Below are 84,970 nucleotides of genomic sequence, written 5' to 3' on the forward strand. Positions count from 1 at the left end.
CATGATGGCGTCCTTTTTTCTGAGCTGCCTGTGCGGCAGTGAAGTAGAAGGGAAAAAGAGATACGCTTAAGAAAACAAAGGCTTAAGGGGTTTTAGTGCGTTTACCCCTTTTTTTGAGGGTGGTTTTTAAGGCTTTGATTTTCAAAGAACTTTTTGGGGTGTTTTAAAAAGGGTCAAAAAAGGGTTTGTTTAGGTACTGTAGCTAGGCTTGTGCAGAATAGCCAGTTTTAAGGCGTGTTAGCCCCTGCTTTTGGGGCAGGGTAAGTAGTTATTTTTTAGAGGCTGAAATACCGGCCGGGGCTGTTTCGTCTAATATGACGGTGGCTACCAGAGCGGTTATTAAAAACCCGGCCCCCACAATTTCTGCCGTAAGGTGGTAATGTGGGTCTACAAAGCGCAGCACACCTGCAAGGGCAATGCCAATAAGGCAGGCAAGGCGGAGTGTCATTTGCATGGGGTGTGCTCCTTATCACACAGCAGCTTTGTGCTGGGTGGTTTTTCTATCAGGCCGTAACAGGGCTGGGTAGGGGGGTGCCAGCCACAAGGGCTGCAACATTGTCGAGAGCCAGCATGCACATGGCGGTACGTGTTTCAACCGTGGCGCTGCCTACGTGGGGGGTCATAAATACGTTGGGCAGAGCTAAAATGCGTGGGTCTGGGTTGGGTTCGTTACGGTATACGTCTAGCCCGGCACCGGCTAACTGGCCAGAACGAAGGGCGTCTATCAGGGCGGTTTCATCTATCAGGGCGCCGCGTGCGGCGTTAACCAATACGCTGCCACGGGGCAGCAGGCCCAAGGTGCGGGCGGTCATAATAGGTTGGCCGTTGGGGGCTGCGGGTAGGTGCAGGCTTAAAATATTACATTTGGGCAGCATCTCTTCTAGGCTGGCGTAGTAGGTTGCGCCTTCTTCTTGCGCGGGGTCTAGCTGGCGGCGGTTGTGGTAGAGCACGTTCATTTCAAAACCATGTGCGCGGCGGGCTACGGCTTGGCCAATACGGCCCATGCCAATAATGCCAAGCGTTTTGCCGGTTACGCGGTGGCCTAGCATTTCGTCCATGCCTAGGGTGTGGCCCCAGCCTTTTTTCATGAGGGTATAATACTCAGCCGCGCGGCGGCAGGCGGCAATTATAAGCATCATGGTTAGGTCTGCGTTGCAGTCTGTTAGCACGTCTGGGGTGTTGGAGACGGCAATGCCGCGTGCCAGCAGGGCGGGTACGTCTAGGTGGTCTAGGCCAACGCTCACGGTTGCTACCAGTTTAACGCAGTCTGGCAGGGCCGCTATGTCTTGCCCTTTAAGGGGGGCGTGGTGTGTGACCAAAACAGCAGTGGGCTGGAACTCGTGCGCTAGCTTGAGAATGGCTGCTGTATTAAGCGGGGTTGCCGGGCTGGGCGGGGCAAGAAACTCTGCCTCGATACGTTTTTCAGCTGCGGCAAGAAGCCGGACAGAGCGGATAAGGCGCGGTTTATCAGCAGACATGGGCAGTCCTGAAACAAAGGAGGAAGAATTGAATTTTGGCGTTGCTACGCTAGCATAGCGTGCACCAAAACATCATGTAATGGCTCTAACGGAAAAGAAAGAGCCGGGTTGAAACTCTGGCATAAACAATTCAGTGACTGGTTGGCCCGTGTAAGCAGGCAAACAGAAAGAAAGAGCAGACATGGCCGAACAAGCCCTGACACCTGAACTTATGCTGGGCGCATATGCCGTTGGGCTTTTTCCTATGGCGGCCAACGCAGAAGACACAGAGCTGCAATGGTACGACCCAGACCCGCGCGGGATTATACCGCTTGAGGGGTTTCACCTTCCGCGCCGCTTGCAGCGTACTGTGCTGTCAGACAAGTTTAGTGTGACCGTAAACCAAGACTTTGCCGGAGTTATGCAAGGTTGCGCCACCCCCGCCCCAGGGCGGGAGGAAACTTGGATAAACCAAGAAATTTTTACCCTATTCTGTGCGTTGCATAAAATGGGGTATGCCCACAGCGTAGAATGCCGCCTCAATGGTGAGCTGGTAGGGGGCTTGTATGGTGTAGCGCTGGGTGGTGCTTTTTTTGGTGAGAGTATGTTTAGCCGGGTTACAGATGCGTCCAAAGTTGCGTTGGTGCATTTGGTTGCACGTTTACGCCTTTGTGGCTTTAGCGTGCTGGACACTCAGTTTGGCACAGACCACCTAGCCCGTTTTGGTGGGGTTGAAATACCGGCACAAGACTATAAGGCCAGTTTAGAGCGGGCTGTCCAGATGCTGCCATGTTGGCGCGATACTGTGCCAGATGATGTGATAAAAGCCGAAATAAAGGCCATGCGTGGGGCTTAACCCCGCACAGCCATAAGAGACCGAGCGTTTGAGGAAAGAGAGAGTAATGACCATAAGCCAGCGTGGCCGCAAACCAAGCCTGCTGACCCTATGCGGCCTTTTGGCCAGTGCGCCATTTTTGGTGCCAAGCGTGGGGTTAAGCGCGCCTGCACCTGCTGCGGCCTCTGGCCAGCCAGAGCAAACAGCCCCCGCTACTGTGGCAGACCACCCGCGCCTTAGCCCCGGCCGCGATGCCACAATTGACTATGTTTTTCAGCCCCAGCCCCCGCCAGAGTTGGTGCAGGCAGGCAAAGTGCCCAGTGGGCCTTTGCCAGAGCGGCATGTGCAGGTGCTGTTTTCAGGCGATGGCGGGCTTATGCGTATTCGCTATTTAAAAGACATGACCGACACCAACCCGCGTGGCTCTGTTATTTTGAACCGCGCGGCACAAGAAGTGCTGGTGATACTGGACGACCGCAAAATTTATACGCGCCTTGTGCAGCAAGAGGTGGCGCGTAGCCCGTTTTTGCTCGATATGTCCATGCAGTTTGTGCGCAAGAACCAAGCGCAGGTTAGCGGCCAGCCCTGCACAGTGTGGGGGGTGCAGTCACCCCAAGGTAAAGGCACGGCGTGCGTTACAGATGACGGGTTTATTCTGGAGCAAGACGGCGTAGATGTTGATGGGCTGCACGGCCACTTAAAAGCCCTGCATGTGTCGTATGATGATGTGCCAGCCAGCGCTTTTATGCCGCCTTCTGGCTACCAAGAGGTAACAGCCCACGCCCCACAAGCTGGCACAGCCCAAAATGATGGGCCGCAAGAGGGGGCAATACCGGCCCCTGCCACTAGCCCAGTGCCGGGTGTAGGCCCCACAACACGCATGCCCTCCGGCACAGATAACCCACAAGGCCCACAACCCAGTGAGGCCACACCATGAGCGGTTTTAAAACCACCTTGTTACGCCATACAGGCGTAGCGGTTGTGCTTGCGGCGGGAGTGGCCATGCTGCCCTTGCAGGCTCAAGCTCAGAAAGCCCCTCAAAGTCCTGTGGCTCCCGAGAGCCTTTATGGGGCGGGGGCTACGCCTAATATAGCCGCGCCAGACAGCACTGCCGTATGTGACCGTGACGGCCCGTGCATTACCCCCGCAACCGATGCAGATATTGTGTATGAGCTGACATCCCCGGTGGGAGATGCAGCCATAAAGCAGCGCATGCGCTGGCAGGTTGCTGCCCTTAAACAGCGCTTAGACCCAGAAAATACCAGTGTTTACATGGTAACGTCTTGGCCGGAGCATACGCTAAGCGTGGTAGATTTAAGCCGCAAACGCTTTAGTGTTATGCCAGCCCCCAGCCAAGGCCTGACCCCACCGGGCCATATTGCCATGACGGGCACCTATGCACGTTTAGGGAGTTCCATAGTAGCGGGTGAACGCTGCACAGTGTGGCGCACAAAGGATACCGACGGACACGCCAGCGACGTATGCTATACCCCAGACGGTTTGCTGTTGCAGGTTGCACAGGGCCAGCAGATAACAGTGCGCGCCCTGAGTGTAAGCCGTGCCACCCAACCGGATACGGTTTTTACTATTCCGGCAGGGTTAAAACAGGAGGCACCGGCTACACCATAAGCACAGGCGTGTTCCGGTATGCGCTTATTGAGTATGCAGGAACACGGTATGGTTAAGCAGACAGTTTTTGGAACATGTGCCCTAGCGCTGGGAACCCTGTGGGGTGTTGTAGCAATGGGGCAGGCTGCACAGGCGCAAACGCCTGTTACGTCCAACGGGTTGGGTACGGTAGCGCTTAGCACCAATGGGCAGGGTAGTATTTCTATTTGTGCCAACAGCCTGTCTAAAGGTGCCGAGACAGATTTGCTGGTTGTACCTTCTGGCACCGTGTTTGCGCAGCAGGCCAGCACAGGCAAGCAGGGCGCACAGGCTTTTGTTACAACCGAAACCGTAACCCTTACCCACATGCAGCCCTGTGGCTTAACAGATGGCTCAACCCTTGTGTCTCATACGCGGCACTGGCTGGTAAACCCGGTTAAAGCTGGGGCTGATGTTGTTTTTCATACCGTGGGGGAAGTAAGCGGCAACGGGCTTGATACAAGCTTTGATGATGAAACGCTGGGCTTACGGGCAGCTTTTAAAAACGGGTCTATTATAGCCCATGTGCAAGGCCCGCTGCATGACACAGTGTACCTGACCGAAAGTGCCGCAGACATAGAAGACCCAGACGCCCCGCAAAAACCCTAAGCCGGGTGTAATGCGCTTTAGAAGATTTTGCGCAATACGCCGGGCAGCAGCACGGAGTAGGGGTTTACGTGAAAGTCTGGTTTATCCAGCTTGCCAGAAAGGCCGAAGGTCATGGCCAGAAAGCCCCCATTTTTCTCGGGGCTAAACAGGCGGCCAACACCGGGCAGTTTGCCGGGTAATTTGTTAAAGGCAAAAATGGGTACAACGGTGCCATCTAGGTCTAGCTTGCCGTGGTCTAGGTCAATATCGCCCTCAAGCGTGGCCCCAAGGGCATCGTTGCCTGTGCTGCCATCATGAATGCGCAAAACACCGTCTGAAAAGGATACGGGGAGCGAGAGGTGCGTTACCTCAAACTCAGGTGATTTGCGGCCATTGAGCCAGCCATAAAGCGACAGGTTCCGTGCCAGCAGCACGGTTTCTGGCGCTTTGGTGAGAACAAAGGGGGTTACTTTTAGCTCGCCCTTAAAGGGGGCTGCGGGCAGGCTATCGTTAAACGAGCCGGTTAGGGTGGCCTCCCCCCCTTTAACATTGGGTAGAATATTAAAGGCCGACAAAAACTCGCCCATATCTGGCACAACGACATGCAGGCTGCGCTTGGTACCATTGGGGGTTAGGTGCATGGCAACAGGTGTTGGCCCGCGCATGCTAAAGGCCATACGCTCTAGCCTTAGGCCATTATGCTCAAAATGGGCTTTAACGGTACGCAGCGGCGGTTTGTTTTGGTTATAGAGCAGGGCGTTGGCTTGCAGCTCTATGTCCCACGCATTGCCCGGAGGGCCGTGTAGCGTACCACTTGCGGCCTCTGGCACATGGTAGCCGCTCTCTTTTTTAGGGGGGGCTGCGGGGTCGGTCTCCATAAGGGGGGAGAGGTCAAGCGTGTCGGCATAGACCCCTACCCGAATGGTTTTGTCTTGCGTGGCATAAGGCAGCACAAGCCGCGCATGGCCAGTCGAGCGGTCTATACGGAAAGAAGAGACAAGCAGTTCTGGTGCGGCATTAGGCTTAATAGCGGCTTGGCCCCGTACATCTAGGTTGGGGCCAGAAGCTTGTAATTTATTAACGCCCGTAATGTGCCCGTCTAGCAAAGCTAACTCTGCCGAGACCTGTGCAGGCCGCCCTGCGGCTTTGTGCCATAGCGGTATAAGCACTTGGGCGGGGGTTAGGTTAAGGGCAAGGTTAACGGTGGCCTGTTTGTTGGCAAGGCGGGTATAGTCAACGCCCAGTTTGGCTTTGCCATCAAAATGGTTACCCACGGCAATGCCCGCGGCCATGGCGCTGGCGGGGGTAATGGTGGCCATAACGTGGGCTTTTTCAGCGACATCGGTTGGTTTGAGCGAGCGAAAATCCATGAAGTAAGACAGGTCTGCCGGAAAGCCGCCAACAGCGGCGTGGCCTGCCAGATCCATTTTTTCGGTGGTGGCGCTCAGGTTAAAGGCGCCATCTGTAATGGCGCGGTTCATAACCACATTGCCTAAATGTGCATGGGTAACGTGGGCATGTGCATCGACCGTCATTTGGTCTGTTGTCACATCGCTATCAAGCGGCAGGGTCAGGGTAAAATCTACTGCGGCTATGCCTGTTGGCTTGGTAAAGCTTAATGGGTGACGGGAGAGAAGATGCAGCCGGTTTTCTGTGAGCAGCGCTAAAATATCGCGCAGGTTACCATGGAGCTGTGTGGCAATGGTGCCGGTTTGGTCTTTTTTGGTAAGGCCAGCAATGGTCATGCTGCCGGGGCCAGCCTCAACACGGCCAATGCCGCGTGCGCCAACATTTTTGTCGGCTAGGTCAATAAGCTGGTAGCCGTGGTCAAAGTTAATTTTAAGGGTGTCTAGCCCTTGTATTTCTAGGTGGGCCTCTAACTCGTGCAGGGGGGAGATAGGGCGTAACCAATGGACGGTAAGGCCAGAGGCATCGACCCCGCCGGTAGCCCCGGTTACATTGAGGCCTTTCCAACCTGTGGCGCTATGCACAGTGAGCCCAACATGCAGGTTATGCGCCAAACCGGTTGTAATATTTTCAGACACCCAGCGGCGGCCACCTTTGGCCGCAGTTTGGGGCCAAAATTGTGCAATATTGGCAAAATCGACTTGTGGAATAGCTACCCCGACCTGCCCAGACAGGCTTTGCGGGCTAAACAGGTCTGAGGCGTTGAGCACCCCTTGGCCTTGTACGGTAATACCTTTTTCTGGCGTGTTAGGCTGCGTGGGGTCTAGCAGGTCTAGCGTTAGTGCCTGAATGGTTAAAATAGCTGGTGTATGGGTGGTTGAGTGTTGGTTAAGTGCCAAATGCACCTGTGTGCTGGCGTGCTTAAGCAGGTAGGGGCTGTGGGCTACCTCAAGCGCGCCTGCGCCTACCTCAACAGCTACATCTAACGTATTAGGCAATAGCCACGCGCTTTTTTGGGCACCAGCAAAGGTTGCGGTGGCAGAAAGGCCGACCGTATTTTTAATGCTGGCTAATGCGGGGGCCACTTTTGCAAAGCTGGCGGGTTGCGTTGGGGCAAGGGTTATAAGCCATTTTACCGTATGGTCTGGCTGGCGTGTGCCTGTAGCAGCCAGCTTAAGCTGTGCCCCAGTTTTTTGACCAGTTATGGTAAGGTTACCCGCGCCAGTTATACCGTATTTACCGTGCTCTGGGGCAATATGGAGAGTGCCTTCAACAGGGCTTGCTGTCCAATGCGTACCGGTAAGCTGGTCGTCCATTGTTATAATGGCATCGTGCAGGCTGAGCTGCTCAATATCTAGCAAAGGCCCAACGCTGGGGCTGGAGGGGCTGTGCTTGGCCTGCGTGGGGGCACTATCTTGTGCGGCAAGGCCCACGGTGCCATCGGGTTTACGGCGTAGGGCTAACCTTACACCGCGTACATCGAGCGTGCGTAAGCCTACTGTGCCATGCACAAGAGCCAGCGGGTCGAGCGTTGCTTGTGCCGAGCGAATAAAGTCTGGTGTATCGTTATTGGCTTTAAGCAACTGCACAGTGTCTAAAGACACAAGAAATGGTGCGCGCCAGCCCTGTGTAAGGCTGTTCCAGCGTAGTTCTGCCCGGCCTAGGGTAAGCTTGGCGGCTGGTGGCTGGCCGGGGGCGCCCTCTAGCACGGTTAGGGGTAAAAATGGCCGTATTGCTGGCGTAATATTGACCGGCCCAAAGAGCATACGCACCAGCAAAGCCGCTACCGCAAGTACTGGTAACACGATAATAATAACAAGCGACAAAGCACAAACGCGCATAACGCGCTTATGCAATGGGCGAGGGAGGTCTTGACCAGTTGAAGTCAACGCAGCAACCCTTTGCTCTTCACTAGAATGGTCAGACCATGCCGCTTGTTACACAGCCTTCGTTTAAAGATATTCGCCAGCCCCGCAGCGCCCGCACGCCACGGCTCTGGCCAGATGCCATGTGGCCCGCGGCGGCTAACACACAGGCTGCCGCCCATTTTGAAGAAGATATGCGTGCCGCCCTGCAAGAAAGTGGGCAGACAGACGTGCTGGATATGCCCGGTGCGGCTGCTTTGCTGACATGCCTTGGCGGCAACAGCCCTTATTTGTCTGACCTTGCGCGGCAGGACACAGATTTTTTTGTAACTTTGCTGCAAAAAGGCCCAAGTGCGTGCGCGACCGAGGCATTTGCCACACTGGCTGAATGTGACTTTACAGCCGAGCGTACCCATGTGGCCGCCAGCCTGCGGCAGGCAAAAAAACAGGTGGCCTTGCTCTGTGCCATAGCTGATATTGGCGGTTTTTGGCCGCTGGAAGATGTAACGCAGGCACTCAGCCGTTTGGCTGAAACTACGCTGGAGGTAGCGCTCAAGCATTTATTATGGGCCGCCCACGATTCTGGTCAGATACAGTTGAAAGACCCCAAACGTCCAACATATGGCTGTGGTTTTTTTGTGCTGGCAATGGGAAAGCTGGGGGCACGGGAACTTAATTTCTCCTCAGATATCGACCTGATGGTGCTGTATGACCCATCTGGCTACAAGCAGCCAGACGCTGTGCGGCGCGTGTTTATTCGTATGACTAGCGATCTTGTGAGCCTCATGGAAGCGCGCGATGCGAATGGCTACGTCTTTCGTACCGACTTGCGGCTGCGCCCAGACCCTGCATCCACCCCGCCTGCGGTGTCTGTGCAGGCGGCCATGGTGTATTATGAAAGCCTGGGTCAAACATGGGAGCGTGCTGCCATGATCAAGGCGCGGCCTGTTGCCGGAGACCTAACACTGGGCCGGAGCTTTCTTGAAGCCATACGCCCTTTTGTGTGGCGCAGGCACCTTGATTTTGCCTTGATAGATGACATCCATACCATGAAGGCACGGATAGACCGGTACCGCAATACCGGGCGTACCGGTTTGGCCACCTTAGCTGAAAGTACGGTGGCAGACCCTGCCGCCAGTATGCAGTGGCTGCTAGGCCATAACCTTAAGTTGGGGCAGGGCGGTATTCGAGAAATTGAGTTTATTGCGCAAGCCATGCAGTTGGTATGGGGCGGCAGAGACCCCACCCTGCGTGATAAAACAACCTTTGGTGCGCTTAAAAAACTCGTAAAACTGGCTTATTTACCGCGGGAAGAAGCCGAGGTGCTGGCCCGCACATACCGCTTGTTGCGGGATGCTGAGCACCGCTTGCAAATGCGCGCAGACTACCAGACCCATTCTTTGCCAGAGCAGGCAGACGCTTTTAACGCTTTTGCTGTTTTCATGAATTATTCAGACGGGGAGGCACTGGCGCTCGACCTGCTGCCCCGCATGCGTGAAGCCCGGCGTATTTTTGAGCGCCATTTTGTAACGCAGGCCCAACCCGCCGAAGAACAGGACAAAACGCTGCTGGCGGTGGCGCCAGATGATGAGAACTCTCCTATTTTGTTGCAAAATGTTGGGTTCTCGCCCGAGCAAGCGGTCGAGGCAGCACAGGTGCTTGCCCGTTGGCAGGGTAATAGTTTGCGTGCACTGCGCTCTGAGCGGGCGCATGCGCTTTTGCGTAATTTGCTGCCAGCCCTTTTGGCCAGCTTTGCAACGCGCAGTAACCCCTTGGCATGCTTACGCCGGTTTGATGCTTTGCTGGCACGGCAACATGCCGGGGTGCAGCTTCTCTCTTTGTTTGAGCGTAACCCAGCCCTAATAGACCGCATTGCCGCCTTGTTTGATGCTTCTGCCTTTTTGGCAGACCACTTGGCAGATAAACCTTCTGCACTAGAGGGCTTACTGGAGCCAGAGCCGGAAGAAGGGCGGAATGTCTTAGCCCGCCTGCGCCAACTAGCGGCTGAAGTAGAAGATACAGAAATGCTGGTAACGGCTCTGCGGCCTTTACTGCGGGGTGAAGAGTTTAGACTGTCTGTGGCCGTGATCGAAGGCCGCATGAGCGAAGATGAAGCCGAGCGTGCCCGCACAGCCTTGGCTGACACGATTATGATAGTGCTCAAACAGGCTGTAGAAAAAGACCATATACGCCGCTATGGCCGTGTGCCGGGCGGGGGTATGGCGGTTATAGCCTTGGGTAAAGCTGGCTCGCGGGAGATGATGCCCGGCTCCGACCTTGACCTGCTTTTGGTATTTGACCACCCAGAAGCACAACAAATGAGTGTTGTGCCCCAAACCCCCAGAGCCAAAACGCCAGAAGGGTTTTTACTCCCTGCACCGCGTAGCGTGAGTGTGGGGCAATATTACACCCGCCTTGCGCATGCTTTTATTGCGGCCTTAACTGCGCCGGGGCCAGAAGGCCCGCTTTATGCGGTGGATATGCGCCTGCGTCCCTCTGGGGCCGCAGGGCCAGTTGCCGCAGCCCGCCAAGGGTTTTTGCAATACCACCGTGATGCCGCTTGGACATGGGAGCGCATGGCCTTAACGCGCGCCCGCATTATTGCTGCCCCCATAGCGTTACGGCACGTTTTAAGTGCCGATATTGCTGCTATTTTAGAGGGTAAGTTACGCAAACCAGAACCCACTAAGGCAGAGGTATTAGAAGATGCCCGTGCCATGCGGGCACGCTTGGCCCGAGACCTGCCGGCAACCAGCCCGTGGGACATTAAGCGCCGCTCTGGTGGCCTGATGGAGGTGGAATTTATAGGCCAAACCCTGCAACTGGTTGTGGCAGATAAAACTGTACGAGACACCTGCACACGCAAAGCTTTGGTTAAATTGGGTAAAGCTGGGGTGCTTAATAGTGCGCAAACCAAATTGCTGTTGCAGGCAGATAGCCAATGGCGGCGCTTGCAATGTTTGTTGCGCCTGCTGTGCGGGCCGGTGCCGCCGCTCGATCTTGAAAAAGAGCTGGCTCCGCCGTCTCAGGCTATTTTGTTGCGCGCCATGAAAGTTAAAACGCTGCCAGACCTTATTAGCCAAACCAGCGCTCTTGCACGGGCGGTAAGAGCCTGCTTTGCGCAAACCATAGGCACCGTGCAGGAAGGCGATGCTTTTGCAGAAGTTATGCTAGAAGAAAGCGGAATATAACCCCACAGCTTGGCCTTTAAAACGTAGCCTCTACCGCCCAGACGGAACGGGGGCGGCCGTTAGGTGTTGGGTAAAGGCTCGTTTAAGTTACTCATAAGGGAGAAAAAAGAGAGATGGCACAGCAATACAGCCTAAATGAAGGCGATAGCGCGCCCAATTTTTCAATGCTTGCTAGCAAGCAGCGGCATGTAAGCCTAGCAGACCTAAAAGGTAAGGCGTTTGTGCTGTATTTTTACCCCAAAGCCGATACCCCCGGCTGCACCACAGAAGCCTGCGGTTTTAACGAGGCTTTGAAAGAGTTTGATGGTGCAGGGCTAACGGTTATTGGTGTATCGCGGGATACGGTAAGCAAACTTGATAAATTTGCCGATAAATACGCTCTCGACTTTCCGCTGGCTTCAGACGAGGCGGGGCACGTAACCGAAGCGTATGGGGTCTGGGTTGAAAAAACATTGTACGGCAAAACCCATATGGGCATTGAGCGCTCAACATTTCTGATTGGGGCAGATGGAAAAATTGCGCGTATTTGGCGCAAAGTAAAAGTGCCGGGCCATGTTGAGGCTGTGCTGGATGCAAGCAAAGCTCTTTAAAAGGTAATTTTAAAGCATAGAATTGGCAGGCTTTCTGGGCTTTTTGCACTTAAAATTAGCCAGCTTTTCTGCCCGTAAACCATTAGTGGCATTTTTTGCCGTGTTCAGTTTGTTTGTACAAGCTGGCAGGGTAGGCGTGGTGCTTAAAACCATAAAGCAGCCAGTTTCTGTGTAGGTATGGCGGCATAAAAAATGGGGCGCAAGGCGCCCCATTTTTGGTTGTTGAGCCAGTATTTTTTACCAGCCTGCGTAATACCCGTTGGGGGCATAATAGCCCGGTGCTGGTGCTACAGGCACAACTGGCACAGCATAAACTGGTGGGGGTGGAGGGGGTGGCGGAGCATAAACAACTGGTGGTGGCGGTGGGCCATAAGAACCGCCCATGGCAGCACCGGCTAATGCGCCTACAGCTAAACCCCCAATAAGTGCGCCTGCAATAGCGCCGCCATGCCCGCCGTGGTGATGATAGTAGCCGGGGCCACCGCCCCACCGGCCGCGTGGTGGCGGGCCGCCCCAATGTGGGCCACCACCACCCCAACCATAACCGCCGGGGTACGCCTGAGCCGCCGGAACAGTTGCCAATAGGGTACCTGCGACCAACGGCAGGGCGAGAAACAGTTTTGTAATACGGCGCATAACGTGCCTCCTTCAAACAAGGAAGCGGAGAGGCTAAGCCTGTCCGTTTCTAGGTATGAATAAAGGCTTGAGTCGTGGCAATTTAAAGGCCGCATCTGGGCGCGTTTAGGGTATTTTGACAAAAAGGCCGCTAAAAAGCGGCCCCTGTTACGCACTCTTTGCAAGGCGAGTGTTGGCTTAGCCTTGGGGGGTATCCTGCTCCAGCGTGGTCTCTTTTTTAAGGGTAAGCACCGTTAAAAGGGTAACTGCAGCACAGGCCGAAACATAGTAGGCAAACCATGTGTCGTGCCCCATCTGGCGGCACCATAGGGCAATATATTCGGTTGTGCCGCCAAAGAGAGAAACCGTAACGGCATAAGGTAGGGCAACGCCTAAAGCCCGAATTTGCGTTGGAAAAAGCTCGGCTTTTACAACAGCATTAATAGAGGTGTAGCCCGAGGCTATGAAGAGGGCGAATGTAATAAGCCCAAATGCTGCCCAAGGAGAGTGCACGCCAGAAAGTAAAGAAAGCAACGGTACGGTGCCAAGTGTGGCGCACGTGCCAAAATAAAGCAGTAGTGGTTTGCGGCCAATACGGTCAGACAAAGCGCCAAAGGCGGGCTGCATAAGTGCAAAGACCAACAACGATGCAGAAGAAACCAGAGTAGCAGTGTCTTTGGCAAAACCGAGCGTGTTGGCCAAATATTTTTGCATGTAAATAGTGTAGGTATAAAACGCGACTGTACCCCCTAACGTCATACCGCACACGGTTAAAACAGCACGTTTATGCTGCAATAAAACCTTGATACCACCTTGGGTTTTCTTTTTATGGCTTTGTTCAAAACGCTCACTTTCCTGCATGTGGCGTCTGAGCCAGAAAATGAGAAGGGCCCCGCCAGCACCCAGCAGGAAAGGCACACGCCAGCCCCATGTTTCAATTTGGTGGGGGGTAAGAAAAACATATTGCATAAGCAGCAAAATAACGAGAGCAAGTAACTGCCCCATAACCAGCGTAACATACAAAAACCCAGACCAGAAACCCCGGTTGGCTGGGGTAGACATTTCAGCCAGATACGTGGCTGAAGCGCCGTATTCTCCACCAAGGCTTAGGCCTTGCACCAGCCGTGCTACGAGCAAAATGGCTGGGGCCAACAAACCAATTTGTTGGTAGGTTGGGCAAATGGCAATGGCCAGAGAGCCAAGGCACATAGCTGTAACAGAAAGTGTTAGGGCGGTTTTACGGCCGTAACGGTCTGCTGCGGCGCCTAAAAGCCACCCCCCAATAGGGCGCATAAAAAAGCCAACGGCAAAAATGGCGGCTGCATTTAAGAGTTCGGCTGTTTCGTTGCCATGCGGGAAAAAGGCATGGGCAAAATAGATGGTAAAAGAGGAATAAACGTACCAGTCGTAATATTCTAAAAGATTTCCGGCAGAGCCAGCCAGAATGCCGCGAATGCGCTGAGCGGTGTTCATGTGGGGGGTGTCCTGTTGTCTTGGGCCGGTTCTGGTGGGGGTTTAAGTTTTATCGGGGGAGTGGGTGAGCGCTGCGTGTAGCTTGTTTGTATCTAATGCGTTTTCCCAGCGGGAAATAACAAGTGCGGCAACAGCGTTACCAACAAGGTTGGTAAGAGAGCGGCATTCAGACATAAAGCGGTCTATGCCTAAAATAAGCGCCATGCCGGCAACCGGTACGCTTGGCACAACCGAGAGAGTGGCTGCCAGCGTAATAAAGCCAGCCCCCGTAACACCCGCAGCACCTTTTGAGCTTACCATAGCTACGAGCAATAGTGCCGTTTGTTCAGACAGGCTTAAATGCACATCTGTGGCTTGGGCTATAAAAAGGGCGGCAAGGGTCATGTAAATATTGGTGCCGTCTAGGTTAAAAGAATAGCCCATAGGCACCACAAGCCCAACAATACCTTGGGGGCAGCCTGCTTGTTCAAGCTTGGCAATAAGGCCGGGCAGTGCAGATTCAGAAGAGCTGGTGCCAAGCACAATGAGCAGCTCTTCTTTAAGGTACCGAATAAGGCGAAAAATACTAAAGCCCATGCAGCGGGCTACCAGCCCTAAAATACCGCATACAAACAAAAAAGCTGTAAGGTAAAAGGCCAGGACAAGCTCAAGCAGGTTGCCAATGGAGCTTACCCCAAAGCGGCCCACGGTAAATGCCATAGCCCCAAAGGCCCCAATAGGGGCTGCGTACATAACCAAGCGTACAACGCCAAAAACAAGTTCGGTTAGGCTTTTAAAAAAGCTGAGAATACTCTCACCTGTGCGGCCCATCTGGGCAAGGCTGATGCCAAACAGAATGGCTACCAGCAGCACCTGCAAAATTTCGCCCGAGGTAAACGCGCCCGCTGTTGTGGCCGGAATAATGCGCATTAAAAATTCGGTAAAGCCATGCCCATGTTGCGCTTGGCTTACAAAAGACGCAACAGACCCGGCATCGAGCGATTTAGGGTTAATGTGCAGCCCGTAACCGGGTTGGGCTACATTGGCTACAACCATACCCACAATAAGGGCAAGGGTAGAAAAAAACAGAAAATAGGCCATGGCTTTGCCTGCCACGCGGCCTGTCTGTTTTAGGTCGGCCATGCCTGCAATGCCGGTGCACACGGTTAGAAAAATAACCGGCGCAATAACCATTTTAATAAGTTTAACAAACCCATCGCCTAACGGGCGAAGAGCCGCGCCAAGGTTGGGGAAGAAATAACCGACCAGAATACCAGCAACAACAGCGACAATAACTTGAATGTAAAGCGCTTTGTGGCGAGAAGATGCTGACGGTTTTGGTGCGGACGACATCGCGGAGGAAGGCAGATGCACGCTGTTATTTCCCTGTTCTTATTTGTTATTCTTGGTAGGTCGTTTTCTGTTCTGGTTGGTCTATATCACCCACAAGCAGGCCATGTCATTGCATTATCGTGATGGATCAACGCATTAAGCTTAGACATGTTGCACGGAAGCCTCTGTTATGGGCAGCATAAAACGCTGCAACAGAGATAAAGCATTTCTTGGTGTGTGTGTTGCTTTTAGCGCTCTGTTCTCGGGGGTGTGATAACTGTGGGCAAATGCCGCGTAAGTAATAGCGGGTTGTTTTAAAGTGCCAAACATGTGGCTGTTATGGCGTTGTGCGCTTGTTTGCACCATTTGGGCCTAAGGGTTTGTGTGCTTGTAGTCTGGCCAGTGTGGCCGCATACTCTGAAATGGAATTTACTGGCGTAGCCCTTAATAAAGCAGCATCAGAGTAAATCATGGACGACGAGACAACACAGAACAAACGGCAGGAGAAAGAAGGCATGGAAACAGACCTTGCTGCCCGTGGGTGCGTGCTTTTAATTGAAGATGACAGCACAATAGCCGAAGAAATTGTTGCCGAACTGACAGGCCACGGTTTGCAGGTGATGCACCGTGACACAGGTGACGCCGGGCTAACGGCTGCTTTGGCGGGCGAGGCTGATGTTATGGTGGTAGACCGCCTGCTGCCGGGCCTAGATGGGCTGAGCGTAATAGAAACCATGCGCCAACGCGGTATACGCACGCCTGTTTTGGTATTGTCTGCCCTTTCTGCTGTTGATGACCGTGTAACAGGGCTGAAAGCAGGGGGCGATGATTACCTGACCAAGCCTTTTGCCATGGAAGAGCTTTTGGCGCGCGTTGAGGCACTTTTGCGCCGCCCAGATGACACACGCAGCACCAAATTGCGGGTTGGCCCGCTTGAGATGGACTTGATAGAGCGCCGCGCTTGGCGGGGTGAACGCGAGATTGAGTTGCTCCCGCGTGAGTTCCGCTTGCTGGAATATTTGATGCGCCGCCCAGACCAAGTGCTCACACGTTCAATGTTGCTGGAAGATGTGTGGCAGTACCGTTTTATACCGCGCACCAACTTGGTTGATGTGCATATAGGCAAGCTACGCCGCAAAGTAGATGCCCCCGGTGAGGAGCCACTGATTAAAAGTATTCGTGGCACCGGGTTCCAGCTCTGTGTTTCTGACTGACCTTTTCAGAACAGCCGCGTTTCGCCTAACGCTTATGGCGCTTGCCGCCATGGCTGGGGTTATGGTGATGCAGTTTGGGCTGGTTTATACCCAAATGGAAGCGGTTGAATCGCACCGCTCTACCACGCTTTTGCGCGGCGAGGCTGAACTGCTGGCCCGTATGACGCCAGAGCATTTGGAATATGTTATTCGCAAACGCGCCACAGATGATATGCGGCTGGTTATAAGTAGTGCGGGTTTGTTTGACGCAAGCCATGCCCTTATAACCGGAGACCTGCGCGTTTGGCCGCGGGGCCTCAAGGCTGATGGCAAACCCCACAACATAGAAATTTACCCAGAAGAGGGGGCACCATACCCTTTACGCTTGCTGGCAGTTACGCTGTCAGATGGTAATATTCTGGTGCTTGGCCGTAGCTTTCATTTGCTGGCAGAGCAAAAACTTATGCTGCGGCATGCCACGTTTTTAGCGGCGGTGCCAACGCTACTGTTTGCGTTGCTGCTGGGTATGGTGTTGAGCCACCGTGCGCTGTCTCGTGTTAAAGACATGCACGAAGCCATAGACCTTATTATGGCGGGTGATATTCATGAACGCCTGCCAGCGGGCAAAGAACGAGACGACCTTGAACGCCTTGCCGGTAGTGTAAACCGTATGCTTGACCGGCTTGAAAGCCTGATGGACGGTATGCGCGAAGTGGGCAACGATATTGCCCACGACCTCCGCACCCCTCTCTCTCGCGTGCGGGCAAAGCTGGAGCGTGCACTTTCAACCGGTAGCGCGGGTGATGCACTAGAAGGCGCTGTAGCCCGCGCAGTTGATGAGCTAGACCAGTGTTTGGGTATTATTACCGCGCTGCTCCGTATTGCCGAAATTGAAAGCAGCCGCCGCAGAGCCGGGTTTGGCACGGTTAATTTGGTTGAACTGATAGCCGATGTTGTTGATCTGTACGAACCCATTGCCGAGACGGAGGGCATACATCTGCTCACGCAAGCAGGCCTTGCCCCTGTAAACATAGATGGTGACCGGCACTTGCTAATAGAGTTGTTGGTCAATTTGGTTGATAACGCCATTAAATTTACCCCAGAAGGCGGGCATGTAACGGTGGCGGTTACGCGGCAGGGGGGCAAAGCCTCCTTAAGTGTGACAGATACCGGCATTGGTATTGTGCCAGAAGAGCGACAGGCTGTGCTGTCGCGTTTTTACCGTTCAGACAAAAGCAGGCATGTGCCCGGGAGTGGTTTGGGGCTTAGTCTGGTTTCGGCCATTGCGCAGTTGCACGATGCAACCGTTTTGGTAGGGGAAGGAAAAAATGGCCTAGGAACCTGCTTTCGTGTGACATTTTCATGACGAACACGGAGTCAGCGTTTCATTAAAAGCATTTTTATTGGCGCACCTGCGGGATATCTGTATCTCAAAGAGTCATGATCGATTCATCTGGATGCAGCCTTTTGTGTGTGCTTGCCGGGGGTAACGCACATGAATGAAATTGTCGTTACGGCGCTTAAAAAGCCGTATACGTTCGTGGTTCTCTCTATCCTTATTTTGGTGTTTGGCATCAGAGGGATATTTTCTACACCAACGGACGTGTTTCCGAGCATCAAGATTCCGGTGGTGGCCGTGGTCTGGACGTATACGGGCCTTATGCCCGAAGATATGTCTGGCCGTGTGGTGTATTATTACGAACGTGCACTGACCGCCACGGTTAACAATATTGAACATATTGAAAGCCAGTCTTATTACGGGCGTGGTATTGTAAAAATCTTCTTCCAGCCGGGTACGGATACAGCCGTTGCGCAAACACAGATTACCTCTGTGTCGCAAACGGTTATTAAGCAAATGCCCACCGGCTCTACGCCGCCGCTGGTTTTAACGTATAACGCGTCTTCTGTGCCGGTTATTACGTTGCAGGTGTCTTCCACCTCCATGACCGCGTCTCAGATTTACGATATGTCTTCCAACCTCATTCGTCCGGCCCTTGTGTCTGTGGCGGGGGCGGCTATTCCTAACCCTTACGGTGGGCAGCCCGGCAATATTATGGTCGATCTCGACCCTATTAAATTGCTGGCCCACAAGCTCTCACCTGTTGATGTTTCAAAAGCGTTAAACAGCCAGAACATTGTGCTACCCGCAGGTGACCAGCGCATTGGCACGTTTGACTGGATGGTGCAGACCAACGCCTCACCCCGCGCGCTTGATGAGTTGAACATGATCCCCATTAAACAAGTGGGGAACGCCGTTGTGCGCTTGCAAGACGTGGCATGGGTGCACCAAGGCGGGCCACCACAAACCAACCTTGTGCTGGTTAAAGGCCAGCAAGGTGTGTTGATTGTGGTGATGAAAAGCGGTGATGCCTCAACCCTTCAGGTTGTGTCTGGCGTTAAGGAGCTTTTGCCCGGCATTGTTAAAACGTTGCCGCCGGGGGTCAGCATTAAGGTGCTGAACGATGCCTCTACCTTCGTGAAAGAGTCCGTGCAGGACGTGCTGCGCGAAATGTTTACCGCAGCCTGCCTGACAGGCCTTGTGGTGCTGCTCTTTTTGGGGTCTTGGCGCTCTACCGTTATTATTGCCACCTCTATTCCGCTGGCTATGCTGTGCTCCATTATTGGGCTTGGTTGGGCTGGGCAGACCATTAACGTTATGACCCTTGGTGGTCTTGCGCTGGCCGTGGGTATTTTGGTCGATGATGCCACGGTGATGATCGAAAATATCGATGCACACCTTGAGATGGATAAAGATCTGGAAACGGCCATTATTGATGCCGCCAACCAGATTGTTATTCCCACTTTTGTCTCGACCATGTGTATCTGTATTGTCTGGATGCCGCTTTTCCAGCTTACGGGTGTTGCGGGCTGGTTGTTTATGCCCATGGCAGAAGCAATCATTTTTGCCATGATCGCCTCCTTCATTCTGTCGCGTACTTTGGTGCCAACAATGGCCAAATATATGCTGGCAGCGCAGGTGGCGGCACACGCCCATGGCCCACAAGAACCAAAAACCATTTTTGGGCGCTTCCAAAAGGGGTTTGAGCGTAAATTTGAGCAGTTTAGGCATTCTTACCATGAACTGCTTAAACATTTGGTGAGCGTGCGGGCTACGTTTGTGCCGGTGTTTGTGCTTTGCTCACTGGGGTCTTTGGGGCTGTTGTTTTTTGTGGGGCAAGACTTCTTCCCCGAAATTAACTCAGATGCCATGGCCATTCATATGCGCGCGCCACTTGGCACCAAACTGTCTGAGTCAGGTAAAATTTCGCAGCTTATTAATGACGAAATTGAGCGCACACTCTCTGGGCAGGTTGAAAGTATTGTTGATAACTGCGGCCTGCCGTTTAGCCCGCTTAATCAGGCCTTTATTCCAACCCCAACGGTTGGCACGCAAGACTGCGATATTACGGTGTCTCTTAAAGATGCAGACTCTCCGGTGGCTGAATACCGCAAACTGCTGCGCCACAATTTAGGTGAGAAATTTCCTGGCACGCAAATTTCGTTCCTGCCGGGTGACCTGACAGCTAAAATTCTTAACTTTGGTTTACCTGCCCCTATAGATGTGCAGATTATTGGGCGGAACCTGAATGAAAACTTCCGGTTTGCAAACCGCTTGGCAGACCGCCTGCGCCATGTAACCGGCCTTACCGATATTTCCGTACAACAACCCATGACCACTCCTACACTTAGGGTTAATGCGCGGCGTACTTACGCATTAGGTACGGGCATTACGGAATCTGACATTGCGAACAACGCCCTTGTGTCTTTGTCTGGTAGTTCTCAGGTGGGGCAGGTGTACTGGCTGGATACGAAGTCAGGTGTGTCGCATCTGATTGATATTCAAACGCCCGCCACCTTCCTGCAAACCCTGAACGACCTGGAGCTGACCCCCATTGATAAAGGGGACGGCAACTCAAATGGCCAAAGCCCGCAAATTTTGGGTGGGTTAAGCCATATCGAGCAAATTGGAACACCGGGCGAAATTTCGCATTACAATATTATGCCGGTGTTTGACATCTATGCCACAAACGAAGGCATAGACCTTGGCACGGTCTCGCGTGAAGTGGGGCGTATTGTTGATGAAATACGCCCAGACTTACCGCGTGGCTCGACACTAGAAGTGCGCGGGCAGGCCGTAACCATGAACAGTGCCTACGCCCAGTTGCTGGGTGGTTTGGCCATGTCTGTGCTGCTGGTTTACCTGCTTATTGTGGTTAACTTCCAGTCTTGGCTTGACCCGTTTATTATTATCACAGCGCTTCCCGGTGCGTTGGCCGGTATTTCATGGAGCCTGTTCCTAACGCATACAACCCTGTCTGTGCCTGCGCTTACGGGGGCTATTATGTGTATGGGTACGGCTACGGCTAATGCCATTCTGGTTGTATCGTTTGCGCGAGAGCGGCTGGAAGAACATGGTGATGCCATTGCCGCAGCGCTTGAGGCCGGGTTTGAGCGTATTCGGCCAGTGCTTATGACAGCTTCGGCCATGATTATTGGTATGTTGCCAATGTCTATTAGTAATTCACAGAACGCACCGCTGGGTAAGGCGGTTATGGGCGGCCTTTTGGTGGCTACTGTGGCTACCTTGCTGTTTGTGCCGTGTGTGTTCGCCATGCTGCATAACCGTAAAAAACCAGAGACGACGGTAGAGGGAGAAAGCGCATGAGCGCGCAGAATAACGGCAGTCATGACCAAAACGGCGTTCATGGCACGCAAAACCCTCCGCCAGCTAACCGGCGTAAACTGGGCCTTATTATTGTGGCTGGGGTTGCGGGCGTTTTGGCGGTAGTGGGTATTGTCCAGCGGCACTCCCACTACATGGATTTGGCGCAAGAAACAGCGGTAAATGCAACGCCTGCGGTGCAGGTTATTTACCCGCAGCCGGGCCCAAATGAGCGTAAGCTCTCGCTGCCGGCTAATATTGCAGCGTGGTATCAAGCACCTATTTACGCGCAGGTCTCTGGCTACGTAAAAATGTGGTACAAAGACTTTGGGGCGCAGGTTAAGGCTGGTGATATGCTGGCCGAAATCGACACCCCCGGTCTGGACGCGCAATATGCAGCGGCCAAAGCGAACCTGAATGTTGCGCAGGCCCGTTATAAACTGGCCCAGATAACCGCCAAACGCTGGAAAGCCTTGCAAGGTACCCAAGCTGTTTCCCAGCAGGAAGTAGACGTGCAGGCTGCCAACGCTGAAGCCCAGAAAGCTCAGGTAGAAGCGGCTGAACATGAGGTTGAGCGCTTTGCAGCCCTAGAGGGGTTTAAGCGTATTGTTGCCCCCTTTGATGGCATTGTGACCTCACGTTTTGCAGACGTGGGTGATTACGTAAATGCTGGCCGGGGTGATGTTGATGCGCGCGGCAATGCAACAGAACTGTTTAGCGTAGCAGACGTACACGCCATGCGTGTGTTTGTGGCTGTGCCACAAGACTATGCCGATATTATCTCCCCCCGCTTAGAGGCAGACCTGTCTATTCCGCAATATCCAGACCGTACGTTTAAAGCCAAATTTTTGGCTACGGCTACAGCCTTTAATGCGTCTACCCGTACCGTGACCACAGAACTGACCATAGACAACAAGTCTGGTGAGTTGTGGCCTAACTCTTACGCCACGGCGCATTTTAAAGCACCGGGCGACCCCGATATGCTTATTTTGCCAGAAGGCGCGCTGGTTTTCCGGGCAGAGGGCACACAGGTTGCTGTGGTAGATGATTCAGACCATGTGCATTTGGTTAACGTTACGGTGGGGACTAACCTTGGTACTACGCTGCAAATTCTGCGCGGTGTAAAAAAGACAGACCGTATTATTAACAACCCTTCTGCCGGTTTGCTTGATGGGCAAAAGGTGCGGGTTGTTAAGGGTACCCCGGGGTATAACATGCCCAGCAAAAAGCCGGAGCCTGCTGCCAAAGCCACTACCGCAGACGACAGCCACGCCAAAGACGACACACGCGCTATGCCAGAAGATAACGCGCCCCCACCAGAAGCCGGAGGCCGCCAATGATGCGTAACACGCAGCAGCGTGGTTTAAGGCGTGGTGGGCTGGTTGTCGCGTTGTCGTTGGCAACTATGCTGTCTGGCTGTGATATGGCCCCACGCTACAAGCCAACCCCGCTTAAACTGCCTGAAAGCTGGGGCAACACGGGCGTATTAAAGGCCGCCAGTCCGTCTGATGCCGCTATACGCTCAGATTGGTGGACAATGCTGGGCGACCCGGTGCTAAACCAGCTTGAAGCACAGGCCATGCGCCTAAACCCAGACCTGCAAGCACAGGCAGAGGCCTTCATGCAGGCGCGGGATGTGGCAATGGAAGCCAAGTCTCACCTTTACCCGCAGCTTAATGGCGGGGCAGGGGGTGAGAAGTATAAAGGCTCCAGACATAGGCTTTGGCGGGGTGGTACCTCTCAGGGGCCTATTTATATGTCGTCCGAGCAATATTCGGCTACGGCAACGTGGGAGCCTGATTTCTGGTCGGCTATTCGTAACAGAGTGCGCATGACCAAGCAGCGCACAGAAGAGGCCGCAGCAGATTATGCGTTGGCGCGTTTGAGCCTACAGGCCGAACTGGCAAGTGACTACGTGGTGCTGCGCGGGCTAGATGCGCAAAGTGCTGTGTACCGTGATTCCATACGCTACTACCAAACCGCAGTGCAGGTTACCAAAATGCGTCTGGCTGGGGCTATTGCTCCGGGTATGGACGTGTCTCGTGCAGAAGCGCAGCTTTATACAACCCAAGCGCAAGAGACAGACATTCAAACCCAGCGCGAGGTTATGGAGCATGCCATAGCGGTGCTGGTTAATCAGGCGCCCGCTACCTTCCATATTGCGCCTACCACGCGCCTTAATTTTACAGAAATACAGCCCCCTGTGGCGCTACCCGCCACTTTGCTGGAGCGCAGGCCAGACATTGCGGCATCTGAGCGGCGTATGGCGCAAGCTAACAGGGCTATTGGTGTTTCTCGTGCGGCCTTCTACCCGCACGTAACCTTCAATGCCATGACCGGTTTTATGGATAGAGGGTTCGATCTGGCATCGCTTTCTAACTCTATGTACCAGTTTGGGGTGCAGGCGCTTATGCCGTTGTTCCAAGGCGGTTTGCGGCGTGCCGAGTTGCAGCGTAACTGGTCGCAGTACCGGCAGCAGGAAGATGAGTATCGCTCAACGGTTCTTAGCGCCTTTCAGGAGGTGCAAGATAACCTGACACGCACAACGCGCTTGAAAACCGAGGCCGCGCAGCAAAGTAACGCGGTTGACGCTGCTTTACGCACCCAGAACATGACCATGGCGCTTTATACAGGTGGTCTCACCAACTATCTGGACGTGGTGGTGGCGCAGGTGGCGGCATTGCAGGCACGTATTGCGCTGGTGCAGGTGCAAACCCGTGCGGTAGATGCGCGCGTTGAGCTTATCCGGGCCTTAGGCGGCGGTTGGTCTCGGGCTGAATTGCCCAAGTCTAATGAAATTATGCCCTTCCACCCACTTCAGTACGGTAATCTGCGGCATGCAGCGCCTGTGGCGGGTATTACCACGCAGGCAGACCCGGCCGCAGCTAACCTTGTTGGGGAACAAAAAACACCCTAACCCCTTGACAGTGGAGTGTTGCCCCGGTAAGCGCGGCACTCCAATCGGAACGCGGGAGGTTTGACTCGTGCCATGCCTTGTGTGGCGCGGAGTGTGCCGTAAACCGCGGTCTGGGTTCAACAAAAGGAGTCCCGGATATGGCCAAAAAAGTTGTTGGCTACATCAAGCTTCAGATTCCTGCTGGTAAGGCTAATCCCTCACCACCAGTAGGTCCAGCGCTCGGTCAGCGCGGTCTGAACATCATGCAGTTCTGTAAAGAATTTAACGCCAAGACCCAGGGTCTTGAGCCAGGTATGCCGATTCCGGTCGTTATTACCGCTTATGCAGACCGTACGTTCAGCTTCATCACCAAAACCCCGCCGAACACGTACTTCCTGCTGAAAGCTGCTAAAATTTCTAAAGGCAGCCAGACTGTTGGTAAAAGTGCTGCTGTTGGCAAGGTGGCCATGGATCAGCTCCGTGAGATTGCTGAGCAGAAATTCAAAGACATGAACGCCAACGATATCGATGGTGCAGTTCGGATGCTGGTTGGCTCCGCACGCTCCATGGGTCTGACGGTGGAGGGCTGAGAGCATGGCTACCAATAAGCGTCACGCCGCTGCTCAGGCAAAAGTAAACCGCACTCAGGCTTATGGTCTGGACGAAGCAATTGCTCTGGTTAAGGGTAATGCTACGGCTAAGTTTGACGAAACGATCGAAATTTCCCTGAACTTGGGTATCGATCCGCGTCATGCTGACCAGATGGTTCGTGGTTTTGTGTCTCTGCCAAATGGCACAGGTAAAACTCTGCGCGTTGGCGTGTTTGCTCGCGGTGCTAAAGCTGAAGAAGCTCAGGCCGCTGGTGCAGACGTTGTCGGTGCAGAAGACCTGATGGAAAAAGTGCAGGCTGGCGAAATCAACTTCGACCGCTGCATTGCAACACCAGACATGATGGCTCTTGTGGGTCGTCTTGGTAAAATCCTTGGTCCACGTGGTCTGATGCCAAACCCTAAGCTTGGCACCGTGACAATGGACGTTAAGGGCGCTATTGAAGCTGCTAAGTCTGGCCAGGTTGAATACCGCGCTGAAAAAGCTGGTATTGTTCATGCTGGTGTTGGTAAGGCCTCTTTCGATGCCGCTAAGCTGGCTGAAAACGTACGTGCATTTGTTGATGCCGTGCAGAAAGCCCGCCCAACTGGCGCAAAAGGCACCTACATGAAGAAGGCTGCTCTGTCTTCTACCATGGGGCCTGGCGTTCAGCTGGATCTCTCAGCTTTCGCTGGCTGAGTTTTGAATGTTGCCACGCTTTGGCTTTGCTAAGGCGTGGTTTTCATAGGGGTGTTGGAGCAATCTAATGTCCCGACCTGTCCGAGACCGCACGCGGCGTATGTCTTAATAAGCCTTTTAGGGTTTGCGGGTGGTAAGATGGGGATGCTGGTTGCTAATCGTTTTTGCGGTGGCTCCGGGTGTTCCGTTTAAAGGACAGGCGAGCAGAGTTTTGTGGTGGTCATAAAACTCTATAGGGCAACCCGTTCTGCGTTGGTGTTACGCCAAACAGAACAAGACGGAGACGGGATTTGAACCGTACGGAAAAGCGGGACTTCATTGCTTCCCTTGCCGCCGTGTTTGCCGAAACGTCCATGGTTGTGGTTACCCGTAATGACGGGCTGACCGTGGCTGATGTGACGGATCTGCGACGCAAAGTGCGTGCAGCGGGCGCAACGTATAAAGTCGCGAAAAACCGGCTGGCAACTCTCGCCCTGGATGGGACCCAGTTCGACGGCATTAAGCCACTGCTTAAAGGCCCGACCGCGCTTGCGTGGGCGGAAGACCCTGTTGCAGTAGCAAAGGTGGTCGTCGAGTTCGCCAAAACCAATGACAAGCTTGTGCTGCTCGGTGGTTCTCTTGGCTCTCAGGTGCTTAGCGCCGATGGAGTTAAGGCTCTTGCCGAACTGCCGTCTCTGGATACGCTGCGCGCGCAGCTCGTGGGTCTTATCTCCACGCCCGCTACGCGCATCGCTGGCGTTACTCAGGCGCCGGCTGCTCAGCTTGCTCGGGTTTTTGGGGCCTATGCCAAAACGGGTGAGGCGGAAGCCGCCTAACTCATGCACCTATTCGGGTGTATGTTTCTCTTAAGGCCGGCCTCTTTTGTTGGGGGTTGTGCTTTGCAAACCAGTGTTTATATTAGGAAGTCTAATCATGGCTGATCTTAACAAGCTCGTTGACGAACTGTCTGCTCTGACGGTTCTTGAAGCTGCTGAACTCTCCAAGCTGCTGGAAGAAAAATGGGGCGTTTCTGCCGCTGCTCCAGTTGCTGTTGCTGCTGGCCCAGCCGCTGCTGCCGCTGCTCCTGCTGAAGAAAAAACCGAATTTGACGTGATTCTTGCCAAAGCTGGCGACAAAAAAATCAACGTCATTAAGGAAATCCGTGGCATCACCGGTCTTGGCCTGAAAGAAGCTAAAGACCTGGTTGAAGGCGCACCGAAGACCATTAAAGAAGGCGCAAGCAAAGACGAAGCCGAAAAAATCAAGAAGCTTCTTGAAGACAACGGCGCAAGCGTCGAAATCAAATAAGTTCTCAACGCGTCTGCTGCTTTGGTGGCAGAGTGATGAGAAAAGGTTTTCGGGTAGGGGTGTTTGCCTCTGCCCGTTTGCCTGTTTCAGGTTCCTTAATCTGATACAGGTTTGATGCCGAAGGTTCCTTCGGTATAGAGTGTGGCCTACATAATAAGGTCGGACCATCAGGCCTGCGGGTAAGCGGCAGGCCTGATGGTCCGAGTAAGTAAGGGCGGGGCAGGAGCGACGATGAACGCAATCACCAAATCGTTCACAGGACGGAAGCGAATTCGCAAGAGTTTCGGGCGGATCCCCGAAATCGCTCCGATGCCGAACTTGATTGATGTGCAGCGCGCGTCTTACGAGACGTTCCTTCAGGCGAATGTGTCGCCTGATGCGCGCACACCAACAGGTTTGCAGGAGGTTTTCCGTTCTGTTTTCCCGATTAACGACTTCGCAGGTCGGGGGCGTCTTGAATTCGTAAGCTACGAATTTGAAGAGCCGAAATATGATGTTGAAGAATGCATCCAGCGCGGTCTGACTTTCTCTGCACCATTGAAAGTTATTCTGCGTCTTATCGTATGGGATGTAGACGAAGATACAGGGTCACGCTCTATTCGTGATATTAAGGAGCAGCCGGTTTATATGGGCGATATGCCCTTAATGACCGAGAACGGCACCTTTATTATTAACGGCACCGAGCGTGTTATTGTCAGTCAGATGCACCGTTCACCCGGTGTGTTCTTTGACCATGATAAAGGCAAAACGCACTCTTCAGGCAAATACCTGTTTGCAGCGCGCGTTATTCCGTACCGTGGTTCATGGCTTGATTTCGAATTTGACGCTAAAGACCTCATTTATGTGCGTATTGACCGTAAGCGTAAGCTGCCGGTTACAACGCTACTTTATGCACTTGAAGGCGAAAGATCTGCTGCCGCACGCAAAGCAAAGCTGGCAGAAGGTGGTGATGTTGATGCGCTCGACATCAAAGGCATGGATGATAACGAAATCCTGTCTTACTTCTATGGTACCGTGCCGTTCACCAAAACCGCTAAAGGTTGGGCACGTCCATTTGACGCAGATGCCTTCCGTGGCCTGAAACTGCTTGCGCCGCTGGTGGATGCAGAAACAGGTGAAGTGGTTGCTGAAGCTGAAGCAAAGCTGACTGCACGCGCTGTACGCAAAATTGCCGAAAAAACCCGTGAAGTGCTGGTTGGTGATATCGACCTTCTGGGGCGCTTCATCGCGCATGATATCGTTAACTACGATACCGGTGAAATTTACGGCGAAGCAGGTGAAGAAATTACCGAAGCACGCCTTGCTGCTTTGGAAGAAGCCGGTGTTACCGAGCTGCCGCTGCTGGCGATCGACGCTGCTAATGGCCCTTGGATCCGTAACACGCTGACCGTAGACAAAAACAGCTCTCGTGATGAAGCGCTGATTGATATCTACCGCGTTATGCGCCCCGGTGAGCCGCCAACGGCTGAAACCGCCGATGCTATGTTCAACGGTCTGTTCTTTGATATGGATCGTTACGACCTGTCTTCTGTTGGTCGTGTGAAAATGAACATGCGTCTTGACGTTGATGTGCCAGACACCGTGCGCGTTCTGCGTAAGGAAGATATTCTGCGCACTATCAAAGTCATGTGCGACCTGAAAGATGGCCGCGGCCAGATTGACGATATTGATAACCTTGGTAACCGTCGTGTGCGCTCTGTAGGCGAGCTGATGGAAAACCAGTACCGCGTTGGCCTGCTGCGTATGGAGCGCGCCATTCGTGAGCGTATGGGGTCTGTCGATATTGATACGGTTATGCCGCATGACCTGATCAACGCTAAACCTGCTGCCGCTGCTGTGCGTGAATTCTTTGGCTCTTCGCAGCTTAGCCAGTTTATGGATCAGACCAACCCGCTGTCTGAAGTGACGCATAAGCGTCGTCTTTCAGCGCTTGGCCCAGGTGGTCTGACCCGTGAACGCGCAGGCTTTGAAGTGCGTGACGTTCACCCAACGCATTATGGTCGTATCTGCCCGATTGAAACGCCAGAAGGCCCGAACATCGGTCTGATCAACTCTTTGGCGACTTATGCCAAAGTGAACAAATACGGCTTTATTGAAACCCCTTATCGCCTTGTTAAAGACGGCGTTCTTCAAGATGGTTGGAAATATCTTTCCGCCATGGAAGAAGAAAAGCTGATCGTGGCACAGGCTGATGCCAAGCAAAGTGCTGATGGTGCTTTGACTGACGACCTGGTTTCTGTGCGCCGTGGTGGTGACTTCCGTCTGGTTCCGCCAACCGAAGTGACTGCGTGTGACGTCTCTCCTAAGCAGCTTGTTTCTGTTGCGGCAGCGCTTATTCCGTTCCTTGAGAACGATGACGCAAACCGCGCACTGATGGGCTCCAACATGCAACGTCAGGCTGTGCCTTTGGTACGTTCTGATGCACCGCTTGTTGGTACCGGTATGGAAGCCGCTGTTGCACACGACTCTGGTGCAACCATTGTTGCTAAGCGCGATGGTATTGTTGACCAGATTGACGGTGCTCGTATCGTTGTGCGTGCAACCGATGCGTCTGGTTCTACGCAAGGTGTCGATATTTACCGTCTGCGTAAATACTCTCGTTCTAACCAGTCTACCTGTATTAACCAGCGTCCGTTGGTGCATGTAGGCAACCAGGTTAAAGCGGGCGATATCATTGCCGATGGTCCGTCTACAGAATTGGGTGAACTGGCTCTGGGCCGTAACGTGCTCGTCGCGTTTATGCCTTGGAATGGTTACAACTTCGAAGACTCCATCCTGATTTCCGAACGTATTGCGAAAGATGACGTGTTTACCTCGATCCATATCGAGGAATTCGAAGTCATGGCGCGTGATACCAAGCTGGGTCAGGAAGAAATTACGCGTGATATCCCCAATGTGGGTGAAGAAGCGCTGCGTAACCTCGACGAAGCTGGTATCGTTTACGTTGGTGCAGAAGTTAACCCCGGTGATATTCTTATCGGTAAGGTAACCCCAAAGGGCGAAAGCCCAATGACGCCAGAAGAAAAACTGCTGCGCGCCATTTTTGGTGAAAAAGCGTCTGACGTGCGTGACACATCTCTGCGTCTGCCACCCGGCACCACAGGCACCATTGTTGATGTGCGTGTGTTCTCCCGCCGTGGTGTGGACAAAGACGAACGTGCAATGGCTATTGAACGGGCTGAAATTGATCGCCTGTCCAAAGACCGTGATGACGAACGTGGCATTCAGGAACGTTCTTTCTACAGCCGTCTGCGTGAAAAACTGCTGGGTCAGGTTGCAGGTGCCGGGTACAAAGGTATTCGCTCTGGTACAGAAATCACGGATGAAGTTCTTGACGAACAGCCCCGTGGTGCATGGCGCCATATTGTTGTCGCTTCTGACGCTGTTATGGCTGAGCTGGAAACGCTACGTCGTGAATTTGACGCCTCTGTGCAGAAAATTCAGGCTCGCTTTGAAAGCAAGGTTGAAAAACTCCAGCGTGGTGATGAGTTGCCACCCGGTGTGATGAAAATGGTCAAAGTGTTTGTTGCCGTGAAGCGTAAGCTTCAGCCAGGTGACAAAATGGCCGGTCGTCACGGGAACAAGGGTGTGGTTTCTCGCGTGGTGCCTGTTGAAGATATGCCCTTCCTTGAGGATGGTACATCTGTTGACATCGTGCTGAACCCACTGGGTGTGCCTTCACGTATGAACGTGGGTCAGATTCTGGAAACACACCTTGGCTGGGCCTGTGCAAACCTTGGCCGCGGCATTGGTGATCTGGTTGATGATTACCAGCGCAATGGTGAAAAACGCCAAGAACTGCTTGACCGTCTGAAAGACGTGTACGGCGATGAAATCTACAGCGAAGCCATTGCAAATATGAGCAATGACGAGCTGGTAGAGCTGGGTAACAACCTGCGCAAAGGCGTGCCGATTGCAACCCCGGTGTTCGACGGTGCATCTATTCCAGACATTGAAGCCATGCTTGAAAAAGCAGGGGTCAATAAATCTGGCCAGTCTCAGCTGATTGATGGGCGCACAGGCGAGCCGTTTGAGCGTGTAACCACCGTTGGTTACATTTACATGCTCAAACTGCATCACTTGGTTGATGACAAAATCCATGCTCGTTCTATCGGGCCATACTCTCTGGTTACCCAGCAGCCACTGGGCGGTAAGGCTCAGTTCGGTGGTCAGCGCTTCGGGGAAATGGAAGTGTGGGCACTGGAAGCATACGGTGCAGCCTACACGCTTCAGGAAATGCTGACTGTAAAGTCGGATGACGTTTCTGGGCGTACCAAAGTGTACGAAGCCATTGTGCGTGAGCAAGATGACTTTGAAGCTGGTATTCCAGAAAGCTTTAACGTTCTGATCAAAGAGCTTAAGTCTCTGGGTCTGAATGTTGAACTGGAGCAGGGAGCCGAGTAAAGGTGAGCACAAAGACACGCTTTGGCACCGTTCTTCGTTTTTATTTTAAAGGGGCAGCCGGAATGAATATTCCGGCACCCCATTTCCCTTTGGGGGCTTCGGCACATGAATGAACTCATGAAAATTCTTGGCCAGACCGGCCAGGCGATGACCTTCGATCAGATCAAGATCCAACTGGCATCACCAGAGCAGATCCGGTCTTGGTCATTCGGCGAAATCAAGAAGCCCGAGACAATCAACTACCGGACATTCAAGCCGGAGCGTGATGGTCTTTTCTGCGCACGCATTTTTGGCCCAATTAAGGACTATGAATGCCTTTGCGGCAAATACAAGCGGATGAAATTCCGCGGTATTGTGTGCGAAAAATGTGGCGTTGAAGTTACGCTGGCTAAAGTGCGTCGTGAACGCATGGGTCATATTCAGCTTGCCAGCCCTGTTGCCCATATCTGGTTCTTGAAGTCTCTGCCTAGCCGTATCGGCCTGATGGTCGATATGACGCTCAAAGACCTTGAGAAAGTTCTCTACTTCGAAAACTATCTTGTTCTTGAACCCGGTACGTCTCCGCTTAAGCAGTATTCTCTGCTGAGCGAAGAGCAGTATCTCGACGTTATGGACGAGTATAGCGAAGAAGGTATCGAAGTCGGTATCGGTGCTGAGGCGATCAAGAAGGTGCTGGAACGCATCGATTGTGATGCTGAAAAAGTTGAACTGCGTCAGGAACTGAAGGAAACCACTTCAGAAGCTAAGCGCAAAAAACTTGTTAAGCGCCTCAAGCTGATTGAAGCTTTCGCTGAAAGTGGCTCACGCCCTGAGTGGATGATTCTGGACTATGTGCCAGTTATCCCACCAGAACTGCGCCCATTGGTACCGCTTGATGGTGGGCGTTTTGCAACGTCTGACCTCAACGACCTGTACCGCCGTGTTATTAACCGTAATAACCGCCTTAAACGCCTGATGGAGCTGCGTGCGCCCGATATTATCGTGCGTAACGAAAAGCGTATGCTTCAGGAAGCTGTTGACGCCCTGTTTGATAACGGCCGCCGTGGCCGTGCTATTACAGGTGCCAACAAGCGTCCGCTCAAGTCTCTGTCTGATATGCTGAAAGGCAAGCAGGGTCGCTTCCGTCAGAACCTTTTGGGTAAACGCGTTGACTACTCTGGCCGTTCGGTCATTGTGGTTGGCCCGGAAATGAAGCTGCACCAGTGCGGCTTGCCCAAAAAGATGGCGCTGGAACTGTTCAAGCCGTTCATCTACTCCAAGCTGGAAAAGTACGGCCACGCTACAACCATTAAAGCTGCAAAGCGTATGGTTGAAAAAGAGCGTCCGGAAGTTTGGGATATTCTTGAAGAAGTTATCCGCGAACATCCGGTTATGCTTAACCGTGCGCCAACACTTCACCGTCTTGGTATTCAGGCGTTCGAACCGATCTTGGTTGAAGGGAAAGCTATTCAGCTTCACCCGCTTGTCTGTACTGCGTTTAACGCCGACTTTGACGGCGACCAGATGGCCGTGCACGTACCCCTGAGCCTTGAGGCCCAGTTGGAAGCGCGTGTGCTGATGATGTCTACCAACAACATTCTGAGCCCGGCAAACGGTAAGCCTATTATCGTGCCATCTCAGGATATTGTTCTGGGTCTGTATTATCTGAGCCTTGAAGTACCGGAATTTGCAGCAACGCCAGACCGTAACGAATACGACAACGAAACCGGTGCATTGGTAAAAGAAGGCGCTCCGTCTTTCTCTTCAATCGGTGAAGTTGAGTATGCTCTGAACGCTGGTGTTTTGAAGCTGCATGATAAAATTCGTGCCCGCTTTGAAGCTATTAAAGACGGCCAGAAAACATACGAAACGGTTGTAACAACACCGGGCCGTGTGCTGATCGCTCAAATTTTGCCAAAAAGCGAAGCCATTCCGTTCTCGCTCATTAACAAACAGCTGACCAAGAAAGCTGTGTCTGACGTTATTGACACGGTCTACCGTCATTGCGGCCAGAAAGAAGCAGTTATCTTCTGTGACCGTCTGATGGCACTTGGTTTCCGCCACGCTGCTAAAGCTGGTATTTCTTTCGGTAAGGATGACATGATCATTCCAGCCGAAAAGAAAGTACTGGTTGATCGTACCGCTGCTGAAGTGAAAGAGTTTGAACAGCAGTATCAGGATGGTCTGATTACCGCTGGCGAACGCTACAACAAAGTGGTTGACGCTTGGTCACGTTGCACAGACGAAGTTCAAGCGGCTATGACCAAGGAAATTTCCCGTCAGGAAATTGGTAAGCCAATCAACTCTGTGTGGATGATGAGCCACTCTGGTGCGCGTGGGTCACCGGCTCAGATGAAGCAGCTTGCTGGTATGCGCGGTCTGATGGCCAAACCATCTGGTGAGATTATTGAACAGCCGATTATTGCCAACTTTAAAGAAGGCTTGTCGGTTCTCGATTACTTTACGTCTACCCATGGTGCACGTAAGGGTCTTGCTGATACCGCGCTGAAAACTGCTAACTCTGGTTACCTGACCCGTCGTTTGGTTGACGTTGCGCAAGACAGCATCATCATTGAAGAAGATTGCGGTACTGAACGCGGTCTGACAGTACGTGCCGTGCTCGACGGCGGTGAAGTTGTTGCGTCTCTGTCTGAGCGTATTCTCGGTCGTACAGCGGCTGCGGATATTGTTGACCCAGCGACAGGCGCAGTCATTGTTGCACGTAACCAACTGATTGAAGAAGCTGATGCTGAGCGTATTGAAAACGCTGGCATTGAGTCTGTTTTCATTCGCTCTGTGCTGACCTGTGACAGCCGGGTAGGGGTCTGTGGCCATTGCTACGGTCGTGACCTTGCACGCGGTACGCCGGTGAACATTGGTGAGGCAGTTGGTGTTATTGCTGCACAGTCCATTGGTGAGCCCGGTACACAGCTTACCATGCGTACCTTCCATATTGGTGGTGCGGCCCAGCGTGGTGCTGAACAGTCCATGATCGAAGCCTCCCGCGATGGGAAGGTGGTGATCCGTAACCGTAACGTTGTGCATAACTCGCAAAATGTGCCCATCGTGATGGCGCGTAACTGTGAAATTCTGCTGACGGATGAAACCGGTGCAGAAAAAGCACGCTACCGCGTACCTTACGGTGCTCGCCTGCTGACTGCTGATGGGGAAACGGTTGCCCGTGGCCAGAAACTGGCTGAGTGGGACCCCTACACCCTGCCAATCATCACGGAAAAAGCCGGTAAGATCGAGTATCTTGACCTTATTGACTCCATTACCCTCGTTGAGCGTATGGACGAAGTGACCGGCCTGACCTCTAAAGTGGTGGTTGACTATAAACAGGCAGGTAAGGGTGTTGATCTGCGTCCTCGTGTGCAGCTTAAAGATGCAAACGGCGATGTGGTGAAGCTGGATAACGGTAACGATGCGCGTTACTTCCTGTCACCTGAAACACTGCTGACCATTGAAAATGGCGTAGAAGTGCATGCCGGTGACGTTCTGGCCCGTCTGCCACGAGAAGGTTCTAAAACGCGTGACATTACCGGTGGTCTGCCGCGCGTTGCAGAACTCTTTGAAGCACGTCGCCCGAAAGATCATGCCATCATCGCTGAGATGGAAGGGCGTGTTGAGTTCGGGAAAGATTACAAGTCTAAACGTCGTGTTATCGTGAAAAACGATGAGACGGGTGAAGAGACCGAATATCTGATCCCTAAAGGCAAGCACGTTTCCGTTCAGGAAGGTGACTTTGTTGAAAAGGGTGACCCGTTGGTTGACGGCCCCCGCGTACCGCACGATATTCTGAAAGTTATGGGGGTTGAGGCTCTGTCCGACTACCTCGTAAACGAAATTCAGGATGTGTACCGTCTGCAGGGCGTGAAGATTAACGATAAGCACATTGAGGTTATTGTGCGTCAGATGCTTCAGAAAGTAGAAATTCTGGAGCCGGGCGATACAACATACCTGATTGGTGAAACCGTTGATCGGATTGAGTTTGATGTTGAGAACACGAAGTGCCTGAACGCTGGTGAGCGTCCTGCATTGGCTATGCCGGTGCTACAGGGTATTACCAAGGCTTCTCTACAGACACAGTCCTTCATCTCTGCCGCGTCTTTCCAGGAAACCACGCGTGTCCTGACCGAAGCTGCGACAGCAGGTAAGGTTGACCGCTTGAACGGCCTGAAAGAAAACGTGATTGTGGGTCGTTTGATCCCGGCTGGTACGGGGAGTGTTATGAATCGCTTGCGGGCGATTGCAGCCTCTCAAGACCGGCAGCGTGTTGGTCGGTCATCAGCGGCTGAATAAGTTACCAGTTCAAACCGTAAGGTGAGACTTGAAAAAGGGGATTGAAGCTTCGGCTTCAGTCCCTTTTTTAATTATAGAGAGAGTTATCCCCCGAAAACTCCCCAGAATCGCGTTGTGCGGCTTGACTTGCGTTAGGCTCAGGGTTACTTAGCAGCCCTCAGCTCCGCTCCATTGCAGGGGCAGGGGTAAATCGTAATTCTCTGTAAAGCATGCGGTTGCCTTCCGGTAGGAAGTAGTGCCGGATGTCAACATAGCCCCATACAGGCGTTTTGCCTGATGGGATTTTCAAATGACAGTCGGCAGCCAATAACAAGGTTAGCCGACCGAACTGTGTAAGGATCGGGAAAGGCGCATGCCGACCATCAACCAGCTCATTGCCAAGGGGCGCAAGCCTGCGGTTAAGCGCAACAAAGTGCCAGCACTGCAGAGTTGCCCCCAGAAACGTGGTGTTTGCACCCGTGTTTATACGACGACGCCTAAAAAGCCGAACTCCGCACTGCGTAAAGTTGCAAAGGTGCGTCTGACAAACGGCTATGAGGTGGTTAGCTATATTCCGGGTGAAGGCCATAACCTTCAGGAACATAGTGTCGTGCTGATCCGCGGCGGTCGTGTAAAAGACTTGCCGGGTGTGCGTTACCATATCCTTCGCGGTGTTCTCGATACCCAGGGTATCGCAAAGCGTCGCCAGCGGCGTTCGCTTTATGGCGCTAAGCGTCCGAAGTAAGGGAAGGTTAAGGTATGAGCCGCCGTCACCGCGCTGTTAAGCGTGAGATTCTTCCTGATCCAAAGTTTGGAGACATTGTCATCACGCGTTTCATGAACGCCCTGATGTATGATGGCAAAAAATCCACTGCGGAGAGGATTGTATATGGAGCTCTTGAGGTGCTGGTGCGCCGCAGTGGAGCTTCAGCTGATCCGGTAGCATTGTTCCACAATGCTCTGGATAATGTTAAGCCTGCAGTGGAAGTTCGTTCCCGCCGTGTTGGTGGTGCGACCTACCAGGTGCCTGTTGAGGTCCGTGCAGAGCGTCGTCAGGCGCTAGCTATTCGCTGGGTGATTGATGCTTCTCGTAAGCGGGGCGAAAACACCATGCAGGACCGGTTGTCTAACGAGCTGCTTGATGCTGTTAACAACCGTGGTGCCGCTGTTAAGAAGCGCGAAGATACGCACCGTATGGCTGAAGCGAATAAAGCATTCAGTCACTATCGTTGGTAATCATTCGGGTGTGTCACTTGCTCCATTTGGGGTGATGGCGGACTTATTTGGAAACTGCTTCTCACATTCGGTGGGGGGTATGGAGTGGAAAAATGGCTAAGGCTAAGTTTGAGCGGAATAAACCGCACTGTAATATTGGCACCATTGGTCACGTTGACCATGGCAAAACGTCTCTGACGGCTGCTATCACCAAAACGCTGGCGAAAGCTGGTGGCGCAGAATTCAAAGCATACGACCAGATCGATGCTGCTCCTGAAGAACGCGCTCGTGGTATCACCATTTCTACGGCTCACGTGGAATATGAAACCGCAAACCGTCACTATGCTCACGTGGACTGCCCCGGACACGCTGACTATGTGAAAAACATGATCACTGGTGCTGCTCAGATGGACGGCGCTATTCTGGTTGTGTCTGCTGCAGACGGCCCAATGCCACAGACTCGTGAGCACATTCTGCTTGCCCGTCAGGTTGGTGTGCCTGCTCTGGTTGTGTTTCTGAACAAAGTTGATCAGGTTGACGATCCAGAACTGCTTGAGCTGGTTGAAATGGAAGTTCGTGAACTTCTGTCTTCTTACCAGTTCCCTGGCGACGATATTCCCATCATCAAAGGGTCTGCTCTGGTAACCCTCGAAGATGGTGATCCGGAAATTGGTGAAAACCGCGTTCGCGACCTGATGGATGCAGTTGATTCCTACATCCCGCAGCCAGAGCGTCCGGTTGACCGTCCGTTCCTGATGCCGATCGAAGACGTGTTCTCCATCTCCGGTCGTGGTACCGTTGTTACAGGCCGTGTTGAACGTGGCGTTGTTAACGTAGGTGACGAAGTTGAAATCGTTGGTCTGAAAGACACGGTTAAAACAACAGTTACCGGCGTTGAAATGTTCCGTAAGCTGCTTGATCGCGGTGAAGCTGGTGACAACATCGGTGCGCTGGTTCGTGGTACGAAGCGTGAAGACGTTGAGCGTGGCCAGGTTCTTGCTAAGCCGGGTTCAATCACCCCGCACAAGAAGTTCAAAGCTGAAGCTTACATCCTGACGAAAGAAGAAGGCGGTCGTCATACACCGTTCTTCACCAACTATCGTCCGCAGTTCTACTTCCGTACAACTGACGTAACGGGTGTTGTGCATCTGCCAGAAGGCACAGAAATGGTCATGCCTGGCGATAACTGCGCTATGGACGTTGAACTGATTGCGCCTATCGCCATGGATGAAGGTCTGCGTTTCGCTATTCGCGAAGGCGGCCGTACCGTTGGTGCAGGCGTTGTGGCTTCCATCACCGACTAATTTTCGGTAAGAGGCCAAGGACTGTATGGCCCCGGCTGATGCTTCAGCCGGGGTCTTACTTGGCGGCCGGGTTTCCCCGGACAAGTTAAAGTGTTGGACTAAAAAACAATGGACAACCAGAACATCCGCATTCGCCTAAAGGCGTACGATCACCGCGTGCTTGATAACAGCACAAAAGAGATCGTAAACACGGCGAAGCGTACGGGTGCGCGGGTTCGGGGTCCTATCCCGCTGCCGACGCATATCGAACGGTTTACTGTAAACCGCTCTCCCCACGTGGATAAGAAAAGCCGCGAACAGTTCGAAATTCGGACTCACCGCCGCTTGCTCGATATTGTCGAGCCAACTCCGCAGACCGTGGACGCTCTCATGAAACTCGACCTCGCCGCTGGCGTAGATGTCGAGATCAAACTTTAAGGTCCAGACGATGCGCACCGGATTGATCGCAAAAAAGTTGGGCATGTCCCGACTCTTCAAGGAAGATGGCACGCATGTGCCAGTCACTGTCCTGCACGTTGACGCGTTGCAGGTGGTTGATGTCCGTACTCAGGAGCGTGATGGCTATACAGCTGTCCAGCTGGGTTTGGGTAAAGCCAAAGTGAAAAATGTCACTCAACCGAACCGCGGCCATTTTGCCCGCACAAAGGTAGAGCCGAAAAAGACCGTACGTGAATTTCGCGTTGCAGAAGATGCGACGCTTGAGATTGGCGCTACGCTGTCTGCGTCTCACTTTGTTGTTGGACAGAAAGTGGACGTAACTGGCACCAGTAAAGGTAAGGGTTTCGCAGGCGCTATGAAGCGTTGGAACTTTGCCGGTCTGGAAGCCTCTCACGGTGTTTCTATCTCTCACCGTTCTCATGGTTCTACCGGTAACCGTCAGGATCCGGGTAAAACCTTTAAGAACAAGAAGATGGCTGGCCATCTGGGTGATGAGCGCGTGACCACCCTGAATCTTGAAATTGCAGCGATCGATCCGGAAAAGAACCTGATTCTGGTGCGTGGCTCCATTCCTGGCGCCAAAAACAGCACCGTGCTGGTTCGCGACGCGATCAAAAAAGCCCGCCATGTCGATGCGCCTTATCCGGCCGCTCTCGTGACGGCGGAGGGCTGAGGTCATGGAAATCGAAATCAAAACGCTTGATAACGGCACAGCTGGTTCTGCAACACTCCCTGATGAGTTGTTTGCTGTAGCACCACGTGCAGACATTATGGCTCGTGTTGTTCACTGGCAGTTGGCAAAACGCCGTGCTGGTACGCATAAGGTCAAAGGCATGGGCGAAGTGTCCGGCACGACCAAAAAGCCATATCGCCAGAAAGGCACAGGTAGCGCACGTCAGGGCTCTCTTCGTGCACCGCAGTACCGTACCGGTGGTGCAGTTCATGGTCCAGTTGTTCGTGACCACGGTTACGATCTGCCTAAAAAAGTGCGTCGCATGGGCCTGATCTCTGCGCTTTCTCAGAAAGCTCAGGACGGTAAGCTGATTGTTCTGCAATCTGCTTCTGGTGTTGCTCGTACAAGCGAACTGGCAGTCAAGCTGAAAAACCTCGGCCTGAAATCCGCCCTCATTGTTGACGCTGCTGTTGATGAAGGCTTTGTGCGTGCTGCGCGCAACCTGCCCAAAATTGACGTTCTGCCTACGATCGGCGCCAACGTTTACGATATTCTTAACCACGAGGTTCTGGCTATTACCCAGGCAGGTCTCGAAGGTCTGAAGGAGCGCCTGGCATGACCAACATTCTTGCTCTGCGCAAGAAAGCCGAGCGTCTTTCCCGTGAAGCTCTGTACGACATCGTTCGTGCACCGCTGATTACGGAAAAGGCAACTGCGCTTTCTGAAAAAAATCAGGTTGCTTTCAAGGTTGCTATGTCAGCAACCAAGCCTGAAATCAAAGTGGCAGTCGAAACACTGTTCGGCGTCAAGGTTGTTGGTGTGAACACCCTTGTCCAGAAGGGCAAGACCAAACGCTTTAAAGGGCGTCTGGGGCAGCGTTCTGACATCAAGAAGGCGTTCGTCCAGCTTGCGGAAGGTCAGTCTATTGACCTGACCGCCAAACTGGCGTGACGTGGGGTAGGAACAAATGGCACTGAAGCACTTTAATCCCGTCACGCCGAGCCTTCGTGGCACGGTTCTGATTGATCGCGCTGACCTTTGGAAAGGTAAGCCGGTTAAACAGCTGACCGAAGGTAAGAACAAGACTGGTGGCCGTAACAATAACGGTCGCACCACGTCTCGTTTCCGTGGCGGCGGTCACAAGCAGTCTTACCGTTATGTTGACTTCAAACGTCGCAAATTTGATGTGCTTGGCACAGTTGAGCGTCTGGAATATGACCCCAACCGTACCGCCTTCATTGCGCTGGTGAAGTATGAAGACGGTGAGCTCGCATATATTCTGGCTCCGCAGCGTCTGAAAGTTGGCGATAACGTTATTGCTGGCACACGCGTTGATATTAAACCTGGCAATGCAATGCCTTTGGCATCCATTCCGGTTGGTACCATCGTGCACAACATCGAGCTGAAGCAGGGTGCAGGCGGTAAGCTGGCACGTTCTGCTGGTACATATGCCCAGCTGGTTGGTAAAGACGCCGGTTACGCCCAGATTAAATTGCAGTCTGGTGAGCTTCGTATTGTTCGTGGCGAATGCATGGCAACTGTTGGTGCCGTGTCTAACCCAGACAACATGAACCAGCACCTTGGTAAGGCCGGTCGTGCCCGTTGGTTGGGGCGTCGCCCACATAACCGCGGCGTTGTGATGAACCCGGTTGACCATCCACATGGTGGTGGTGAAGGCCGGACATCTGGTGGCCGTCATCCGGTCACGCCGTGGGGCAAACCCACCAAAGGTTACAAAACTCGGGTCAATAAGCGTACGGACAGTCTGATTATCCGTCGTCGTAAGACCGGCAAGTAAGGGGCAATAGAAGATGGCACGTTCCGTCTGGAAAGGCCCGTTCGTCGACGGGTATCTGCTGAGCAAAGCTGAAGCGTCCCGCGCGTCGGGTCGTAACGAAGTGATCAAAATCTGGTCACGTCGTTCAACGATCCTTCCGCAGTTCGTTGGACTGACGTTCGGTGTTTATAATGGTCAGAAGTTCCTGCCTGTGCAGGTGACAGAGAATATGGTCGGGCACAAGTTCGGTGAATTCTCTCCCACCCGTACATTCCACGGGCATGGGGCCGACAAGAAGTCGAAGCGGGGCTAATAATGAGCAAGGCTAAATTGCCGCGCACGCTCGCGGAAACCGAAGCGCAGGCTATTACGCGCAACATTCGGGTTAGTCCCCGTAAGTTGAACCTTGTTGCGGGTCTTATCCGCAACAAGCCAGCGTCTCAGGCAGTCGCAACTCTTACGTTCTCTAAGCGTCGTATTGCGCAGGAAGTCAAAAAGACTCTCGAAAGCGCGATTGCGAATGCTGAGAACAATCATCAGCTCGACGTTGATCAGCTGGTGGTTAAGACAGCTGAAGTGGGTAAATCCATTGTCATGCGTCGTTTCCACGCTCGTGGTCGCGGTCGTTCTGCACGTGTGGAAAAATTCTTCAGCCATCTTAAGATTGTTGTTGCAGAACGGGCTCCAGAGCCTGAAGCAACCACTACTGAGCAGAAGGCGGCCTGAGGTATGGGACATAAAGTCAATCCAATCGGGCTGCGGCTCGGTATCAATCGCACGTGGGATAGCCGCTGGTACGCTGATGCCGACTATTCACGCCTGCTGCACGAAGACCTGAAACTGCGCGCTTTCCTGCGTCGTAAGCTTTCTGGTGCTGGTGTATCTCGTGTTGTTATCGAACGTCCGGCTAAAAAGCCACGCGTTACGATTTATGCAGCACGCCCTGGCGTGGTGATCGGCAAAAAGGGTCAGGACATTGACGCTCTGCGTAAAGAGCTGACCCGTATGGCTGGTACCGAAGTTGCTTTGAACATTGTTGAAATCCGTAAGCCGGAAATCGATGCAACTCTGGTTGCAGACAACATTGCTCAGCAGCTTGAACGCCGCGTTGCTTTCCGTCGTGCTATGAAGCGTGCAGTGCAATCTGCTATGCGTCTTGGCGCACAGGGCATCCGGATCAACTGCTCCGGTCGTCTGGGCGGTGCAGAAATCGCACGTATCGAATGGTACCGTGAAGGCCGTGTGCCTCTTCACACACTGCGCGCCGACATTGATTACGGCGTGTCTACAGCGCATACCACCTATGGTTCTTGCGGTGTGAAGGTTTGGATCTTCAAAGGTGAGATCCTTGCGCATGACCCCATGGCTCAGGATCGCCGGGCGGCCGAGCAGGCTCCCCAGCGCTGAGGCGAAGGATAAAAGATAATGCTTTCTCCTAAGCGGACTAAATTCCGTAAGGCGCATAAAGGCCGTATTCACGGCCTCGCCAAAAGCGGCACTACGCTTAACTTTGGCACGTTCGGTTTGAAGGCTCTTCAGCCCGAACGGATCACGGCGCGTCAGATTGAAGCGTCTCGTCGTGCAATCACCAGGGCTATGAAACGTGCGGGTCGTGTATGGATTCGTATTTTTCCTGACCTTCCGGTCTCGACAAAGCCTGCAGAAGTGCGTATGGGATCCGGCAAGGGATCTCCCGAGTACTGGGTAGCCCGTGTGAAGCCCGGTCGCATTTTGTTTGAAATCGAAGGTGTGCCACCAGAAGTAGCGCGTGAAGCGCTGGCTCTTGGTGCAGCAAAGCTGCCGATTAAGACAAAATTTGTGACCCGAATTGGAGATGCGTGAGATGGCAAAGGCAACAAAGCCAGCTGATCTGCGTGCCAAAACGGCTGATGAACTGAATGCGCTTCTGCTCGATCTGAAGCGTGAACAGCTCAACCTCCGTTTCCAGCAGGCAACCGGGCAGACCGAAGGCCAAAGCCGTATTCGGGTTGTTCGTCGTGAAATTGCGCGTATCAAAACTATTGTGGCGCAAAATGAGAAGTCTGCAGCAGGTGCAAAAACATCTGCTGCCATTTCCTGAAGGGAGTTGGACGATGCCAAGGCGCGTCCTTACCGGACGTGTGACCAGCGACAAGATGGACAAGACCGTAACGGTTCTTGTCGATCGTCGCGTCATGCATCCGCTGTATAAGAAGTTCATTCGTCGCTCTAAAAAATATGCGGCGCATGATGAAGAAAACACCTGCAAGGTGGGCGATACGGTTCGCATTATCGAATGCCCCCCGATTTCCCGGCGCAAGACGTGGGCTGTGGTTTCTCGTAATGGTGAAACCGTTGATGCTTCCGCTGCTGGCGTGTCGGCGTAAGGTAAGGATATCTAAGACATGATCCATCCCGAGACCAACCTCGACGTGGCCGATAACTCCGGTGCGCGTCAGGTGCAGTGCATCAAGGTGCTGGGCGGTTCCAAGCGGAAATCTGCCTCGGTCGGCGACGTGATCGTCGTTTCCGTCAAGGAAGCCATCCCTCGTGGGAAGGTGAAAAAAGGCGACGTCCACCAAGCTGTTATCGTTCGTACCTCTTATCCGGTTCGTCGCCCAGATGGTAGCGCGATCCGTTTTGATAAGAACGCTGCTGTTCTGATCAACAAACAGCAGGAGCCGATTGGTACGCGTATCTTTGGCCCGGTTGTTCGTGAACTGCGTGCGCGCAAGTTCATGAAAATCATCTCTCTGGCCCCGGAGGTGCTATAATGGCTGCGCGTATTAAAAAGGGCGATACAGTCGTTGTTATCAGCGGTTCTTCTAAAGGAACCGAAGGTGAAGTTCTGTCAGTGCGCCCTGCAGAAGGTCGTGCTGTTGTGCGTGGTGTTGCAATTGCTAAACGTCATCAGAAGCCCACACGTATGGGTGATGAAGGCGGTATTATTGCACGCGAAGCACCGGTTCATCTGTCTAACCTGAAGCTGGTTGATCCTGCTTCCAAAAAGCCGACCCGCGTTGGGTTCCGTGTTCTGGAAGATGGTCGCAAAGTCCGTGTTGCTAAGGCAACAGGCGAAGTAATCGAAGGCTAAGGGGGCGAGGATGACCGAGTCTAAAAGCGTTCGTTCCGTTCCTCGTTTTCAGGAACGTTATGAAAACGAACTGCGCGCGAAGCTTCGTGAGCAGTTCGGCTATACCAATGAGATGCAGGTTCCACGGCTTGAAAAAATCGTCCTGAACATGGGCGTTGGTGAAGCTGCTGGTGACCAGAAGAAGCTTGATGCGGCCGTTGCTGAAATGACCCTGATTGCTGGCCAGAAGCCAGTTAAGACGGTGGCTAAAAAGGCAATTGCAGGCTTCAAGATTCGTGAAGGTCTGCCGATTGGTTGTAAAGTTACTCTGCGTCGTGCGCAGATGTACGAATTCCTTGATCGTCTGGTGACGATTGCTATGCCACGCATCCGTGACTTCCGCGGTTTGCCAGCAAGCAAAGGGTTCGATGGGCGTGGTAACTTTGCGCTGGGTCTGAAAGAACAGATCGTGTTTCCCGAAATCGACTACGATAAAGTAGACGATATTCGCGGCATGGACGTTGTGTTCGTGACCAGTGCAAAGACGGATGCTGAAGCAAAAGCGCTTCTTAAAGCATTCGATCTCCCCTTTGCAGCGTAACGGAAATCGTCTACCTGTCATCAGGTGTTGTTGTCTTGGAAAACCGTCGAAGGTTTTCGAAGGGTTCCGGAGGATAAAATTATATGGCTAAGACTTCTGCCATTACGCGCAATGCCAAGCGTGCTAGCATGGCCGCGCGTGACAAGGAAAAGCGTGCGGCGTTGAAAAACATCGTTATGGACCGCTCGCTTCCTGTAGAAGATCGGTTTGATGCGTCTTTGAAACTGGCTGAGCTTCCTCGCAATGGCTCACGCGTTCGCGTGCGTTTGCGTTGCAAGCTGACAGGTCGTTCACGCGGTAACTACCGTAAGTTCGAACTGTGCCGTATTGCCCTGCGTGATCTGGCTTCTAGCGGGCAGATCCCGGGCCTGGTCAAAGCAAGCTGGTAAGGGCGCATAATGTCACTTTCTGATCCGTTGGGTGATATGCTCACCCGCATCCGTAACGCACAGCGCGCACGTCATGCTGCTTGTGTGTCTCCGGCGTCTAACCTGCGTTCTAGCGTGCTTGATGCGCTTCAGCGTGAAGGCTACATCCGTGGCTATAAGCGTGAAGAAGTTCGTAAGGGTATTGTTCAGCTGCACATCGAGCTGAAATATTCTGAGGGTGAACCGGTTATTAAGGAAATTCACCGCGTGTCCCGTCCGGGCCGTCGTGTTTATTCCAAAATTAAAGAACTGCCACGTGTGTGCGCTGGTCTGGGTGTTTCTATCCTTTCCACCCCTCGTGGTGTTCTATCTGACGTAGAGGCTCGCGCTGCCAATGTTGGCGGTGAAGTCCTCTGCCGCGTGTTCTGAGGAGGGATACATGTCACGTGTAGGCAAATATCCCGTCGAAGTTCCTGGTGGGGTGACCGTCTCTATTGCGGATGGTGTTTTCAAGGCAAAGGGCAAGCTGGGTGAGCTTTCTCTTCCGCTGTCTTCTCACATTGAAGCTGAAATTGCCGAAGGCAAGGTTGCTGTGCGCCCAGTGGGCACCGCAGCGCAGGCTCGTATGATGTGGGGTACAACCCGCGCTTTGATTGCAACTGCAATTAAAGGTGTTTCTGAAGGGTTCTCCAAAACTCTGGAAATCAACGGTACTGGTTATCGTGCTGCTGTTCAGGGTTCCAACCTTGTGATGAACCTTGGGTTCTCTCACGACGTGGTTTACCCGATTCCGCAGGGTATCAAGATTTCTACACCGCGCCCGACTGCCATCGTTGTTGAAGGCATCGATAAGCAGCGCGTTGGTCAGGTTGCTCTTGATATTCGTAGCTACCGCAAGCCTGAGCCTTACAAAGGTAAGGGTGTGCGTTACGAAACGGAAACCATTCGTCGCAAGGAAGGCAAGAAGAAATAATGAGCACTCAGCAGGAACTGCGGAATCGGCGGCGTGCTCGCCTCCGTTTTCAGCTCCGTCGCAAGGCTGGTGGTCGTCCGCGTCTGTCGGTCTTCCGGTCTGGCAAAAATATTTATGCACAGGTCATCGACGACGTACAGGGCCGTACACTGGCTTCTGCGTCCAGCTTGGATAAAGAACTGCGTGAAGGCCTGAAGACAGGCGCAACAAAAGACAGTGCAAACGCTGTTGGTAAGCTGGTTGCCCAGCGTGCTGTTGCCGCTGGTGTCTCTCAGGTTGTTTTTGACCGTGGGGAATATCTGTATCATGGCCGCGTGAAGGCCCTGGCGGAGGCTGCCCGCGAGGGCGGTCTCTCCTTCTGAGGAAAGGATCACGTAATGGCTCGTGAACCAAGAGAAGGCGGTCGAGGCGGCCGTGATCGCGAACGCGAAGGTGATGAACTGGTTGATAAACTGGTTACCATCAACCGCGTTGCCAAAGTTGTAAAAGGCGGCCGTCGTTTCGCCTTTGCTGCTCTGGTTGTTGTGGGTGACCAGAAAGGTCGCGTTGGCTACGGTGCAGGTAAGGCGCGTGAAGTGCCTGAAGCTATTCGTAAGGCTACGGAACGTGCTAAACGTGGCATGATCCGTGTGCCGATGAAGGAAGGCCGCACCCTGCATCATGACGTTGCTGGTCACTTCGGTGCTGGTAAAGTTGTGCTGCGCTCTGCCGAAGCCGGTACCGGTATTATTGCTGGTGGCCCAATGCGTGCAGTGTTTGAAAGCCTGGGCATTAACGATGTGGTTGCGAAGTCCCTTGGGACACGTAACCCGCACAACATGGTGAAAGCGACTTTTGACGCTCTGACCCGTTGTGCTAGCCCGCGCTCAGTTGCAAACCGTCGTGGTAAGAAGGTTGCTGAAATCTTCGGTAAGCGCGACCAAGCAGCAGGGGAGGCCGCTGATGTCTGAGGCCAAAACCTTTAAAGTGATCCAGATTGCGTCCGGTAACGGTCGCAAGCCTGGTCAGCAGGAAACACTGGTCGGTCTGGGTCTGAACAAGATCGGTCGTGAACGCGTGCTTGAAGACACCCCTTCAACCCGTGGCATGGTCCGTAAAGTCGCCCACCTTGTGAAGGTGGAGGATTGATATGAATCTGAATGAGCTGCGCGATAACGAGGGTTCTCGGTATCGTAAAAAACGTCTTGGCCGTGGCATTGGCTCCGGTAAAGGCAAAACATCTGGTAAAGGTGTTAAAGGGCAGAAAGCTCGCGAAGGCGTTTCTTTGAACGGCTTCGAGGGTGGTCAGCTGCCACTTTATCGTCGTCTGCCAAAACGTGGCTTCAAGAACATCTTCCGCAAGGTTTATGCTCCGGTTAACCTCGGTGCTGTTGAAAAAGCTTTTGCTGAAGGTAAGATTGACGCAGGCGTGACTGTAACTGAAGCTGTGCTGAAAATTGCAGGGCTTGTTGGTACAGGCAAGTACGCTGGTGTGCGTATTCTGGGCGAAGGCGAACTGTCTCGTGCAGTGACCTTTGAAGTTTCTGGCGCTTCTGCTTCTGCTGTTGCAGCAGTAGAAAAAGCTGGTGGCTCTGTTAAGGTTCTTGCTCCTAAGGCAGCAGAAGCCAGCGCATCCTAATGCGATGGGAAGGAGAAAGGGGAAGCTCTTTCTCCTTCCAGTCTGTTTTTCCAGAGGTTTTCTGGTCTAACTTTTAGACTATCATGCCAGCGTCCCGCATTGATTGTGGTGGCGCTGTTTGTGTGAAAGGACGGATGCATGGCTTCCGCGGCCGAACAGCTGGCTGCCAACTTCAATGTGGGTTCGTTTGCTAAGGCAACAGAACTCAAGAAGCGGATTTGGTTTACGCTTGGCGCGCTCATCATTTACCGTCTGGGTACGTATATTCCGGTACCGGGTGTTGATGCGACCGTAATGGGCCAACTGCTGGCACAGCATCAGGGTGGCATCTTGGGCATGTTTAACATGTTCACGGGTGGTGCTTTGGGGCGTATGACAGTTTTTGCCCTCAACATTATGCCGTATATCTCTGCGTCTATTATTGTGCAGTTGATGTCTACTGCTATTCCTTCGCTTGAAGCGCTCAAGAAGGAAGGTGAGCAGGGGCGTAAAAAGCTCAATGAGTATACGCGCTATCTGACCGTGTTTATTGCTCTCTTTCAGGCTTATGGCATTGCTGTAGGGCTGGAAAGCATGAGAAGCTCTGCTGGTGCTGCGGTTGTGAACCCCGGTGTCTTCTTTCTTGTTTCCTGCGTGATTACTCTCGTGGGCGGCACCATGTTTCTTATGTGGCTTGGTGAGCAGATTACCTCTCGTGGGGTGGGGAACGGAATTTCACTGATCATTTTTGCGGGTATTGTGGCCAACTTGCCGCATGCTTTGGCAAGTCTGTTTCAGTTAGGATATACCGGCGCTCTTTCTCCAATATTCGTTTTGCTGTTTTTGGTGTTAGCCGCCATTACCATTACGTTTATTGTGTTTATGGAGCAGGCTCAGCGCAGAGTTGTTATCCAGTACCCCAAACGCCAGATGGGGCAGAAGATGTTTGGTGGTGACACCACGCATATGCCGCTTAAGGTGAATACGGCTGGCGTTATTCCGCCTATTTTTGCCTCTTCGGTTCTGCTTATTCCTGTGACAATCTCTGGGTTCATGAACGGTAAGTCCATGCCAGGATGGTTGTCTTTTCTTGGGGAAGAACTGGGGCAGGGGCAGCCACTTTACATGCTGTTTTATGCAGCCATGATTGTGTTCTTTTCCTACTTCTATGCTGCGGTAACGTTTAACCCGACCGAGACAGCAGATAATTTGCGTAAGCAAGGTGGCTTTATACCGGGTATTCGCCCCGGCGCAGCGACAGCTACTTATTTCGATAAGATTCTGACACGTCTGACCACGATTGGTGCGGCGTATATGGTTCTTGTCTGCCTGCTGCCGCAAATTTTAATTAGCCGTTACAATGTGCCGTTCTATTTCGGTGGTACGAGCTTAATCATTATTGTGTCTGTGACCATTGATACCGTCACGCAAATTCAGTCTCATCTGGTTGCGCATCAGTATCAGGGGCTTATGAAGCGTTCTCGGGGTGGTAGAAAGCAAAGGATTATCCGGCGATGAATATTATTTTTCTTGGACCGCCGGGTGCAGGGAAAGGGACGCAGTCCAAGCTGTTGGAAGACCGCTATGGGCTGGTGCAGATCTCTACCGGGGATATGCTGCGCGCCGAGGTTGCTCGTGGTTCTGAGACCGGGAAACAGGCTAAAAGCCTGATGGATACTGGCCGTCTGGTACCAGATGAGCTGATTATTGCGATGTTGCAGTCCAGAATTGCGCAACCTGATTGTGCAAAAGGTTTTATTCTGGATGGTTTTCCACGGACAACGGGGCAGGCTGAAGCTCTGGATGGTATGCTTAAAGCAAGCCACCAGCAGATTGATATTGTTCTGTTTCTGGACGTGGATGAAGACATTCTTGCGGACAGAATCTCTGGCCGTTTCACCTGCGCAAAGTGTGGAACAACCTACAACGAGGTTTCAAACCCGCCCAAAGTGGCTGGCGTTTGTGATGCGTGTGGCAGCCATGAGTTTAAGCGCCGTGCAGACGACAAGCGTGAAACAGTTGTGGAACGCTTGAAAGAATACCGGAAACTGACTGCACCAATTCTACCGTTCTATGAAAAAACCGGGCGTTTACATGCCATTAACGGCATGCTGCCCGCGTCAGAAGTGACGGCGCAAATTGAAGCAGTGTTAGCTAAGTCGTGAGTGATCACGAAAAAGTGATCCGTTTTCGTTGACTTGTGTGAGTGGCCGGTATATTTCGCGGCCACTGAGTGAAATCTGCTTTCGTGATGAAAGCTATGAGATTCTGCCGCTGAGGCAGGCATCTACAGGAGTGTAAGGCGTGGCACGTATTGCCGGCGTGAATGTCCCGACCAACAAACGCGTTGTTATTGGGCTTCAGTATATTTACGGGATTGGCGCAACTAAAGCAGAACAGATCTGCACCGCAGCAGGTATTCCTGACGCGAAGCGCGTTAATGAACTGAGCGACGACGAAATCATGAAGCTGCGTGAGCTGATTGATACCCAGTATCGCGTTGAAGGCGATCTGCGTCGTGAAGTTGCTATGAACATCAAACGCCTGATGGATCTGGGTTGCTACCGTGGCCTGCGCCACCGTCGTGGGCTGCCTGTTCGTGGTCAGCGTACACACACCAATGCTCGTACCCGTAAGGGTAAAGCTGTGGCGATTGCTGGTAAGAAAAAAGCAGCGCGTTAATTCGCTTTGTTGAAAAACTCCGGACGGCTTTTGCGGGCATCTGGGTAGAGACTGAGGTAGAAAATTATGGCGAAAGCCGCAGCACCGCGTATTCGTAAAAAAGAGCGCAAGAACATTATTTCTGGCGTGGCACACGTTCTGTCCACGTTTAATAACACCATGATCACCATTTCTGACGCACAGGGAAATGCAATTTCCTGGTCTTCAGCTGGTGCACAGGGCTTCAAAGGCTCACGTAAATCTACGCCGTATGCCGCGCAGGTTGCAGCGGAAGATGCAGGCCGTAAAGCTCGTGAACACGGTATGGAAACGCTGGAAATTGAAGTTTCTGGCCCTGGGTCAGGCCGTGAAAGCGCTCTGCGTGCGCTGCAGGCTGTTGGCTTTGCAATTACCTCTATCCGTGACATGACGCCAGTTCCGCACAACGGCTGCCGTCCGCGTAAGCGCCGTCGCGTTTAAGGATTGAAATGTGTGGCTACAGTGTTGTAGCCACCGTTTTTCGGTTTGTTTGTTAAAGCTCAGAGAAATCGCTGCTTCAGCAGTGGTTTTTCGTATTGAAAGGCCGGTACCTTGGTCCTTCAGAAAAACTGGCAATCTCTGATCAAGCCTGAAAAGCTTGAAGTCGAATCCGGAGTGGAGCCGACACGTATTGCAACAGTTGTTGCGGAGCCGCTTGAACGTGGTTTCGGGATGACTCTGGGCAACGCCCTGCGCCGTGTGCTGCTGTCTTCCCTTCAGGGTGCGGCTGTTACTGCAGTGCAGATTGATGGCGTTCTGCACGAGTTTTCTTCCGTAGCTGGTGTGCGTGAAGATGTGACGGATATTGTCCTGAACATCAAACAGTTGGCTCTGAGCATGCACGGCGAAGGCCCGAAGCGCATGGTGCTGACGGCTACCGGCCCCGGTGAAGTCCGTGCAGGGCAGATCCAGACGGGTCATGATATTGAAATCATGAACCCTGATCTGGTTATCTGCACGCTGGATGATGGTGTGAAATTGGGTATGGAGTTCGTGGTTGGTATGGGCAAAGGCTACGTGCCTGCTGCTGCAAACCGCCCGGAAGATGCTCCTATCGGCCTTATCCCGGTTGATGCCATTTATTCTCCGGTTAAGCGCGTGTCTTATAAAGTTGAGCCTACCCGTGTTGGGCAGGTGACCGACTATGACAAGCTGCTGCTGACCGTTGAAACCAATGGCGCCATTACGCCGGAAGATGCTGTTGCATTGGCTGCACGGATCCTGCAGGATCAGTTGCAGTTGTTCATCAACTTTGATGAACCACGTCCGGTACAGGCTGAAGAGCCTCAGGATGATCTGCCGTTCAACCGCAACCTGCTGCGTAAGGTTGATGAGCTTGAACTGTCTGTTCGTAGCGCTAACTGCCTGAAGAACGACAACATCATCTATATCGGGGACCTCGTCCAGAAGAGCGAGCAGGAAATGCTGCGGACTCCGAACTTTGGTCGTAAGTCTCTGAACGAGATCAAGGAAGTTCTGACCTCTATGGGTCTTTCCCTTGGTATGAATGTGCCGGCTTGGCCGCCGGAAAATATTGAAGATCTGGCAAAACGGCTTGATGAGCCGTTCTGAGCCCACTTCTTACGACTAGGAACTGAACTATGCGTCACCGTATTGCCGGCCGTAAGCTCGGCGTTACTTCTTCTCACCGTGCTGCCATGTTCCGCAACATGGCAGTTGCTCTGATCAAACACGAGCAGATCACAACCACGCTGCCTAAAGCAAAAGAACTGCGCCCGGTTGTTGAAAAGCTGATCACCCTTGGCAAGCGTGGAGACCTTCATGCACGCCGTCAGGCACATGCTATGCTGCGTGACGATGTGATCGTGAAGAAACTGTTCACCGCTATTGCTGAACGCTACAAAGGCCGCACAGGTGGGTATTCCCGCGTTATGCGTGCTGGCATGCGTTATGGTGATGCTGCTGACATGGCCGTGATTGAACTCGTTGACCGCGATGTAAGCGCAAAAGGCCAAGATAGCGGCCCACGCCCTGAAGTTGCAGGCGAACACGACCTGGCAGCCTAATACGCTGTTATGTTACAGGGGGCCGAGCGTTTCGGCTCCCTTTGCCCTGTTATAAAACAAGGCGCTGCTTGCCCCTTTGGTAGGCAGATATAATGCGGCACAGAATGTTGAGTTTGCTCCGTTCCGTGTTGTTTGGGTGAGATCGTCTGGATCTGTTGAATCTGCACTGAGTGTGTGGAGCCCATTGAAAAATCTTTTTTTGACGAACCCGGTGAGCACTCCCGCCATGGTTCGTATTGATAATGCGCAAGAACCCGTTGCAATGAGGCACGGGGGGCAAGCCGTTATCGCATGTAGGAGAGCATGTAGATGCAGACAGAAACCCAACAGGAAACGCAATCATTCATTGATCGAATAGGAATTCCGCGCCCATTGCTTTGGGGCTTTGTGGGGTTGCTTCTGTTCATGATCGGGGATGGGGTAGAAGCCGGGTATTTGGCCCCTTATCTTGAAAGCCAGGGGCAGTCTTCTACGCATGTTGCGTTGCTGTTTACCATTTACGGGGTTGCTGTCTCTATTTCTTCTTGGCTGTCTGGGCCTTTGTCAGACATGTGGGGCCCAAAAAAGGTTATGTGGATTGGCCTTTGGATTTGGGGTGTGTTTGAGGTCTTGTTTCTCGTGCTTGGGCTCCAGCCTAACAATTACAGCATGATGATGTTGGCTTATACGGCCCGTGGCTTGGGTTACCCGCTGTTTGCTTATGGTTTTCTGGTCTGGATTGCTGCTGCGACACCTGCACGCCAGCTTGGTTCTGCCGCTGGCTGGTTTTGGTTTGCATTTTCTGGTGGTTTGCCAACACTTGGGTCTTTGTTTGCGAGCTTTGCTATTCCGCGCATTGGGGAGATGGGTACGTTTTGGTCGTCTCTGGGGCTGGTTATGGCCGGTGGCTTGGTGGCCCTGCTTTGCACGCGCGAACCCCGTGGCACGCAGCGTTTAAGTGCGCCAGATGTTACGTTTAAGCAGGCTATGTTTGGGTCTATCAGCATTATCTGGCGTGAACCCAAAACCTTGATTGCAGGCCTGGTACGGACAATCAATACATCGTCTGAATATGCGTTTTTGGTCATTATGCCGGGCGTGTTCACCAAGATTGTTGGTTTTTCTCTGGAACAGTGGCTGCAACTGCTGTCTATCGTGTTCTTGAGTAATATTATCTTTAACTTGTTGTCTGGCTTGTTGTCTGACCGCTTTGGGCCGCGTGCTGTTGTGGCTGTGGGTGGTGGTTTGGGGGCCGCAATTTGTGTGCCACTGTTCTATTATGTGCCGGTTGCCATGCCGCATAACTTCCCGATTGCTGCGGCTATGGGGGTGCTGTACGGGGCATCTTTGGCTGCCTTTGTACCGCTGTCTGGTTTAATGCCGCAGGTTTGCCCCAAAGAAAAAGCAGCGGCGCTTTCTATTTTGGGTTTGGGCGCTGGTGCGAGCACATGGGTTGGCCCCGCTATTGTGACCTGGTTTGAAGCATGGCGTGGTGTTGAAGGTGTTATCTGGATTTTTAGCGGACTGTACGTACTGGCCGCTCTGATGACAGTGTTTATTAAAGTTTCACCGGAAGCACGGGCCTATACACGACAAGTAGAGGCGAACTCTCAGGCAGACCGGGAAGCCGCAATGCATGCTGTGGGGAATCAGTAAGCGTTTTTAACCATTAAGGTAAAAAATACAGCGCGTGGGGGTAAACTCCACGCGCTTTTTTTGTATGAAATGCGCAGCATTACGCCGTTTGTTAAGGATAAAAGCGGATAATGTATATTTTATGCGGGCGGTGTGGCGGTATATTTTATTGTGCGCAATTGACATTGGGAATTATTGTATCACTCTTGCTAAAGCGTATTCAAAAACACAATTGCAGGCGGGTGAGACAATGAGGCGTTTTTTAACCAAGCTGGCGCTTTTAGGGGCTGTTGCTTTAACGGCCATAACTTCTCAGGCAGAAGCCGCAGCGCCTATTAAAGTTGGGTATATTCCGGTTTTAGGCTCTTCTGCCCTGTTTGTTATTGAGGGTGAGGGCTGGGCGCGTGAGGCTGGACTAGACCTACAATTGGTAAGGTTTACTTCTGGCCCGCAGGCTATACAGGCTTTGGTCTCTGGCCGCATTGATGCCTACGTGGCAGGTGTGTTGCCATTGCTACAAGCGCGGGCACACGGGGCAGACGTAAAAGTCGTTACGGCGGCATCTGTTGAAGAATTAGAAGTTATTGCGCGTGGTAAACTGGCTGAGGGGCTGCCAGAAAAGCAAGACGGCGGCTTGGCCCCAACGGCTGCCAAGCAACTGTTTGAGCAGTTTAAGGCGGCCAATGCGCACCCAGCGCGTATTGCGGCCCAGCCTACGGGCTCTGTACCCGACACGTTACTGCGTTACTGGCTATTAAAGCAAATTGGCATAACGCCACCTTTGGCCAATACCGTGAGTTTAGTTGGGGTGGATATTGATGCCGCACAGCAGGCTTTTTTGGCTGGTGCGGTAGATGCCGCCGTGCTGCGTGAGCCTGCTTTAACGGTTGTACGGGCGCGTATGCCACAAGCCAGAACATTGGCAACAGGGCATGATCTGTTACCCGACCAGCCCGGCTCTGTGCTGGCTATTGTTAAGCCAGAAGCACCTGAGCACCAGGCATGGGCGAAAACCTTAGCCAGCCTGTTTTTACGTGCCACGACACTGCTTTCAACCCACTCAGATGAGGCAGCCCCTTTTGTGACCAAAGCATTGGGCAGCGGCATTTTAACAGAAGATATTATGAAGGCCTCTTTGGAGCATTCAGCCTCTCGTTTTGTGAGCGACCCCACGCGCATTGTAGCGGGTGTGAAACAATTACAGGACTTTGAGGTAGAGCAGGGCTTGCTACGTAAGGCCCAACCGGTAGAGGATTTGTTTGATTTTGATTTATGGCGGCAAGTCAAACAGTGATTCGATCGTTTTCGCATTCGGCCCGGCTCCTGCTATCGGTAGCCGGGTTACTGATATTTTTTGGGTCTTGGGAAGTATCGGTCAGAACTAACCTATTACCAGCGGGCATGGTGCCAGCGCCGTCGTCTTTATGGCAGGCGTGGCTGGATGAAGTGCGGGGTGGGTTTTGGCTGCAAGCTATAACCGATAGCTTAAGCCACTATACTTTGGGGCTGCTTATTGGCTCCGTACTGGGGGCCTCTATTGGCCTTTTATGCGGTATGGTGGCTGTGGTTGATGGCTTGCTTGAAGGTATTGTACGGCTTTTGCGGCCCGTGCCCGGCTTGGCATGGGTACCGTTTGCCATTTTATGGTTTGGGTTGCACACCGCTGGGGCGACCTTTGTTATTGCCATATCGGTGTTCTGGATCAATTTTTATGCGGCTTATGCAGCGGTTAAAAATATTGACCCTGAGTTTTACGAGCTGGCCGCAGCCTTTGGGCATGGCGGCTTTTGGGGGCGGCTATTTAAGGTGGTGCTTCCAGCCTCTGCCCCCGGTTTGGTGGCGGGGTTACGCACAGGCCTTGGGCAAGGCTGGATGTCTGTTGTGGCAGCAGAACTGTTTGGTGTGCCCGGTATTGGGGCGCGTATGATGCAGGCTTCTAGCTTGCTGGCAACAGATGTTGTGGTTGTTTACATGCTTACCATGGCGCTGCTGTACGCCCTGACCGATTTTTTGTTTGGGTTTGTGAGAAAATATGTTTTGCGGTGGCAACCATGAGCAGTGCTGAACACGTTGCACGCCTTGAAAATGTAGGCTTGTCTTATGACGGTGGGCAAAATTACATTTTACGCCATGTTAGCCTAAGCCTGAGCAAAGGTGAGTTTGTTGCACTCCTTGGGCCATCGGGTGTGGGTAAATCAACCTTATTGCGGGTGTTTATGGGGCTAAGCGCTCCGTCAGAGGGGCAGGTTTTTAGCCCGCAGCCTACTAGCCAGTTACAGGCAGAGGGGCAGAAGCGCCGGGCGCAGTCTTTGGTGTTTCAAGATGCGCGGCTTATGCCGTGGCGGAGTGTGGCCCGTAACGTTGCTTTTGGGTTGGAAGGGCTAAAGCTCACCAAAGAGGAAAAACAGGCTCGCGTGCTTGCAGCCCTACAGTTGGTAGGGCTTGAAGAGGCCGCCGACCGTTGGCCCCGCCGCTTATCGGGCGGGCAGCGCCAGCGTGTGGGTGTGGCCCGTGCTCTTACGGTTGACCCAGACTTGTTGTTGATGGACGAACCCTTTGGCGCACTTGACCCCATAACCCGCAACGGCTTGCAAGATGAGTTGCTGAAAATTTGGCAACAGACCCACAAAACAGTGCTGTTTGTAACCCACGACATAGAAGAAGCGCTTAAATTGGCCACGCGGGTGGTGGTGCTGGCCGGAAAACCTGCGGGCATTGTGGGGATGTTGGACATACCGCCAACCGAAAAAGACCCTGAGTCATCTGCTTTCAAGAGCTATGCTGCACGTTTGCGCGCCATGATAGCGGGAGAGCCAGACCCCGGCGGGGCTCCGTATTGGTATTCGAACGAGATTTAGCTTTTTTTATCATAAATTTACACTTAGCTGGCATCTCTATACGGTGTGGAGCGTTGACGTGCTTAAGTGGAAGGAGAGAGCGTGATGAGTGATGCAAAAACCAGCCAATACACACTGGAAGAAGGCGTAGGCCGCTTGCAAGATGGTGTAGAAGGTCTGTTTACCAAAGCCAGCACCACAGGTGATGATTTTGGTGCCCCCCAAGGGTGTGCCGCTCTGGAAGCTGTGCGCGACAATGTTATAGACCGGCCATTATTTTACGTGAGCTTGGCTGGTATTTTGGGCGTTGTGCTGGGTGCTGTTTTTAAACGTAAGCTCTAATTCCGACATTTAACCCTTCTGAGTTAAGGACTAAGTCTCATGCTGAAAATGGCGTTGTTCTTTTTGGTGGTCTCCATCATTGCGGGGCTTTTCGGGTTTGGCGGCATTTCCAGCGCTGCGGGCGGAATGGCCAAAATTCTGTTCTTTATTGCTATTGTGCTGTTTGTTGTCTTTTTAGTTGTTGCCTTGCTGGCAGGGCGCACACTTATGAAATAGGCCAGACGGCCTGCTTTTAAAGAGCCTACAAAAAAGCCTCTGCCCCGATAAAAGGGCAGAGGCTTTTTTGATGGAAAACCGTCTGTTGGGTTTAGCGGTTACTGGGCAGAAAGTTTTTATCTTTCTGGATAAAGCTAGGCAGGAAGGGGTTATCTGTTTGCATAGAGCCTTTGGACGGCAAGGCAGAGACATTCCAGCCACCACCTAGGTTTTGAATAAGGGTGACAGAGTCCAAAATACGGTTTTGCTGAATTTGGAGCGCTGTTTGCGCGTTAGAGAGTGCCGTAACCTGAGACGTAATAACCGTGGTGTAAATTTGCGTACCAGCCATATATTGGTTGAAGGCGACAGTTACCGCACGGTTAGCCGCCTCTAGCGCTACGCGCTGCTGGTCTGCCTGTTGGGCAAGAATACGTAAGTTTGAGAGTTGGTCTTCTACCCCTTGTAGGGCGGTAAGCACTGTTTGGCGGTAGGTGGCAACGTAGTTATCGTAATTTGCATCGGCCTCATGCACGGCGGCGGTACGGCTACCGCCAGAAAACAGGGTTTCTGTGGCAGACGCGCCAAGAGACCAGATACGGTTTGCCACCTGTACCAAGGTGCCTACAGGGTCACCGCTGTAAGAGTACGAGGCAGTTAGTTTGACGTCTGGGTAGAAAGCCGCAATGGCAGCGCCAATTTGGGCGTTATATTCTTCCATGCGGCGTTCGGCTGCGGCTACGTCTGGGCGGCGTTCGAGCAATTGTGCCGGTACAGAGACTGGAATGGCCGGAATGGTGTTGGTAAGGCTACCCGGCGCAATAGAAACCTCTGCCGGGGGTTTACCAATAAGCACGGCAATAGCGTGCTCATATTGTGCGCGGCTGGCCTGTGTGGCTGTGGCTTGGGCACGGGTTTGCTCAAGCTGGGTTTTGGCCTGTAGCAGAGCTGTGGGGTCTGCTGTGCCTGCCTCGTATTGGTTATGCGTAATTTCGTAAGAGCGTTCGTAAAATTTTACGTTGCGTTGCAGCAGGTCATACAGGCTGTCTTGGTAGCGCATGTTAAAATAGGCGGTGGCCAATTGGGCTTGGTAAGACAGTTTGGCATTGGCAAGGTCTGCTGCCGTTGCTTGTGTTTCTGTAACCTGAGCCTGAATTTGGCGGCGGATTTTGCCCCACAAGTCTAGGTCCCACGAGGCGGTTGGCCCCATGCCGTAGGTATTTTCTGTAGAGTTAGAAGCAACGCCTGATGAGGTGTTGGAGCCGTAATTAACAATGGTGCCGCTAGAGCGCGAGCCGCGGCCAGAGCTTTGCCGGTTAAAAGAGAGTGAGCCGCTTAATGTGGGGTAAAGCTGTGCCCGCACAGAGTTAATGGTGGCACGGGCCGCACGGTAGCGGGCTTCGTATTCTTTTACGTTTTGGTTGTTTAGCTCTACTTGGGCTTCAAGCGTGTTTAGGGTGGGGTCGTTGTAGAGTGTCCACCATGCCCCCTTTGGTAGCTCGGCTAGGCTGGGGTTGGCGTAGTTCCAGCCCGGTGCTGGGCGGAGCTCTTTAAATTTGGCAGAAACAATAGGGCTTGGCCGCTTATAAGACGGGCCAACCATGCACCCCGCAAAAACCAGCGGAGCCAGCAGGATACCAAGGCGGCGTGACAGCGGACGGGTGAGGAAATGCTTCATCGTGCGTGTTTCAGGTATCTTGCAGGTTACGAAGGAAAGAAGGACGCCAGAGTTTACCATTTTTAAAGCGCAGGCGCAGGTTATCAAGCAACAGGTAAACCACTGGTGTGGTGTAGAGTGTAAGAGCCTGACTGACCACAAGCCCACCCACAATAGCAATACCCAAGGGGCGGCGTAGCTCTGCCCCGTAGCCATTGGCAATAATAAGTGGGGCAGCGCCAAGGGCAGCGGCTAGAGAGGTCATCATGATAGGGCGGAAGCGCAGCAGGCAGGCTGTGCGTATGGCCTCTAGCGGCGGGAGGTTATGTTCACGCTCGGCGGCAATAGCAAAATCAACCAGCATAATGGCGTTTTTCTTAACGATGCCGATAAGCAGGATAACGCCTATCATGGCGATAAGAGAAAACTCCTCGCCTGCGAGTTGCAGCGCAAGCAGTGCGCCTACACCGGCGGAGGGCAGGGTAGAGAGAATGGTAAGTGGGTGTATGTAACTTTCATACAGCACACCCAGCACCACATATACAGCAATAAGGGCCGCCAGAATAAGCAGCGGCTCGTTATTAACGGTTTTTTGGAACTGTGCCGCATTGCCCGCAAAACTACCATGAATGGTTTGGGGCATGTGCAAAGAGACCTGAGCGGCCTCAATAATTTGGGTGGCTGCCCCTAAAGAAACCCCTTGGGCTAAATTAAAAGACAGTGTTGCCGCAACGGCTTGGCCTTGGTGGTTAACCGCCAAAGGGGTTCTGGCTGGTTTAATGCTGGAAACAAATGTAAGCGGCACCATAGATGAAGAGGAAGTGGACACCGCAGAACCGGTTGAGGCCCCGTTACCGCCAGCAAGGGCATTGGCAATCTGGTTTTTAAACGATTGGGCACTTAAGCTGGCCGATGCGCTATTACCGGCCGAGCTTGTGCCACTATTGCGCACGCGTACGGTGTTAGAGCGTGTGCCACCCCCAGCAGACCCACCAGACACACTGACCCAAACCTGATTAAGGTCATTGGGGGAAGACCAAGAGGCGGGGTCTGCCTCCATAACCACGCGGTATTGGTTGAGTGTGTTGTAAATGACGGAGGCTGCGCGTTGGCCAAAGGCATCGTAAATGGTGTTGGACAGCATTTGGGGGGTAACATTAACCCGTGCGGCTGTATCGCGGGTGATACCAACCGCAATGGCAAGGCCACCTTGCTGCACATCTGCCGAGACTTCGGTGAGTTCTTTATGTTTTTGCAACTCGGCAAGGAGCAGGTTTGTCCAGTGGTATAGTTCTGTCGCGTCTTCGCCTTCTAGGGTGTATTGGTAGGCTGCATTACTTTGGCGTGCCCCGGCCCGGACGGCACCGGGCTGCATTAAAAAGAAATCTGCCCCGACAATGTTGCTCAGTTTACTTTCAACGCGGGCAATAAGCTCTGTTGGGGTGTCGTGCCGGTCTGCTTTGTCTTTTAGTTGCAAAAACATGTTGGCAGAGTTGGAAGACCCACGACCACCCATAAAACTGGCAACGCTTTGTACGTCTGGGTCTTGGGTGATGGTATTTTGAACCTGCGTTAGTTTTTTAGACAGCGCCTGAAAAGAAATGCTTTGGTCGCCACGTAAATGGCCCATGAGCATGCCGGTATCTTCTGTTGGGAAAAACCCTTTTGGCATCTGAATAAAAAGCGCCACAATAATAACCAGCGTTGCGGGTAGTGACAGCAAAATAAGCCAGTAATGCCGTAACGCCACATTAAGAGAGCGGGCATAGCCATTTTGCACGCTATCTAGAAAACGGCTGATAGTAGCAGCAATGCGTGTAAGCAGCGTTGTTTTTGCAGGTTGGGCTGTGTGGGGTGTGGCGCTGAGAATTTGCGCGGCCATCATGGGGGTAAGGGTAAGTGACAGCACCATGGAAATAAGAATGGTGATGGAGACTGTCATGGCGAATTCATGAAACAGTCGGCCCGCAAGCCCACCCAGCAACAAAATGGGCAGGAAGACAGCAATAAGAGAAATGGAGATGGAAATAACGGTAAACGCTACTTCCTGACTGCCCTTAAGCGCCGCATCACGCGGGGAGAAGCCTTCTTCTATGTAGCGCGAGATATTTTCGATGACGACAATGGCGTCATCAACCACAAAGCCGGTTGAGACGGTAAGCGCCATAAGAGACATGTTGTCGAGCGAGTAGTTCAGCAAGCGCATAGCCCCGAAGGTGGCCACAATAGAGGTAGGCACCACAACGGCGGGTATGAGCGTCATGCGCCATGAGTGCAAAAAGAGTAGCACTACCAGCACAACAAGAATGACAGATATAACCAGCGTATATTGAGTATCTGCCAAAGACGCGCGAATGGTTAAAGACCGATCTAGCCCGATATGCAGGTCTACCCCACCGGGCAGCGCTGCCCGCAAGAGTGGAAACTTGGCCTTTATTTCATCAACCGTTTGAATAACGTTGGCACCGGCTTGCGCAAAAACGACCGCAATAACCGAAGGGGAGCTGTTGAAAAAACCAGCATTGTGTAGGTCTTCAACGCTGTCATCAACGCGGGCAACGTCTGAGAGGTGCACGGGGCGGTTGTTGCGCCATGCGACTATGAGGTCTCGGTAAGATTGTGCGTCTCGGGCTTGGTCGTTGGTGTCTAGCGTATAGCGCAGGCCGTTTTGGTCTATAATGCCTTTGGGCGTATGCGCATTGGCAGAGGCGAGTGCTGCACGAATATCTTCAAACCCGATGCCGTAGCGAAAGAGCGGGCGGGGGTTAATTTCAACCCGCACAGCAGGGAGCGAACTGCCGCCTACTTCAACCTGCCCAACACCCCTAATTTGTGAAAGTTGCTGTACTAAGACGTTGGTTGCGTAGTCATACAGTTGTGGTTTGGTGTGGGTGGTTGAGGTAAGCGCTAAAATAAGAATGGGCGCGCCGTTGGGGTTGGCTTTGGAATAGCTGGGGTTTTGCCGGATAGATGTAGGCAGGTCTGCGTGGGCGGCTTGTAGGGCGGCCTCAACATCACGCGCGGCACCGTTAATATCGCGCGAGAGCGCAAATTGCAGGGTAATGCGCGTTGTGTTTTGCGAAGACTGAGACGTCATTTCAGTGAGGTCTGCAATCTGGCCCAAATGCCGCTCTAGCGGGCCAGCTACGGCGCTTGCAATTTCCTCGGGCGAGCCGCCAGCTTGGCGGGCCTGTACCTGAATAACGGGAAAATCAACATTGGGCAGGTCTGCTACCGGCAGGCTGCGGTAGCCCATAATGCCCGCCAGCACCAAGGCTACAGCCATAAGGGTTGTAGCAACTGGGCGGTCAATGAAGATCCGGCTTATGTTCACGGAGTAGGCTGGCCTTGTGCGGCGGTGTGTTTACGGTTGCGCCACGCTGCCCAGCGGTGGCCCCATGTATCAAGCGTGAAATAGATAACCGGGGTTGTAAAAAGGGTTAGTAACTGCGACAGCGCCAGCCCCCCGATAATGGCTAAACCAAGCGGAAACCGCAGCTCAGACCCTGTGCCTTGCGAAATAACCATAGGTACAGCGCCCAGCATGGCGGCAAGGGTGGTCATGAGAATAGGGCGGAAACGCAGGGTTGCGGCTTGCCTGATAGACTGGAGAGAGTCCATGCCGTGCTCGCGCTCTGCCTCTAGGGCAAAGTCGATCATCATGATGGCGTTTTTCTTAACAATACCGATCAGCAACACAATGCCGATAATACCCATGACATCTAGCCCGGCCCCGGCCACCCAAAGAGTAAGCAGCGCACCAATAGCGGCGGAGGGCAGGGTAGAGAGAATGGTAATGGGGTGGATAAAGCTTTCGTACAAAATACCCAGCACAATATAGACAGCAATAAGAGCGGCAGCCACCAGAAACAGCTCGTTACTGAGCGAGCCTTCAAAGGCTGCGGCTGTACCTTGGAACGAGGTCTGGAAAGAGCTGGGGAGTTTAATTTCTTCCTCAACTTTACGAATGGCGGTTGTGGCATCTCCTAACGAGTAGCCGGGGGCTAGGTTAAAGGAGATGGTGGTAGCCGGAAACTGCCCAAAATGCGTAATAAGCAGCGGTGCGGTGCTGTGGGTTACTGTGGTAACCGCAGGCAGGGGCACTAACCCAGAGGTAGGGGAGCGGGTAGGGCCGGAGCTACTTTCGCCCGAGTTGCCGCTTATACCGGGCAGGTACAACTGGTTGAGAGAGAACAGGCTGCTTTGAAAGCGAGGGTCTGCCTCTAAAATAACGCGGTATTGGTTAGACTGTGTGTAGATGGTTGAAATTTGGCGCTGGCCAAATGAGTCATACAACACGTTGTCTATGGTTTGTGGGGTGATGGAGTAACGCGCACCTGTTGTACGGTCTAGCGTAACCTTGGCCACCAAACCCTGTGCCTGTAGGTCTGATGTGACATCAGACAAAGCAGGTTCAGCCCGCAGGCGCTCGAGCAGCTTGGGTACCCATGTTTTAAAGGCGTCGTATTCTGGGTTTTCAAGCAAAAACTGGTACTGTGTTGCGGTAACTGTTGTATCGAGCGACAGGTCTTGAATGGGCTGCATATATAGTTTTATGCCAGCGACCTGCGCGGTTTCTTGCGACAGGCGGCGGGCAATTTCTGCTGCACTGCTGCTGCGGCTGTCATGGTCTTTCAGGTTAATAAGAAAGCGACCCTGATTAAGCGTAGCGTTTTGCCCATCTACCCCCACGAAAGAGGAAAGAGAGACCACATCTGGGTCTTTGAGAATAGCTTTTGCCAGCTCTTGCTGGTGGGTTTTCATGCTCTCGAACGAGATAGACTGCGCCGCAACCGAAATGCCCTGAATAACCCCGGTATCTTGCTCGGGGAAAAAGCCTTTGGGAATAACGTAGGCCAGCACCCCGGTAAGCACCAACGTGCCCAGGGCTACCATAAGGGTTGTAACGCGGTAGGCGAGCACGACATCTAACGCGCGGTCATAGGCGGCAATGAGTTTTTCGGTTGCGACCTCAACACGCGCAGACCAACGCTGGAAGCGTGTTGTGGCGCTGCCTGCATCATGTGGGCGTTCTGTTAAAATGCGCGCGCACATCATGGGCACAAGTGTGAGGGAGACAACCGCAGACAGCACAATGGTGACTGCGAGTGTAAGGGCGAACTCATGAAAGAGCCGGCCCACGACATCACCCATGAAGAGGAGTGGAATAAGCACGGCAATAAGAGAGACGGTAAGGGAGATAATGGTAAACCCAATTTCTCCTGCCCCTTTAATAGAGGCCGCCATGCGGTCTTCACCCGCTTCGACATAGCGGGAGATGTTTTCAATCATCACGATAGCATCATCAACCACGAAGCCGGTTGCGATGGTAAGTGCCATGAGTGAGAGGTTATCGAGCGAGAAGCCCAGCAGATACATAATGGCCAGCGTGCCCACAATAGAAAGCGGCACCGACAGGCTGGGAATAATGGTGGCAGGGATATTACGCAGAAAGACGAAAATAACCGCCACAACCAGAATAAGCGCAAGAAACAGCTCGAATTCAACATCTGCCACAGAGGCGCGAATGGTAGTGGTGCGGTCTGTAAGGGGTACAATATCAATACCCGGTGGCAAAGACTGCCGTAAAACCGGCAATGCGGCCTTAATATTATCGACCACCGCAATAACGTTGGCACCGGGCTGGCGCTGTACGTTCATGATAAGGGCTGGGGTGGTGTTAGACCATGCGGCAAGTTGTGTGTTTTCTGCCCCAATAACCACAGAGGCAACATCACGAATACGGATAGGCCCGCTGTTTTGGTAGGCAATAACCTGATTAAGCAGGGTATCTATAGAGGTAATCTGGCCATCTACCCGCAAGGTGGCAGCACGGGTTGCGCCATCGAACGTGCCGGTAGGGGAGTTGATGTTGACGTTGCCGATAGTGGTACGCAACGTATCAAGGTCTATGCCGTAAGAGGTGAGTTTGGGAATATTAACCCGCACCCGAATAGCCTTACGATTACCCCCAGACAGTGAGACAAGCCCTACACCAGAAATCTGACTAATTTTCTGGGCGAGGCGAGTGTCAACGTAATCTTCTACTTCTGGCAGAGGTATGGTGGCAGAGGTAATACCCAGCGTAAGAACGGGGGTATCTGCCGGGTTAACCTTGGCGTAAGTGGGCGGGGCCGGAAGGTCTGTTGGTAGCAGGGAGTTGGCCTGGTTAATGGCCGCCTGTACCTCTTGCTCGGCCACATCCATAGACATGGTGAGGTTAAAACGCAGTGTAATGACAGACGCCCCACCAGAAGAGCGTGATGTCATTTGGTCTAGGCCGGGCATTTGCCCAAACTGCGTTTCAAGCGGGGCGGTAACCGATGTTGCCATAACATCTGGCCCCGCACCGGGGTAGAAAGTTTCTACCGTAATGGTGGGGTAATCAACCTGTGGTAGGGCTGATACAGGCAGAAAATGGTAGCCTAAAAGCCCTGCCATAAGAATGGCGAACATGAGCAGGGTTGTGGCAACGGGCCTGCGTATAAAGAGAGCAGAAGGGTTCACTGCGGTGATGCGCCTGCTGTGGTGTCAGATTGTGTGGGGCTGCTTGGTGCGGGAATGGTCACTTTAGAACCAGCACGCAGGTGGTCTGTGCCGTCTGTTACCACGCGATCGCCTACTTTTAGGCCAGAGCTGACAACGGTGTGAGTGCCATCAGAAATGCCCACGGTAACGGGCTGCACGGCCACCGTGTTGTCTTCTTTTACTACATAGACAAACTGGCCAGACGGCCCGGTTTGCAGAGACGCGGCTGGTACGAGAATGACGTTTTGCAGTGTTTTTACCAGCAGGTGTGCATTAACAAACTGGTTAGGGAACAGGTGCTCGTCTGTGTTTTTGTAAATAGCACGTAAGCGCACAGTACCGGTGGCGGTATCTATTTGGCTATCGAGCACGCTTACGGTGCCATCTGCTATTTTATGGGTGTTAGCACTGTCCCATGCTTCAACGGGTAGGGAGCCGTGCTGTTGCAGTTCTTCTGCTACTTCTGGCAACTGGTCTTGCGGGAGGGTAAAAATAACCGAGATGGGCTGCATCTGGGTTAAAATAGCAAGCCCGCCAGACTGCCCGGCAGAAATATAGTTGCCACGGTCAACCGCACGAATACCAATGCGCCCGTCAACTGGCGCCGTAATATGGCAATAAATAAGCTGGAGTTTTTGCGCATCAACCTGCGCTTGGTCAGACTTTACCGTGCCTTCTAGCTGCTGCACCAGAAATTCTTGGTTGCGGGCAGTCAGGGCATCAATACTGTCTTGTTTAATAAGGCGTTGGTAGCGTGTGTTGTTAACGCGGGCTTGGTCAAGCTCGGCTTTGTCTCGGGCAAGCTGGCCTTCATATTGGTCGAGCAGAACCTGATAGGGGCGCGGGTCTATAATGGCCAGCAGGTCGCCTTTGTGCACATGTTGCCCTTCAGTAAAGAGCACATCTGTCAGGTAGCCTTCTACGCGGGTTTGTACGGTTACGTTGGTTATGGGTACGACAGTGCCAAGTTCGGTCAGGTTAACGGGCATGGTGCCGTTTTCGACCGTTTGTACGGCTACGGGCTGGGCATCTGTACCGGCGTTGGCTGCGCTGCCGCCAGCGGTAACTGTTTGTTGTGTGCTGTGGCGGCGGTGGTGCTTGCCGTTGGTTTGCGTGGTGCTATGGGGGCGCAACAGCACAAAGCCGAGCGCGCAAAGACCTATAATAGCAACGCCGCCCCACAGGAGGCGTTTTTTCTTGCCGGTTTTGGGGGCGGGAGAGGGTGAATCGGAGCGAGGGTCCGTGGGTTGGTTATCCATGAGGCGCGCGGGTCGTTCACCTAATACATCAAATGAAAAACAGGTACGGCCATAAAGGCAACACCCATCGGAGCTATAAGTGCGCCAGATATCTTAGCTCTTGCTCTGGAGTTTCAATGCGATGGGGGCCATTGAAACGAATGAGCTGATGCCTGACGCAGGCAGAAATATGAGCGTATCCTAGTTTTGGCGGTGCTTCCAAGCCTGTTGTGGAAAAAAAGACTGATTTAAATAAAAAATTAAAATGGTACGGGGTCGTAAAGGTTTGCCAAGGTGCTTAGCCTTTTTTGCCGCTCAGTGCGGCCCCCGCATTGGGTTTTAGCCGGGTTGAAATTGGAGCGGCTAAAAAGGAAATGAACCCAACCACTAAAAACGCCACCATAAAGTCGTGTGCAATGGGTTGGGTGCGTGCGTTAAATTGGCAAGAAAAGGTTAGGGTGCCAGCGGCAATACAAATACCCAGAGAGAGCATAAGCTGCTGCATGGTAGCGTACAGGCTGGTGGCGGCACTCATGCGCGTGGCCGAAATGTCGGCATAGGCAATGGTGTTATAAGCCGAAAACTGAATGGATTGCGCCATGCCTGCGGCAAGAAGAATAAGCGTTAAGGGCCAAAGCGGTTGGCCCGCATGGTAGCAGGCGATAAGGGCTGCCAAGAGGCCAGCAGAAAACCCATTGGCAATAAGCACACGCCTAAAGCCCCATTTGCGTAAAATGGCGGGTACAAAGGGGCGCATGGCAATGGCGCCGACAGGCGCACAAAAGGTGATCATGCCGCTTTGAGCGGCCGTTAACCCTGTGCCTATTTGTAAAAAGGTAGGCAGCAAAAAGGGAAAGGCTCCTACCGCAATGCGTGATGCCGCCCCGCCCAAGACGGAAATACGAAATGTACTGGTTTTAAAAAGCCTGAAGTCGAGCAGGGGGGCTGCAAGGCTGTGGGCATGTAAGCCGTAAATACCCATAAGCGCACACCCTATAAGCAGCAATGCCAGCAAAAGTGTGTGGGTGCCTTGGTTGTGGCTAAAGAGCTCGGCCACGATAGAGAGTATGGCCAGCCCGCCCCCGGCAAAAACAAGGCCGCGTAGGTCAAACGGTGGGGGGTGCTCTGCTTTCACCTCGGGTATAAAGAGGCGGGTAAGGAGTAGCCCCACAATACCTACGGGAATATTGAGGTAAAAGTTCCACCGCCAAGACAGGTAGGTTGTAATAAAGCCGCCTACTACGGGCCCAAGAAGGGGGCCGAGGGTGGCGGGCAGCATCATCCATGTCATGGTGCGTACCAGCTCTTCACGCGGGGTGCTGCGCAGCACCACTAAGCGGCCTACCGGCACCATAAGAGCGCCGCCAATGCCTTGCAAAGTGCGCATACAAGCCAGAAACAGAAGGCTATGCGCAGAGGCGCACGCAACAGAGCACAGCACAAACATAACAATGGCACCGCTTAGTACGGTGCGGCTGCCCAAGCGGTCTGCCAATGCGCCAGAAGCGGGAATAAATATAGCTAGACCCACAATGTAAGCGGTTAATGCAACGGAGGTTGCAACCGTATCGACGTGTAAACTGTTAGCTATAGCTGGCAGGGCGGTTGAGAGAATGGTGCCATCGAGTTGCTCCATGAAAAGCATGGACGCAACAATAAGAGCGGTAAGATGGGTACGACTGAGAGACACCATGCTAGCCAGAGACGCGTTTTTGCGTTCTGATGCAACAGCCAAGCCACCTGTTTGATGTTCTTTTTTAGAAAACCAAGCGGGTGGTGACACGAAACTTAAAGGGGAAAGCCAATGGCTAACGATAAGCTGAAAACAGTTGCAAACAAAGTTGAAGGTCTGGCCGAAGAAGCAAAAGGCCGCGTGAAAGACGCTGCTGGCGGCCTGACAGGCGACCTTGGCTTACAGGCTGAAGGGAAGTTTGAGCAGTTTACCGGCCACGCCCAGCAGGACTTTGCAGACCTGTATGAAGAAGGTGAGGGCGTTGTAGAAAAAGCCGTAACCTTTGTGCGCGATAAACCCTTGTTGTCATTGGGTGTTGTGTCTGTTGTTGGGCTGCTGGTGGGCTGGTTGTTCTTCCCACGTGGTAAGCGTTCCTGAAAATTTCTTGACTCCGAGTCTTGCGCTCGGAGTCAAAAAGTGATTCTCCTTGCCTCACAGAGTCGCTGTTGATGCGACTCGGCAATTTTAGCCGAGTCGTTTCAAATCGATGGAAAGAGGGGCAATGCCAGATTTTACGCGGGAACAAGAACACGGTGGGCGTGTGGCAGGGGTGGACGAAGTGGGCCGTGGCCCGCTTGCTGGCCCGGTTGTAGCCGCTGCTGTGGTGTTTGCCGCTGGCGTGCCAGATGATTTGGCTGCCATTATTGATGATTCCAAAAAGCTCAAACCCCGCCTGCGTGAGCAGATAGCCGCCCGCTTGCCAACTGTGCCGGGCGTGGAAATTGGGGTTGGTGCCGCCTCTACCCTCGAAATTGACGATATTAATATTCACCACGCTGCCCATTTGGCGATGCAGCGTGCAGTGGGCCGCCTGCCGCGCCTGCCAGACCATGTGTTGGTTGATGGCAATAAAGCGCCAGATTTTGGGTGCAGTACCCAAACCCTCGTTGGGGGAGACCATCTGAGCCTTTCTATTGCGGCGGCCTCTATCATCGCAAAAGTGGTGCGTGACCGCATTATGGCCCGGCTTGATGCCCGCTGGCCCGCCTACGGGTGGGAGAAAAATGCTGGCTACGGCACCGCCGTACACCGGCAGGCGCTTACCACTGTGGGGGTAACGCCCCACCACCGCAGAACATTCGGCACTGTGCGCCGGCAACTTGAACTTTTACAAAAGGAGGGCCGGGCATGAGCGGCGCAAAATCAATGGGCACAGAATTGCCACTCGACCAGATTCTGCGTGGCGAATGTGTTGAAACCATGCGCGGCCTGCCATCTGGCTCTGTTGACTGCATTTTTGCAGACCCACCATACAACCTACAGTTGCGCGGTGAATTGCGCCGCCCCGATGACTCTTTGGTTGATGGGGTAGATGACGACTGGGACAAATTTACCGACCTGCAAGCCTACGACAAATTTACGCGTGAATGGCTGACCGAAGCGCACCGTGTGCTGCATAAAGACGGTACAATGTGGGTTATTGGCTCCTACCATAATATTTTTCGTATTGGGGCTATTCTGCAAGACCTCGGGTTTTGGATTTTGAACGACATTGTGTGGCGTAAATCTAACCCCATGCCTAACTTTCGTGGCCGCCGCTTTACCAACGCGCACGAAACCATGATTTGGGTGGCAAAAAGCGAAACCAGCCGTTACCGCTTTAACTACCAAGCCATGAAAGCCCTTAACGATGATGTGCAAATGCGCTCGGACTGGTACCTGCCGCTGTGCACAGGCAACGAACGCCTGCGTAACGAGCATGGCCTAAAACTGCATCCTACCCAAAAGCCAGAAAGCCTGTTGCACCGCGTGCTTTTGGCTTCAACCGCGGTGGGAGATGTTGTGCTTGACCCGTTTGCTGGCACCGGCACAACCCCCGCCATGGCCCGCCGTTTGCGCCGTCGCTTTATTGGTATTGAGCGCCACCCAGACTACGTTGCCGCTGCCCGTGCCCGTGTAGAGCGTGAAACCCCCTTGGCGGAAGAAGCTGTGCAGGCCACGCCAGACAAGCGCGAAACCCCACGCGTACCGTTTGGCAGCTTGGTTGAGCAGGGGCTTATTGCGGCTGGTGTTACGGTTTACGACAAAAAACGCCGTGTACATGCCAACGTGACCCCAGATGGCACCTTGGTAAATAGCGGCAAGCGGGCTTCTATTCATAAAATGGGGGCTATGTTGACCAACGCACCATCGTGCAATGGTTGGACATTCTGGCATTTTGAGCGCAACGGTGAGTTGTTGCCCCTTGATGTGCTGCGCCAAGAAAGTCTGGCTTTGGCACAGCAGCAAATGGCAGAAGCCTTACAAGCTGCCGTGGGGTAAAAAGCGCCTGTCTTTGAGGTATAAAAAAAGCCGCTCACAGTATGAGCGGCTTTTTTTGTGTTTATGCGTAAAACTTAGTTTCCGCTAAAGCCCAAAAAGCCAATAGAGGGGTTAGGTGTGCCACCGTTGGCCGAGCGGCGTACGCGCGCTTTGCTGCTGTCGCCCCCAATGGTGAGGTGGCCAGAGCCGTTTTCCATTTTGACGGTGGGTGTGCCGGTTGTGACTGTGCCGCGCGTGTTGGCGGCATTGTAGTCTGTGTTGCGTAGGGAGAGCAGCAGGAAGGTAATGGGGTTGCGGTTCATGTCGATAGACATGTCCAGCGGGGTTTGCCCCAGAATGTTGCGGGTGTTGAGATCTGCCCCACGGTTAATGGATTCTTTGGCGGCCCCAATACTGCCACGGTTAATGGCATCAAACAGGGCGGCTGTTGGCTCCATGTCTGAGTTTGAGTGCTCGTTGTCGTCATCATCTTGCGAGGCGCCGGGAATGGCGGCAGGCGGGGCGGCGCGCTTGGCCTCTTTGGCTTCTTTGGCCTTTTCTTGCGCTTCTTCTGCTGCGGCTTGCTGCTCTTGCTCGCGGGCAGATTGTGCCCAGCCACAGGCAGGAAGCGCAACAGCTAAAATGCCAGTGCAGGCGAGAGTGGCCGGAAGAATGCGGAACAAGCGGGTCATGTTCTGTCCATACGGGAAACGGTACCTGAGAAGCTAACACATTGCCACGGGCGCGGGAAGCAGTGGGCGCGGGTTATGCCCGACCTTCGCGCCACCACCCGGCAAAGAGAAGCACGAGAGACACCACAAGCATAAGCCATGTGGGCAGTAACGGGGTAGCGCTACGGCCTGTAACCACATGGGCATTACGGTGTGGAAAGCCTATCCAGCCTGCGCCGTGGTTACTGCCGCCTTCTGTTAAGCGCAGGGTGGGCAGGTTTATGGCGGTGGGGGTGTTGCCAAGCCAAATGGTGGCCCCACCACTGGCGCCTACTATGTTTTGGGTGCGTGTGGCGGTTGCACGTAAATCTGCAAATTCTTGCGGGTCTGGTGGTTGTGGGGCGGCAAAGGATTTGTGTGTGCCGTCATCAACTTGCCAGATACCGGCTTGGTTTGCGGGCATGTGCCCGGTGCTCAGCCCCAAAGGTGCCGGGAGTGTGCTGTCGTTTTCTGGTGTGCTGGCATGCAGGGCCACGTGGCTGAGTGTGCCATCTGGTGCGGTTACAGTGACAGTTGGCGGGGTAGCCTGCGTGGCGCTGTGGTGGGTTATGCTGAGTGTGCCACCAGAGAGAGAGGCATTAAGCTGTTCTTCTTCCAGTTCTGGCTCTTTCATGAGCCAGTGGGAGATACGGCGCAGTAGCTCGGCTTGTGGGCCGCCGCCGCCTTCACCCCTAGACCAGAGCCAAAGCTGGTCTGAGAGCAAAAGAGCAACGCGGCCTTGCTCGACATGATCTAGCACCAGCAGGGGGGTATTATCTGGCCCGCTTAGCAATGCCTCACCGTGCAAAGTATCGGCCCGTAGGGCGCGGTACCACGGCCCCCATTGGCCAGCAATGCTTGCGCCTGCAGTGGCGGGGGCTGTGCTGTTAGCTGGGGGGGCACCGGGCAGAGACGCTGTAACCGGGTGCGCACGCCCTTGGGCTGTAAGCTGTGGCCGGAAGGCTTGCTCAATAAGCCCGCCCTCCCGCGGGACATGGGCTGGCAAGACATCTCCCACGGGTGTGTCTTGCAATGAGCCATAGCCTACAAACTCTGGCCCTGCCGTAAGGAGCAAACCACCGCCTTTGCGTACAAAATTAGCAATGTTGCGGAGGTAGCTGTGGGGGAGAATGTTTTGGTTCTCAAACCCATCCAGAATGATCAGGTCGAACTGGTTAATTTTTTCCTGAAACAGTTCCCGCACGGGAAAGGCAATGAGGGCGAGGTCTGAAAGGGGGGTGCCATCATCTTTTTCAGGCGGGCGCAAAATGGTGAAGTGAATAAGGTCAACGGATGGATCTGCTTTAAGCAGCCGCCGCCACACGCGCTCACCTTGGTTGGGGGTGCCAGAAATTAACAGCACACGCAGTTTATCGCGAATGCCGTTCATGCGGGTAATGGTACGGTTGTTAAGCTCAGAGACCTCACCCGCTAAAGGAGAGACCGCAATACTGGTGAGCAACTGGCCGGGGTGCGTAACCGGCAAAGACAGTGTTTGCGGCGTACCAGTTGTAATGGGGAGCTCAAGTGGGTCTTCACCATTAACGCGCACGGTTAGGGTGGCGGGGGTGCCGGTATGGGTGCCGGGGCCTGCATCATCAACCTGCACACGCAACGTGGCGTGTTGGCCTACAATAGCGTAGGGCGGCGCTTGTAAAATACGCAGGTGGCGGTCTGTTTCTTCGCCTTGGGCGGTTAGCAGCACGTGCAGCGGTAGCGTGCTGTGCTGGCCTGTTGTGCCGGTGGGGCTAAGCCGGTCTGGCAGGGTTGGGGGTATGTCTGTTATTTGCCCATCGGTTAGAAAAACCGCGCCTGCAAACTGGTCTGGCGGAATATCTGCCGCCGCTTGGCTTAAAGCATCAAACAGCCGGGTGCCATCATGCTCTGCATTGCGGACAGTGACCGTGCGCAAGTTAAGGCCCGGCACGGTATTTTGTGTAAGGGTTTGGGCCGCTTTTTGCGCAATCTCTGCCCGCTGGCCAAGCGCCATGGAGGGCGATTGGTCAACAACCAAAAGGGCTGTTTGGGGCAGCATGTGCCAGCTTTCATGCAGGCGTTGTGGGCCTGAAAGCCAGAGCAGTACGCTAGCAATAGCTGCCAGCCGAAAAAGGGCCCCTTTGGTGCGGTACACAAGGGCTAAAACGCAAAGACCAACGGCAACCAGCCCTAAAAGAGCAAGCAGCCAAAGCGGCACGAGTGGGGCAAACCCAAAGGTGGCAGCAAGAGTATGGAGCATATGCTTTAGTCTCCCAGCCGTTTGAGCAGCATGGGCACGTGCACTTGGTCTGCTTTATAATTACCGGTTAAGGCGTAAATGACCGCATTGACCCCAAAACGGTAAGCCATTTGCCGTTGGTCTGCGTCGCCGGGCAGCACGGCGTAGGGGGTATTGCCGTGTTCATCAACCGCCCAAGCGTGCGCCCAGTCTGCTGCGCCAATAATAACCGGGCTTACATCATCATTTTCAGCTTGGCCCTCACGCGCGACCCAGATGGCTTGGCCAGCATAGCGGCCCGGAAAGTCGTGCAAGAGGTAAAATGTGTGGGCCAGCAAGTGGTGGTCTGTCATGGTGGTAAGGGGCGGAATGGGCAGGCCGTTCGTAACACGGCGCAAGGCCTTGCTGCTGCCGGGGGTATCTCCGGCAAAGCCGGTCGAGGCTGTGTCTTGGGTGCTGTTGGAATCTTGGCCCTGTGTATCAATAAGCAAAATGCCACCATGCGCCATAAAGGCGGTAAGGGCTGCTGTTTGTGCCGGTGTAATGGTGGCATCTGGCGTTATGGGCCAGTAGAGCAGCGGGTAATAGCTGAGGTCATCTTGGCCAAGGTGCACACCATCTGGGTGCCCGAGCATGGCGGAGGTGCGGGCGTTTGTGTAGTCAGACAAGCCCTGTAACCCTTGGCGGGACACGGTATCAATTTCATCTTGCCCGGTTACAACATAGGCCAGCCGCGTCTCTAAGGCCGCAGCGGGCACAGCAGGTTGCGGCGTAGTTTGTGTGGGGGGCGGTGGTAATGCCTCTGGCCCGCCCTCTGTGGGTGGTGGGGGCATGGATGTGCCCGCTTGGCCGGGTAGAGTTTGTGCGTGCCCGTAGAGTGGGGCCAGAAGTGTTTGCGCCAAGAGTGACACCACCAGCACAGGCACCACGCGGTTACGCTTGAAGAAAGGCCAGCCCACTTTAAGGCCTGTGCGCATAAGCAGTACCATAAACCCATCAAGCAAAAGGAGGAGGGCAGCCGCACTGAGGCAATACTGGCCTAAGGCTTTATCTGGCCGGTGCCCGGTAGGTGTTGTGAGCGTACCAAAGGGGCTGGCCGGGGTAAGCTCTGCCACGTGTGTACCCGCATTTAAGGCACGGCGCGTGGTTTTGGGGCCATACAGGCCCGGAGGGTGGGCCGCTGAAACAACCGTTTTGCCAAAAACATTCGCTTTTAGCCCCCGTGCAGAAGGTGGGGGTGGGCCAAGCACGCCGTCTCCATCGAGGGTGAGAACGGGGGCGAGTGTTGTGTCATCTGCTGGAATACTCACGCCGTTTGCGTGGTCTGTCAGGCGCTGCAACATGCTGACAAACAGGCCAGAGAGCGGCAGGTTAGACCAGTCCGCTGTGCTGCTAACATGAAACAAAACCACCTCGCCCTTACCAAGGGGGGTGTGGGTCACCAGCGGCGTGCCATCTGCCAGTTTGGCCCAGCTATGGCTTTCAAGGTCGGCCATTGGGCTGGCTAATACTTGCCGGTTGACCGTAACGTCTGAAGGGACGCTCAGCCCATGAAAGGGTGATTGTGTGCCAAATGGGGCCAGTGTTTGCGGTGTGCCCCATGTCATGGTGCCGCCAAGTTGGCGGGAGCCATCAAGCAGGGCAACGGGCAGCAGGGTGTCTGTTGCACCGTTGGTGGGGGGAGAGGGGGTATCGGCCTGCGCAATGGGGGGGCTATCGTTTTCTGCCTGTTGGGCACCGGCTAAGGCGGGCCCGGCAAAGCGGATAAGGGTGCCGCCATTGGCAACCCACGCAGCAATTTTGTGGCGCAAGGCGGGGTCTGCCAAGGTGCCGTCTGGTGCAATCATGACCGAAAGAGGCTGGCCTAGCAGGGCAGAACCTGTGCCCTCATGCACGTCTGATGTAGGAGCTAAGGCCCGGCGTAAGTAAAAAAGTGGGCCAATAAGGGGGGTATCTGCCGCACCAGAGGTGATGAGCCCCACCGGGCGCAGCCTGTCGCCTTCATCAAGCAAAAGGGTGGTGGCAGCACCGGGTAGGCCTGAAAGTGTAAGGGCATCTATGCGGTTGCGCACAATGCTGGGTAGGTCAACGTTGATAGCAGCCATGTTGGCATTGGCAGGCAGCGTGATGGGAAAAGAGGCCAGCGTGCCGCCATCTTGGGTGTGTACGCTGAGTGTAACCGAGCGGGGCGTTGGGGCAGGTAGGGCCAACACTGTGCCCATGAGCGTGCCGGTATGGTCTGTTACGGGTTTGAGGGCGTAAACCGGGCTTTGGTCAAACCGAATTTCCTGCACGGGGCCGAGGGTTTTTAGGGCCGTGGCCAAAGCGGTATCGGCTGTGCTGGCAACCCCATTAGACAGGTACACTACGCTGCCAAAGCTGCCCGGTGGGTGCGCGGTTAGGGTTTTTGCCAAAGTGGCGCGGTCTGTACCCCATGGCATGGGGCGGAGGGCCGCAAGCTCTTGCCTGACAACGGCTGCGGGTTGTGCAACCAGAGCGTTTTGTGTGTCTTGCGTAATGGTGGGCGGGGCTGCTGTGCGCAGCAGCAGCACGGGGCGGTTTGCGTGCTCGGCATCATCAAGCAAAGACAGGGCGGTGTTGAGGCGCTGGTTCCAGTTTGTGGCGGCCAGCATGTCATCATCTAACACCACGGCAATAGGGCCGTGCCCGGCAGGGGGCAGGCGGTTGCCGGGTAAAACAGGCTGCGCCAGCCCTAAAACCAGCAAAGTAAGGGCCGCTAACCTGATAAGTAAGAGCCAAAGTGGTGCGCGGGCCGCGTCTGTCTCTTTTGGGTGCAGGCTGCGTAAAATTTGGATGGGTGGAAAAGTTTGCGTGCGGGGTTTGGGTGGTGTGGCTTTAAGCAGCCACCAAACGAGCGGCAGGCTAAGCAGGCCAGCTAGGGCTATGGGGGTTAGAAAAATCATACACGGCCCCCGTTATGGTGCGTGTGTGCGCTCATTTGGTCTTGCAGGGCAAGCAGCGTGGGTAAGGGCGCGTTTTGTGTAGTGTGGTGTGTGAGTGTGTGGCCATAGCGGCTTGCGTAAGTTTGCAAGGTAGCGGTGTGTGCGCTCATTTGGTCTTTATAGGCCTGCTGTAAGGCTTGCACATGGGGCAGGTCTAGCGGGGCCTCGTGCTCTAACCCTTGAAATGTGATGTGGCCTTTATAGGGCAGTAAATATTCGACGGGGTCTGCAATATGCACAAGATGTGCTTGTGCGGGCACACCTGCAAGGTGTTGGAGTGTTGCATGCAGGAGGGAGGCATCGCACAAAAAGTCGCTGGCAATAATAAGCCGTGCGTGGCGTGGCACGACAGATGTTGGGGGGAGTGCTGCAAAAGGGGGCGTGGTCGTTTTTGCCATACCCACCAAGGTCAGGGCTAACCGTTCTAGCGGTGTGCCTGCCGGGGGTGGGGTTGCTGGCCCGCTTGGGGTTAGCAGGCGCACATGCTCCCCATTGCGCAACAAATACGCGGCCAGTGCCAGTTGCAGCAAAATAGCCCGCTCACCCTTTTCTGGCAGGTTGGGGGCAGAGCGCCACTGCATGGACGGTGTTAGGTCGCACCACAACAAATAGGTTTGGGGGGCTTGGGCCTCTGTTTCCCGCACGTAAGCGTGGGCTGTGCGGGCAGATTGCCGCCAGTCTATGTGGTGTACAGGCTCACCGGGTTGGGCTTGGCGGTATTGCCAGAAACTCTCACCACTGCCTGCGCGCTTTTGGCCGTGCTGCCCTGCTTGAAGGGTTGCCGCAAGGTGGTTGGCTTGCAGCATAAGGTCAGGCAGGCGGGCCGCAAGCGCTGCGGCCTGTGGGGCTAACCGAGCCGGGTTGGGCTGTTCTTGCGTTTTACGGGGGGCTGCGCTGGCTTTAGGCGTGAGCGAGGCCGTAAAGTCTTGCGCGGCCGACCAATCATCACGCGGTGGGTGAGGTTGTGGCGTGCGTTTTGTAAGACGCTGCAAGAAGCTGGCGAGAGCAGGCAAGAGGTTTAGCCTAAATGTTTCAAAAGCTGGGTCAGTACATCATCAAGCTGCACGCCATCTGCCCGGGCGGTAAAGGTTAGCCCCATACGGTGGGCCAACACGGGGCGGGCGAGGGCAATAACGTCATCCAAATTGGGAGAGAGGCGGCCATCTAGCAATGCGCGCGCACGGGTGGCCAGCATAAGGGCCTGTGCCGCACGTGGGCCGGGGCCCCATGCAATTTGGGTGCGTAGAGTGTCGTTATATGTGGTTTCTGGGCGGGCGGAACGTACAAGCTGCAAAATGGCATCTATAATTTTGTCACCCACGGGTAGGGTGCGTACCAGAGTTTGGGCAGCACTTAGGGTTTCTGCCGTAATAATTTGTTGGGCGGTGGCTTTCTGGGCGCCGGTTGTGGCCAGCAGCATGGCCCGCTCTGCGGCCTCATCTGGGAAGGTGAGGGGAATTTGCAGCATGAAGCGGTCTAGCTGGGCTTCAGGCAGGGGGTAGGTGCCTTCTTGGTCTAGCGGGTTTTGGGTGGCGAGAACATGGAAAGGCTGTGGCAGCTTGTATTCTGTGCCTGCAACGGCAACGCGGTGCTCTTGCATGGCTTGCAGCAGGGCAGACTGGGTGCGGGGGCTGGCGCGGTTAATTTCGTCGGCCATAAGCAACTGGCAAAACACGGGGCCGGGCACAAAACGGAAGCTCCGGCGGCCTGTGGCATCTTCATCTAAAATTTCGCTGCCCGTAATGTCTGAGGGCATAAGGTCTGGGGTAAACTGCACGCGGCGGGCATCTAGCCCCAGCACGGTACCTAGTGTGGTGACCAGCAGGGTTTTGCCAAGGCCGGGTGCGCCAACCAGCAGGCCGTGCCCGCCCGCTAAAATAGCGGTAAGGGTCTGGTTAATAACCTGCTCCTGCCCAAAAAGGAGTCGTGAGACCTCTTGCTGCACGGTTTGCAGCTGGGCACAAAGGCGGTCTGCCTCGCGCACATCTGGGGTAAGAGAAGCGTTCTGGCCGAAGGCGGGCTGTGTGTCAGATACGGTCATGGGTCCAGTCTGGTCAGATACGGGGCTTACATCAAGCGGGGTACCATCCCTATATCATGCTCTAAGCAGTGAAACAGTCATAACAGGATTATCTGTCAGTGCAGGACAAAGCCCCTTTTTCTGAGAGTGCACTACAATGCCACGGCGCAACAGCAGAAACGGCAGATGGTGAAGAAAATACCAGAAAACTGCCCTTTTTGATTAAGCGAGATGGTGTGTGGTTGTACCGGGGCACACCTATTAAACGCAAAGCCATGGTTTGCATGTTTGGCTCTATGCTAACGCGCGATGAAAAAGGCACCTACTTGTTACGCACCCCCTTTGAAAGCGGGGACATAGAAGTGGAAGATGTGCCATTTTTGGCCGTAGAGCTAGACTGGCAAGGCGCTGGACGGCTGCAAAAACTGTGTTTTCGGACCAATATTGATGAACCTGTGGTGGCCAGCAGAGACAACCCGATTCGCGCTTATTGGCAAACGCCGCCCGATGCGTGTTGCGATGGCGGCTGCCCCCCCTACCTAACCATTAGGGCTGGTGATGGAGCGTTTCCGATAGAGGCACGTTTATCGCGCCCAGTGTGGTACGAACTCGCAGCCTTGGCCGAGCCGGGGCAGTGCAATGGTGTGCCGTGCATGGGGGTGTGGAGCTGTGACTGCTTTTTTCCGCTCTCTCTTATGCCCTCAGACGGGTAAGGTTTGGGTATGGCTGAGCACACAACATCTTTGGCACTAAATGCTGGCAGCGTAGGGTTGGCGCCAGCGCAGCGGCAGGCTTTGGCGCATATTTGGGCGGTATTGCCCCATGCCCGCCTTGTGGGTGGTGTGGTGCGCGACCTGTTGGCAGGGCGCAGTGTGGCCGATGTTGATATAGCAACCCCAGAGCCACCCGAGCACGTGCAAGCCACGCTTGAAGCCGCTGGCATTAAAGTGGTGCCAACAGGCTTGGCGCATGGCACCGTTACAGCCGTAATTGACAGTGCCCCTTACGAAATTACAACCCTACGCCAAGACACTGAAACAGATGGCCGCCACGCGGTGGTAAGCTGGACGCAAGACTGGCAGCAAGATGCAGCCCGGCGTGATTTTACCATCAATGCGATGTCGCGCGATAAAGAGGGTGTGCTGTTTGATTATTTTGGCGGGCAGGCAGACCTGCAAGCCGGGCATGTGCGTTTTGTAGGCCAAGCGGCCCAACGTATTGAAGAAGACGCCCTGCGTATTTTACGTTTTTTTCGCTTTCAGGGCCGCTACGGCCACGGGCAGCCAGATGTGCAGGCTGTAACGGCCATAGAGAAAAGAACTGATCTGTTAAAAAAACTCTCGGTTGAGCGGGTATGGTCTGAGCTGCAACGCTTGTTGGTAGGGCCACAGGCCGCACAGCAGGTGTTGCTTATGGCGCGCTTGGGTGTGTTGGCAGCCGTGTTTGCCCAAGGGGTAAGGGTAGAGCATTTTGCAGCCTTGGTAGCGGTGGGGGCACCGTCAGAGCCGGTGCTGCGCTTAGCTGGCTTAATTGATGGCGGGGCGGAGGCTTGCGCCCGTAACTTAAAACTTTCCCGCGTTGAGGAGAGTTTACTGAAGGCTTTACTCACGCCCGTTGGCCTACAGCCAGAGTTGAGCGATGCAGAGCTAAGCTGCCTGCTGTCAGATAATGCTTTGCCGGTTTTGCTGGGGCAAAGTTGGCTGGCGCAAGCAACTGCTTTGCTGGTGTGCCCGGCTAGGCAGGCTGAGAGTGCGCAGGCTTTTGCACAGTTACGGCAAAGGCTTGTAACGCTGCCTGTGCCGGTGTTTCCGGTAGCGGGTAAAGACCTTTTGGCCGCCGGGGTGCCGCCGGGGCCGCAGATGGGGCAAATACTGGCCCGCTTGCGCCAGTGGTGGCAGCAAAACGGCTGTACCCCCACACAAGAGGCCTGCTTGGCGCAGGTGCCCTTTTTGCACTGAGTGTTTGTTGCTGCGTACGAATTTTAGAGACGGGGGCTTTTACTGGTGCCTGTGGGGCTGGTAGAGGGACTAAATGACCCCTGCGCCCGCAAAACAGTCTCAGCCGCCTTTGCCGTCTGCTCCAGCGCCTACTGGCCAGCCAAATTCTACGAGTGAAAACCGCCAAAAGGCTGCTTTTTCATCTGATGATACGCGCGTGTTGCTTGCGCGTTTATGGCGTGAGCAAGTGCGCCGCCACCCGGCCCGTATACTGGCTGTTATTGGCCTAACTTTGCTGACAGCGGTTTTAACTGCTCTTTACCCGCTGGTGATCCAGCGGGCGCTTGATATGTTTTCTGAGCGTGATACGCGCATTTTGTACCAAGTGCCCATGCTGGTGGTGGTTATTACCATGGCTAAGGCGCTCTCTCAGTACGGGCAAACTCTGGCGGCCCAAGGGCTGGTGCTTATAGTAATACGCGGCTTGCAGGGGGACATGTTTAACCACCTTGTGCAAACTGACATTACCCGCATAGAGCGCGAAGCCCCGGCCAAGCTGGCTACCCATTTTACCACAGATGCGGTCTCTATTCGTGAAGCCATGATCCGTGCCGTTAACTCGTTGGGAGACGTGGTAACGGTGCTGGGGCTGATTGTGTCTATGGTGTATATGGACTGGGAGCTAAGCCTTATTGCTGGCTTGCTTTACCCTATTGCGGCTGTGCCCATTCAAAAACTGGGTAAAAGGGTACGCCGGGCTTCAGGCGGTATGCAGGAGCGTATAGGTGAGACCGCTGCTTTTTTAACAGAAAGTTTTGCTCAAGCCCGCACGGTGCGGGTGTACGGCATGGAGCAAAAAGAGAATGCCCGTGCGACACTCTCTTTTGACCGGCTTTATGTGGCAATGTTGAACATTACCAAAGGCCGCGCACGGGTTGACCCCCTGTTAGAAGCCCTTGGCGGTGCTGCGGTGGCTGCGGTGCTTGGTTTTGCAGGCTGGCGGGCTGCAATGGGTGGGGCCACGCTAGGCGATTTTTCTGGCTTTGTGGCTGCTTTATTGCTGGCTGCGCGCCCTTTGCGGGCGTTAGGCTCTTTCCATGCGGCAATACAGGAAGGCCTTGCCGGGCTTGTGCGTATTTTTAGCATTCTTGATGAAAAACCTGCGGTAACCGACAGCCCCACCGCCATACCGCTGCCTGCTGGCCACGGCCATTTGGTGTTTAACCATGTCGGCTTTGTTTATAATGATGGGCGTGTAGGACTGGATGGTTTGAGCTTTGAGGTGCAGCCAGGCCAGACCGTTGCATTAGTAGGGCTTTCAGGGGCGGGTAAGTCTACGGCCCTTTCGTTGGTGCCGCGCCTGCATGATGTTACGTCAGGTAGCATTATGCTGGACGGGCAAGATGTACGGCATTTACAACTGGCCAGCCTGCGTGGGGCTATAGCGTATGTAAGCCAAGACCCTTTGCTGTTTGATGTCTCTGTTTATGACAATATTCTGATTGGCAAACCGAGTGCGACACAGGCCGAGGTTGAAGCCGCAGCCCGTGCTGCAGCGGCGGATAGCTTTATTTTAGACCTGCCCAATGGGTACCAGACCAGCGTGGGGCCGGGCGGGCAGCGACTCTCTGGCGGGCAGCGGCAGCGTGTTGCCTTGGCCCGCGCCTTGCTGCGCGACCCACGGCTTTTGCTGCTGGATGAAGCCACGAGTGCTCTAGATAGCGAGAACGAGGCCACCGTACAGCAAGCCTTGGCCCAGATGCGCCACCAACGTACTACCATTATTGTGGCCCATAGGCTTTCGACCGTACGGTCGGCAGACCTTGTGGTGGTGATGCGAGAAGGGCGCGCTATTGAGCGCGGCACCCACGATAGCCTCATGCTGCAAAATGGGCTTTATGCCCGGCTGGTGCGTACGCAAGGGTTAGAGCGTTAAAAAGACTGCGCAGGTCTATTTTTATATAACTATTTGTTTTGGTAGCATTATTTTCGGGTTTAGGCGTTGTGGCCTGCCCGAAAAATGCACCATCCCTCTGATGTCTGCTTGAAGCAGCATCGGGATCGTGTCACATACTGACCGAACCGATCGGTCAGCGATGGTGGGTGTTTGGTGCCCCATGCTGGCTGCCAGTGCGGAAGTACGTTTGAAAGACGGGGAACAGGATGGCCGACGAGCATAACGAACAGTCTGGTGAAGTGTCTGAAAACGAGAAGAAGCCGGCTGGCAAAAAAAGTGCACGCGGCAAAATTATTCTCACGGTTGTGCTGGTGGTGCTGGCTATTGCTGCCGGGGTGTACTGGTTTTTAACCCGTAACGAGGTAGAGACAGATGACGCCTTTACCGCCGGGCGCTCTGTTACCATTGCACCGCATGTTGACGGCTACGTGACTGAATTGCTGGTGAACGATAACCAGTATGTGCACAAAGGCCAGCTTTTGGCCCGCATAGACCCGCGTAACTGGAAAGCTGCACGCGACAAAGCCGCAGGCTCTTTAGAGCAAGCACAGGCCGCTTTTCAGGCATCTGAAATGCTGCGTGATGTTGCTGCACTTGAGTTCCCCGGTAAGTTGGTGCAGGCGCAGGGTACTTTGGCTGCGGCAAAAGCACAGCAGTTTAGGGCCGAGACCGATTATAAACGCCAACACTCTGTTGAGCGTGCGGCAACCTCGCAGCAAGATATTGACTATGCCCGCGCGGCATTAGACGCCGCCAAAGCGCAGGTGATGGAAGCTGAGGGTGCGGTGCAAATGGCAACTCCTGTGCTGCCAAACATTAACAATACCAAAATTCGGGTTAGCCAGCAGGAAGGGCAGGTTAAATATGCTCAGGCCGAACTGGATAACGCAGCCCTGAACCTTGAATGGACAGAGCTACGCGCACCCTGTGATGGCTGGATTTCTCAGCGTAACCTTGAGTTGGGCAACTACGTGGCCGCAGGCCAGCATGTGCTGTCTATTGTAGAGCCAGAAGTATGGGTTGTGGCTAACTACAAAGAAACCCAGATTACCCATATCCGCCCCGGCCAGAAGGTGGATGTTAAGGTTGATGCGTACCCCTCTCTCAAGCTGCATGGTCATGTTGACTCCCTGCAAAAAGGTACCGGGGCAACCTTTAGTGCGTTCCCGCCTGAAAATGCTACGGGCAACTACGTAAAAATTGTGCAGCGTGTGCCGGTTAAAATTGTGATTGATGACGGGCTAGACCCTAACCAGCAGCTAGCACTGGGCTTGTCTGTTGTGCCGGTGGTGCATGTTGATACCCAAGGCCAGTCAGACGGTGCGCCACACGCACAGCAGCGTGCGCCACAGCCGCAGGCTGCGCAATGAGCGCACAGGCCGACGTAGCCGAGGCGGGGTGGAAACCCCGCCACAACCCGTGGGCCGTTGCCTTCGTGGTAACGATGGCGGCCTTTATGGAAATTTTGGACACGACAATTGTAAACGTGTCCTTGCCGCATATTGCGGGTAGCCTGTCTAGCACCTATGACGATTCAACCTGGACGCTAACCGCCTACCTTGTTGCCAATGGTATTGTGCTCACCATCTCTGGGTGGTTGGGTAAGGTCTTTGGCCGCAAACAATATTTCATGATTTGTATTGTCATGTTCACGGTGTCTTCTTTCCTGTGTGGCATGGCAACATCTCTGGTTGAGCTTATTTTGTTCCGGATGATGCAGGGGTTTTTTGGTGGGGGGTTACAGCCCAACCAGCAATCTATCATTCTGGACAGCTTTCCGCCTGAAAAACGCGCCGCAGCATTTGGCCTAACTGCCATTGCCGCTGTTGTTGGCCCGGTTATTGGCCCAACGCTTGGTGGCTGGATTACCGATAATTTTTCATGGCGGTGGATTTTCTTTATTAACGTGCCGTTTGGCTTTTTAACGACACTGGGTGTGGCCACAATGGTGGAAGACCCACCATGGGCCAGAAAGCGCAAAGCCCCCGTTGATGTTATTGGTATAAGCCTTATTACGCTCGGTTTTTCCTGCCTTGAGGTGATGGTAGACCGCGGCGAAGATTCTGACTGGTTTGGCTCTACCTTTATTCGGGTTATGGCCGTGCTTGCCGTGTTGGGCTTGGTTGGCGCTGTGCTGTGGTTGCTGCATACAGACCGCCCGGCAGTAGATTTGCGGGTGTTTAAAGACCGCAACTTTGCTGTGGGTACGGCCCTTATGGGGGCTATGGGGGCGTTGCTTTATTCCTCAGCGATTATTGTGCCGCAGTTTGCACAGCAGGTTATGGGGTATACGGCAACGCTGTCGGGGCTTGTGCTTTCGCCCGGTGGTATTGCGGTTATTGTGCTTATTCCCATTGTGGGTAAGCTCATGTCGTTAACCAGTGTGCGTAACGTTATTGCGCTCGGGTTTTTCCTGATGGGGATTTCCCTTTACGCATCGGCTAATTTGGTGCCGGGGCTTGATTTTAGGCATTTGGTCTTTTTCCGTATGAGCCAGACAGCCTGCCTTGCCTTCTTGTTTGTGCCGCTTTCGACCATTGCGTACTCGACCATTCCTGAAAAAATGAATGCCGATGCCTCGGCCCTGTTCAGTATGTCGCGTAACGTTTTGGGGTCTTTGGCTATTTCTGGCGCAACAGCTTTGCTAACAGAGCGGCGGCAGGCGCACCAAGCCCACATGGTGCATTGGATGACGCCTTACCACCAACCGTATAACGACTACCTAGACCATGCTAAGGCTTTGGCACAGGGGCGCGGTGCACCAGAGAGTACCGCCAGCGCCATAGCCCAGCACGCCCAATTTGTGCAGTTTTCACAACAGGTTGCCATTTTAACCTATAACGAGGTCTTTATGATTTTGGGTATAGGGGCATTTTTGTGCGTACCGTTCTGCTTCTTGTTCTCTCCCATTACGGGGAGCGGTAAGTCTGCCGGGGCGCACTAAGTCTGTTTTAAAGCCAGCCTTAGAGTTTTTATAAGGCTGGTTAAAAGGTGCTGGATAACAAAAGAAAAGAGGGCTTTACCACGCAGGTAAAGTCCTCTTTTTTTGCGTTGCGTTGCGTTGCGTTGCGTTGCGTTGCGTTGCGTTGC

Annotated in this window: 77 protein-coding genes; 61 read left to right on the forward strand and 16 right to left on the reverse strand. The window is 53.7% G+C overall.

The genetic code is table 11. From position 1 onward, the window contains the following. Positions 1-268 precede the first annotated feature (268 nt). Together Abor_RS11395 and Abor_RS11400 are read right to left on the reverse strand one after the other, a co-directional pair. A complete protein-coding gene (locus tag Abor_RS11395; protein WP_048842021.1) occupies positions 269-454 on the reverse strand; it encodes a hypothetical protein in 186 nt (61 codons plus the stop codon). Positions 455-503: 49 nt separating this feature from the next. After that, positions 504-1,478 (reverse strand): 2-hydroxyacid dehydrogenase, encoded by a 975-nt coding sequence (locus Abor_RS11400; protein WP_048842022.1) that lies wholly within the window; start codon positions 1,476-1,478, stop codon positions 504-506. A 181-nt stretch (positions 1,479-1,659) separates the two neighbouring features. On the opposite strand from Abor_RS11400, the gene aat reads away from it, so the two are divergent. From aat to Abor_RS11420, 4 genes are read left to right on the forward strand one after another with little or no spacing between them, the layout of a single operon-like run. Further along, positions 1,660-2,313, forward strand: coding sequence for a leucyl/phenylalanyl-tRNA--protein transferase (aat, locus tag Abor_RS11405; protein WP_048842023.1), 654 nt, complete (start codon positions 1,660-1,662; stop codon positions 2,311-2,313). 46 nt (positions 2,314-2,359) lie between these two features. Continuing rightward, on the forward strand, positions 2,360-3,229 hold the full coding sequence (locus tag Abor_RS11410; RefSeq protein WP_048842024.1) for a hypothetical protein: 870 nt from the start codon (positions 2,360-2,362) through the stop codon (positions 3,227-3,229). Then, positions 3,226-3,921, forward strand: coding sequence for a hypothetical protein (locus Abor_RS11415; protein WP_232015074.1), 696 nt, complete (start codon positions 3,226-3,228; stop codon positions 3,919-3,921). The genes Abor_RS11410 and Abor_RS11415 overlap by 4 nt, the downstream gene beginning before the upstream one ends. Positions 3,922-3,969: 48 nt before the next feature. After that, the gene (locus tag Abor_RS11420) at positions 3,970-4,548 is read left to right on the forward strand and encodes a hypothetical protein (protein ID WP_052946432.1); all 579 of its coding nucleotides are present in this window, start codon (positions 3,970-3,972) and stop codon (positions 4,546-4,548) included. A 17-nt stretch (positions 4,549-4,565) separates the two neighbouring features. On the opposite strand, the gene Abor_RS11425 is transcribed toward Abor_RS11420, so the two are convergent. Then, complete coding sequence (locus Abor_RS11425; RefSeq protein WP_048842025.1) at positions 4,566-7,823, reverse strand: AsmA-like C-terminal region-containing protein; 3,258 nt, start codon at positions 7,821-7,823, stop codon at positions 4,566-4,568. Positions 7,824-7,861: 38 nt separating this feature from the next. On the opposite strand from Abor_RS11425, the gene Abor_RS11430 reads away from it, so the two are divergent. Both Abor_RS11430 and bcp read left to right on the forward strand, forming a co-directional pair. After that, positions 7,862-10,990: a bifunctional [glutamine synthetase] adenylyltransferase/[glutamine synthetase]-adenylyl-L-tyrosine phosphorylase gene (locus Abor_RS11430; protein ID WP_084594510.1), complete on the forward strand. Its 3,129-nt coding sequence runs from the start codon at positions 7,862-7,864 to the stop codon at positions 10,988-10,990. Between the two features lie 113 nt (positions 10,991-11,103). Continuing rightward, positions 11,104-11,580 carry a thioredoxin-dependent thiol peroxidase gene (gene bcp, locus Abor_RS11435; RefSeq protein ID WP_048842026.1) on the forward strand — a complete coding sequence of 159 codons (477 nt, stop codon included), beginning with the start codon at positions 11,104-11,106 and terminating at the stop codon, positions 11,578-11,580. Positions 11,581-11,817: 237 nt separating this feature from the next. Here the strand turns inward: bcp and Abor_RS11440 are convergent, their stop codons facing one another. From Abor_RS11440 to Abor_RS11450, 3 genes are all read right to left on the reverse strand, one after another. Then, positions 11,818-12,216, reverse strand: a complete 399-nt coding sequence (locus Abor_RS11440; RefSeq protein ID WP_048842028.1) for a hypothetical protein — start codon at positions 12,214-12,216, stop codon at positions 11,818-11,820. Between the two features lie 177 nt (positions 12,217-12,393). Next, positions 12,394-13,668, reverse strand: a complete 1,275-nt coding sequence (locus tag Abor_RS11445; protein ID WP_048842029.1) for an MFS transporter — start codon at positions 13,666-13,668, stop codon at positions 12,394-12,396. A gap of 42 nt (positions 13,669-13,710) precedes the next feature. Then, positions 13,711-15,000: a dicarboxylate/amino acid:cation symporter gene (locus Abor_RS11450; protein ID WP_048842030.1), complete on the reverse strand. Its 1,290-nt coding sequence runs from the start codon at positions 14,998-15,000 to the stop codon at positions 13,711-13,713. A gap of 494 nt (positions 15,001-15,494) precedes the next feature. On the opposite strand from Abor_RS11450, the gene Abor_RS11455 reads away from it, so the two are divergent. The 47 genes from Abor_RS11455 (at position 15,495) to Abor_RS11685 (ending at position 56,703) form a co-directional block, all read left to right on the forward strand. After that, the gene (locus Abor_RS11455) at positions 15,495-16,193 is read left to right on the forward strand and encodes a response regulator transcription factor (RefSeq protein ID WP_048842089.1); all 699 of its coding nucleotides are present in this window, start codon (positions 15,495-15,497) and stop codon (positions 16,191-16,193) included. Beyond that, positions 16,180-17,538 carry a sensor histidine kinase gene (locus Abor_RS11460; protein ID WP_084594511.1) on the forward strand — a complete coding sequence of 453 codons (1,359 nt, stop codon included), beginning with the start codon at positions 16,180-16,182 and terminating at the stop codon, positions 17,536-17,538. Before Abor_RS11455 ends, Abor_RS11460 begins: the two co-directional genes overlap by 14 nt. Positions 17,539-17,667: 129 nt before the next feature. Further along, positions 17,668-20,838, forward strand: coding sequence for an efflux RND transporter permease subunit (locus Abor_RS11465; protein ID WP_048842033.1), 3,171 nt, complete (start codon positions 17,668-17,670; stop codon positions 20,836-20,838). Beyond that, positions 20,835-22,175 (forward strand): efflux RND transporter periplasmic adaptor subunit, encoded by a 1,341-nt coding sequence (locus tag Abor_RS11470; protein WP_048842034.1) that lies wholly within the window; start codon positions 20,835-20,837, stop codon positions 22,173-22,175. Before Abor_RS11465 ends, Abor_RS11470 begins: the two co-directional genes overlap by 4 nt. Then, a complete protein-coding gene (locus tag Abor_RS11475; RefSeq protein ID WP_052946436.1) occupies positions 22,175-23,752 on the forward strand; it encodes an efflux transporter outer membrane subunit in 1,578 nt (525 codons plus the stop codon). The genes Abor_RS11470 and Abor_RS11475 overlap by 1 nt, the downstream gene beginning before the upstream one ends. 137 nt (positions 23,753-23,889) lie before the next feature. After that, complete coding sequence (rplK, locus tag Abor_RS11480; protein WP_048842036.1) at positions 23,890-24,321, forward strand: 50S ribosomal protein L11; 432 nt, start codon at positions 23,890-23,892, stop codon at positions 24,319-24,321. Between the two features lie 4 nt (positions 24,322-24,325). Further along, complete coding sequence (rplA, locus tag Abor_RS11485) at positions 24,326-25,018, forward strand: 50S ribosomal protein L1 (protein WP_048842037.1); 693 nt, start codon at positions 24,326-24,328, stop codon at positions 25,016-25,018. A 290-nt stretch (positions 25,019-25,308) separates the two neighbouring features. Beyond that, complete coding sequence (gene rplJ, locus Abor_RS11490; protein ID WP_048842038.1) at positions 25,309-25,833, forward strand: 50S ribosomal protein L10; 525 nt, start codon at positions 25,309-25,311, stop codon at positions 25,831-25,833. A gap of 97 nt (positions 25,834-25,930) precedes the next feature. Beyond that, on the forward strand, positions 25,931-26,305 hold the full coding sequence (rplL, locus tag Abor_RS11495) for a 50S ribosomal protein L7/L12 (RefSeq protein ID WP_048842039.1): 375 nt from the start codon (positions 25,931-25,933) through the stop codon (positions 26,303-26,305). A gap of 231 nt (positions 26,306-26,536) precedes the next feature. Continuing rightward, the gene (rpoB, locus tag Abor_RS11500; protein ID WP_048842040.1) at positions 26,537-30,709 is read left to right on the forward strand and encodes a DNA-directed RNA polymerase subunit beta; all 4,173 of its coding nucleotides are present in this window, start codon (positions 26,537-26,539) and stop codon (positions 30,707-30,709) included. A 105-nt stretch (positions 30,710-30,814) separates the two neighbouring features. Continuing rightward, on the forward strand, positions 30,815-34,990 hold the full coding sequence (gene rpoC, locus Abor_RS11505) for a DNA-directed RNA polymerase subunit beta' (protein ID WP_048842041.1): 4,176 nt from the start codon (positions 30,815-30,817) through the stop codon (positions 34,988-34,990). Positions 34,991-35,342: 352 nt separating this feature from the next. Then, on the forward strand, positions 35,343-35,714 hold the full coding sequence (rpsL, locus tag Abor_RS11510; RefSeq protein ID WP_025826436.1) for a 30S ribosomal protein S12: 372 nt from the start codon (positions 35,343-35,345) through the stop codon (positions 35,712-35,714). Positions 35,715-35,728: 14 nt separating this feature from the next. Then, positions 35,729-36,205: a 30S ribosomal protein S7 gene (gene rpsG / locus Abor_RS11515; protein ID WP_048842042.1), complete on the forward strand. Its 477-nt coding sequence runs from the start codon at positions 35,729-35,731 to the stop codon at positions 36,203-36,205. Positions 36,206-36,297: 92 nt separating this feature from the next. Continuing rightward, entirely contained in the window at positions 36,298-37,488 is a 1,191-nt protein-coding gene (gene tuf, locus Abor_RS11520; protein WP_048842043.1) for an elongation factor Tu, read from the forward strand. Positions 37,489-37,596: 108 nt separating this feature from the next. Further along, positions 37,597-37,905 carry a 30S ribosomal protein S10 gene (gene rpsJ / locus Abor_RS11525; RefSeq protein ID WP_007282720.1) on the forward strand — a complete coding sequence of 103 codons (309 nt, stop codon included), beginning with the start codon at positions 37,597-37,599 and terminating at the stop codon, positions 37,903-37,905. A gap of 10 nt (positions 37,906-37,915) precedes the next feature. Continuing rightward, entirely contained in the window at positions 37,916-38,599 is a 684-nt protein-coding gene (rplC, locus tag Abor_RS11530; RefSeq protein WP_048842044.1) for a 50S ribosomal protein L3, read from the forward strand. A 4-nt stretch (positions 38,600-38,603) separates the two neighbouring features. Continuing rightward, entirely contained in the window at positions 38,604-39,218 is a 615-nt protein-coding gene (gene rplD, locus Abor_RS11535; RefSeq protein ID WP_048842045.1) for a 50S ribosomal protein L4, read from the forward strand. Next, positions 39,215-39,550: a 50S ribosomal protein L23 gene (locus Abor_RS11540; protein WP_048842046.1), complete on the forward strand. Its 336-nt coding sequence runs from the start codon at positions 39,215-39,217 to the stop codon at positions 39,548-39,550. Before rplD ends, Abor_RS11540 begins: the two co-directional genes overlap by 4 nt. A gap of 16 nt (positions 39,551-39,566) precedes the next feature. Beyond that, on the forward strand, positions 39,567-40,397 hold the full coding sequence (rplB, locus tag Abor_RS11545; protein WP_048842047.1) for a 50S ribosomal protein L2: 831 nt from the start codon (positions 39,567-39,569) through the stop codon (positions 40,395-40,397). A gap of 13 nt (positions 40,398-40,410) precedes the next feature. Further along, positions 40,411-40,689, forward strand: a complete 279-nt coding sequence (gene rpsS, locus Abor_RS11550) for a 30S ribosomal protein S19 (protein ID WP_006557760.1) — start codon at positions 40,411-40,413, stop codon at positions 40,687-40,689. A 2-nt stretch (positions 40,690-40,691) separates the two neighbouring features. Continuing rightward, positions 40,692-41,102 (forward strand): 50S ribosomal protein L22, encoded by a 411-nt coding sequence (gene rplV / locus Abor_RS11555; protein ID WP_048842048.1) that lies wholly within the window; start codon positions 40,692-40,694, stop codon positions 41,100-41,102. A 3-nt stretch (positions 41,103-41,105) separates the two neighbouring features. Beyond that, positions 41,106-41,783 carry a 30S ribosomal protein S3 gene (gene rpsC, locus Abor_RS11560; protein WP_048842049.1) on the forward strand — a complete coding sequence of 226 codons (678 nt, stop codon included), beginning with the start codon at positions 41,106-41,108 and terminating at the stop codon, positions 41,781-41,783. Between the two features lie 18 nt (positions 41,784-41,801). After that, a complete protein-coding gene (gene rplP, locus Abor_RS11565) occupies positions 41,802-42,218 on the forward strand; it encodes a 50S ribosomal protein L16 (RefSeq protein WP_048838102.1) in 417 nt (138 codons plus the stop codon). A 1-nt stretch (position 42,219) separates the two neighbouring features. Further along, positions 42,220-42,456: a 50S ribosomal protein L29 gene (gene rpmC / locus Abor_RS11570; protein WP_048842050.1), complete on the forward strand. Its 237-nt coding sequence runs from the start codon at positions 42,220-42,222 to the stop codon at positions 42,454-42,456. A gap of 13 nt (positions 42,457-42,469) precedes the next feature. Then, on the forward strand, positions 42,470-42,742 hold the full coding sequence (gene rpsQ / locus Abor_RS11575) for a 30S ribosomal protein S17 (RefSeq protein WP_048842051.1): 273 nt from the start codon (positions 42,470-42,472) through the stop codon (positions 42,740-42,742). An 18-nt stretch (positions 42,743-42,760) separates the two neighbouring features. Next, a complete protein-coding gene (rplN, locus tag Abor_RS11580; protein WP_006557767.1) occupies positions 42,761-43,129 on the forward strand; it encodes a 50S ribosomal protein L14 in 369 nt (122 codons plus the stop codon). Continuing rightward, complete coding sequence (rplX, locus tag Abor_RS11585) at positions 43,129-43,449, forward strand: 50S ribosomal protein L24 (RefSeq protein ID WP_048842052.1); 321 nt, start codon at positions 43,129-43,131, stop codon at positions 43,447-43,449. The genes rplN and rplX overlap by 1 nt, the downstream gene beginning before the upstream one ends. 10 nt (positions 43,450-43,459) lie before the next feature. Beyond that, entirely contained in the window at positions 43,460-44,029 is a 570-nt protein-coding gene (rplE, locus tag Abor_RS11590; protein ID WP_048842053.1) for a 50S ribosomal protein L5, read from the forward strand. Between the two features lie 83 nt (positions 44,030-44,112). Next, the gene (rpsN, locus tag Abor_RS11595; protein WP_048842054.1) at positions 44,113-44,418 is read left to right on the forward strand and encodes a 30S ribosomal protein S14; all 306 of its coding nucleotides are present in this window, start codon (positions 44,113-44,115) and stop codon (positions 44,416-44,418) included. A gap of 9 nt (positions 44,419-44,427) precedes the next feature. Beyond that, positions 44,428-44,826: a 30S ribosomal protein S8 gene (gene rpsH, locus Abor_RS11600; RefSeq protein ID WP_048842055.1), complete on the forward strand. Its 399-nt coding sequence runs from the start codon at positions 44,428-44,430 to the stop codon at positions 44,824-44,826. A gap of 10 nt (positions 44,827-44,836) precedes the next feature. Continuing rightward, entirely contained in the window at positions 44,837-45,370 is a 534-nt protein-coding gene (gene rplF / locus Abor_RS11605; RefSeq protein WP_048842056.1) for a 50S ribosomal protein L6, read from the forward strand. Beyond that, complete coding sequence (rplR, locus tag Abor_RS11610) at positions 45,370-45,732, forward strand: 50S ribosomal protein L18 (RefSeq protein WP_048842057.1); 363 nt, start codon at positions 45,370-45,372, stop codon at positions 45,730-45,732. Before rplF ends, rplR begins: the two co-directional genes overlap by 1 nt. Positions 45,733-45,747: 15 nt before the next feature. Continuing rightward, entirely contained in the window at positions 45,748-46,320 is a 573-nt protein-coding gene (gene rpsE, locus Abor_RS11615; protein WP_048842058.1) for a 30S ribosomal protein S5, read from the forward strand. After that, complete coding sequence (gene rpmD, locus Abor_RS11620; protein ID WP_048842059.1) at positions 46,313-46,498, forward strand: 50S ribosomal protein L30; 186 nt, start codon at positions 46,313-46,315, stop codon at positions 46,496-46,498. The genes rpsE and rpmD overlap by 8 nt, the downstream gene beginning before the upstream one ends. 1 nt (position 46,499) lies before the next feature. Further along, on the forward strand, positions 46,500-46,988 hold the full coding sequence (gene rplO, locus Abor_RS11625) for a 50S ribosomal protein L15 (protein WP_048842060.1): 489 nt from the start codon (positions 46,500-46,502) through the stop codon (positions 46,986-46,988). Positions 46,989-47,126: 138 nt separating this feature from the next. After that, positions 47,127-48,485 carry a preprotein translocase subunit SecY gene (gene secY, locus Abor_RS11630; protein ID WP_048842061.1) on the forward strand — a complete coding sequence of 453 codons (1,359 nt, stop codon included), beginning with the start codon at positions 47,127-47,129 and terminating at the stop codon, positions 48,483-48,485. Then, entirely contained in the window at positions 48,482-49,132 is a 651-nt protein-coding gene (locus Abor_RS11635) for an adenylate kinase (protein ID WP_048842062.1), read from the forward strand. Before secY ends, Abor_RS11635 begins: the two co-directional genes overlap by 4 nt. A gap of 139 nt (positions 49,133-49,271) precedes the next feature. After that, positions 49,272-49,649, forward strand: a complete 378-nt coding sequence (gene rpsM, locus Abor_RS11640; protein WP_048842063.1) for a 30S ribosomal protein S13 — start codon at positions 49,272-49,274, stop codon at positions 49,647-49,649. 66 nt (positions 49,650-49,715) lie between these two features. After that, complete coding sequence (gene rpsK / locus Abor_RS11645; protein WP_048842064.1) at positions 49,716-50,108, forward strand: 30S ribosomal protein S11; 393 nt, start codon at positions 49,716-49,718, stop codon at positions 50,106-50,108. Positions 50,109-50,219: 111 nt separating this feature from the next. After that, positions 50,220-51,239 carry a DNA-directed RNA polymerase subunit alpha gene (locus Abor_RS11650; protein ID WP_048842065.1) on the forward strand — a complete coding sequence of 340 codons (1,020 nt, stop codon included), beginning with the start codon at positions 50,220-50,222 and terminating at the stop codon, positions 51,237-51,239. 29 nt (positions 51,240-51,268) lie between these two features. After that, the gene (gene rplQ / locus Abor_RS11655) at positions 51,269-51,694 is read left to right on the forward strand and encodes a 50S ribosomal protein L17 (protein WP_048842066.1); all 426 of its coding nucleotides are present in this window, start codon (positions 51,269-51,271) and stop codon (positions 51,692-51,694) included. A 309-nt stretch (positions 51,695-52,003) separates the two neighbouring features. Next, positions 52,004-53,329: an MFS transporter gene (locus tag Abor_RS11660; protein ID WP_048842067.1), complete on the forward strand. Its 1,326-nt coding sequence runs from the start codon at positions 52,004-52,006 to the stop codon at positions 53,327-53,329. A gap of 229 nt (positions 53,330-53,558) precedes the next feature. After that, positions 53,559-54,602, forward strand: coding sequence for an ABC transporter substrate-binding protein (locus tag Abor_RS11665; protein ID WP_048842068.1), 1,044 nt, complete (start codon positions 53,559-53,561; stop codon positions 54,600-54,602). After that, the gene (locus Abor_RS11670; RefSeq protein WP_048842069.1) at positions 54,581-55,363 is read left to right on the forward strand and encodes an ABC transporter permease; all 783 of its coding nucleotides are present in this window, start codon (positions 54,581-54,583) and stop codon (positions 55,361-55,363) included. The genes Abor_RS11665 and Abor_RS11670 overlap by 22 nt, the downstream gene beginning before the upstream one ends. Next, positions 55,351-56,166, forward strand: a complete 816-nt coding sequence (locus tag Abor_RS11675) for an ABC transporter ATP-binding protein (protein ID WP_084594513.1) — start codon at positions 55,351-55,353, stop codon at positions 56,164-56,166. Before Abor_RS11670 ends, Abor_RS11675 begins: the two co-directional genes overlap by 13 nt. Before the next feature lie 84 nt (positions 56,167-56,250). Next, positions 56,251-56,487: a hypothetical protein gene (locus Abor_RS11680; RefSeq protein ID WP_048842071.1), complete on the forward strand. Its 237-nt coding sequence runs from the start codon at positions 56,251-56,253 to the stop codon at positions 56,485-56,487. Between the two features lie 39 nt (positions 56,488-56,526). Continuing rightward, a complete protein-coding gene (locus tag Abor_RS11685; RefSeq protein WP_048842072.1) occupies positions 56,527-56,703 on the forward strand; it encodes a DUF1328 domain-containing protein in 177 nt (58 codons plus the stop codon). A gap of 91 nt (positions 56,704-56,794) precedes the next feature. Here the strand turns inward: Abor_RS11685 and Abor_RS11690 are convergent, their stop codons facing one another. The 5 genes from Abor_RS11690 to Abor_RS11710 all read right to left on the reverse strand — a co-directional run bounded on the left by Abor_RS11690 (position 56,795) and on the right by Abor_RS11710 (position 67,798). Beyond that, the gene (locus tag Abor_RS11690; RefSeq protein ID WP_048842073.1) at positions 56,795-58,360 is read right to left on the reverse strand and encodes an efflux transporter outer membrane subunit; all 1,566 of its coding nucleotides are present in this window, start codon (positions 58,358-58,360) and stop codon (positions 56,795-56,797) included. A 10-nt stretch (positions 58,361-58,370) separates the two neighbouring features. Beyond that, the gene (locus tag Abor_RS11695) at positions 58,371-61,673 is read right to left on the reverse strand and encodes an efflux RND transporter permease subunit (protein ID WP_048842074.1); all 3,303 of its coding nucleotides are present in this window, start codon (positions 61,671-61,673) and stop codon (positions 58,371-58,373) included. Further along, the gene (locus Abor_RS11700) at positions 61,670-64,846 is read right to left on the reverse strand and encodes an efflux RND transporter permease subunit (protein WP_048842075.1); all 3,177 of its coding nucleotides are present in this window, start codon (positions 64,844-64,846) and stop codon (positions 61,670-61,672) included. The genes Abor_RS11695 and Abor_RS11700 overlap by 4 nt, the downstream gene beginning before the upstream one ends. Next, positions 64,843-66,126, reverse strand: coding sequence for an MdtA/MuxA family multidrug efflux RND transporter periplasmic adaptor subunit (locus Abor_RS11705; RefSeq protein WP_048842076.1), 1,284 nt, complete (start codon positions 66,124-66,126; stop codon positions 64,843-64,845). Before Abor_RS11705 ends, Abor_RS11700 begins: the two co-directional genes overlap by 4 nt. Positions 66,127-66,403: 277 nt before the next feature. Next, positions 66,404-67,798, reverse strand: coding sequence for an MFS transporter (locus Abor_RS11710; protein ID WP_048842090.1), 1,395 nt, complete (start codon positions 67,796-67,798; stop codon positions 66,404-66,406). Between the two features lie 111 nt (positions 67,799-67,909). On the opposite strand from Abor_RS11710, the gene Abor_RS11715 reads away from it, so the two are divergent. The 3 genes from Abor_RS11715 to Abor_RS11725 all read left to right on the forward strand — a co-directional run bounded on the left by Abor_RS11715 (position 67,910) and on the right by Abor_RS11725 (position 70,099). Further along, positions 67,910-68,215: a CsbD family protein gene (locus tag Abor_RS11715; protein ID WP_048842077.1), complete on the forward strand. Its 306-nt coding sequence runs from the start codon at positions 67,910-67,912 to the stop codon at positions 68,213-68,215. A 109-nt stretch (positions 68,216-68,324) separates the two neighbouring features. Beyond that, a complete protein-coding gene (locus Abor_RS11720; protein WP_180537818.1) occupies positions 68,325-68,969 on the forward strand; it encodes a ribonuclease HII in 645 nt (214 codons plus the stop codon). Continuing rightward, positions 68,966-70,099, forward strand: coding sequence for a site-specific DNA-methyltransferase (locus Abor_RS11725; RefSeq protein ID WP_048842079.1), 1,134 nt, complete (start codon positions 68,966-68,968; stop codon positions 70,097-70,099). The genes Abor_RS11720 and Abor_RS11725 overlap by 4 nt, the downstream gene beginning before the upstream one ends. A gap of 74 nt (positions 70,100-70,173) precedes the next feature. Here the strand turns inward: Abor_RS11725 and Abor_RS11730 are convergent, their stop codons facing one another. The 5 genes from Abor_RS11730 to Abor_RS11750 form a co-directional block, all read right to left on the reverse strand. Then, positions 70,174-70,770: an ankyrin repeat domain-containing protein gene (locus Abor_RS11730; protein ID WP_052946433.1), complete on the reverse strand. Its 597-nt coding sequence runs from the start codon at positions 70,768-70,770 to the stop codon at positions 70,174-70,176. Between the two features lie 73 nt (positions 70,771-70,843). After that, positions 70,844-73,024, reverse strand: a complete 2,181-nt coding sequence (locus tag Abor_RS11735) for a hypothetical protein (protein WP_048842080.1) — start codon at positions 73,022-73,024, stop codon at positions 70,844-70,846. A 5-nt stretch (positions 73,025-73,029) separates the two neighbouring features. Next, the gene (locus Abor_RS11740; protein ID WP_048842081.1) at positions 73,030-75,927 is read right to left on the reverse strand and encodes a DUF4159 domain-containing protein; all 2,898 of its coding nucleotides are present in this window, start codon (positions 75,925-75,927) and stop codon (positions 73,030-73,032) included. Further along, positions 75,924-76,979, reverse strand: a complete 1,056-nt coding sequence (locus Abor_RS11745) for a DUF58 domain-containing protein (protein ID WP_052946434.1) — start codon at positions 76,977-76,979, stop codon at positions 75,924-75,926. Before Abor_RS11745 ends, Abor_RS11740 begins: the two co-directional genes overlap by 4 nt. 5 nt (positions 76,980-76,984) lie before the next feature. Further along, entirely contained in the window at positions 76,985-78,007 is a 1,023-nt protein-coding gene (locus tag Abor_RS11750) for an AAA family ATPase (RefSeq protein WP_048842082.1), read from the reverse strand. A gap of 92 nt (positions 78,008-78,099) precedes the next feature. On the opposite strand from Abor_RS11750, the gene Abor_RS11755 reads away from it, so the two are divergent. The 5 genes from Abor_RS11755 (at position 78,100) to Abor_RS11775 (ending at position 84,824) form a co-directional block, all read left to right on the forward strand. Next, on the forward strand, positions 78,100-78,699 hold the full coding sequence (locus tag Abor_RS11755) for a DUF1285 domain-containing protein (RefSeq protein WP_048842083.1): 600 nt from the start codon (positions 78,100-78,102) through the stop codon (positions 78,697-78,699). A gap of 9 nt (positions 78,700-78,708) precedes the next feature. Further along, positions 78,709-79,944 carry a CCA tRNA nucleotidyltransferase gene (locus Abor_RS11760; RefSeq protein ID WP_084594515.1) on the forward strand — a complete coding sequence of 412 codons (1,236 nt, stop codon included), beginning with the start codon at positions 78,709-78,711 and terminating at the stop codon, positions 79,942-79,944. Between the two features lie 73 nt (positions 79,945-80,017). Further along, positions 80,018-81,859: an ABC transporter ATP-binding protein gene (locus tag Abor_RS11765; protein ID WP_084594516.1), complete on the forward strand. Its 1,842-nt coding sequence runs from the start codon at positions 80,018-80,020 to the stop codon at positions 81,857-81,859. Positions 81,860-82,086: 227 nt separating this feature from the next. After that, positions 82,087-83,250, forward strand: coding sequence for an HlyD family secretion protein (locus Abor_RS11770; RefSeq protein WP_048842084.1), 1,164 nt, complete (start codon positions 82,087-82,089; stop codon positions 83,248-83,250). Next, the gene (locus Abor_RS11775; RefSeq protein ID WP_048842085.1) at positions 83,247-84,824 is read left to right on the forward strand and encodes a DHA2 family efflux MFS transporter permease subunit; all 1,578 of its coding nucleotides are present in this window, start codon (positions 83,247-83,249) and stop codon (positions 84,822-84,824) included. The genes Abor_RS11770 and Abor_RS11775 overlap by 4 nt, the downstream gene beginning before the upstream one ends. The last annotated feature ends 146 nt before the right edge of the window (positions 84,825-84,970 follow it).

Source organism: Acetobacter orientalis (assembly GCF_000963965.1).
In the GTDB taxonomy this organism is placed as follows: Bacteria; Pseudomonadota; Alphaproteobacteria; order Acetobacterales; family Acetobacteraceae; genus Acetobacter; species Acetobacter orientalis.

What these genes read in the sequence shown, in the direction of transcription:
- Abor_RS11395 (WP_048842021.1), bottom strand. Translation starts at nt 454, where the DNA reads ATGCAAATGACACTCCGCCTTGCCTGCCTTATTGGCATTGCCCTTGCA.
- Abor_RS11400 (WP_048842022.1), bottom strand. Translation starts at nt 1,478, where the DNA reads ATGTCTGCTGATAAACCGCGCCTTATCCGCTCTGTCCGGCTTCTTGCC.
- aat (WP_048842023.1), top strand. Translation starts at nt 1,660, where the DNA reads ATGGCCGAACAAGCCCTGACACCTGAACTTATGCTGGGCGCATATGCC.
- Abor_RS11410 (WP_048842024.1), top strand. Translation starts at nt 2,360, where the DNA reads ATGACCATAAGCCAGCGTGGCCGCAAACCAAGCCTGCTGACCCTATGC.
- Abor_RS11415 (WP_232015074.1), top strand. Translation starts at nt 3,226, where the DNA reads ATGAGCGGTTTTAAAACCACCTTGTTACGCCATACAGGCGTAGCGGTT.
- Abor_RS11420 (WP_052946432.1), top strand. Translation starts at nt 3,970, where the DNA reads ATGGTTAAGCAGACAGTTTTTGGAACATGTGCCCTAGCGCTGGGAACC.
- Abor_RS11430 (WP_084594510.1), top strand. Translation starts at nt 7,862, where the DNA reads ATGCCGCTTGTTACACAGCCTTCGTTTAAAGATATTCGCCAGCCCCGC.
- bcp (WP_048842026.1), top strand. Translation starts at nt 11,104, where the DNA reads ATGGCACAGCAATACAGCCTAAATGAAGGCGATAGCGCGCCCAATTTT.
- Abor_RS11440 (WP_048842028.1), bottom strand. Translation starts at nt 12,216, where the DNA reads ATGCGCCGTATTACAAAACTGTTTCTCGCCCTGCCGTTGGTCGCAGGT.
- Abor_RS11445 (WP_048842029.1), bottom strand. Translation starts at nt 13,668, where the DNA reads ATGAACACCGCTCAGCGCATTCGCGGCATTCTGGCTGGCTCTGCCGGA.
- Abor_RS11450 (WP_048842030.1), bottom strand. Translation starts at nt 15,000, where the DNA reads ATGTCGTCCGCACCAAAACCGTCAGCATCTTCTCGCCACAAAGCGCTT.
- Abor_RS11455 (WP_048842089.1), top strand. Translation starts at nt 15,495, where the DNA reads ATGGAAACAGACCTTGCTGCCCGTGGGTGCGTGCTTTTAATTGAAGAT.
- Abor_RS11465 (WP_048842033.1), top strand. Translation starts at nt 17,668, where the DNA reads ATGAATGAAATTGTCGTTACGGCGCTTAAAAAGCCGTATACGTTCGTG.
- Abor_RS11470 (WP_048842034.1), top strand. Translation starts at nt 20,835, where the DNA reads ATGAGCGCGCAGAATAACGGCAGTCATGACCAAAACGGCGTTCATGGC.
- Abor_RS11475 (WP_052946436.1), top strand. Translation starts at nt 22,175, where the DNA reads ATGCGTAACACGCAGCAGCGTGGTTTAAGGCGTGGTGGGCTGGTTGTC.
- rplK (WP_048842036.1), top strand. Translation starts at nt 23,890, where the DNA reads ATGGCCAAAAAAGTTGTTGGCTACATCAAGCTTCAGATTCCTGCTGGT.
- rplA (WP_048842037.1), top strand. Translation starts at nt 24,326, where the DNA reads ATGGCTACCAATAAGCGTCACGCCGCTGCTCAGGCAAAAGTAAACCGC.
- rplL (WP_048842039.1), top strand. Translation starts at nt 25,931, where the DNA reads ATGGCTGATCTTAACAAGCTCGTTGACGAACTGTCTGCTCTGACGGTT.
- rpoB (WP_048842040.1), top strand. Translation starts at nt 26,537, where the DNA reads ATGAACGCAATCACCAAATCGTTCACAGGACGGAAGCGAATTCGCAAG.
- rpoC (WP_048842041.1), top strand. Translation starts at nt 30,815, where the DNA reads ATGAATGAACTCATGAAAATTCTTGGCCAGACCGGCCAGGCGATGACC.
- rpsL (WP_025826436.1), top strand. Translation starts at nt 35,343, where the DNA reads ATGCCGACCATCAACCAGCTCATTGCCAAGGGGCGCAAGCCTGCGGTT.
- rpsG (WP_048842042.1), top strand. Translation starts at nt 35,729, where the DNA reads ATGAGCCGCCGTCACCGCGCTGTTAAGCGTGAGATTCTTCCTGATCCA.
- tuf (WP_048842043.1), top strand. Translation starts at nt 36,298, where the DNA reads ATGGCTAAGGCTAAGTTTGAGCGGAATAAACCGCACTGTAATATTGGC.
- rpsJ (WP_007282720.1), top strand. Translation starts at nt 37,597, where the DNA reads ATGGACAACCAGAACATCCGCATTCGCCTAAAGGCGTACGATCACCGC.
- rplC (WP_048842044.1), top strand. Translation starts at nt 37,916, where the DNA reads ATGCGCACCGGATTGATCGCAAAAAAGTTGGGCATGTCCCGACTCTTC.
- rplD (WP_048842045.1), top strand. Translation starts at nt 38,604, where the DNA reads ATGGAAATCGAAATCAAAACGCTTGATAACGGCACAGCTGGTTCTGCA.
- Abor_RS11540 (WP_048842046.1), top strand. Translation starts at nt 39,215, where the DNA reads ATGACCAACATTCTTGCTCTGCGCAAGAAAGCCGAGCGTCTTTCCCGT.
- rplB (WP_048842047.1), top strand. Translation starts at nt 39,567, where the DNA reads ATGGCACTGAAGCACTTTAATCCCGTCACGCCGAGCCTTCGTGGCACG.
- rpsS (WP_006557760.1), top strand. Translation starts at nt 40,411, where the DNA reads ATGGCACGTTCCGTCTGGAAAGGCCCGTTCGTCGACGGGTATCTGCTG.
- rplV (WP_048842048.1), top strand. Translation starts at nt 40,692, where the DNA reads ATGAGCAAGGCTAAATTGCCGCGCACGCTCGCGGAAACCGAAGCGCAG.
- rpsC (WP_048842049.1), top strand. Translation starts at nt 41,106, where the DNA reads ATGGGACATAAAGTCAATCCAATCGGGCTGCGGCTCGGTATCAATCGC.
- rplP (WP_048838102.1), top strand. Translation starts at nt 41,802, where the DNA reads ATGCTTTCTCCTAAGCGGACTAAATTCCGTAAGGCGCATAAAGGCCGT.
- rpmC (WP_048842050.1), top strand. Translation starts at nt 42,220, where the DNA reads ATGGCAAAGGCAACAAAGCCAGCTGATCTGCGTGCCAAAACGGCTGAT.
- rpsQ (WP_048842051.1), top strand. Translation starts at nt 42,470, where the DNA reads ATGCCAAGGCGCGTCCTTACCGGACGTGTGACCAGCGACAAGATGGAC.
- rplN (WP_006557767.1), top strand. Translation starts at nt 42,761, where the DNA reads ATGATCCATCCCGAGACCAACCTCGACGTGGCCGATAACTCCGGTGCG.
- rplX (WP_048842052.1), top strand. Translation starts at nt 43,129, where the DNA reads ATGGCTGCGCGTATTAAAAAGGGCGATACAGTCGTTGTTATCAGCGGT.
- rplE (WP_048842053.1), top strand. Translation starts at nt 43,460, where the DNA reads ATGACCGAGTCTAAAAGCGTTCGTTCCGTTCCTCGTTTTCAGGAACGT.
- rpsN (WP_048842054.1), top strand. Translation starts at nt 44,113, where the DNA reads ATGGCTAAGACTTCTGCCATTACGCGCAATGCCAAGCGTGCTAGCATG.
- rpsH (WP_048842055.1), top strand. Translation starts at nt 44,428, where the DNA reads ATGTCACTTTCTGATCCGTTGGGTGATATGCTCACCCGCATCCGTAAC.
- rplF (WP_048842056.1), top strand. Translation starts at nt 44,837, where the DNA reads ATGTCACGTGTAGGCAAATATCCCGTCGAAGTTCCTGGTGGGGTGACC.
- rplR (WP_048842057.1), top strand. Translation starts at nt 45,370, where the DNA reads ATGAGCACTCAGCAGGAACTGCGGAATCGGCGGCGTGCTCGCCTCCGT.
- rpsE (WP_048842058.1), top strand. Translation starts at nt 45,748, where the DNA reads ATGGCTCGTGAACCAAGAGAAGGCGGTCGAGGCGGCCGTGATCGCGAA.
- rpmD (WP_048842059.1), top strand. Translation starts at nt 46,313, where the DNA reads ATGTCTGAGGCCAAAACCTTTAAAGTGATCCAGATTGCGTCCGGTAAC.
- rplO (WP_048842060.1), top strand. Translation starts at nt 46,500, where the DNA reads ATGAATCTGAATGAGCTGCGCGATAACGAGGGTTCTCGGTATCGTAAA.
- secY (WP_048842061.1), top strand. Translation starts at nt 47,127, where the DNA reads ATGGCTTCCGCGGCCGAACAGCTGGCTGCCAACTTCAATGTGGGTTCG.
- Abor_RS11635 (WP_048842062.1), top strand. Translation starts at nt 48,482, where the DNA reads ATGAATATTATTTTTCTTGGACCGCCGGGTGCAGGGAAAGGGACGCAG.
- rpsK (WP_048842064.1), top strand. Translation starts at nt 49,716, where the DNA reads ATGGCGAAAGCCGCAGCACCGCGTATTCGTAAAAAAGAGCGCAAGAAC.
- rplQ (WP_048842066.1), top strand. Translation starts at nt 51,269, where the DNA reads ATGCGTCACCGTATTGCCGGCCGTAAGCTCGGCGTTACTTCTTCTCAC.
- Abor_RS11660 (WP_048842067.1), top strand. Translation starts at nt 52,004, where the DNA reads ATGCAGACAGAAACCCAACAGGAAACGCAATCATTCATTGATCGAATA.
- Abor_RS11665 (WP_048842068.1), top strand. Translation starts at nt 53,559, where the DNA reads ATGAGGCGTTTTTTAACCAAGCTGGCGCTTTTAGGGGCTGTTGCTTTA.
- Abor_RS11670 (WP_048842069.1), top strand. Translation starts at nt 54,581, where the DNA reads ATGGCGGCAAGTCAAACAGTGATTCGATCGTTTTCGCATTCGGCCCGG.
- Abor_RS11680 (WP_048842071.1), top strand. Translation starts at nt 56,251, where the DNA reads ATGAGTGATGCAAAAACCAGCCAATACACACTGGAAGAAGGCGTAGGC.
- Abor_RS11685 (WP_048842072.1), top strand. Translation starts at nt 56,527, where the DNA reads ATGCTGAAAATGGCGTTGTTCTTTTTGGTGGTCTCCATCATTGCGGGG.
- Abor_RS11690 (WP_048842073.1), bottom strand. Translation starts at nt 58,360, where the DNA reads ATGAAGCATTTCCTCACCCGTCCGCTGTCACGCCGCCTTGGTATCCTG.
- Abor_RS11705 (WP_048842076.1), bottom strand. Translation starts at nt 66,126, where the DNA reads ATGGATAACCAACCCACGGACCCTCGCTCCGATTCACCCTCTCCCGCC.
- Abor_RS11710 (WP_048842090.1), bottom strand. Translation starts at nt 67,798, where the DNA reads ATGGTGTCTCTCAGTCGTACCCATCTTACCGCTCTTATTGTTGCGTCC.
- Abor_RS11715 (WP_048842077.1), top strand. Translation starts at nt 67,910, where the DNA reads ATGGCTAACGATAAGCTGAAAACAGTTGCAAACAAAGTTGAAGGTCTG.
- Abor_RS11720 (WP_180537818.1), top strand. Translation starts at nt 68,325, where the DNA reads ATGGAAAGAGGGGCAATGCCAGATTTTACGCGGGAACAAGAACACGGT.
- Abor_RS11725 (WP_048842079.1), top strand. Translation starts at nt 68,966, where the DNA reads ATGAGCGGCGCAAAATCAATGGGCACAGAATTGCCACTCGACCAGATT.
- Abor_RS11730 (WP_052946433.1), bottom strand. Translation starts at nt 70,770, where the DNA reads ATGACCCGCTTGTTCCGCATTCTTCCGGCCACTCTCGCCTGCACTGGC.
- Abor_RS11735 (WP_048842080.1), bottom strand. Translation starts at nt 73,024, where the DNA reads ATGCTCCATACTCTTGCTGCCACCTTTGGGTTTGCCCCACTCGTGCCG.
- Abor_RS11740 (WP_048842081.1), bottom strand. Translation starts at nt 75,927, where the DNA reads ATGATTTTTCTAACCCCCATAGCCCTAGCTGGCCTGCTTAGCCTGCCG.
- Abor_RS11750 (WP_048842082.1), bottom strand. Translation starts at nt 78,007, where the DNA reads ATGACCGTATCTGACACACAGCCCGCCTTCGGCCAGAACGCTTCTCTT.
- Abor_RS11760 (WP_084594515.1), top strand. Translation starts at nt 78,709, where the DNA reads ATGGCTGAGCACACAACATCTTTGGCACTAAATGCTGGCAGCGTAGGG.
- Abor_RS11765 (WP_084594516.1), top strand. Translation starts at nt 80,018, where the DNA reads ATGACCCCTGCGCCCGCAAAACAGTCTCAGCCGCCTTTGCCGTCTGCT.
- Abor_RS11770 (WP_048842084.1), top strand. Translation starts at nt 82,087, where the DNA reads ATGGCCGACGAGCATAACGAACAGTCTGGTGAAGTGTCTGAAAACGAG.
- Abor_RS11775 (WP_048842085.1), top strand. Translation starts at nt 83,247, where the DNA reads ATGAGCGCACAGGCCGACGTAGCCGAGGCGGGGTGGAAACCCCGCCAC.